At 64.9% G+C, this 115,343-nt stretch carries 104 protein-coding genes and 2 pseudogenes (2 of these 106 only partly in view); 57 read left to right on the top strand and 49 right to left on the bottom strand.

The window, feature by feature from the left end; all coding sequences use genetic code 11:
- Together BKA07_RS02505 and BKA07_RS02500 are read right to left on the bottom strand one after the other, a co-directional pair.
- Positions 1–54, bottom strand: the 5' end (the start) of a protein-coding gene (locus tag BKA07_RS02505; protein ID WP_167949505.1) for an Ldh family oxidoreductase. The gene continues 933 nt to the left of window position 1, outside the view; the window shows 54 of its 987 coding nt (coding positions 1–54); it begins with the start codon at positions 52–54; the stop codon falls past the left edge of the window.
- Between the two features lie 66 nt (positions 55–120).
- A complete protein-coding gene (locus BKA07_RS02500; RefSeq protein WP_245161810.1) occupies positions 121–1,644 on the bottom strand; it encodes an aminotransferase class I/II-fold pyridoxal phosphate-dependent enzyme in 1,524 nt (507 codons plus the stop codon).
- A gap of 72 nt (positions 1,645–1,716) precedes the next feature.
- On the opposite strand from BKA07_RS02500, the gene BKA07_RS02495 reads away from it, so the two are divergent.
- Entirely contained in the window at positions 1,717–2,631 is a 915-nt protein-coding gene (locus tag BKA07_RS02495) for a LysR family transcriptional regulator (protein WP_167949504.1), read from the top strand.
- Between the two features lie 25 nt (positions 2,632–2,656).
- Here BKA07_RS02495 and BKA07_RS02490 read toward each other — a convergent pair whose 3' ends face one another.
- The 3 genes from BKA07_RS02490 to BKA07_RS02480 form a co-directional block, all read right to left on the bottom strand.
- A complete protein-coding gene (locus tag BKA07_RS02490; protein WP_167949503.1) occupies positions 2,657–4,039 on the bottom strand; it encodes an MFS transporter in 1,383 nt (460 codons plus the stop codon).
- Positions 4,036–4,608, bottom strand: a complete 573-nt coding sequence (locus BKA07_RS02485) for a TetR/AcrR family transcriptional regulator (RefSeq protein ID WP_245161809.1) — start codon at positions 4,606–4,608, stop codon at positions 4,036–4,038. Before BKA07_RS02485 ends, BKA07_RS02490 begins: the two co-directional genes overlap by 4 nt.
- A 113-nt stretch (positions 4,609–4,721) precedes the next feature.
- Positions 4,722–5,612, bottom strand: coding sequence for an IclR family transcriptional regulator (locus BKA07_RS02480; RefSeq protein WP_167949502.1), 891 nt, complete (start codon positions 5,610–5,612; stop codon positions 4,722–4,724).
- Positions 5,613–5,797: 185 nt separating this feature from the next.
- Here BKA07_RS02480 and BKA07_RS02475 point away from each other — a divergent pair, with 185 nt between their 5' ends.
- A complete protein-coding gene (locus BKA07_RS02475) occupies positions 5,798–6,601 on the top strand; it encodes an ATP-binding cassette domain-containing protein (protein WP_167949501.1) in 804 nt (267 codons plus the stop codon).
- A gap of 110 nt (positions 6,602–6,711) precedes the next feature.
- Entirely contained in the window at positions 6,712–6,891 is a 180-nt protein-coding gene (locus tag BKA07_RS02470; protein WP_245161808.1) for a hypothetical protein, read from the top strand.
- A gap of 56 nt (positions 6,892–6,947) precedes the next feature.
- On the opposite strand, the gene BKA07_RS02465 is transcribed toward BKA07_RS02470, so the two are convergent.
- The gene (locus BKA07_RS02465; RefSeq protein ID WP_167949499.1) at positions 6,948–8,027 is read right to left on the bottom strand and encodes a threonine/serine dehydratase; all 1,080 of its coding nucleotides are present in this window, start codon (positions 8,025–8,027) and stop codon (positions 6,948–6,950) included.
- A 122-nt stretch (positions 8,028–8,149) separates the two neighbouring features.
- Between BKA07_RS02465 and BKA07_RS02460 the strand changes: the two genes are divergently transcribed.
- Both BKA07_RS02460 and BKA07_RS02455 read left to right on the top strand, forming a co-directional pair.
- Positions 8,150–8,401 (top strand): type II toxin-antitoxin system Phd/YefM family antitoxin, encoded by a 252-nt coding sequence (locus tag BKA07_RS02460; protein ID WP_167949498.1) that lies wholly within the window; start codon positions 8,150–8,152, stop codon positions 8,399–8,401.
- Positions 8,385–8,774, top strand: a complete 390-nt coding sequence (locus BKA07_RS02455) for a type II toxin-antitoxin system VapC family toxin (RefSeq protein WP_167949497.1) — start codon at positions 8,385–8,387, stop codon at positions 8,772–8,774. The genes BKA07_RS02460 and BKA07_RS02455 overlap by 17 nt, the downstream gene beginning before the upstream one ends.
- Positions 8,775–8,893: 119 nt before the next feature.
- Here BKA07_RS02455 and BKA07_RS02450 read toward each other — a convergent pair whose 3' ends face one another.
- Entirely contained in the window at positions 8,894–10,243 is a 1,350-nt protein-coding gene (locus BKA07_RS02450; RefSeq protein ID WP_167949496.1) for an MFS transporter, read from the bottom strand.
- Between the two features lie 279 nt (positions 10,244–10,522).
- On the opposite strand from BKA07_RS02450, the gene paaZ reads away from it, so the two are divergent.
- Positions 10,523–12,559: a phenylacetic acid degradation bifunctional protein PaaZ gene (gene paaZ / locus BKA07_RS02445; RefSeq protein WP_167949495.1), complete on the top strand. Its 2,037-nt coding sequence runs from the start codon at positions 10,523–10,525 to the stop codon at positions 12,557–12,559.
- On the opposite strand, the gene BKA07_RS02440 is transcribed toward paaZ, so the two are convergent.
- From BKA07_RS02440 to BKA07_RS02430, 3 genes are read right to left on the bottom strand one after another with little or no spacing between them, the layout of a single operon-like run.
- Positions 12,537–13,457 carry a diacylglycerol kinase family protein gene (locus BKA07_RS02440; RefSeq protein ID WP_167949494.1) on the bottom strand — a complete coding sequence of 307 codons (921 nt, stop codon included), beginning with the start codon at positions 13,455–13,457 and terminating at the stop codon, positions 12,537–12,539. The two genes, paaZ and BKA07_RS02440, sit on opposite strands and share 23 nt — an antisense overlap.
- The gene (locus BKA07_RS02435; protein WP_167949493.1) at positions 13,454–15,106 is read right to left on the bottom strand and encodes an FAD-binding oxidoreductase; all 1,653 of its coding nucleotides are present in this window, start codon (positions 15,104–15,106) and stop codon (positions 13,454–13,456) included. Before BKA07_RS02435 ends, BKA07_RS02440 begins: the two co-directional genes overlap by 4 nt.
- A 5-nt stretch (positions 15,107–15,111) precedes the next feature.
- Positions 15,112–16,743, bottom strand: a complete 1,632-nt coding sequence (locus BKA07_RS02430) for a glycerol-3-phosphate dehydrogenase/oxidase (protein WP_167949492.1) — start codon at positions 16,741–16,743, stop codon at positions 15,112–15,114.
- 67 nt (positions 16,744–16,810) lie between these two features.
- Here BKA07_RS02430 and BKA07_RS02425 point away from each other — a divergent pair, with 67 nt between their 5' ends.
- The 3 genes from BKA07_RS02425 to BKA07_RS02415 all read left to right on the top strand — a co-directional run bounded on the left by BKA07_RS02425 (position 16,811) and on the right by BKA07_RS02415 (position 20,376).
- Positions 16,811–17,440 (top strand): TetR family transcriptional regulator, encoded by a 630-nt coding sequence (locus BKA07_RS02425; protein ID WP_167949491.1) that lies wholly within the window; start codon positions 16,811–16,813, stop codon positions 17,438–17,440.
- 453 nt (positions 17,441–17,893) lie between these two features.
- Positions 17,894–19,537, top strand: coding sequence for a glucose-6-phosphate dehydrogenase (locus BKA07_RS02420; RefSeq protein ID WP_167949490.1), 1,644 nt, complete (start codon positions 17,894–17,896; stop codon positions 19,535–19,537).
- Positions 19,534–20,376 carry an SMP-30/gluconolactonase/LRE family protein gene (locus BKA07_RS02415; protein ID WP_167949489.1) on the top strand — a complete coding sequence of 281 codons (843 nt, stop codon included), beginning with the start codon at positions 19,534–19,536 and terminating at the stop codon, positions 20,374–20,376. Before BKA07_RS02420 ends, BKA07_RS02415 begins: the two co-directional genes overlap by 4 nt.
- Before the next feature lie 85 nt (positions 20,377–20,461).
- On the opposite strand, the gene BKA07_RS02410 is transcribed toward BKA07_RS02415, so the two are convergent.
- From BKA07_RS02410 to paaI, 3 genes are all read right to left on the bottom strand, one after another.
- Entirely contained in the window at positions 20,462–21,241 is a 780-nt protein-coding gene (locus BKA07_RS02410) for a TetR/AcrR family transcriptional regulator (protein ID WP_245161806.1), read from the bottom strand.
- A gap of 57 nt (positions 21,242–21,298) precedes the next feature.
- On the bottom strand, positions 21,299–22,594 hold the full coding sequence (gene paaK, locus BKA07_RS02405) for a phenylacetate--CoA ligase PaaK (protein WP_167949488.1): 1,296 nt from the start codon (positions 22,592–22,594) through the stop codon (positions 21,299–21,301).
- Between the two features lie 132 nt (positions 22,595–22,726).
- Positions 22,727–23,344 carry a hydroxyphenylacetyl-CoA thioesterase PaaI gene (paaI, locus tag BKA07_RS02400; RefSeq protein ID WP_245161805.1) on the bottom strand — a complete coding sequence of 206 codons (618 nt, stop codon included), beginning with the start codon at positions 23,342–23,344 and terminating at the stop codon, positions 22,727–22,729.
- Between the two features lie 769 nt (positions 23,345–24,113).
- Between paaI and paaA the strand changes: the two genes are divergently transcribed.
- The 9 genes from paaA (at position 24,114) to BKA07_RS02355 (ending at position 32,328) form a co-directional block, all read left to right on the top strand.
- Positions 24,114–25,181, top strand: a complete 1,068-nt coding sequence (gene paaA / locus BKA07_RS02395; protein ID WP_209043840.1) for a 1,2-phenylacetyl-CoA epoxidase subunit PaaA — start codon at positions 24,114–24,116, stop codon at positions 25,179–25,181.
- Positions 25,178–25,537 (top strand): 1,2-phenylacetyl-CoA epoxidase subunit PaaB, encoded by a 360-nt coding sequence (paaB, locus tag BKA07_RS02390; protein ID WP_167949487.1) that lies wholly within the window; start codon positions 25,178–25,180, stop codon positions 25,535–25,537. Before paaA ends, paaB begins: the two co-directional genes overlap by 4 nt.
- 10 nt (positions 25,538–25,547) lie before the next feature.
- A complete protein-coding gene (gene paaC, locus BKA07_RS02385) occupies positions 25,548–26,516 on the top strand; it encodes a 1,2-phenylacetyl-CoA epoxidase subunit PaaC (protein WP_209043839.1) in 969 nt (322 codons plus the stop codon).
- On the top strand, positions 26,513–27,169 hold the full coding sequence (gene paaD, locus BKA07_RS02380; protein ID WP_342448970.1) for a 1,2-phenylacetyl-CoA epoxidase subunit PaaD: 657 nt from the start codon (positions 26,513–26,515) through the stop codon (positions 27,167–27,169). The genes paaC and paaD overlap by 4 nt, the downstream gene beginning before the upstream one ends.
- Before the next feature lies 1 nt (position 27,170).
- Positions 27,171–28,289: a 1,2-phenylacetyl-CoA epoxidase subunit PaaE gene (paaE, locus tag BKA07_RS02375; protein ID WP_167949486.1), complete on the top strand. Its 1,119-nt coding sequence runs from the start codon at positions 27,171–27,173 to the stop codon at positions 28,287–28,289.
- 176 nt (positions 28,290–28,465) lie between these two features.
- Positions 28,466–29,632 carry a thiolase family protein gene (locus tag BKA07_RS02370; protein WP_167949485.1) on the top strand — a complete coding sequence of 389 codons (1,167 nt, stop codon included), beginning with the start codon at positions 28,466–28,468 and terminating at the stop codon, positions 29,630–29,632.
- Entirely contained in the window at positions 29,629–30,585 is a 957-nt protein-coding gene (locus BKA07_RS02365; RefSeq protein ID WP_245161804.1) for an enoyl-CoA hydratase/isomerase family protein, read from the top strand. The genes BKA07_RS02370 and BKA07_RS02365 overlap by 4 nt, the downstream gene beginning before the upstream one ends.
- Entirely contained in the window at positions 30,582–31,469 is an 888-nt protein-coding gene (locus BKA07_RS02360; RefSeq protein ID WP_209043838.1) for a 3-hydroxyacyl-CoA dehydrogenase family protein, read from the top strand. The genes BKA07_RS02365 and BKA07_RS02360 overlap by 4 nt, the downstream gene beginning before the upstream one ends.
- An 82-nt stretch (positions 31,470–31,551) precedes the next feature.
- Complete coding sequence (locus BKA07_RS02355) at positions 31,552–32,328, top strand: enoyl-CoA hydratase-related protein (RefSeq protein ID WP_167949484.1); 777 nt, start codon at positions 31,552–31,554, stop codon at positions 32,326–32,328.
- A gap of 50 nt (positions 32,329–32,378) precedes the next feature.
- On the opposite strand, the gene BKA07_RS02350 is transcribed toward BKA07_RS02355, so the two are convergent.
- From BKA07_RS02350 to BKA07_RS02330, 5 genes are all read right to left on the bottom strand, one after another.
- A complete protein-coding gene (locus BKA07_RS02350; protein WP_167949483.1) occupies positions 32,379–32,999 on the bottom strand; it encodes a YdhK family protein in 621 nt (206 codons plus the stop codon).
- 110 nt (positions 33,000–33,109) lie between these two features.
- Positions 33,110–33,841, bottom strand: coding sequence for a TVP38/TMEM64 family protein (locus BKA07_RS02345; RefSeq protein ID WP_167949482.1), 732 nt, complete (start codon positions 33,839–33,841; stop codon positions 33,110–33,112).
- 68 nt (positions 33,842–33,909) lie between these two features.
- Complete coding sequence (locus BKA07_RS02340) at positions 33,910–34,080, bottom strand: hypothetical protein (protein ID WP_167949481.1); 171 nt, start codon at positions 34,078–34,080, stop codon at positions 33,910–33,912.
- 18 nt (positions 34,081–34,098) lie between these two features.
- Entirely contained in the window at positions 34,099–35,472 is a 1,374-nt protein-coding gene (locus BKA07_RS02335) for an L-lactate MFS transporter (protein ID WP_167949480.1), read from the bottom strand.
- 270 nt (positions 35,473–35,742) lie between these two features.
- Positions 35,743–36,564, bottom strand: coding sequence for a SurA N-terminal domain-containing protein (locus tag BKA07_RS02330; RefSeq protein ID WP_245161803.1), 822 nt, complete (start codon positions 36,562–36,564; stop codon positions 35,743–35,745).
- Between the two features lie 108 nt (positions 36,565–36,672).
- On the opposite strand from BKA07_RS02330, the gene BKA07_RS02325 reads away from it, so the two are divergent.
- Positions 36,673–37,029, top strand: coding sequence for a VOC family protein (locus tag BKA07_RS02325; protein WP_167949479.1), 357 nt, complete (start codon positions 36,673–36,675; stop codon positions 37,027–37,029).
- Positions 37,030–37,123: 94 nt separating this feature from the next.
- Positions 37,124–37,285: pseudogene (locus BKA07_RS19875) on the top strand (winged helix-turn-helix transcriptional regulator); the annotation flags it as partial.
- A 26-nt stretch (positions 37,286–37,311) separates the two neighbouring features.
- Here the strand turns inward: BKA07_RS19875 and BKA07_RS02315 are convergent.
- Entirely contained in the window at positions 37,312–37,857 is a 546-nt protein-coding gene (locus tag BKA07_RS02315; RefSeq protein WP_167952774.1) for a dihydrofolate reductase family protein, read from the bottom strand.
- A gap of 172 nt (positions 37,858–38,029) precedes the next feature.
- Between BKA07_RS02315 and BKA07_RS02310 the strand changes: the two genes are divergently transcribed.
- Positions 38,030–39,244 carry a M20 metallopeptidase family protein gene (locus BKA07_RS02310; RefSeq protein WP_209043837.1) on the top strand — a complete coding sequence of 405 codons (1,215 nt, stop codon included), beginning with the start codon at positions 38,030–38,032 and terminating at the stop codon, positions 39,242–39,244.
- Between the two features lie 240 nt (positions 39,245–39,484).
- On the opposite strand, the gene fdhA is transcribed toward BKA07_RS02310, so the two are convergent.
- Together fdhA and BKA07_RS02300 are read right to left on the bottom strand one after the other, a co-directional pair.
- Entirely contained in the window at positions 39,485–40,699 is a 1,215-nt protein-coding gene (fdhA, locus tag BKA07_RS02305) for a formaldehyde dehydrogenase, glutathione-independent (protein WP_167949478.1), read from the bottom strand.
- Between the two features lie 333 nt (positions 40,700–41,032).
- Complete coding sequence (locus BKA07_RS02300) at positions 41,033–41,974, bottom strand: LysR family transcriptional regulator (protein WP_167949477.1); 942 nt, start codon at positions 41,972–41,974, stop codon at positions 41,033–41,035.
- 187 nt (positions 41,975–42,161) lie between these two features.
- Between BKA07_RS02300 and BKA07_RS02295 the strand changes: the two genes are divergently transcribed.
- The 3 genes from BKA07_RS02295 to BKA07_RS02285 all read left to right on the top strand — a co-directional run bounded on the left by BKA07_RS02295 (position 42,162) and on the right by BKA07_RS02285 (position 47,671).
- Complete coding sequence (locus tag BKA07_RS02295; RefSeq protein WP_425339309.1) at positions 42,162–43,460, top strand: aromatic ring-hydroxylating oxygenase subunit alpha; 1,299 nt, start codon at positions 42,162–42,164, stop codon at positions 43,458–43,460.
- Positions 43,457–45,019 (top strand): iron-sulfur cluster-binding domain-containing protein, encoded by a 1,563-nt coding sequence (locus BKA07_RS02290; RefSeq protein WP_167949475.1) that lies wholly within the window; start codon positions 43,457–43,459, stop codon positions 45,017–45,019. The genes BKA07_RS02295 and BKA07_RS02290 overlap by 4 nt, the downstream gene beginning before the upstream one ends.
- Positions 45,020–45,121: 102 nt before the next feature.
- Positions 45,122–47,671, top strand: a complete 2,550-nt coding sequence (locus BKA07_RS02285; RefSeq protein ID WP_342448969.1) for a GcvT family protein — start codon at positions 45,122–45,124, stop codon at positions 47,669–47,671.
- Between the two features lie 166 nt (positions 47,672–47,837).
- On the opposite strand, the gene BKA07_RS02280 is transcribed toward BKA07_RS02285, so the two are convergent.
- Positions 47,838–48,710: an SIS domain-containing protein gene (locus BKA07_RS02280; protein WP_167949474.1), complete on the bottom strand. Its 873-nt coding sequence runs from the start codon at positions 48,708–48,710 to the stop codon at positions 47,838–47,840.
- Positions 48,711–48,813: 103 nt separating this feature from the next.
- Here BKA07_RS02280 and BKA07_RS02275 point away from each other — a divergent pair, with 103 nt between their 5' ends.
- From BKA07_RS02275 to BKA07_RS02230, 10 genes are all read left to right on the top strand, one after another.
- Entirely contained in the window at positions 48,814–49,956 is a 1,143-nt protein-coding gene (locus BKA07_RS02275; RefSeq protein WP_167949473.1) for an NAD(P)/FAD-dependent oxidoreductase, read from the top strand.
- 5 nt (positions 49,957–49,961) lie between these two features.
- Complete coding sequence (locus BKA07_RS02270) at positions 49,962–51,329, top strand: sodium/glutamate symporter (RefSeq protein ID WP_167949472.1); 1,368 nt, start codon at positions 49,962–49,964, stop codon at positions 51,327–51,329.
- A 227-nt stretch (positions 51,330–51,556) separates the two neighbouring features.
- A complete protein-coding gene (locus BKA07_RS02265) occupies positions 51,557–52,720 on the top strand; it encodes a thiolase domain-containing protein (RefSeq protein ID WP_167949471.1) in 1,164 nt (387 codons plus the stop codon).
- Positions 52,720–54,459, top strand: a complete 1,740-nt coding sequence (locus BKA07_RS02260; RefSeq protein WP_167949470.1) for an AMP-binding protein — start codon at positions 52,720–52,722, stop codon at positions 54,457–54,459. The genes BKA07_RS02265 and BKA07_RS02260 overlap by 1 nt, the downstream gene beginning before the upstream one ends.
- On the top strand, positions 54,456–55,265 hold the full coding sequence (locus BKA07_RS02255; protein ID WP_167949469.1) for an SDR family NAD(P)-dependent oxidoreductase: 810 nt from the start codon (positions 54,456–54,458) through the stop codon (positions 55,263–55,265). Before BKA07_RS02260 ends, BKA07_RS02255 begins: the two co-directional genes overlap by 4 nt.
- Before the next feature lie 105 nt (positions 55,266–55,370).
- Positions 55,371–56,408 carry a DctP family TRAP transporter solute-binding subunit gene (locus tag BKA07_RS02250; RefSeq protein WP_342448968.1) on the top strand — a complete coding sequence of 346 codons (1,038 nt, stop codon included), beginning with the start codon at positions 55,371–55,373 and terminating at the stop codon, positions 56,406–56,408.
- Position 56,409: 1 nt separating this feature from the next.
- Positions 56,410–56,997: a TRAP transporter small permease gene (locus BKA07_RS02245; RefSeq protein ID WP_167949468.1), complete on the top strand. Its 588-nt coding sequence runs from the start codon at positions 56,410–56,412 to the stop codon at positions 56,995–56,997.
- The gene (locus tag BKA07_RS02240; RefSeq protein ID WP_167949467.1) at positions 56,994–58,466 is read left to right on the top strand and encodes a TRAP transporter large permease; all 1,473 of its coding nucleotides are present in this window, start codon (positions 56,994–56,996) and stop codon (positions 58,464–58,466) included. The genes BKA07_RS02245 and BKA07_RS02240 overlap by 4 nt, the downstream gene beginning before the upstream one ends.
- 104 nt (positions 58,467–58,570) lie before the next feature.
- Positions 58,571–59,338 carry an SDR family NAD(P)-dependent oxidoreductase gene (locus BKA07_RS02235; protein WP_167949466.1) on the top strand — a complete coding sequence of 256 codons (768 nt, stop codon included), beginning with the start codon at positions 58,571–58,573 and terminating at the stop codon, positions 59,336–59,338.
- Positions 59,339–59,382: 44 nt separating this feature from the next.
- The gene (locus BKA07_RS02230; protein WP_167949465.1) at positions 59,383–60,174 is read left to right on the top strand and encodes an MOSC domain-containing protein; all 792 of its coding nucleotides are present in this window, start codon (positions 59,383–59,385) and stop codon (positions 60,172–60,174) included.
- Between the two features lie 72 nt (positions 60,175–60,246).
- On the opposite strand, the gene BKA07_RS02225 is transcribed toward BKA07_RS02230, so the two are convergent.
- The 3 genes from BKA07_RS02225 to BKA07_RS02215 form a co-directional block, all read right to left on the bottom strand.
- The gene (locus BKA07_RS02225) at positions 60,247–61,329 is read right to left on the bottom strand and encodes a DNA-binding protein (RefSeq protein ID WP_167949464.1); all 1,083 of its coding nucleotides are present in this window, start codon (positions 61,327–61,329) and stop codon (positions 60,247–60,249) included.
- On the bottom strand, positions 61,326–62,249 hold the full coding sequence (locus BKA07_RS02220; protein WP_167949463.1) for an IclR family transcriptional regulator: 924 nt from the start codon (positions 62,247–62,249) through the stop codon (positions 61,326–61,328). Before BKA07_RS02220 ends, BKA07_RS02225 begins: the two co-directional genes overlap by 4 nt.
- A gap of 196 nt (positions 62,250–62,445) precedes the next feature.
- A complete protein-coding gene (locus BKA07_RS02215; protein WP_167949462.1) occupies positions 62,446–63,354 on the bottom strand; it encodes a LysR family transcriptional regulator in 909 nt (302 codons plus the stop codon).
- Between the two features lie 114 nt (positions 63,355–63,468).
- On the opposite strand from BKA07_RS02215, the gene BKA07_RS02210 reads away from it, so the two are divergent.
- The 3 genes from BKA07_RS02210 to BKA07_RS19670 all read left to right on the top strand — a co-directional run bounded on the left by BKA07_RS02210 (position 63,469) and on the right by BKA07_RS19670 (position 67,218).
- Positions 63,469–65,124, top strand: coding sequence for a M20/M25/M40 family metallo-hydrolase (locus BKA07_RS02210; protein WP_167949461.1), 1,656 nt, complete (start codon positions 63,469–63,471; stop codon positions 65,122–65,124).
- Positions 65,125–65,406: 282 nt separating this feature from the next.
- Positions 65,407–66,045 carry a MarR family winged helix-turn-helix transcriptional regulator gene (locus BKA07_RS02205; RefSeq protein WP_167949460.1) on the top strand — a complete coding sequence of 213 codons (639 nt, stop codon included), beginning with the start codon at positions 65,407–65,409 and terminating at the stop codon, positions 66,043–66,045.
- Between the two features lie 135 nt (positions 66,046–66,180).
- Positions 66,181–67,218 (top strand): FUSC family protein, encoded by a 1,038-nt coding sequence (locus tag BKA07_RS19670; RefSeq protein WP_167949459.1) that lies wholly within the window; start codon positions 66,181–66,183, stop codon positions 67,216–67,218.
- On the opposite strand, the gene BKA07_RS02195 is transcribed toward BKA07_RS19670, so the two are convergent.
- Both BKA07_RS02195 and BKA07_RS02190 read right to left on the bottom strand, forming a co-directional pair.
- Entirely contained in the window at positions 67,219–68,280 is a 1,062-nt protein-coding gene (locus tag BKA07_RS02195) for an alanine racemase (RefSeq protein ID WP_342448967.1), read from the bottom strand. It lies immediately after the preceding gene.
- 244 nt (positions 68,281–68,524) lie between these two features.
- Positions 68,525–69,220, bottom strand: coding sequence for a YoaK family protein (locus BKA07_RS02190; RefSeq protein ID WP_167949457.1), 696 nt, complete (start codon positions 69,218–69,220; stop codon positions 68,525–68,527).
- Positions 69,221–69,441: 221 nt separating this feature from the next.
- Between BKA07_RS02190 and BKA07_RS02185 the strand changes: the two genes are divergently transcribed.
- Genes BKA07_RS02185 through BKA07_RS02160 form a run of 6 tightly spaced genes read left to right on the top strand, consistent with a single transcriptional unit; the run spans position 69,442 to position 77,153 of the window.
- Positions 69,442–71,052 (top strand): ABC transporter substrate-binding protein, encoded by a 1,611-nt coding sequence (locus tag BKA07_RS02185; RefSeq protein ID WP_342448966.1) that lies wholly within the window; start codon positions 69,442–69,444, stop codon positions 71,050–71,052.
- Positions 71,052–72,008 carry an ABC transporter permease gene (locus tag BKA07_RS02180; protein WP_167949455.1) on the top strand — a complete coding sequence of 319 codons (957 nt, stop codon included), beginning with the start codon at positions 71,052–71,054 and terminating at the stop codon, positions 72,006–72,008. The genes BKA07_RS02185 and BKA07_RS02180 overlap by 1 nt, the downstream gene beginning before the upstream one ends.
- Complete coding sequence (locus tag BKA07_RS02175; protein ID WP_167949454.1) at positions 72,005–72,919, top strand: ABC transporter permease; 915 nt, start codon at positions 72,005–72,007, stop codon at positions 72,917–72,919. The genes BKA07_RS02180 and BKA07_RS02175 overlap by 4 nt, the downstream gene beginning before the upstream one ends.
- A gap of 1 nt (position 72,920) precedes the next feature.
- Positions 72,921–74,741 (top strand): gamma-glutamyltransferase family protein, encoded by a 1,821-nt coding sequence (locus tag BKA07_RS02170; RefSeq protein ID WP_167949453.1) that lies wholly within the window; start codon positions 72,921–72,923, stop codon positions 74,739–74,741.
- Positions 74,741–76,420 carry a dipeptide ABC transporter ATP-binding protein gene (locus BKA07_RS02165; RefSeq protein WP_425339345.1) on the top strand — a complete coding sequence of 560 codons (1,680 nt, stop codon included), beginning with the start codon at positions 74,741–74,743 and terminating at the stop codon, positions 76,418–76,420. Before BKA07_RS02170 ends, BKA07_RS02165 begins: the two co-directional genes overlap by 1 nt.
- Positions 76,413–77,153 carry a GntR family transcriptional regulator gene (locus tag BKA07_RS02160; protein WP_167949451.1) on the top strand — a complete coding sequence of 247 codons (741 nt, stop codon included), beginning with the start codon at positions 76,413–76,415 and terminating at the stop codon, positions 77,151–77,153. Before BKA07_RS02165 ends, BKA07_RS02160 begins: the two co-directional genes overlap by 8 nt.
- 107 nt (positions 77,154–77,260) lie before the next feature.
- Here BKA07_RS02160 and BKA07_RS02155 read toward each other — a convergent pair whose 3' ends face one another.
- The 4 genes from BKA07_RS02155 to BKA07_RS02140 are packed head-to-tail and all read right to left on the bottom strand — an operon-like array spanning position 77,261 to position 80,708.
- On the bottom strand, positions 77,261–78,385 hold the full coding sequence (locus BKA07_RS02155; RefSeq protein WP_167949450.1) for a PLP-dependent cysteine synthase family protein: 1,125 nt from the start codon (positions 78,383–78,385) through the stop codon (positions 77,261–77,263).
- Positions 78,386–78,421: 36 nt separating this feature from the next.
- Entirely contained in the window at positions 78,422–78,916 is a 495-nt protein-coding gene (locus BKA07_RS02150) for an SRPBCC family protein (protein WP_167949449.1), read from the bottom strand.
- Between the two features lies 1 nt (position 78,917).
- Entirely contained in the window at positions 78,918–79,307 is a 390-nt protein-coding gene (locus tag BKA07_RS02145; protein WP_167949448.1) for a metalloregulator ArsR/SmtB family transcription factor, read from the bottom strand.
- 42 nt (positions 79,308–79,349) lie between these two features.
- Positions 79,350–80,708 carry an MFS transporter gene (locus tag BKA07_RS02140; RefSeq protein WP_167949447.1) on the bottom strand — a complete coding sequence of 453 codons (1,359 nt, stop codon included), beginning with the start codon at positions 80,706–80,708 and terminating at the stop codon, positions 79,350–79,352.
- A gap of 96 nt (positions 80,709–80,804) precedes the next feature.
- On the opposite strand from BKA07_RS02140, the gene BKA07_RS02135 reads away from it, so the two are divergent.
- From BKA07_RS02135 to BKA07_RS02105, 7 genes are all read left to right on the top strand, one after another.
- A complete protein-coding gene (locus BKA07_RS02135) occupies positions 80,805–81,353 on the top strand; it encodes a CGNR zinc finger domain-containing protein (protein WP_167949446.1) in 549 nt (182 codons plus the stop codon).
- A 207-nt stretch (positions 81,354–81,560) separates the two neighbouring features.
- A complete protein-coding gene (locus BKA07_RS02130) occupies positions 81,561–83,009 on the top strand; it encodes an APC family permease (protein ID WP_167949445.1) in 1,449 nt (482 codons plus the stop codon).
- Positions 83,006–83,920, top strand: a complete 915-nt coding sequence (locus tag BKA07_RS02125) for a universal stress protein (RefSeq protein ID WP_167949444.1) — start codon at positions 83,006–83,008, stop codon at positions 83,918–83,920. The genes BKA07_RS02130 and BKA07_RS02125 overlap by 4 nt, the downstream gene beginning before the upstream one ends.
- A gap of 197 nt (positions 83,921–84,117) precedes the next feature.
- Positions 84,118–84,969 carry a fumarylacetoacetate hydrolase family protein gene (locus BKA07_RS02120; protein WP_167949443.1) on the top strand — a complete coding sequence of 284 codons (852 nt, stop codon included), beginning with the start codon at positions 84,118–84,120 and terminating at the stop codon, positions 84,967–84,969.
- A 58-nt stretch (positions 84,970–85,027) separates the two neighbouring features.
- Positions 85,028–85,693 carry a hypothetical protein gene (locus BKA07_RS02115; protein ID WP_167949442.1) on the top strand — a complete coding sequence of 222 codons (666 nt, stop codon included), beginning with the start codon at positions 85,028–85,030 and terminating at the stop codon, positions 85,691–85,693.
- Positions 85,694–86,081: 388 nt separating this feature from the next.
- Positions 86,082–87,329: a CaiB/BaiF CoA transferase family protein gene (locus tag BKA07_RS02110; protein WP_167949441.1), complete on the top strand. Its 1,248-nt coding sequence runs from the start codon at positions 86,082–86,084 to the stop codon at positions 87,327–87,329.
- A gap of 606 nt (positions 87,330–87,935) precedes the next feature.
- Complete coding sequence (locus BKA07_RS02105; RefSeq protein WP_167949440.1) at positions 87,936–88,907, top strand: hypothetical protein; 972 nt, start codon at positions 87,936–87,938, stop codon at positions 88,905–88,907.
- Between the two features lie 181 nt (positions 88,908–89,088).
- Here BKA07_RS02105 and BKA07_RS02100 read toward each other — a convergent pair whose 3' ends face one another.
- The 3 genes from BKA07_RS02100 to BKA07_RS02090 all read right to left on the bottom strand — a co-directional run bounded on the left by BKA07_RS02100 (position 89,089) and on the right by BKA07_RS02090 (position 91,181).
- The gene (locus BKA07_RS02100; RefSeq protein ID WP_167949439.1) at positions 89,089–89,418 is read right to left on the bottom strand and encodes a putative quinol monooxygenase; all 330 of its coding nucleotides are present in this window, start codon (positions 89,416–89,418) and stop codon (positions 89,089–89,091) included.
- Between the two features lie 88 nt (positions 89,419–89,506).
- Positions 89,507–90,292: an acetoin reductase gene (locus BKA07_RS02095; protein WP_167949438.1), complete on the bottom strand. Its 786-nt coding sequence runs from the start codon at positions 90,290–90,292 to the stop codon at positions 89,507–89,509.
- Between the two features lie 130 nt (positions 90,293–90,422).
- Entirely contained in the window at positions 90,423–91,181 is a 759-nt protein-coding gene (locus BKA07_RS02090) for an IclR family transcriptional regulator (RefSeq protein WP_167949437.1), read from the bottom strand.
- Between the two features lie 136 nt (positions 91,182–91,317).
- On the opposite strand from BKA07_RS02090, the gene BKA07_RS02085 reads away from it, so the two are divergent.
- The 4 genes from BKA07_RS02085 to BKA07_RS02070 are packed head-to-tail and all read left to right on the top strand — an operon-like array spanning position 91,318 to position 96,728.
- Positions 91,318–91,893 (top strand): hypothetical protein, encoded by a 576-nt coding sequence (locus BKA07_RS02085; protein WP_167949436.1) that lies wholly within the window; start codon positions 91,318–91,320, stop codon positions 91,891–91,893.
- Positions 91,893–93,494: a GMC family oxidoreductase gene (locus tag BKA07_RS02080; RefSeq protein WP_167952766.1), complete on the top strand. Its 1,602-nt coding sequence runs from the start codon at positions 91,893–91,895 to the stop codon at positions 93,492–93,494. The genes BKA07_RS02085 and BKA07_RS02080 overlap by 1 nt, the downstream gene beginning before the upstream one ends.
- A gap of 10 nt (positions 93,495–93,504) precedes the next feature.
- On the top strand, positions 93,505–96,414 hold the full coding sequence (locus BKA07_RS02075) for an FAD-linked oxidase C-terminal domain-containing protein (RefSeq protein WP_167949435.1): 2,910 nt from the start codon (positions 93,505–93,507) through the stop codon (positions 96,412–96,414).
- 29 nt (positions 96,415–96,443) lie between these two features.
- A complete protein-coding gene (locus BKA07_RS02070) occupies positions 96,444–96,728 on the top strand; it encodes a hypothetical protein (protein WP_209043836.1) in 285 nt (94 codons plus the stop codon).
- On the opposite strand, the gene BKA07_RS02065 is transcribed toward BKA07_RS02070, so the two are convergent.
- The 10 genes and pseudogenes from BKA07_RS02065 to BKA07_RS02020 form a co-directional block, all read right to left on the bottom strand.
- Positions 96,729–96,983: a hypothetical protein gene (locus BKA07_RS02065; RefSeq protein WP_167949434.1), complete on the bottom strand. Its 255-nt coding sequence runs from the start codon at positions 96,981–96,983 to the stop codon at positions 96,729–96,731.
- 78 nt (positions 96,984–97,061) lie between these two features.
- On the bottom strand, positions 97,062–97,751 hold the full coding sequence (locus BKA07_RS02060; RefSeq protein ID WP_167949433.1) for a FadR/GntR family transcriptional regulator: 690 nt from the start codon (positions 97,749–97,751) through the stop codon (positions 97,062–97,064).
- 70 nt (positions 97,752–97,821) lie between these two features.
- Positions 97,822–98,232 (bottom strand): annotated as a pseudogene (locus BKA07_RS02055) (acyl-CoA dehydrogenase family protein); the annotation flags it as partial.
- A 257-nt stretch (positions 98,233–98,489) separates the two neighbouring features.
- On the bottom strand, positions 98,490–99,347 hold the full coding sequence (locus tag BKA07_RS02050) for an aldolase/citrate lyase family protein (RefSeq protein ID WP_167949431.1): 858 nt from the start codon (positions 99,345–99,347) through the stop codon (positions 98,490–98,492).
- The gene (locus BKA07_RS02045) at positions 99,340–100,713 is read right to left on the bottom strand and encodes an MmgE/PrpD family protein (RefSeq protein WP_167949430.1); all 1,374 of its coding nucleotides are present in this window, start codon (positions 100,711–100,713) and stop codon (positions 99,340–99,342) included. Before BKA07_RS02045 ends, BKA07_RS02050 begins: the two co-directional genes overlap by 8 nt.
- A gap of 14 nt (positions 100,714–100,727) precedes the next feature.
- Complete coding sequence (locus BKA07_RS02040; RefSeq protein WP_167949429.1) at positions 100,728–101,882, bottom strand: acyl-CoA dehydrogenase family protein; 1,155 nt, start codon at positions 101,880–101,882, stop codon at positions 100,728–100,730.
- 4 nt (positions 101,883–101,886) lie between these two features.
- Positions 101,887–103,050, bottom strand: a complete 1,164-nt coding sequence (locus tag BKA07_RS02035; protein WP_167949428.1) for a CaiB/BaiF CoA transferase family protein — start codon at positions 103,048–103,050, stop codon at positions 101,887–101,889.
- A 66-nt stretch (positions 103,051–103,116) separates the two neighbouring features.
- Positions 103,117–103,644, bottom strand: coding sequence for a MaoC family dehydratase (locus BKA07_RS02030; protein ID WP_167949427.1), 528 nt, complete (start codon positions 103,642–103,644; stop codon positions 103,117–103,119).
- A 52-nt stretch (positions 103,645–103,696) separates the two neighbouring features.
- Complete coding sequence (locus tag BKA07_RS02025; RefSeq protein ID WP_209043835.1) at positions 103,697–105,025, bottom strand: MFS transporter; 1,329 nt, start codon at positions 105,023–105,025, stop codon at positions 103,697–103,699.
- A 59-nt stretch (positions 105,026–105,084) separates the two neighbouring features.
- Positions 105,085–106,578: an amidase family protein gene (locus BKA07_RS02020; protein ID WP_167949425.1), complete on the bottom strand. Its 1,494-nt coding sequence runs from the start codon at positions 106,576–106,578 to the stop codon at positions 105,085–105,087.
- Between the two features lie 462 nt (positions 106,579–107,040).
- Here BKA07_RS02020 and BKA07_RS02015 point away from each other — a divergent pair, with 462 nt between their 5' ends.
- Positions 107,041–107,517, top strand: a complete 477-nt coding sequence (locus BKA07_RS02015) for an NAD(P)H-dependent oxidoreductase (protein WP_342448965.1) — start codon at positions 107,041–107,043, stop codon at positions 107,515–107,517.
- A gap of 567 nt (positions 107,518–108,084) precedes the next feature.
- On the opposite strand, the gene BKA07_RS02010 is transcribed toward BKA07_RS02015, so the two are convergent.
- From BKA07_RS02010 to BKA07_RS02000, 3 genes are all read right to left on the bottom strand, one after another.
- A complete protein-coding gene (locus BKA07_RS02010) occupies positions 108,085–109,611 on the bottom strand; it encodes a tripartite tricarboxylate transporter permease (protein ID WP_167949423.1) in 1,527 nt (508 codons plus the stop codon).
- 9 nt (positions 109,612–109,620) lie between these two features.
- Positions 109,621–110,064, bottom strand: a complete 444-nt coding sequence (locus tag BKA07_RS02005) for a tripartite tricarboxylate transporter TctB family protein (protein WP_167949422.1) — start codon at positions 110,062–110,064, stop codon at positions 109,621–109,623.
- A 78-nt stretch (positions 110,065–110,142) separates the two neighbouring features.
- Positions 110,143–111,183, bottom strand: coding sequence for a tripartite tricarboxylate transporter substrate-binding protein (locus BKA07_RS02000; protein ID WP_167949421.1), 1,041 nt, complete (start codon positions 111,181–111,183; stop codon positions 110,143–110,145).
- A 313-nt stretch (positions 111,184–111,496) separates the two neighbouring features.
- Here BKA07_RS02000 and BKA07_RS01995 point away from each other — a divergent pair, with 313 nt between their 5' ends.
- Positions 111,497–112,399 (top strand): LysR family transcriptional regulator, encoded by a 903-nt coding sequence (locus BKA07_RS01995; protein ID WP_167949420.1) that lies wholly within the window; start codon positions 111,497–111,499, stop codon positions 112,397–112,399.
- A 49-nt stretch (positions 112,400–112,448) separates the two neighbouring features.
- Here BKA07_RS01995 and BKA07_RS01990 read toward each other — a convergent pair whose 3' ends face one another.
- Together BKA07_RS01990 and BKA07_RS01985 are read right to left on the bottom strand one after the other, a co-directional pair.
- Positions 112,449–113,186, bottom strand: coding sequence for a FadR/GntR family transcriptional regulator (locus BKA07_RS01990; RefSeq protein WP_167949419.1), 738 nt, complete (start codon positions 113,184–113,186; stop codon positions 112,449–112,451).
- Between the two features lie 49 nt (positions 113,187–113,235).
- Positions 113,236–114,360: an L-talarate/galactarate dehydratase gene (locus tag BKA07_RS01985; protein WP_167949418.1), complete on the bottom strand. Its 1,125-nt coding sequence runs from the start codon at positions 114,358–114,360 to the stop codon at positions 113,236–113,238.
- A 204-nt stretch (positions 114,361–114,564) separates the two neighbouring features.
- Here BKA07_RS01985 and BKA07_RS01980 point away from each other — a divergent pair, with 204 nt between their 5' ends.
- Positions 114,565–115,343, top strand: partial view of a 5-dehydro-4-deoxyglucarate dehydratase gene (locus BKA07_RS01980; RefSeq protein ID WP_167949417.1) — the 5' portion only. 151 nt of this gene lie beyond the right edge of the window; only the first 779 of its 930 coding nucleotides appear in the window; its start codon is at positions 114,565–114,567; the stop codon falls past the right edge of the window.

Here is a 115,343-nt window from a genome sequence, read left to right as displayed (position 1 = left end):
CGTTTCGAGTTCGGTGATGGGCAGAGAGGCTGTCGGCGAGTCGGTCGTGGGCATGCCCTTCACGTTACCGGAGCCTACTTGGCATCTGTGCAGGTGGAGTGGACGCGCAGCGGCGATGCTTCAGCGTATCTCGGCCACGACGTTGAATGTGTCCATCCGCGAATCCTGGGCACCGCGGACGTAGCCCGAAGGGGCAACGGCGGTCGCGCGGAGGAACTCGACGACCTCGGCGCTGAGCACCTCACCGGGAAGAACATTGGGCACACCGGGCGGGTACGCGGCCAAGGCATCGGCGGAGATCCGACCGACCGCCTCGGCGAAAGGGACCGTCTGAGCCTCAGCGAAGTAGGCGTCGCTGATCTCGAGACGCTTCTCGCAGCTGCCGGGCAGGACGATGGGTCGCTCCGGCTCGGAGGCCGACGTCGGCAGCGCCTGCAGCGCCGTCCAGAATCGGTCGACGTCGACGGGTGAGGTGGCGCCGATGAGCAGCAGCAGCGCCGAGGGCGTGGCCAGTTCGCAGTAGATCCGGTGGTCACGGATGAGCCGGTATTGGGCATCCTCGCCGGTGATGCCTGCCCCGCGAGTGTCGATGACGACCTTGAACGGGTCGTTGTCGATCGCGTCATCACCGCCGAGGATGTCGGGAGTCGCGTCGCGGAACCTGGAGTCGTCGCGGATTCGGTTCCGGATCTCCTCGGCGGTGCCCAGTGCCGACTCGATCGCCTCGGGGTGGGTGACGAGGTGACGGCGCGCCTCGTCGAGCGAAGACAGCAGGATCGCACTGGACGAGGTCGACTGGTACGACTTCACGACCCGATCGACCAGCGTCTCGATGTGCTGGGCCAGCGGACCGTGACCGAGGTGGACCATCGCGGACTGCGCGAGCGAGCCGGCACCCTTGTGGGTGCTCGAGATGACGAGATCGGCGCCGAGGCGGACCGCATTGACGGGCAGAATCGAGTGCATTCCGAAGTGGGACGCCCAGGCCTCATCGACGATGAGGGGAACACCATGACGATGCGCCACCTCGGCGATGGCGGCGATGTCGGCCACGGCACCGAAGTAGCTGGGGGAGACGAGGTACACGGCGGCGGAGCCCGGGTGCTCGGTCAGGGCGGATTCGACCTGGGCCGGGGTGACGCCGTGGGAGGAGCCGAGGCCGGGATCGACGCGGCCGTGGACGAAGTGCGGGCGCAGTTCGGCGTGGGTGACGCCGTCGATGACGGAGGAGTGGACGCTGCGCTGGACGACGAATTCGCGCCCGAGTCCGCGCACGATGGTCGTGGCGATGTGGTTGCCACCCGAGGCGCCGTTGGTGAGGAACCAGGTGCGGGACGCTCCCCAGGCCTCGGCGGCCAGCCGCTGGGCGGCCAGGATCGGGGTGACGCGATCATGGTTGATCATGCGCCAGTTCTCCTGGTCGACGCCGCTGAAGAGCACGGGGAAGTCGATGCCCATGCCGGCTTCGCCGACGACTTCGGCCAGACCGGGAGCATGATCGCGGCTGCCCTGATGGGCGGGCACGTGCAGGCGCTGCCAGTCCTCGGCTGCCAGGGAGCGGACTGCCTCGGCGTAGGGGGCCGTGTGCTGGCGAGGGTCGATGGCTGCGGTTGTGTCGAAGTGAAGGTCGGTATCGGCTCGCATAGGACCCACATTAGGAATGACTGGATGACTACGATATAGCAAGAAATCGTCCACAGTGTCATAGTGTCTATCATGATGAATCTGCAGCAGTTCCGGGTGCTCCTGGCTATCAGGGCCGAGGGGAGCCTCAATCGCGCCGCCGAGGTGCTCGGCCACGGAGTCCCGACCGTGACCCATCACCTGCGCACCCTCGAATCCCACCTGCGGATAAAACTCGTCGACCGTACTCGCAGGGGCGTCCGACTCACCCCGCTGGGCGATTCCTTCGCCGCGGAGATCGAACCGGTCCTGGCCCGCATCGATCGGGCTGAGAGGATCGTGACTGCGCAGCGCGACGCCGGAGTCGTGACACTGCGCGTCGGCACCTTCTCCTCGATCGGGTCGCGGCTGCTGCCGGCGGCGATCGCCGAGTTGCAGCGGCGTCGGTCCGTGCACGTCGAGGTCGTCGAGGCCGAACCCACCGAGGTTGTCCGCATGTTGCACACCGGTGAGATCCACGCCGGCCTCATCTACGACGTTCCCGAGCTGCCCGAATTCGCCGGGCCCGAGCTGAAGCTGCGCACCCTGCTCGAGGAGCCCTATCGCGTGATGGTCGCCCGTGACGGGGAGTTGGCCGCCCACGATGTGCTGGACTTCTCGCAGATGGGCGAGACCGCCTGGATCTTCAGCCGCAATGAGTCAGAGGCCTCGACACGTGTGCTCAACCGGGTCTACCGATCGCTCAGCCTCGAGGTGCGTGAGCTCATGCGCAGCGACGATCTCTACATGATCCACGGTCTCGTCGCCGAGGGGCTCGGCTGCGCACTGACCACCGAGGCGGCGGTCGACACGGGTTTCGACGTCGCCGTCAGACCGGCCGAGCAGGACTTGGGACGGCGTCGCGTCTCGTTCGTCACCCGCGCAGGCCCGGTCCCGGCTGCTGTCGGGTGGATCCGGGATATTCTGGAGACGGTGGTCGCCGAACGCGGAGCCACCTCGGCGAGGTAGGAGATTCATCTGAGAGGCACGGCCCTCAGCGCACGGGGCGCCTGGGGATTGCAATGATGGCGACGCTGAGCACCACCAGCGGCAGGGCCCACAGTGCGCTGGCGCTGTAAGCGGACTGCGGTGGGAACACGCCGCTGCCATGGGTGGCGAAGGCCAGCAGCAGACCAGCCACAGCACTGCCGATGCTGAAACCGGTGGACCGAACGATCTGATTGATCGCAAGCACGCTCGAGGTCTCCGACTTCGGCACTCCGGTGAGTACGAGGCGCGGCATGATCGCCGAGATCCCACCGACTCCGAAACCGAGCAGGCTCATCGCCGCCAGGACGGCGGTCAGAGACTCTGCCGCGAGTGCGAAGACGATCATCGCCGACACGATTACGACGGAGTGGACGGTGAACGTCGTCCGTGGTGAGGTCGATTTCGACAGTCGGGGAGTGATCCGGCCGGCGACGAAGCCGAGCGCCGAGAACGGGATGAGTGCTGCCCCGGCGGCCAGGCCGGACAGGCCGAAGCCGTAACCGGAGTCGGCAGGAGTCTGGACATAGCGGGTGAGCAGCGAGAAGAGCAGATACATGGCGATTCCCGAGGCGAGCATTGCCGCATTCGAGCGGAGGACATTGCTATCGAGGAAGAGACGCAGGTCGACGAGAGGGGAGGGTGTCCGGCGCTCGACCACTGTCCAAGCGGCGAATGCCGCGGCGGCGATGCCGAGGATCGCTCCGCCGAGCCATACAGGCTCCCAGACCGCTGGCTGGGCGACGGCGATGAGCAGTCCGAGGACGCCGATGCCCAGCAATGCGGCACCCGTGAGATCGATCGGGACGCAGCGACGGAAGTCGCTGGCGGGAACTGTTCGCCACGCGATGAGTGTCGCGGTCAGCGACAGGAGGAAGCCGAGTCCGTAGGCGATGCGCAGACCGGCTGCCTCGTCGAGGAGTCCCATCAGGGGGTAGGCGACACCGATGCCGACGGTCGATGCGACCGAGACCGTGGAGATGGTGCGTTCGGCTCGGTCCGACTCGAGATTGTCGCGGGCGACAGCCATGAGCAGGGGCGTCACTCCGAGCCCCAGCCCCTGCAGTCCTCGTCCGATCAGCAGCACCGTCAGCGTTGCAGGCAGTGCGGTGAGAAGGCCGCCGAGGGTGACGAGTCCGAGCGCGATGAGGACGGTCTGGCGGCGGTACGGACCTGCGCCGAGGCGGCCGAGCACTGGCGCTGTGACGGCTCCGGAGGACAGCGTGAGAGTGAGAGTCCACTGGGCTGCTTCGAGCGGGACGTCGAGTTCGAGGGCTGCCGAGGTGATGAGCGGAGCACCGACTCCGCCGATCACGGCTCCGAGGAGCGCGATGACGATGATCGCGGCCGACAGCGTGCGTTCGTTCGTGACTCCGACGGACGAGGTCATCGGTTGGTGTCGTCGTCGATGTGATCGAAGAGTCCGGGCTTGATGCGGGTGCGGATGCCTTCTGCCCAGCTTTCGTCGAGATCGTCGACGTTGAGTGCCGCTCCGACGTTGAGCAGCATGCCGAAAGCGAGGAAAGTCTTGACGGTGACTGGATCGAGGTCGGTGGTGTCGGCGACGGTGTGCCACATCTTCGCGAATCTCTCCCGGACGACCGCCTTGACCTCGGCGTCGCCGCATGCGGCGAGTCCCTGAAGCTGAAGGAGCAGCGAATGTCGATCGGCGAGCAGGTCGTAGTACTGGGCGCCCATGTGCTCGAGCGAATCCCGTCCCGTGCTGCCTTCTCCAGCCGAGAGCATCCCGTCGCTGACTCGGTCGAAGGCTGAGGTGACGAGCTCGAGGAACAGTGCCTTCTTCGTGCCGAACATGCGGAAGACGTAAGCCTGGGTGATGCCCGCCTCGCGAGCGACCGCTTCGGTCGAGGCTCCGTGCAGACCGTGTTCGGCGAATTCTTTTGCGGCGATCCCGAGGACCTGTCTGCGGCGGTCTGCTCCGCTCATGCGCTGTGCCATGAGCAGCACAGTATCAGTTAGTAGTTAGTAACTGCTGATTTAAGAGGATTCGTCCGTCGAGACGGGTGCGGTGAGATGGTTCGGCAGACAGGACGGGACCTGAATCGCGAATCTCAGGGATTCGGGTGGTCGCTCAGCGCCTCGCTGATGGTTGTGGCCTCGCGGCGCAGCAGGGCGACGAGGCGTTCGACCCGGGGCCCGGTGACGCGGTCGGCGATGGAAGCGATCGACAGGGCCGCACGGGGGCGACTGCCGCGGATCCGCAGGGGCACGCCCACCGCCCAGGAGCCCTGGGCGAAGAGGCCCGGGTTGTGGACGAAGCCGTCGATGCGAGCTTGGTCGATGATGTCGCGCAGGGCCGCGACCGAGACCTTGGGGTAGCGTTCGGCGAATATCTGAGCGTTGGCCTCGAACTGGGCGTCCACCTCGGCGGGGGAGAGTTCGGAGAGGATCGCGAGACTGCCGGCGCCGATGCCCAGCGGGTGGCGGTCGCCCACGGACAGGGCGTTGTTGAGGATCTCGCCGAAGCCCTCCTCGCGGCGGGCGCAGATGGAATAGCTGCCGGTGCGCACGGTGAGGAAGGTTGTGTCCCGGCTGAGCTCGGCCAGGCGCAGCAGGCTCGACTCAGACTCCGTGACCAGAGGGTCGACGGACTTCTGGGCGAGCTGGCCGAGGATCTGCGACTGCACGCCGAGGCGGTAGCCGCCTTCGTCGAGGCGTTCGACGTAGCCCATGGCGATGAGCGCCTGCAGCATGCGGTGGACGCTGGCCTTGGGGCGGCCGCTGATCGAGGCGACCTCGGACAGGCTGGCACCGCTGCTGCGCTCGCCGGCGATGAGGCCGACGAGCCCCAGCAGAGACAGTGCGCGCTGGATGCTCTGAGCGCCGGTCCCCGGCTCTAGGTCGTCGACGGCATGGGCGACGTTGAAGGACGCCGAACGGCGCAGGATCTTTCCGCGCATCTTCATCCGGTGTTCGTCACGGGGGTCGGCGCCGTTGTGCATGCCTCAATTATGGACCGTGCGTGGCAGAGGTGCTCGACCAGCGCGTTCGACCGCGCCGCCGGCATCGGCCGTCACCTGGAATCCATGATGTGGAACAGAGCTCGACGCCGCGGGAGGCGGGCCCGATCCCCAGTCTCTTAGACTCGGGTCGGTACTGCACGACGACAAGCACGAAAGCAGGCGATGTGAGCACAACGGTCCTCGAGCTCAGTGACGTGACATTCCGACGCGGGCAGACGCAGATCCTCCACGGCATCGATCTGCGCATCGGGGCCGGCGAGCATTGGGTCCTCATCGGCCCCAACGGTGCGGGGAAGTCGACGATACTCAGCTTCGCCTCGGCGCAGGTGTTCCCCTCCTCCGGCACGGTCGACATCCTCGGCGAACGCATGGGTCGGGTCGAACTCCAGGCCCTGCGCCGCCATATCGGTCATGTCAATCCGCGGCATCCTCTGCGTTCGAACCTGTCCGTGCGCGAGGTCGTCCTCACCGGTCTGACCGGGACCATCGAGTGGCCGATGCGCTGGGAGGCCGACTCGGGCGACGTCGCGAAGGCCGATGACCTCATCGCCGAGGTGGGGCTGAGGTCTCGTGCCGATGCCGGCTGGAAGATCCTGTCCCAAGGGGAGCGTGGTCGGGCACTGGTCGCGCGTGCCCTCGTCGCCGATCCGCAGCTGCTCCTCTTCGACGAACCGACCACCGGCCTCGACGTGGCCGCCCGCGAACAGCTGCTCGAGACGATCGACTCCCTGTCGGTGACCTCGCCTCAGCTGACGACGCTGCTGGTGACCCACCATCTCGAGGAGATCCCGGAGTCGACCTCGCACGCCATGCTGATCTCCGACGGAAGACTCACCGCAGCAGGGGAGATCGCCGAGGTGCTCACCAGCGACAAGGTCAGCGCGGCCTTCGAACACCCGATCGACGTCGGGTTCGCCGACGGCCGCTGGTCGGCCCGAGCGATCCGGAACCGTCCCGTCGCCGTATAGGCACCGTAGAGACTCCGGGCGCGTGCTCGCGTGTGCTGCGAGCGCTACATCGCGTGTGATCTGGACCATTGCGCACGCATCTGCTTCAGGCCTAAGCTTGAAGTATGAAGATGAGTACCGTATGGAGCATCGTGGGCGCAATCATCGCCATCATCATCGCGTGGTGGGTGGTCAACGTCGCGTTCTCGATCGTATGGTTCCTCGTCAAGGCCGTCATCGTCGTCGTTGTCGCGGCGATCATCTTCGGCCTCATCAAGCAGGCCCTCAAGTCGAAGGACAAACAGCGCTAGATCCCCGTCGATCGCGCTGAGGGCGCTGCGGGCCGTGGCCCGGAGGTCGCGGAATCTCAGAGATCGCCGAGGCCGGTGTTCGCCCCGCACAGAACGACGCAGACCTTCTCATCGGGTGCCGGAACGTAGTTCGCGGAGGCAGCGGACGCCGCGGAGCCCCCGGAATTCGCGGAGGCCCCGTGTCCATCTGCGCCGTGGATTCCCGCCAACGCAGTCGCCGCCGCATGCTCGACGGCCAGACGATGCTCGCCCCAGAGATGACGTCGGGCCTCCACGATCTGTTCGTCATCGACGAGCACCGAGGTGATCAGATCGTTCTGCGCCGCCGCGACCGCCAACGACGTGGCCCGCCTGGCACCCAGCGAGTCCGCCGCCACCGAATCGACCGGAACATCGACGGGCCCGCCCGCCTCCAACGCCGCATTCAGTGCTCGACAGTTCGCGGGCTCGACCACGACGGTGCGCACCCCATGGAAGGTCGCGGCCGTGGCGACGCCTGCGAACAGACCCCCTCCACCGGCGGAGACGACGACGGTGTCGAGGTCGGGGATCTGCGAGAGGATCTCGGTCATCATTGTGCCCGCACCGGCTGCGATGAGCGGATTGTCGTAGGCGTGTGAGGCCAGGGCACCCGATGACTCGACGAACTCCTCGCAGGCTAGGGCCGCCTCGGCGTATTCGGACCCGGTCAGACGGACCTCGGCGCCGTAGCTGCGCAGACGCTCGACCTTGACGGCGGGCGCATCGGCGGGCAGGAACACGGTCGCCGGCACCCCGGCATCACGGGCCGCCCACGCGCAGGCCAGTCCCGCATTGCCTCCCGAGGCGATCGTCACCCCGGCCTCGGGGAAGGTGCCCTCGGCCAGGTGCGTGTGGATGAAGTTCTGTGCCCCGCGGGCCTTGAACGTACCGGTGTACTGCATGAATTCGAGGGCGAAGTGCACGCCTGCACCGGACGGGTCGCTGCTCGGCGGTGCCGACCACGTTGCTGCCGTCTGAGTCGGGGCCTCGTGGCGGTTGCCGGATTGAGCCGAGGCGACCGTCACCGGCCGCAGCCGACCTGCGATCCGCGCTGCGGCCGATTCGATATCGGGATAGGACAATGGGGCCGACTTCGAGTGTGTGGGGTGCGTCATGGGACCTCCTTGGTGTTGGTCTCAGGTTAGCAAGCGCGCCTCGGCGTCGGCTCGCGCACTGGCGAAAATGATAGACTAAGTCGAATGGACTAAGCTCATCTGATCTGTGGAAGGAGATGTCGATGACCTTCGTGAATATCCATGAGGCGAAGACTCAGTTCTCCCGTCTTCTCGAGGCAGTTGCTGCGGGAGAGTCGGTGACGATTGCCCGCGCGGGCACTCCGGTGGCGCGGCTCGTTCGCTATGAGGAAGAGGACCGGGAGCAGCGTTTGGGATTCCTCGCCGGTCATGGAGCGGTCCCTGAGGACTTCGACGAACTCGAAGCAGGTCCGATCGAAGCGCTGTTCGGAGCCGGTGATGCTGCTTCTGCTTGATACTCACCTGCTCCTCTGGGCAGCGTATGAGCCGGAGAGATTGAGCGCGGAGGCGCGCGGTCGGATCGGCGATGTGGCCAACGATCTGCTGTTCAGTTCAGCGAGTATATGGGAAGTCTCGATCAAGTCGTCGTTGGCGAGAGGTGACTTCTCCGTCAATCCTCGAATACTGCGGCGGGGGCTGATGGAGAATGGCTACCGGGAGCTGCCGATCACCTCGGCGCACGCGATTGCCGTCAGCGATCTGCCGCCCATCCACCAGGACCCCTTCGACAGGATCCTCGTCGCTCAGGCTCGAACCGAAGGGCTCGAACTTCTGACTGCCGACGCCAAAGTCCTCGCCTACGGGGAGCCGGTCATCGGGGTCGGCTGAGCAGGAGTCGCACCTCCACGGTCACTTCGGCACCGGTCGGCATCTCACTCGCCTCTCCGGCTCGCCTCGGCACCGGTGGGAAACCCGCTCGCCTCGGCGGAAGGACGTGGCCGACTGTTTCAGTGGTGCTTGACGACACCGAGCGGCACGCCCTTGGGTTCCTTGACCAGGCTGACGGCGACCAGCGAGATGATGCAGACGACGATCATGTACGCCGCGATCGACAGCGACGAACCGGTGCGAGCCAGCAGGCTCTCGGCGATCGTGGGGGCGAAGGCTCCGCCGAGGATCGCGCCCAGGGCGTAGCCGATCGAGACGCCGGAGTAGCGGACCTGCGGCGGGAACATCTCCGCATACATCGCCGACATCGGACCGTAGGACAGGCCCATGCCGACGGTGAAGACGAAGATGCCGATGCCGTACATCCAGATGTTGGCCATGTCGATCATGAGGAAGGTCGGGACCAGCCACAGGATGAGGAGGATGTAGCCGACCTGGAAGGTGCGCACGCGTCCCAGCTTGTCCGACAGCGCCCCGCCCCACATCGTGAAGACCAGCCAGCCGAAGCTCGCCAGGGTCGTGGCCAGGAGCACGGGCGCCCGATCGAGGCCGACGGTGCCGCCGTCCTCGATGGGCCGGGAGGCGTAGGCAGCGAAGAAGGCGATGATCATGTAGCCCACCGCGTTGTTGCCGATGAAGATCAGCGCCGAGAGGACGACTTCCTTCGTGTTCTTCCGAAACAGCGTCGACAGCGGCGCCGAGGACTCCGCTTTGCGCTCGGCCAGCTCGGCGAAGATCGGGGACTCCTCGACCTGGCGGCGAATGTAGTAGCCGATGATCACCAGCACCACGGAGAACAGGAACGGGATCCTCCACCCGAAGCTCGCGAACTGCTCAGGAGTGAGAAGCGTAGTCAGAATCCAGATCACCCCGGTGGCGAGGATCATGCCGACCGGCACGCCGATCTGCGGATAGGCGCCGAAGAGACCGCGCCTGTGCACCGGCGCATGTTCGACCGAGAGCAGCGCGGCGCCGCCCCATTCTCCGCCGGCGGAGAAGCCCTGCAGGATCCGCAGCAGCGTCAGCAGAATGGGGGCGCCCACGCCGATGGCCGCATAATTCGGCAGCAGCCCGATGAGCGAGGTGGCGGCGCCCATGACGATGAGCGTGAGGACGAGCATCTTCTTGCGCCCGATACGGTCGCCGAGGTGGCCGGCGATGATCGCGCCCAGCGGTCTGAACAGAAACGAGATCCCGAGCGAGGCCCAGGCCATGATCTGGCCGAGCGCCGGATTGTCCGTGGCGAGCGGACCGAAGTACTGGGTCGAGAGGATGAGGCCCGCGGCCTGCGCATAGATGAAGAAGTCATACCACTCGATGGTGGTGCCGACGAGGGTGCCGGCAAGGACCCGGCGTTCCTCACGAGGGTCTGATACGGGTGCTGCTGCGTCGGGTGAGGCTGTGGACATGGGTGAGATTTCCTTGGATGTTGTGCCGTGCCGGGCGAGGTGGTCCTCGACTCTGAGGGACCGCCGATGCGCTCGCACGAGTGACTGAATGGTCAGTAATCTTCGTCGATCATAATGCAGAAGGTGACCGGTGCTCAGAGGGTGTGCATGGAACAACCGGACCTGCGGCCCCAATGACAATAACCGACCAATTGGTTAGTATTGCAGTCAGGAATCGGCAGCGGTGCCGAAGTCGGCCGCCGTGCACCGGGAGACGCAGTTCGACCAGGGAGAGACGACATGACCGAAATTCTCAGTTCGTATGTGGCAGGCGACTGGCACACCCCCACACCGGACACCGAGGGTGCACGCCCCGTCCATGACGCGACGAACGGGCAGCTGACCCACCACGTCTCCTCGTCCGGCATCGACTTCAGCGCCGTCGACGACTACGCCCGGACGACGGGCATCCCCGAACTGCAGAAGCTGACCTTCCATCAGCGCGGCGTGATCCTGAAGAAGCTCGGCGCCCATCTCATGGAGCGGGCCAAGGACTACCACGAGATCTCGTTTTCCACCGGCACCACGAAACGTGACGGATTCGTCGACATCGAAGGCGGCATCGGCACCCTCTTCACCTATTCCGGCGTCGCCCGCCGCCAGATGCCCAACTCCACGGTCCACCTCGACGGGGGAATCGAGCGCCTGTCGAAGAACGGCACCTTCCTCGGCCGCCACATCCTCACCTCCCGGCAGGGTCTGGCGCTGCAGATCAACGCGTTCAACTTTCCCGTCTGGGGCATGCTCGAGAAGTTCGGCCCTATGTTCGTCGCCGGCGTCCCCGTCGTCGTCAAACCCGCCACCGACACCGCCCACCTGACCCGCGCCGTCGTGGCCGACATGATCGACTCCGGTCTCCTGCCGGCCGGTGCCATCCAGCTCATCAGCGGCGACGTCACCCCGCTCTTCGACCGCCTGGCCGAACAGGACACCATCGCCTTCACCGGTTCCGCGGGCACGGCGAAGCACCTCGGCGGCCTGGACTGCGTGCGCGACCGCGGCACCCGCTTCTTCGCCGAGGCGGACTCGCTGAACTTCTCCCTGCTCGGCCCCGATGCGGGACCGGGAACCGAGGAGTTCGACCTCTTCGTCTCCGGCGTCGTCGACGAGATGACGATCAAGGCCGGCCAGAAGTGCACCGCTATCCGCCGCACCTTCGTCCCCGAGGCCCACGCCGAGGCGGTCGGTGAGGCGATCGTCGCGAAGCTCCAGACGAATGCGGTCGGCGATCCGCGCGAGACGTCCACCCGGCTGGGGCCGGTCGTCTCGGACAGACAGCGTGACGACGTCCTCGATGCCATCGACGAGATCACCTCGGCGGGGGCCCATCTGCTCACCGGCGGACGCGAAGACTCCGACGAACTGGCGGAGCGCCTCGGCGGAGCCTATGTCGCTGCCACCGTCCTCCAGGCCGACGACCCCTGGGTCGACGCCGTCCACGACGTCGAGGCCTTCGGGCCGGTGACCTCGCTCATCACCTATTCCTCCACCGAGGAGGCGGTCCGTCTGGCCGCTCGCGGCCGCGGTTCCCTGGTCGGCTCGGTCGTCACCCACGATCGCGGGTTCGCCGCCGAATTCGTCAGGCAGGTCGCTCCTTGGCACGGACGCATCCTCGTCCTCGACCGCGATGACGCCGAGGAGTCGACCGGGCACGGTTCACCGCTGCCCACCCTCATCCACGGTGGCCCGGGTCGCGCCGGCGGCGGCGAGGAGATGGGCGGTCTGCGCGGTGTCGAGCACTTCATGCAGCGCACCGCGATCCAGGCCTCCCCGGACATGCTCACCGCCATCGGCGGCGAATGGGTGGCCGGCGCCGAACGCCGGACCGGTCGGCACCCGTTCACGAAGACCTTGGCCGATCTGCGCGTCGGCGATGCCCTGGAATCCGAGCGGCGCACCGTCACACTCGAGGACATCGCACACTTCGCGGAGTTCACCGGCGACACCTTCTACGCCCACACCGACGAAGAGGCGGCGGCAGCGAACCCGTTCTTCCCGGGACGCGTGGCGCACGGCTACCTCATCGTGTCCTTCGCCGCCGGACTTTTCGTCCAGCCTGATCCGGGCCCGGTGCTCGCGAACTACGGCCTTGAGGGCCTGACCTTCGTCACTCCGGTCTCACCAGGCGATTCGCTCAAGGTGACGTTGACGGCCAAGCGCATCACCCCACGTGAGACCGACGAGTACGGTGAGGTGCGGTGGGACGCCGAGGTGGTCAACCAGAACGACGAGCCCGTCGCCGGATACGACGTGCTCACCCTCGTCGCGAAGGAGTAGGACCGACGCGGACCCTCAGCGAGGCGGGACGAATGTTCAGCCTCGCCGGGGTCTGTGCGACGGCGTCACCGTCGGCGATGACCTCGACCGGCTCCGCCCCTTCGGATGCGGCGATGTGCACCTCACGGGCATGGCTGAAGCGGATGTGCGGGTGCGACTTGTGCTTGCCGAGGCTGAAGAGCACGAGCTCCACGGCCAGCCTCGGGAGGAAGACGTCCTTGAGCAGGACCACGTCGATCAGCCCGTCGTCGAGCTGCGCCTCGGGTGAGAGCTTGAGGCCGCCTCCATAGCGGCCGGAGTTGGCGAATCCCGCCGAGTAGCCATGGAACTCGACGTGTTCGCCATCGATGGTGAGCTCCAAGCCGATGCGTCTCGGTCGCATGATCGCACGGGCGACCCCGTACAGGTAGACCCAGTGTCCCTTGATGCGGCGGACCGAATCCGCGTATTCCTGGACCGCGGAGTCCAGGCCGAGGCAGACATTGCCGATGCAGACCTGCCCGTCGAGGTCGAGGACATCGATGGTGCGGTCGCGGCCCTCGGCGACGATGGCGGCGGCCGCGTGGATGTCCTTCGGGATGCCGAGCTTGCCGATGAAGTCGTTGCCGCGTCCGCCGGCGATGATGCCCAGAGAGGTGCTCGTGCCGACGAGCCCGGCGGCGATCGCGCGCACCATCCCGTCACCGCCGAGGGACACGACGATGGGTTCGCCCTGGGAGGCGAACTCCGCGGCGAGTTCACCGGCGTGCGCCTCGCTCGTGCTCTCGACCAGCACGGCCTCCAGGTTGTGGTCGGCGAAGGCCGCCTGCATCGGAGCGATCCGTTTGCGGACGGCACCGTTGCGTGCTGCGGGGTTGAGGATGACGGGGACCGGGGTCGGCGACGGTGCGGTGCTCACAGCGTCGTCGGCCCGTGCATGAGCTTGCCGGGGTTCATGATGCCCCCCGGGTCCACCTCGGCCTTGGCCGCGCGCAGCATCCGCAGCCACAGCTCGCCGGTCTCCTCGGCCAGCCAGGGAGCGTGGTCCGCCCCGGTGGCGTGGTGGTGGGTGATCGTGCCGCCGTTGTCGACCATGGCATCACCGGCCGCGGTCTTCAGCGCCGTCCACTGCTCCATCTCCTGACCCTCCTGCTGCTGGGCGAAGACGGTGTAGTAGAGGGAGCAGCCGGCGGTGTAGAGGTGCGAGACGTGACACAGCACCAGGGCGGGCGTGCCCCGGTCGGCCAGCGATTTCTCGATGTCCTGTCTGATCGTGTCGTGCAGGTCTTCGATCGTGCTCCACTGCGCGGCCGTCTCCATCGTCTCGACGACGATCCCCTCGGTCATCAGCTGATCGCGCAGATACGGCGTCGAGAAGCGGTGCTTCTCCCACATGGTCTCGGGCGCGCCGCCGATGCTGACGCCCGTCTGCTTCTTGGCGATCGCACGTCCGGCGGCCCGGCGCGACCTGGCATCCGAGGTGCGGCCGTCGTAGCGCAGCACCAGCAGGCAGGGCGTCGTGACACCGCGAGCGCGCAGAAAGGCGAGGAGACCCTTGCGCTGGAGGCCGCTGCCGAGCTGCGCCAGTCCGAAGGCCGTCTCGTTGACGTCGGAGAGTCGCGCGATGTCGGGGCGCAGACCGGTCTGCTCCATCTCACGCAGGGCCGTCGCGCCCGAGTGGAAGTCGGGGAAGAACCAGGCATCGGGCAGTGTGGTCTCGGGCAGGCGCTTGATGCGCAGAGTGGCCTGGGTGATGATGCCCAGCGTGCCCTCGGAGCCGATGAGCATCTGGCGCGGGTTGGGCCCGGCCGCCGAGGCGGGAGTCGGGTGCAGCCGGATCGGACCGCTCGGTGTCGAGCAGTGCAGACCGAACACGTTCTCGTCGATCCGCCCGTAGCCGGTCGACTGCTGACCGGCCGATCGTGTGGAGACCCAGCCGCCGACCGTGCTGAACTCGAACGACTGCGGGAAGTGGCCGAGCGTGAAGCCCTCGGCCTGCAGCCGCTCCTCGAGATCGGGGCCGAAGACTCCGGCCTGGGCGGTCACCGTCAGCGACTTCTCGTCGATGTCGAGGACCTGGTCGAGGCGGGCGAGGCTGATGCAGACACAGCTGCGGAAACCGGGGCGGAATGCGTCGATGCCGCCCACGACGCTGGTGCCGCCGCCGAACGGCACGACGGCGATGCGCTCCTGGCTGCAGATGGCGAGCAGCTCGTCGACCTCGGCCTCGGACGCCGGAAACAGCACGGCGTCCGGTGCGAACGGCATCTGCCCGCTGCGCAGTCGCAGCAGGTCGGGCACGCTGCGTCCGGCAGCGTGGGAGACGCGCGTCGCGCGATCGTCGCGGACGTAGGCGGCACCCAGCAGCTCGTCGAAGCGCGAGCGCGCGTCGTCGGGGAGCTCGGCCCCGGGCAGCTGGACGGCATCGAGGTCGATCGGCGGGCGATTGACGCCTTCGGGCCAGCCGCAGGACTTGGTCAGCATCTTCTTGGCGCCGGGCTTGACCGGGCCGTCGTGGCCGTCCTCGCCCCAGCCCCACCAGCGCATCCGCGGTTGAGTGTTGTCCATGGAGCTCACCCTTCTTCCTGCTTGTTCTGTCTGTTCTCGAGCAGCGTCTGCTCTCGATCGGTTCTCGGTGCGGATCGGTTCTCGGCTTCGATCAGCTCGGGGGCGTGTCTGCGCACGGCGGCGGCAAGGTCGTCACGATCGGCGTCGACGAGGCCCCACCGGGTTCTGCGGTCGATCACGTCCTCAACGGTGACGGCGAGTTCGTGTTCGACGGCGAATCGGATCTCCGCGCCGCTGAACGGAATTCCGGATCTCACAGGCTCGTTCAGGCCGGGGTCGTCGTCCCCGTAGGCGGTCACGGTGCCGGCATCGGTGCCGTAGCGCCGGACCAGGTGTTCGGGCAGGCCGGAGGCCGGTGTGCCCGAGCCGACGAGGCCGAGCGTCGTGGTGCGGCAGGCCCCAGCACTCAGCCCGCCGGCTTCGACCGCAGCGTCGACGGCGTCTTCGGCCATACGACGGTATGCCGTGAGCTTGCCGCCGACGATCGTGAGGAGGTCGGTCCTCGGGTCACGCAGCAGCGCGTGTTTGCGCGACAGGTCGGCCCCGGAGTCGGCCTTGCCCTTGAGCAGCGGCCGGAAACCGGCATAGCTGCCCACGACGTCCTCCGGTGTGAGCGGCTCCTGCAGAACGGCGTTGATGGTGTCGAGCAGGAATGCGCGCTCATCGGCGTCCGGGCGGGCACGTTCAGGGATCTGCCCGTCGTGAGGATCGTCGGTCAGGCCGATCATGACGAGGCCGTCGTCCCAGGGTACGGCGAAGACGAACCTGCCGAAGTGACCGGGCACCGGCGCCGTGACGGCGGCAGTCGGTTCGCCGATGCTCTCGGCCCGCACCAGCAGGTGGGAGCCCTTGCTCGGGGCGAGTTCGACGTCCTCGGACAGAGTGTCGGCCCAGACGCCGGCGGCGTTGATGATCTGCTTCGCGCGGATCGTGTGAGGTTCGCCCGTGAGCTGATCGGTGACGTGGACCCGTCCGGGTTCGACGTCGGTGGCGGCGGCATAGGTGAGGATGCGGGCGCCGTGGGAGGCAGCGGTGCGGGCCATGGTCACGACGAGTCGGGCATCGTCGACGATCTGGCCGTCCCAGCTGAGCAGACCGCCGCGCAGCCCGGTGGTGGCCGTGGCCGGAGCAAGTCGGCAGACGTCGGCGGGGGATACTCGGCTGGGGTGGGGGAGCAGCGTTTTCGGGGTGCGTGCCAGCATCCGCAGCACATCGCCCGCGAAGAATCCGGTGCCGGTCAGCGTGGCGTCGAAGTGGCTGACCTGGGTGTGCAGCGGGAAGAGCATCTGCAGCGGTCGGATCAGGTGCGGCGCGATCCGGCTCATCAGGTGGCCGCGTTCGACGGCGGACTCCCATGCGATCGGGACGTCGAGCTTCGCCAGGTAGCGCAGGCCGCCGTGGGCCAGCTTCGAACTCCAGCTGCTGGTGCCCGAGGCGAGGTCCCGGCGCTCGATGAGCACGACGCTCAGCCCGCGGGACGCCGCATCGAGTGCGACGCCGACACCGGTGATGCCGCCGCCGATCACCACGAGGTCGACAGGCTCTGCCCCCGACGCCTCTGCCTCTGAGAGTTCTGCGAGGTCCTGCCTGCGCCGTTCGGCGTTGAGTGCGGTGTTGCCTGAGGTGCTGGATGTCATTCCCGACCTTTCTGGTACGAAGTCGTACCAGTTTGCAATCGTCGGTCCTTGTTGTCAAGATCACAGTGTGAGTGATCAGGGACGTCCGTATGCAGGTGCCAGCCGTGAGGAGCGTGAGAGCGCTCGCCGTGAGGAGCTCATCGCCGCCGGGATCTCGCTGTTCGGCACTCAGGGCTATCGCGCTGCCACCGTCGGCTCGATCTGTGCGGAGGCCGGTCTCAACAAGCGCTACTTCTACGAGTCGTTCGCCACGCTGGAGGATCTCCTCTGCGAGGTCTACGGGCGGGTGGTCGCCGACCTGCGCGCCTCGGTGCTTGCCGGCGAGGGCGAGGATGCCGCGACGGTGCTGCGGGGATTCATGGCTGGTTTTCTGACCTGGGCGCAGGCCAATCCGGTGCAGGCGCGAGTCCACCTCTTCGAGGTCCTGGGAGTGAGCGCGCGCGTCGATGAACTGTATCGCCGGCAAGCGCGCACGATCGGTGACGAACTCGCGAACCGTCTGTCTGCGACTGTTGCCGGCCCCGAGCTCGCTGCAGGTCAGCAGCGCGTTCTCGGCGATGTGCTCGTCGGTGCGGGTGTGCAGATGGTCGTCGACTGGGTGATCAGCGAATACCAGCCGCCGCGTGATGAGCTGCTCGACGAGATGGACTCGACCTTGGGCTGGGTTCTTGCCGCCGGCATGGCAGCGCTGCGCTGACGAGCCCATCGGCGCGCCGCTGCCCAACGCATGCCGCAGTCCAGCCTCCCCCAACAGCCGCGCAGCAGACGCGCAACAGCCGGGCACTCGAGACCACGCCGGAGCCCCGAGACGACTGTGCGCGCACAGCCGTTTCGGCACGGCGTCGTCGTCTCGGCGCTCCGGCGTGGTCTCGGCGCCAGTGGAGTGGCTGCCGTAGCTCACACGCTCACACCCCGGATGGTGTCCTGGCAGTGGCCCACACCCCGGGTAGTGTCCTGGCAGTGGCCCACACCCCGGGTAGTGTCCTGGCAGTGGCCCACACCCCGGGCGAGGGCCTGGTGGTGCGCCTTCGAAGTGGCTGATTCCATAAGTGGTCTGAGACTTCCATAAGTGTTCCGAGGCCGACGGAGTAGCCTGGGCGACACGACTCGGCAACTCGTCTCGAGCGGAAGTCCGTCGACAGGGAGCACAGTGAACTCCACCCTCATCATCTTCGGTGCCACAGGTGACCTCGCAGGACGGTTCCTGCTGCCGGCACTGGCGGAGCTCGCCGCCGCCGAGACGCTCCCGCAGGACTTCTCACTCACGGCAGTGGCGACGGCCGAAATGACGCACGAGGCCTACCGAGACCATGCCGCGAAGAAGCTAAACGAGCACGGCGCCGAACATCCCGAAAGCGCCCGCAGCTGGATCCTCGACCGGACTCGGTACAGGTCCACGGATGTCACCGACGCTGCCGATATGGCCGATCTCATCGCCGAGTCGACCTCCGCGCCCGCGCCCAAAGCCGCTTCCGCGCCCGCGCCCGCGCCCAAGTCTGCGTCCGCTCCCAAATCCGCCCCCGAGTCCGGTGCAGGTTCCGCCCCCGTTCGGGACCCTCCGGTCACCGTCTACCTCGCCCTGCCCACCGGTCTCATGCCCGATGCCCTGCGAGCCTTGGCCGCCGCGGGTCTTCCCCAGGGCAGTCGGATTGCGATGGAGAAGCCCTTCGGCGATGACCTCAACGGTGCCGGCGAACTGGACGACCTCCTCGGCGAGCTCTTCGGTGACGATGCTGCCCAGATGGTCTTCAACGTCGACCATGCGCTCGGGATGGCTCCTCTGCAGGCGATGCTGCCGCTGCGGTTCGCCAATCCGCTGCCGGAGGCCGTGTGGAACGGTGAGCACATCGCCGAGTTCCGGCTGCTGTGGGAGGAATCCATCGCGCTCGAGGGGCGCGCCCGGTTCTACGACAGCACGGGCGCGCTCAAGGACGTCCTGCAGAACCACCTGATGCAGCTGCTGACCATGAGCGCCATGGAGCGGCCCGCAGGGATCGAATCGGGGTGGCCGAGCGCGGCGAAGCTGCGAGCCCGCAAGACCGAACTCCTCTCCGCCGTTCGTCCGCTGTCGGGCGATGACGTCCTGACGTCGACCCGCCGGGCCCGCTACACCGCGGGAACTCTCGCCGACGATGCGGAGGCCGAGGGAAAACAGGTCCCCGACTACGTCGACGAGGAGGGTGTCGACGGGAGCCAAAGTACGGAGACCTTCGCCGAGGTGGTTCTGCACATCGATTCGCCCCGCTGGCAGGGCACGCGGTTTCGTCTGCGCACGGGAAAGGCACTCGCCCGCATGCGCAAGGGCATCGAGGTCCTCTTTCGCCCGGTCGGTGCCGCACAGGAGGGCGCACGCCTGTGGATCGGCCTCGACGGCCCATTCGACGTCGAGCTCGATCTCAATTCGAGCAGCTCCCGTGACCGGTCGGCGAGGCTGAGTCTGATCGGTGACCAGCCCAGGCCCGACTTCACCCCGTACGGACACGTGCTCAAGGACGTCCTCGCAGGGGAGTCGGATCTGGCCGCCGGGCCGGAGGAATCGATGCTGTCCTGGCAGATCCTCACCCCGGTCATGGAAGCGTGGGCATCCGGTGACGTGTCGATGGAGGACTATCCCGCGGGCAGCGCCGGACCGGACTCGGAACCGCCGACCGGGCCGAGGCCGCAGCCGGCCTCGGGGCAGTTGTCCGACGCAAAGCAGCAGCCGGTCCCAGGTCGGCGGCCCGACGTGGAGCAGCAGCCGTTCCAAGGTCAGCGGCCCGACGTGGAGCAGCCCGCCTCAGAGCGGCAGCCATGAGGGCCGAGCAGGTCACCGACCCGATCGCCTGCCACGGCGAAGGGCCCGCATGGTCGCCGTCCTGGGGCGGCCTGCGCTGGGTCGACATGCTCGCTGGCGACATACTGACATTGCGCGAGGACCGGGTCGAACGCAGGCACGTCGCCCGGGTCGCCGCCGCAGTTCGCCCTCGCCGAGGCGGTGGCGCGGTGATCGGGATCGAGCGCGGGTTCGCTCTCGAAAGTCCCGATGGGCAGATCACCGCTCTGCCCGAAGTGTGGACGGCGAGTGACATCCGCATGAACGAGGGCGGCTGCGATCCCCGGGGAAACTTCTGGTGCGGCTCGATGGCCTACGATCAGCGACCCGGTGCGGCATCGCTCTATCGTCTCGGTCCCGAGGGCGGCGTCGACGTCATGCTCGAGGGCGTGACCGTATCCAACGGCCTCGAGTGGAGTCCCGACGGTTCGCTCGCCTATTACAACGACACCGCCACGGGCCAGGTCGCCGTCTTCGACTTCGATCCCGACAAGGGGCTGCGCAACCGTCGGGTCCTCGTCGAACTCCCCGACGGCGGTCGTCCCGACGGGCTCACCGTCGACGCTGAAGGCTGCGTGTGGACGGCCGTGGTCAACGCCGGAGCGATCCACCGCTACCGGCCCGATGGCATCCTGGACGGAGTCATCGACGTTCCCGCCGACAAGACGACGGCCTGCACATTCGGTGGGATGAACCTCGACCGGCTCTTCATCACCACGTCTCAGGTGGACGCGGACACATCGGCAGATTCGCTGGCAGGAGCGCTGTTCGTCGCCGAGGCGGGTGTGACCGGGCAGCCTCTGCGCGAGTTCGCGGGGTAGTCGACTGCGATCCCGCTCAGTATGCCAACAGTCGGCAAGTTCACCTTGACAGGTTGCAATTATTCGAGGTGAACTTGCCGACTGTTCAGACCTCCAGCCCGTTGAAGGCCATTGACGTGACTGCGTCGGCGATGGTTCCGGGGTCGACGGGGTAGCTGGGCCGATACCACTCGGTGATGGAATTGACCATGCCGAAGAGCAGGCGCGTGATCAGGCCGGGCGTGAAGTCCGAGCGCAGACCGCCCTCGTCGATCGCCTCGGCGACCAGGGCTCTGATCTTGTCGTCGATCTTTCGGCGCTGGTCGAGGGCCTCGATCTCGACGGCCGAGTTTCCGCGCACCCGCAGCAGCAGAGTCACGGAGTGGTGGTATTCGATGAGGATGACCACGCTGGCATGGACGGCCGCGCGCAGGCGCTCGAGCGCGTTGAGACCGCTGCGCTGACTTTCGTCCTCGATCGCGGAGTCGAGGGCGCTGATGCCGCGGTTGATCGCCAGATGCAGCAGCTCTTCCTTCGACTTCACGTGATGATAGATCGCGGACTTCGTGATGCCGAGTTCACGCGCCGCGGTGTCCATGGAGGTGCCGTCGTAGCCGCGGGAGACGAAGACCTCGGTGGCCTTGTTGATCAGGGTCTCCCGGTCGTAGCCAGGGCGTCCACGACGGGTGCGCTTGCGCTGTCGGGGCGCGCTCGCCTCGGCGGTGGTGGCTTCTGTCTGTGTCGACGCAGCCGTCCCGACGTCCGGGTCTGTGCTCACGTCCGGGTCGGCCCGCGCGTCTGTCCCGACGTCCGGGTCGGCCCTCGCGTCCGGGTCAACACCCGACTCGAGGTCTGGTGTCGGTGCAGGTGAGGTCGTTTTCGGCATGCGCACCAGTCTAATCAGCCCACGAGGCGAACGTCGCGATCCGAGTCACAGAAGTGCTCACCTGAGGCCCTCTCGGCGGTCGATGATGCGCTTGAGCTTACCCACCGAGCGCGGCAGTTCGCCCGGCTGGAGCACCGACACGGTCGAGGTCACGCCCAGGCGCTCCTTGACTCGCGCGGCGACGAGCCCATTCAGCCCTTCGAGCTCGACGGCTCCGACGCCTTCGCGGCACTCGACCTCGACGGTGACCTCGTCCATGCGGCCGGGGCGGGTGAGCACGAGCTGGAAGTGGGGGCTCAGGTGCTCGAACTCGAAGAGCACCGATTCGATGTTGGCGGGGTAGACGTTGACGCCGCGGATGATCATGAGATCGTCGGAGCGGCCGGTGATGCGTGAGATGCGGCGGAAGCTCGGATTCGCGGTGCCCGGGAGCAGGCGAGCCAGATCGTGCGTGCGGTAGCGGATGATCGGCAGCGCCTCCTTCGTCAGGGAGGTGAAGACGAGTTCGCCCTCCTCACCGTCGGGCAGGACGTCACCGGTGAAGGGGTCGACGATCTCCGGGTAGAAGTGGTCCTCCCAGATGGTGGGCCCGTCCTTGGTCACCGCGGATTCGCAGGCGACGCCGGGGCCCATGACCTCGGACAGGCCGTAGATGTCGACGGCGTCGATGTCGAAGGACCTCTCGATCTCCTTGCGCATCTCATCCGTCCACGGTTCGGCGCCGCAGATCCCGGTCTTCAGGCTCGTCGTCGTGGGGTCGATGCCCTGCTTGTGGAACTCGTCGAGGATCGTCAGCAGATAGGTGGGTGTGGCCGTGATGATCTCGGGTTTGAAGTCCTGGATCAGCTGCACCTGGCGCGGGGTCTGGCCGCCGGAGATCGGCACGACCGTGAAGCCGTGACGTTCGGCGCCGTGGACGCCGAGACCGCCGGTGAACAGGCCGTAGCCGTAGGCGTTGTGCATCATCTGTCCGCGCTTGCCGCCGGCGCCGAGGATGGACCGGGCGATGAGGCTGCCCCACCTATCGAGATCGCCCATCGTGTACCCGACGACCGTCGGCAGACCGGTCGTGCCCGAGGAGGCGTGGATGCGCGCGACCTGCTCCTGCGGAACGGCGAACAGCCCGAACGGGTAGTTGTCGCGCAGGTCCTGCTTGTTCGTGAACGGCAGCTTCGCGATGTCGTCGAGGCTGGTGATGTCCGCAGGAGTGACGCCGAGCTCGTCGAAGGCCTGCCGGTAGAACGGCACATTCTCGTAGACCTTCGTGACCGTGGACTTGAGGTTGGCGAGCTGATCGGCGCGCAGCTCGTCCAGGCTCATGCGCTGACCGGCGTCGAGATCGTTGGCAGTCATCATTGTCTCCTTGGTGGATCGTGTGGTGCTTCGCGGTTCGTGGGGCGCCGAGGTGGGGCGCCGGTATCGAGCGTCGCCGGGTGAGGCGTGGCCGGGTTCGGGCCAGGCGGGTCAGGGTTCGGCCCAGGTGGGTCAGGGTGAGGTCGGCTTCGGTGGCTCGGAGGCGTCTGCTGTTGTCGGCTTCGGGGCGGGCAGGGTGCGGGAACGTCCGCGGTAGACGGCGACGATCTCCTCACCGCGAGTGACCTCGATGTCGTAGACGCCGGAGCGGCCCTGCTTGACGACCTCTCTGCCGTGGGCGACGAGCTCGTCGCCGATGTAGGTGGGTTTGAGGAAGTCGATGTCCCCGCCCGAGGCGACTGTGATCGAGCCGGGATAGTTGCAGGCCATCGCAAAGGTGGTGTCGGCGAAGAGGAAGATATAGCCGCCGTGGGTGATCGAATGCCCATTGGCCATGATGTCGGTGATCGTCATCGAGCACCGCGCCCAGCCGGGACCGTGGTCGTCGACGGTGATGCCCAGATGCTGAGAGGCCCGATCGTTGGCGAACATCGCCGCGGCGCCGGTCAGCTCCTCAGTGTGGCCCCCGCGGGTGGCAGCGTCGCTGGGGGCGCCTTCGTCGCTGCGGGTGTCATCGTGGTTGCGGAGGTCAGCGTCGCTTCGGACGTCGTCGTTGGGGGCACCACCGTCAATGCGGGTGCCTTCATCGCTGGGGGCCGTGGTCGTGGCCTCGTGGCTGGTTTCTCCCATGTCAGGCTCCTCCTCGAGTCGCTGATTCCTGTGCTGGGGCGACGGCCGTGCCGGGTTTGCCATGCAGGTATTGCCGGGTCGGCACTGCCGAGGTGGCTCTATCGTCGGATCGGCAGGCGCATTCAACTGTGGTGGTGACACGCTCAGCCGCTGAGACTGCACGCGAATGATGGTTGCCGATTCCTCGCGGAACCCAGCAGGAGAGTGCCCCTGGAGCGTCGTCGGAGAATAAACGACCATCTGGTCAATAAATATCGTCTGTGATCGGCGTCTCTGTCAAGTCGGGCGAGAGTGAGTGGCAAGATGGCGATGCCGCGCCGAGCATGAACGCCGAGACAACGACGCCGCGCCGAGCATGAACGCCGAGACAACGGCGTCGCGCCGGGGCAACGGTGTGTGCACAGTGGTTTCGACGCGGCGTCGTTGTCTCGAGTGATGCCGTCGCGAGTGGGGAGCTCAGGCGCCCCGCTGGCTCCGCCGGCTGCGCTTGGCCCATCGCCCGCTGGGTCGCACCTGTCCGCGCCTGCCTCGGTCCTCGCGCATTGCACCTCGGCGTGGGGTGTGCCACACTGATAGTGAACAATACAGAACAAATGGTCAGTAAATGGTTGTCCCGGGCCATCGCTCGTACGATGGACGAACCGAACAGGTGGTGCAGAACGTACGGTCCAGCACGGTCCGGTACGGTGCGGCACAGTCCAGCGCGGTTCGGCACAGTACGGTGCGCAAGGCACAGTCCAGGAAGGGCACATCCAAGGGTGGAGTGGTCATGACGACGCAAGTCAACGAAACACAGCTCGAAGAACAGTTCAACGAGACGATCGCGGCCAAGGATCGAATCGAACCACGTGACTGGATGCCGGAGAAGTACAGAAAGACTCTTGTGCGGCAGGTTGCTCAGCACGCTCACTCGGAGATCATCGGCATGCAGCCCGAGGGCAACTGGATCTCCCGCGCGCCCTCGCTGCGTCGCAAGGCGATTCTGCTCGCGAAGGTCCAGGACGAGGCCGGTCACGGTCTCTATCTCTACTCGGCCGCCGAGACCCTGGGTGCGACCCGCGACGAACTCACCGAGAAGCTCATCGCCGGCAAGCAGAAGTACTCCTCGATCTTCAACTACCCGACACTGTCCTACACCGACGTGGGCACGATCGGCTGGCTCGTCGACGGTGCTGCGATCTGCAACCAGGTGCCCCTGTGCCGGACCTCATTCGGACCCTACGGCCGCGCCATGATCCGCATCTGCAAGGAGGAGTCCTTCCACCAGCGCCAGGGCTACGAACTGCTGATGACGATGATGCGAGGAACCGAGGAGCAGAGGGCGTCCGTGCAGGAATCGGTCAACCGCTTCTGGTGGCCCTCCCTCATGATGTTCGGCCCGCCCGACGACGACTCACCGAACACCGAGCAGTCGATGGAGTGGGGCATCAAGACCCACACCAATGACGAGCTGCGCCAGAAGTTCGTCGACATGTCCGTCCCGCAGGCCGACGCCCTGGGGGTGACCCTCCCCGACGAGGGCCTGAAGTGGAACGAGGAGCGCGGACACTACGACTTCTCGACACCGGACTGGAACGAATTCTGGGCCGTCGTCAAAGGCAACGGGCCCTGCAACGACCAGCGCGTCGCCCACCGCAAGCGCGCCTGGGACGACGGAGCCTGGGTGCGAGACGCCGCGCTCGCCTTCGCGGAGAACTCGGCGGCCGACGCCGACGGTGCCACCGCCCCCGCCGGCCCCGACGATGCCACCGCCCCCGCCGGCCCCGACGATGCCACCGTCCCGGCCGCGCCCACCGACTCACCCGAAACCCCCACCGCCGAGGAGGCCGCCAAATGAGCGCAGAGACCACCCCGAGCACTGGCGCCGCTCCCACCACGGGCACCGACGCCGGAGCCCAGAAGCAGGGCGTCCGCGGCGAATGGCCCCTCTATGAAGTCTTCGTGCGCGGCAAACGCGGACTCAACCACGTCCACGTCGGCTCGCTGCATGCACCCGATGAGCAGATGGCCCTGCGCCACGCCCGCGACGTCTACACCCGCCGCAACGAGGGCGTGAGCATCTGGGTCGTTCGCTCCTCGACGATCACGGCCTCGAGCCCCGCCGAGAAGGACCCCATGTTCGCCCCCGCCGGCGACAAGGTCTACCGCCACCCGACCTTCTACGACATCCCCGACGATGTCCCCCACATGTGAGGAGGCGACGATGACGAACGAACCTTCCATCCACGTCGATCACGACGAGGCCGGGGCCAACATCGAGCACGGCGAGTCGGAGAACGCCTATTCGGGCCTGCTCGTCAACGATGCCAATTGGGCGTTCGGCACGGACTTCGAAGACCCTCTGGCCGGAGTCGACACCACCGTCCCCGACGGCGTCGACCCACACGAGCTCGCCGCATACTGCCAGATGCTCGGCGATGACGCGCTGGTCTTCTCCCAGCGCATCTCCGAGTGGTGCTCACATGCGCCCGACCTCGAAGAGGACATCGCGTTGGCCAATATCGCCCTCGACCTGCTCGGCCAGTCCCGGCTTCTGCTCGCCCGCACCGCGGCCGCCGATCCCAGCCTCGTGCCGCAGCTGCCCGAAGGCTCCCCGGTCCCCGACGAGGATCGCCTCGCGTTCTTCCGCGAGGACCTGCAGTTCCGAAACGTCCGCCTCGCCGAGGTGCCCAACGGCGACTTCGCCGAGGCGGTCGCGAAGATCCTCATCTACTCCACCTGGCGCCTGGCGATCTTCGAACGCCTGCAGTCCAGCAGGGACTCCGTGCTCTCGGCGATCGCAGTCAAGGGTGTGAAGGAGATGTCCTACCATCGCGACTTCGCCGGCCGCTGGGTGCTGACCCTGGCCCGCGGCACCGAGGAGTCGAAGACTCGGCTGCTGGACGCACTCGACGGCCTCTGGCCCCTGTGGGACGAACTCTTCGAGACTCACCCGATCGAAGCCTCGGTCGCGGCGGCCGGAATCGGTGTCGACCCCGCCGAGGTGGCCGACGAGGCCGGGGTCATCCTCGACCAGGTCTTCGCCGCTGCCGGCATCGACCGTCCCGAACGGGGCGCGTTGGCCGGCGTGAGAGGTAAGAAGGGCCGCGACGGTCTGCACACCGAAGCACTGTCGAAGATGCTCGCCGATATGCAGGTCGTGGCCCGCCAATATCCGGAAGGACAATGGTGACCGCAGCACTCGAAACCCGCAAGCCCGCCGTCCGCAGCGACCGGGACGGCCGCAGCGACCGGGACGGCCGCGCCGATCGCACCGATCGCACCGATCGCACCGATCGCACCGATCGCACCGATCGCGACGCTCGGCCCACGGCCGCCCACACCGACGCTGCGGCGCTCGATCGAGCCCGCGCCGCGGCGGCCCGAGTGACCGATCCGGAGATGCCGATGCTCACGCTCGTCGACCTCGGCGTGCTCCGTGACGTGACGTTCGAGGACGGACACGTCGTCACCGTCATCACCCCCACCTACTCGGGGTGCCCGGCGATGGCGACGATGCGCGATGACCTGCAGCGCGAACTCCAGGACGCGGGATTCCCGGACGCCGAGGTGCGGGTGTCCCTGACACCGGCCTGGACGAGTGACTGGATCACCGAGGAAGGGCGGAAGGCACTCAAGGACGCCGGCATCTCCCCACCCGGGCAGGCGCCCGGGCGTCAGGGGCCCGTGGCTCTGACCCTCATGCCCACGAAACGAGCCCTGACCTGCACCCTGTGCGGATCGGCGAATGTCGAGCTGTCCTCGGAATTCGGACCGACGGCCTGCAAGGCGATGTACCAGTGCCTCGACTGCCTCGAACCGTTCGAACATGTGAAGGAGATCTGAGATGACCGAAACGATCGATCAGAGCGCCGAGGCGACCCCCGCGACCCAGCAGACCGACGTCGTCTCCCGGACCGCCTTCTATCCGCTGACCGTGAAGTCGGTCGACCACCTCACCGATGACTCGGCGGCGGTGACCTTCGACGTCCCGGACGAGTATGCCGAGGTCTTCGACTTCGCCGCGGGCCAGTCCCTGACCCTGCGCCGGATGATCGACGGCGGAGAACACCGCCGCTCGTACTCGATCTGCGCCCCGGCCGGAACGGATCCGCGCATCGGTGTGCGAGAGATCCCCGACGGACTCTTCTCTCAGTGGCTCGTCAACGACGTCCGACCGGGTGAGACGATCGAAGTTCAGCCGCCCAGCGGCAGTTTCCAGGCCGACCCCGACCTCGGCGGGCGACACCTGTGCATCGCGGCAGGATCGGGCATCACCCCGATGCTCTCGATCGCCACGACCGTCCTGTCCAACCCGGACGCCTCCCTCACCCTGCTCTACGGCAACCGCAACACGAACACGGTGATGTTCGCCGAGGAGCTCGCCGACCTCAAGAACTCTCGAAACCAGCAGCTCGACCTCATCCACATCCTCTCCCGCGAACCGCGGGAGGTCGACCTCTTCTCCGGCCGCCTCGACGAGGAGAAGCTGCGTCAACTGCTGACGAACCTGGTGCCCGTCGGCGACCTGGACCATGTGTGGCTGTGCGGACCCTTCGGCATGCTCAGTGATGCTCGCAAGGTCCTCGCCGAATTCGATGTTCCGAAGGAGAAGGTCCACTTCGAGCTCTTCTACGTCGACGAACCGCCACCGGAGGTCGTCCACGCGGACAAGGTCGTCGAGGGCGCCACCAGCGACGTCACGATCGTCCTCGGCGGGAGGCGCTCCACCTCGGCGATGTCACAGGGTCAGACGATCCTCGACTCCGCACAGGAATCGCGGTCGGACCTGCCCTTCGCCTGCAAGGGCGGGGTCTGCGGGACCTGCCGGGCGAAGATCTGCTCCGGCGAGGTCGACATGGTCCGCAACTACGCCCTCGAAGACGCCGAGGTGGCCGACAACTTCGTGCTCACCTGCCAGACCTTCCCCGTCAGCGACGAGGTCACGGTCGACTACGACTCGTAAGCAGAGTCGTCCGGGCGTCGCATTCGGCACACGCCACGCCGACAGCGTCCCGTACTCCCGAGTGCGGGACTTCCGAGTGCGGGTCTCCCGAGCGGGCCTCGCGAGCGTCTGAAGCGTTGAGTCGATACCCTTGAGAATTGCCGGCGCCACCCTGCACACCACTACTGAGGAGACCCATGCCCGAGGCATTCGTCCTGGACGGACTGCGCACACCCATCGGCCGCTACGGCGGAGTCCTGGCTGATCAGCGCCCCGATGACCTCGTCGCGAGGACGCTGAAGACCGTTGTCGGCCGGTCCGGGATCGACCCGACCGACATCGACGAGGTGATCCTCGGATCGGCGAACCAGGCCGGAGAGGACAACCGCAACGTCGCCCGCATGGCCGTGCTGCTGGCGGGTCTGCCCGAGTCCGTTCCGGCCTTCACCGTCAACCGCCTGTGCGCCTCGGGGATGACCGCGATCACGAACGCCCGGCAGATGATCGCGGCCGGAGACGCCGAGGTGGTCGTCGCCGGCGGTGTCGAATCGATGACCCGGGCCCCCTGGGTGACCGAGAAGCCCTCCCGCGCCTGGTCGAAGCCCGGCAGGTCCTGGGACACCTCCATCGGGTGGCGCTTCACCAACCCGGCCTTCGGTGAGGACACGACGCTGTCGATGCCGCAGACCGCTGAGCGAGTGGCCGAGCAGTGGAAGCTGGGGCGCGAGGAGCTCGACGACTTCGCCTATGCCTCCCACCAGAAGGCACTCGCCGCACAGGAGGCGGGCAAATTCGACCCCGAGATCCTGCCCATCGGGGATGTCGCGGCCGATGAGGGACCGCGGGCGGATACCACCCCGGAGAAGCTCGCGAAGCTGCGCGCGATCCACGGACCCGGTGGTGTGATCACCGCCGGCAATTCTTCGTCTCTCAACGACGGTGCCGCCGTAGTCGTCCTGGTCAGCGAACGCTACGCCCAGAAGCACGGTCTCGATCCGCGGGCCCGCGTCGTCAGCGGTGCCAGCGCCGGTATCTCTCCGGAGATCATGGGCATCGGGCCCGTCCCGGCCACCCGCAAGGTCCTCGACCGCGTCGGCTGGGGCGTCGGCGACCTTGAGGCCGTCGAGCTCAACGAGGCCTTCGCCTCCCAGTCCCTCGCCTGCATCGGCGACCTGGGCCTCGCCCCGGAGACCGTGAATTCCTTCGGCGGGGCGATCGCGTTGGGCCACCCCTTGGGCTGCTCGGGCGCACGCATCACCCTGACCCTGCTCAACCGCCTCGAACAGGCCGACGCGAAGCGCGGACTGGCGACGATGTGCGTCGGCGTCGGCCAGGGTTCGGCACTGCTGTTGGAGCGGGTATGAGCGCGGGCGGCGCCGAGGGCGCAGCGGACAGCACGTCCGGGGCAGCGGACAGCACGGCCGGCGGCCGGAACACCCCGCTCCTGATCGAGCGCTTCGACGACCGCGTGATCATCCGGCTCAACCGGCCCGAGGTGCGCAACGCCATCGACCAGTCCATGGCCGATGCCCTCCACGAAGTGTGCGCCGAGCTCGAGGCGGACACGAAGGTCGCGATCCTCACCGGCTCGAACGGCGTCTTCGCCGCAGGGGCCGATATCGGTCAGCTGCGCGATCGCGGCCGCGAAGAAGCCCTGGCCGGCATCAACTCCAAGGTCTTCACCCGCCTCCAGGAACTGCCGATGCCCACGATCGCCCTCGTCGAAGGCTTCGCCCTGGGCGGGGGAGCGGAGCTCGCCTTCGCATGCGACTTCCGCATCGGAACGCCGGCGACGAAGATCGGAAACCCGGAAGCGGGTCTCGGGATCCTCGCCGCCGCCGGCGCGGCCTGGCGTCTGCGCGAACTCGTCGGAGAGCCGAGAGCCAAGGAGATCCTGCTTGCCGGGCGCACCCTTCAGGCCGACGAGGCCAAATCGATCGGTCTGCTGAACGATGTCGTCGACCCCGAGGATCTCGAACTCGCAGGTCGGGCGCTTGCCGACCGGATCGCGAGCTATGCTCCCCTGGCCGTGAGGCTGTCGAAGTCGGCGTTCCACGCTCCGCGGGAAGCACATCCGCTCATCGACAACCTGGCCCAGGCCGTGCTGTTCGAGACCGAGGAGAAGTACGCCCGAATGGACGCGTTTCTCGCCAAACGGGAAGACAAGAAGCGGGCGAAGGCCGAGTCCGTGGCGACCGAGGCCATGGATCAGCAGGCCGATCCGCGATACCAGCAGGCCGATCCGCGACATGAGCAGGCCGATCCGCGGGCAGTCCAGGACGTTTCCCGGGACGAGGAGAGAGGCAGCGCCGAATGAGCGAGCAGAGGGCACACGAACCGGACGCCGTGCACACCGCCGATGAGGGAGGGGCCGCCGTGCAGGTCCCAGAGGCCGTCGGAGTCTACGGCGGCGGGCGGATGGGGGCAGGAATCGCCCACGCCTTCGCCAGCGCCGGAGCCCGCGTCATCATCATCGAGAACACCGATGAGACCGTGGCCGCCGCCAGGGAGCGCGTCGACGCCTCGATCGAGAAATCGAAGTCCAAGGGCCTCGAAGTCACCGGCACAGTTGAGGTCGTGCGCGACCCCACCTTGCTCGACCAGGCGCTTCTCGTCGTCGAAGCCGTTCCGGAGATCGTCGAACTCAAGCAGGAGATCCTCGCCGCCATTGCGAAGCACGCCCCGGCCGCGAGCATCGCCACGAACACCAGTGCACTCTCGATCGATGAGCTCGCCGCCGCACTGCCCAGGCCCCAGGCACTCATCGGGCTCCACTTCTTCAATCCCGTGCCCGTCAGCGAGCTCGTCGAGGTCGTCGTCGGCACCCACACCCGGCCCGAACTCGTCGACGTCGCGAAGTCATGGGTGACCGGGCTGGGCAAAACGGCGATCACGGTCAGGGACTCACCGGGATTCGCCTCCAGCCGCCTCGGCGTGGCACTGGCTCTCGAAGCGATGCGGATGGTCGAGGACGAGGTCGCGATCCCCGAGGACATCGACAAGGCGATGACGCTGGGCTACCGGCACCCAGCCGGACCGCTGCAGACCACGGACATCGTCGGCCTCGACGTCCGCCTCGGCATCGCCGAGCACCTCGAAGCGGAGCTGGGGCCGAGGTTCGCACCGCCGCAGCTGCTCAAGGACAAGGTCGCCGCGGGCCAGTTGGGTCGAAAATCCGGCCAGGGATTCTATACTTGGTGACCAGGCGGGCATCAAGCCCGCTTGCCTCATCGACACCTGCAGCACCGTCAGCTGCACCACCGTCATCTGCAAAGGAGCACACGTGACCGAGATCCGACTGTCCAACCGGGGGAACATCGCAGAGATAGTCCTCGACGGCCCCGATTCCCGCAACGCCCTGGACGCCGACAACCTCCGTGACCTCGCGGCAGCGGTGGCCAAGGTCGCCGAGGCGGTCCCGAACGTGCGGGCGCTCCTGATCAGGGGAGAGGGCAAGGTCTTCAGCTCCGGTCGCGACATCTCGGCCGTCGACGTCGAAACCGATGACGCGCACGCGTTCCTCGCCGAAGCCTTCACACCCGTCTTCCAGTCCATCCGCGCCCTGCCGATCCCCGTGATCTCACAGGTTCAGGGTGCCGCCCTGGGGCTGGGCTTCGGGGTCGCGGCGGCTGCCGACATCATCTTCGCAGCCGAGAACGCGAAGTTCGGCTCGCCCTTCGCCGCGATCGGCGCGATGCTCGACTCGGGCGCGCACCACGTGTTCCTCGACCGGGTGGGCTATCACCGGACGATGGACCTCATCATCACCGGTGACTTCATGACCGGCGCCGAGGCGGCCGATGCGGGCATCGTCTCCCGCTCGGTCCCGGCCGGGGAGCTGTCCGAGTTCGTCGAGTCGAAGCTCGCCACGATCGTGTCCGGTCCGGCCGAGGCCTTCGCGATGGAGAAGGGCTTCGTCCAGAAGCTCGCCGACGACCGGCCGACGCTCGCGCAGGTGCTCGCCGAGGAGGCCAACCTGCAGGAGACCGCGCGCCAGACCCCGGACTATGCCGAAGGGTTCACAGCTTTCCAGGAGCGGCGGGCACCGCAGTTCGACTGAGCTGAGAGCTCTTCGGCCGGACTGAGATCATTTCGCAGGCCGGACTGGGGTCATTTCGCCGGTTGGGCTTCGTCTTCGACGACCCACTTGTGGTTGGTCATCGTCATGTCACCCGTGTCGACGTCGACCATGTAGACGGTCTCATCGGTGGAGCCGTCGATCGTCGCCTTCGCGCCTTTCATTCCGGGCATGTGCTCGGCTTCGAGGGTCACCTTCGTGCCATCCTTGAGCGGGGCGCTGCCCGGGTCGTCGAGTTCTTCGTGGACGACCCACTTGTGGTTCTTCACCGGGTCACCGCCGTCGGTCGGGGTGTAGCTGACCGCATAGGCGGTGGTGTCGAACGCGCCCGTGATCGTCGCATCCGCCCCCTTCATCCCCGGCATGTGGTCGGCGGAGAGGACGACATCGTCGCCGACCGCGAACTTCGGGTCGGAGGCCTTCTCGATGCCCTCCGGCGGCTGGCCGCCGTCGGAGGCGTGCTCGTGGCCTCCGCCGGAGGACGACGCACTCTCACCGGAGGACGACCCACTCTCGCCGGAGGACGACGCGCTCTGCGTCTGATTCTGTGAAGGCTGGGCCGATTCGTCCTCGGCGGGGCCGGCGCAGCCGGTCAACGTCAGTGCTGCTGCGGCGATCACCGCTGCCGTCGCGAAGACTGTGGATGTCGTCAAAAGCTCTCCTTCGCTCTGCCCGCTCACAAGGCTCTGATGGCTGCCTACTGCGAATTGCAGCCGATGCCGACGATATACCCTTAGGGGGTAGTCCAGTCAACGGGACAAGATCACTGCGGGTCGTCCTCGTCGGCGGATTCCGCAGAGCCCTTCCGGGTGGACTTCCACCGGCGGAACGTGAGGATCGTCAATACGATGACGAGTGCCCACGAAATGGCGACGGCAGTGCCGTTGATGATTCCGGGATGTCCGATGAAGGCCCCGACAGCGACCAGGGAGAGCTGCCCTGGCAGGGCAGAGACGACGGTGGCGATGAGGAATGTGCGGCTCCTGATGCCCAGTGCCCCGCTGCCGTAGTTCACCGGCCAGTAGGGGAATCCGGGCATGAGACGCAGGGTGCAGACCGCGTAGAAGCCGCCATCGGTCAGTCGCGACTCGACCGCTTCCGCGTGAGAGCCCAGCAGTCTCATAACGGTTTCGCGCCCCAGGCCCCGGGAGATCCAGTAGCCGCCGAAGCAGCCCGCCACCACGCCGATCATCGACAGAACGGTGCCGAACACCAAGCCGAACGCGAGTCCGCCGGCGACTGCCATGATGGTGACCGGAATCGGGGTGGCCGCGACGACCGCGTAGAGAAGGATGAAGATGCCGAAGCCCCAGAAGCCCGCCTCGGCGATCTGATTCTGAATCCCGTCGAGCGAGGGCAGATGGACGTTGAATGCCAGCCACAGTCCGGCAAGCACGGCCAATGCCAGAGCCACATTGCGCAGGACAGCTCCCCAGGGCACACGGGATTCGCTGTGAGCCCTCCTGTGAGGCACGGCGCCCTCGGCATTCGTCATGGCTCGATCCTACGTGTCGGAGCGAAGTGACGTTGGACCGTGCCGCCGTCTCAGCGGGGCAGGGGCCCTCAGCTGGTGAAGATCGCGACGGCCTTGATCACGGTCAGGGTCAGGCCCCAGACGAGGCCGCCGACCACGACGACCGTCAGGGCCGAGCCGACCGTCTTGTAGGTGCCGCCGACGGGTGACTGCGGTGAGCCTTCGGGCGGGATGTGTGCTGTCGGAGTGGCGTTGCTCATGATGGTCTTCCGTGTCCTTCAGTCGTTGCCTTCGAGGGATGCTGCCTGTTCGGCCCTGACGGTCTCTTCGCGTTCGAAGAACTTCTCGTTGACCGGGCGGATGAGGGCGTTGGCGACGAAGCCGACGGCCAGTGCGCCGACCATGATGTACATGCCCGGGGTGTAGAGCTCGGGCCCGGTCTTGCCTGCCTTCTCGCCCGCCTCGACGACGGAGTTGACGATGAGCGGTCCGGCGACACCGGCAGCAGACCAGGCGGTCAGCAGCGCACCATGGATGGCTCCCACCTGGTAGACGCCGAAGAGGTCCTTGAGGTAGGCCGGGACGGTGGAGAAGCCGCCGCCGTAGAAGGAGATGATGACGAGTGTGGCGAGGATGAAGAGGATGAGGGAGCTTCCCCCGAAGAGCGCCACGACCAGATAGAGCAGCAGCCCGACGCCGAGGTAGAGCATGTAGTTGTTCTTGCGGCCGAGGTAGTCCGAGGTCGTCGACCAGACGAAGCGTCCGGCCATGTTGCCGATCGAGAGCAGTCCGACGAATCCGGCCGCGGCCGCGGCGGTGATGCCGAAGTAGGCCTGGATCATCGGCGCGGCGTTCTCCAGAATGCCGATTCCCGCGGTGACGTTGAGGAAGAGGACGACCCACAGGAACCAGAACTGCGGGGTGCGGATGGCGTTGCGGACGGAGACATTGCCCTTCGTCTGCAACGACTTGGTCGTCGACTTCGCCGGGTCGAAGCCCTTCGGCTTCCACTCGGGGTGAGGCACCCTGATGACGAAGGCGCCCGCGGCGATGACGACGGCGTAGACGATGCCGAGGGTGACGAATGTCGGTGTCAGGCCGGCGACGAGATTCTCCGGCTCCGTGCCGCCGCCGTAGAGGCTCATCAGCTGGTTCGACATCGGGCTGGCGATGAGTGCGCCGCCGCCGAAGCCCATGATGGCCAGACCGGTGGCCAGCCCAGGGCGGTCGGGGAACCACTTCATCAGCGTCGAGACGGGAGAGATGTAGCCGATGCCCAGACCGATGCCCCCGATGACGCCGTAGCCGAGGTAGACCAGCCAGAGCTGGCCGGTCATGATTCCCAGGGAGGCGATGAAGAAGCCGACCACCCAGCAGGTGCCCGCGGCGACCATCGATGCCCGTGGGCCGTTCTTCTCCACCCAGGGCCCGAAGACGGCGGAGGAGATGCCGAGCATGAGGATCGCGATCGAGAAGATCCAGCCGATCGAGACCTCGCCGGCGTCGAAGTGCGTCATGAACGGGATCTTGAACACGCTGAATGCGTAGACCTGCCCGATGCACAGATGGATTGCCAGGGCGGCCGGCGGGATCAGCCACCGGTTGAAGTTCTTCGGTGCGACGATCGCCGACCGAGTGAGGACGGAAGCCATTGAGGATCCTTAGATTGGTGTGCTCGACGTGTGACCGTCATCGGCCATACGTGCTGTGAGGACGAACGTGTCACGACACGCTTCTGTTCCCCTACACACTAGAGCGCACGCAAGGATTTCGCGAGGTATTCTCAGAATTTCCCCAAGTCTGAGACACAGGTCTGCTGCAGCAGGCCCGCACGGCTTCGCAGCGGACTGTGCGGGAGGCCCGGCCAGGTGGAAGGCCGAGCCATGTGAGAGCCGAGCCTTGTGTGAGGCGAGCCCCGCCGGTCAGAGGTTGATCGTGACGTCGGCCTTGTCGCGCAGTTTGCCGGCGTACTTCTGAGTCGCCTCGGTGGACTTCTGGCTCTTGACCTGCTTCTCGAGCTGCGGGCGCATCTCCTCGAGCGGCGGAACCTGGGACTGCTGACCGCCCTGCTGGCCACCCTGCTGTCCCATCTGCTCCTGCTGGGTCTTCGCCTGCTGGTAGGCCTGGCCGATCTCTTCATCGCTGGCCTTGAAGGGGCCGGAGACGTCTTCGATGAGGTCCTCGATCTTCAGCTGAGTCTTGAGCTCGGCGTGGACCTTCTTCTCGTCCATCCCCTGCTTCTTCATGGCCGCGAGGAAGTCCTTCTTGCTCATCTGGCTCGACTTGGCGGATTCCTCGAGAGCCTTGTCGATGTCCTTGTCGGAGACCTTGACACCGTGGTCGTCCGCCTTCTGGCTGAGCAGCTCGGTGCTCACGAGGTTCTCGGCCGTCTGGTCCTTGAGCTTCTTCTCGTCGACCTGCTGACCGGACTGCTGCGACTGCATCTGCATCTGCTGGTACTGGGTCTCGTAGAGCGGGACGAAGTCGTCCTTCGTGATCTTCTCACCATTGACCTCGGCGACGACGTCAGGAATGCCGTCCGTGTTCGGCTTTCCATCCTGACCTTGACCCTGGCCTTGGCCGGATGCGTCGCTTCCGGCCTCCTGCTGCGCCGAGGCGGATGTCTGTTCGGCTTGCGGCTCTTCCTCGGCAGAGCCGCAAGCTGCCAATGATCCCACTGCTGTCGCGACGACGAGGCCCAACAGCCATTTGCTCTTCTGCACACTCACTCCTGCTTTCGGCATCAGCCCGTCACGCTAACAGGCCGATGTCCTTGAAGTCTGAGCAGACCTTGACCGTCTCTTGGCAAGCCAGGGACACTGAGAAGACTCACGAGGCGAAGGAGTCCGATCATGACTGCACGGTTCAGAGGAGTCTTCCTGACATGTCAGGACAGCGCAAGGACCGCGGCCTTCTATCGGGATCTGGCGGGCTTGCCGCTCGACGAGGCCGGCAGCGAGGAATACAGCTACTACGTGCTCGATGTCGACGGAATCCAGATCGCCCTCCACGATGCGCAGGCCTTCGCCGATTACAGCTTCCCGCCGAATCCGGAGTCGAACCTCACTCACCTGTACTTCCGCATCGAAGATCAGCGAGCCTTCCTCGAGGATGTGAGAAGTGTCGGCGCACCGCTGATCGACGTCGATGACGTTGTCGTCACAGTCCAAGACCCCGACGGCCGCGAGGTCATGTTCGGCACCGCCTGATGGGTCGCTCGCTCCGGCGAGTGTCATGTGAGCGGCCGATAGGGAATGGCGGCGTCCACGCTCAAACCGTCGAGGCGGTCGAGGACCCCGCGTCGAGTACTCACTGACGGACTCAGGACGCAGCCTCGCCCCCATCGTCGAGGGGATGAACGAGTGGGGAAAGGGATTCGCACGGGTTCACCAAGCGATGGACGCTGGCCAGTCGGGAAGCACGGACCGCCACGCACAGGAGCGCCAGGTGGCGGCTGAGGTCTGAGTCGACTTCCTATCAGCTCTCAACTCTCAGCTCTCAGACGCATAGGCCGAGTAGACGACCCCGCTGGGGAAGGACTTCGAGTCAAGCAGCCGCAGTCGTGGGCGGGCGTCATCGGGGAAGAAATGCCGGCCGCGGCCCTGCCACACGGGATAGGTGAACATCCGGAACTCATCGATCACCTCGGCGGTGATGAGTGCATGTGCCAGGGTGATGCTGCCGGTGACGATGACGTCGCGCCCGGGCTCTTCGCGCACAGCGGCGACGGCTTCGACGGGATCGCCGCTGATGATGCTCGTGTTCTCCCACTCCGGCTCGGTCAAGGTTGCCGAGACGACGCGTTTGTCGATCTGATTGAGATGAGCGGCGACGCCGGTGGTGTCACCCGTCTGCAGCGGCCAGTAGCCGCGGAAGTCCTCAAATGTCTGCCGTCCGAGCAGCAGCACCTCCTCGTCGGCCGACTGCCGCATGAGTTCGGCACTGAGCTCCTCGTCCTGAGCCTGCGGATCGAACCAGTCGTCGAGCATCTCGACTCGACCGTCGAGGGTCATGTTCTGGGTGATGATGATGCGCACGGCGTTCTCCTCGTTGAGTTCCGGTGTCACCGACTACGGTACGCGCAGCGGAGTCCGGGGTCCATGGTCCGGTGTGAAACCTCGGGCAGGGCCGCAGCTTCTCGGGCACGGCCGCGGCTTTCTCAGTAGAGTCGGTCGCAGAGTCCGTTCGGCCCGAAGGAGAACCGTGTCCATGTCCACATCATCTGCCGCCGCTGTCCCCGATTTCCGCACCGAAGCTCAGCACCACCTCGGCGATCTCATCTCCCTGCGCCGAACCCTGCACGCCAACCCCGAGCTCGGCTGCCAGCTGCCCTTCACCCAGACGACCGTTCTGGCCGAACTCGAAGGTCTCGGACTCGAAATCACCACCGGGGAGTCGCTGACCTCGATCGTCGCCGTGCTCAAGGGCGGGCGACCCGGGCCCGCAGTTCTGCTGCGCGGGGACATGGATGCCCTGCCCGTGGTCGAGGACACCGGCCTCGACTTCGCCTCGACGAACGGAAACATGCACGCCTGCGGCCACGATATGCACACCGCCGGTCTTGTCGGAGCCGCCCGCCTGCTCGCCGCGCACCGGGAGGAAATGCCCGGTTCGGTCGTGTTCATGTTCCAACCCGCCGAGGAGGTCGAGGGCGGTGCCGAGCCGATGATCGCCGAGGGAGTCCTCGAGGCCGCGGGAGTGCCGCTCGTTGCGGCTTACGGAATCCATGTCGAAGCCGACGAGCGCGGGAGGTTCACCACCAAGGGCGGTCCGCTCATGGCCGGATTCGCCGACCTCAACCTGACCGTCCACGGCGCGGGCGGCCACAGCTCGCAGCCGCAGGCCACCCGCGACCCGGTGCCCGCAGTCGCGGAGATCGCGCTCGCCCTGAACACGATGACGACCCGGTCGTTCGACATCTTCGACCCCGTCGTCGTCTCCGTGACCCAGCTCGAAGGCTCACAGGCCAGCAACATCATCCCGGATACGGCGAAGCTGACCGCCTCGATCCGCTACCTCTCCGCCGACTCGATCGCACTGCTGCAGGAGCGCGTGCCCGAGATCGCGGAGAACATCGCCCGGGCACACCGGTGCACCGCCGAGGTGGACTTCCGGCTCGGGTTCCCCGTGACCGTGAACAACCCCGCCGAGACACGCATGGTCATCGACCGCCTCGGCGAGATCTTCGGCACCGAGCATGTCGAGGAGATGGCGGCGCCGCGCATGGGTTCGGAGGACTTCTCCTATGTGCTCGAGAAGGTGCCGGGCACCTTCGTGTTCCTTGGAGCCACGCCCGAGGGTGTCGACCCGGAGGCGGAGACCAACCATTCGCCCAGGGTGGTCTTCGACGACGGACTCCTCGGCGACCAGGCCGCCGCCCTGGCCCACCTGGCGTTCGCGCGCCTGGCAGACGAACAGATCTGAGACTGGGACGGCGCAGCTGGGGCGCACCCGCAGCCCAGGTGACATCGAGAGCCGGGCTGCTGACGCCCAGCTGACATCGAGAGCCGGGTTGAGCGTCGAGATGCGGGCTGTCGATGGCGCGCGAAATCGATTAACGGGCGGAATGCCGAGACACATATGCGCACATGCGTGTCTCGGCACTCCACCCGTTAATCAGTGAAAGGGAGCCTCTAGCCTGGCTTGGTTCAGCTCAGGCTTTCCTCAGGCCCTGATCATGCCGTGGGGGTCGAGGACGAACTTCTTCGCGACACCCGAATCGAAGTCGGCGTAGCCCTGAGGGGCATCCTCGAGCGCGATCGGGGTGGCGTTGACGTTTTTCGCGATCGAGACCTTGTCGTTGAGAATGGCGTGCATCAGGCCGCGGTTGTACTTCATGACCGGGCACTGGCCGGTGACGAAGACGTGGGACTTCGCGAAGCCGAGGCCGAAGCGCATCGACAGAGATCCCTGCTGGGCGGCCTCATCTGCTGCACCCGGGTCCCCGGTGACGTAGAGTCCCGGGATGCCCAGGCTGCCGCCGGCGCGGGTGATGTCCATGAGCGAGTTGAGCACGGTGGCCGGAGCCTCGGTGGCGGCCTCCTTGCCGTGGCCGCGAGCCTCGAAGCCGACGGCGTCGATGCCGCAGTCGACCTCGGGAGTGCCGAGGATCTGCTCGATCTGATCTTTCGGGTCGCCCTTGGACACGTCGACGGTCTCACACCCGAAGCCGCGTGCCTGCGCGAGCCGGTCCTCGTTGAGGTCGCCGACGATGACGACGGAAGCCCCGAGCAGCTGCGCCGAGGTGGCCGCTGCGATCCCGACCGGCCCCGCACCGGCGACGTAGACGGTCGAACCGATCGTGACCCCGGCGCCGACCGCACCGTGGAAGCCGGTGGGGAAGATGTCGGAGAGCATGGCCAGATCGAGGATCTTCTCCATCGCCTGGTCCTTGTCCGGGAACTTCAGCACATTCCAGTCGGCGTAGGGAACGAGGACGTACTCGGCCTGCCCGCCGACCCATCCACCCATGTCGACATAGCCGTAGGCCGAACCCGGGCGATCGGGGTTGACGTTGAGGCAGATGCCGGTCTGGCGTTCGATGCAGTTCCGGCAGCGACCGCAGGAGATGTTGAACGGCACGGAGACGAGGTCGCCGACCTTGACGAATTCGACGTCACGGCCGATTTCGACGACCTCACCGGTGATCTCGTGGCCGAGGACGAGGCCTTCCGGGGCGGTGGTGCGACCGCGGACCATGTGCTGATCCGAGCCGCAGATGTTGGTGGCCACGGTCTTGAGGATGACGCCGTGCTCGACCTTGCGGCCCACATTGGCCGGATGCACGCCGGGTCCGTCCTTGAGGACGAACTCGGGATATTCGGTGTCGACCACGCTGACTTCTCCCGGGCCTGCGTAGCTGATTGCCTTGTTGCTCATCGTTGAGTCTCCATTCTCATCGCACCGCTGTTGGTCTCCAGGAAGCGCCGTTGGGCTGTGATCGGTGGGCGAACAGTGATCAGAAAGCGCCGCCGGTTCCTGAAATATCAGTCTGTGATCAGACTTGAGAGCAGTCTCGCCGTCGGTGGAGAGTTCTGTCAAGAGCGCGAGTCCCGACCCCTGAGACCGTCCGTCGCTTCGCCCGTCACGTCGCCCGTCACGCCGCTCGTCATACCGCCGTCACGTCGCCCGCCACATCGCTCTGACGTCGCCCGTCATACCGCCGTCGCACCGCTCGTCACGCCGCCCTCGCGCCGCTCGCCACGTCGCCCATCACCCAGCCGTCGGAGCCTCTCCGAGGCGGGTCGACAGAATGTGCCGTGCCGTCGTATGCAGGTGCGCAAGGGATTCCCGGATGAGCGGCGATTCGCTGCTGCCGGCCCGGACCGCGGCGATGATCTTCCGGCTCAGACGCCCGGAGCCGCTCAGTCTGACCCGGGTGGCATTGGCCTCGCCCAGCGAGCTCGCCAGGCGGGGGATGAGGCTGACCCCGACACCGGCGCCGACAAGCGCCGCCGAGGTCTCCCACTCGATGGTCTCGTGCGAGACGGTCGGGGTGACGCCGGCGGCGGTGAAGGCCGCGACGAAGAGAGCGTGATAGGGCGAGCCCGGCCCGGCGCTGATCCATTCCTCACCGGCGAGCTCGGCGAGCGAGACCGAATCCCGTTCGGCCAGCTCGTGGTCGGAGGGAACCATGACGTCGAGCGGATCGTCGAGCAGATCGATCTTCTCGAAGCGCGGATCCTCCTCGACCTGGACCTCACCCTGCATCGCGACGACCACGGCCAGATCGATGCGTTCGGCGACGAGGAGCTCGAAGCAGCGAGAGGGACTCGCTTCGATGACGTGGACGCCGACGTCGGTGTGGGCGCCGCGCAGCTTCGCGGCCAGCGGTGCGAGGAGGTTCGACGAAGCCGTGGAGAATCCCCCGATGCCGAACTGGGACGGAGCCTGATCGCCCGCGGTCAGCGACGAGGCGCGAATGTCCTCCCACTCGGCCATGAGAGCGTCCGTGCGACGCACCAGATACCGTCCGCTCGAGGTCAGCCGCAGTCCCCTTCCGTCCTTGACGAGGAGGGTCATGCCCAATGAGTGCTGGAGTTCGCGCAGCTGCCCGGATACGGCCGAAGGGGAGTAGCCAGTGAGCTCGGCCGTGGCGGCGACGGTGCCGCAGGCGGCGAAGGTCCGAAGCGTGATGAGACGCGGATCGATCATGGCACTATTGTGCCCTTGATCATACGTAGATTCCGCACAGATCCCGCCGAAATCTCGCGCTTTTTCTGCAGTGTTGTTCTCGCTAATGTGGCTGTGACAGCACGGATCGAGGCGCTGAGCACCGGTTGAGAGCCGAGGGCGTCCGCACCGGCAGGCGACAACGCAGCAGACATCAAGGGAGATGGAATTGACCGCAGTGAATCTGGCGCCGACGAAGAGGGGCTTCCCCGCCGGCTTCAGCGAAGACAGGCTCGATGAGATCCGCCGACTGCTCGACACGCGACGCACCGGCTTCTCCCTCGAGGCTCCGTTCTACACCGATGACCATCTCTTCAACCTCGATATGCAGGCCATCTTCGGTCAGAACTGGGTCTTCGCCTGCAGCGTCGCGGAGATCCCGGAGCCCGGGGACTACGTCACCCTCGACTACGGCCCGTACTCCCTGCTCGTCCTGCGCACCGACGACGGAGGCGTCAACGTCCTCCACAACGTGTGCCGCCACCGCGGTGCCCGCGTCCTCACCGAGGCCAGCGGCACCACGGGCAACCTGGTCTGCGGATACCACTCGTGGACGTACTCGCCCGATGGGCAGCTCATCCACGCCTCGGCGCCGGGGGAGATGGAATTCGACAAGGCCTGTTACTCGCTCAAACAGGCGCACGGGAAGATCGTCGCCGGCCTCGTCTTCCTCTGCCTGGCGGACGAGCCCCCGACCGACTTCGACGATACGGCGGCGATCTTCGCTCCCTACGTCGCACCGCACGAACTCGCGAAGACCAAGGTCGCCTACCAGCAGAACATCATCGAGGAAGCCAACTGGAAACTCGTGATGGAGAACAACCGTGAGTGCTACCACTGCGACGGTCACCCGGAGCTGGCCTGCGCCCTGTTCCCGACGTGGGGCCTGAGCGATGAGACGATCCCACGCCATCTCGCGGACGTCTGGGACCGCAACCAGCAGGCCCAGGCTTCGCTGGAATACCGGTGCCGACGCTACGGGCTGCCCTACGAAGTCGTCGAGGAACTCGACACCCGCATCGCGGGGATCAGGATCTCACGCGAATCCCTCGACAGGCAGGGGGAGTCGTTCTCGGCCGATGGCAGGCGCCTGTCGAAGAAGCTCCTCGGCGATCTTCCCGATTTCCGCTTGGGTCGCTGTTCGATGCATCTGCAGCCCAACAGCTGGTTCCATCTCCTCGGCGACCATGTCGTGACCTTCACGGTGCTCCCGATCAACGCGCACCAGACTCAGGTCCGGACCACCTGGCTCGTCGCCGACGATGCCGTCGAAGGCGTCGACTACGACCTCGAGACGCTGACACACACGTGGAAGCAGACGAATCTGCAGGACAAGGACTTCGTCGAACTCTGCCAAAAGGGAGCGACGAGTCCCTTCTACGAGCAGGGGCCCTATATGAAGAGCGAATACCAGGTCGAGGCCTTCATCAACTGGTACGTCCAGCGGATGCGGGAGCACGTGGGATGAAGCGCGGCGATGACCCGAAGACTCCGCTGGCACAGCGGGTCCGGGGCCTCGAAATGCCATGGAACCGGGTGCTGAGCTCTGGTGTCGGACCCGCCGGTGCCGCCTCGGCGCTGGGACCCTGGCATCCGCAGGAATTCACTGCCGAATGCGTCGAGACCATCCCCGAGGCGGGTGACATGATGGTCTTCGTCTTCCGCAGGATGGACGGCGCCCCGCTCGCGTTCCGGTCGGGTCAGTACATCAACATCGACTTCCCCGTGCACGGGGAGAATGCCGAGCCGGTGTCGAGGAGCTACTCGATCTCGAGTGCGCCGACGGAGCCGTGGACGTTCTCCATCACGATCAAACGCGACCCGAAGGGACTCGTCTCGACCTGGGCGCATGATTCCATCAGGCCGGGCACGGTGCTCGAGATGCTGGGCCCGGTGGGGGCGTTCCACCTCGCCGACTACGACCGTCGAGCCCGCTACCTCCTGCTCGGTGCCGGGGCGGGCATCACCCCACTCATGTCGATGGTGCGCACGATCCACTCCCTGCCGGGGCAGGCCGACGTCGTCCTCCTCTATCACGGCTCCGCGCCGGACCGCTTCGCGTTCAGTGAGGAGCTGGACTTCCTGGCCCGAGCCGACTTCCGGATCGAGGTCGTCTACACGCTGGGAGACCGAGCGCAGGCGGACCGGGAACAGGCGGACGGGGAACCGGGTGACCGGGAATCGGGGGAGGCCTCGCCCCGCACCGCGCCTGCCTGGACCGGGAGAGCAGGCAGACTCTCCACCGCGCTCCTCGAGGAGATCGTCCCCGACGCCAACGGGCGCCAAGTCTTCGCGTGCGGCCCCGAGGGATACCTCAACACCGCGACCGACTGCCTGCGAGAGGTCGGCGTCGACGACACCTCGGTGTTCATGGAGTTCTTCTCCGGCGACCGTGCGACCCGCGCCGAATACGCCGAGGAGGTCGCGCTGGCCGGGGAGATCGCCGAGGAGATCGCCTCCTCGACCGAGGAGTACTACGAGCAGCAGCCGCCCGCCCTGGAGATGTACGAACCCGAGTACACCGCCGAGGGACCCGTCGAAGCCACGGGCGTCCCGGTCGAAGCAGTCGACGCCCTGGCCGAGGTTCCGGTCGAACCGGAAGTCGAAGTGATCGTCGAAGGTGTCGGCTCGGACGCCGAGGTGGGTGCCGGGAGCGAGATCGACTCAGCGGCCGCCTCGGCGGGGGAGACGGTCACCTCGGCGACGGAGTCGGATAACGAAACCGCGGTCGTCGACCCGGCCAACTTCGCTACTGTGGGCGAGGGCGAGCACACGATGGCGTTCGTGCGCACCGGACTCAACGTTCGGGTCGCCTCGGACGACTTCGTCCTCGACGCCGCCCGCCGTGCGGGAGTGAAGATCGGCGCGAACTGCCAGGAGGGCATGTGCGGGTCCTGCAAGGTCGTCAAGCTCGACGGCGACGTCGACATGAACCATCAGGGCGGCATCCGCGCACGGGAGATCGACGCCGGGAAGTTCCTGCCCTGCTGCTCGACCGCGTTGAGCGACCTGGTCATCGACGCCTGATCGCCCCGCGCCGGGTGCCCTGCCCGCGCCGCCCGCAACCGTCACATCGGTGACACCTTTCGCACCACCCCTGATTCTCACTGCAACACAAAGGAGTACCCAGTGCCGATTTCCTCACCATCCGCACCTTCCTCACCCCGAGTCGTCATCATCGGAGCCGGCATCGTCGGAGCCAACCTCGCCGACGAACTCGCCCAGCTGGGCTGGACCAACACCCTCGTCCTCGAGCAGGGGCCCTTGTCCATCCCAGGCGGATCGACCTCGCACGCACCCGGCCTCGTCTTCTCCTCCAACGGCTCGAAGTCGATGACCGAGTTCGCGCAGTACACGATCGAGAAGCTGACGTCACTGACCGGTCCCGACGGTCGCGGGTCGTTCGTGCCCGTCGGCGGCCTGGAGATCGCCACCCAGGAGGACCGGCTCCAGGACCTGCACCGTCGTGCCGGATGGAACCGGTCCTGGGGAGTCGACGCCGAGGTCGTCGATGCGCAGGAGTGCCTGCGACTGTTCCCGATGCTGGCGCCCGACAAGGTCCTCGGCGGACTGCTCACCCCGGGCGACGGGCTGGCGCTCGCCGCCCGAGGAACCCAGTTGGTCATGGACCGCGCCCGGGCCGCCGGCGTCGAGTTCCGCGACCGGACGACCGTGACCGGTATCGAACAGTCCGGTGGCAAGGTCACCGCAGTCCTGGCCGGAGACGACCGGTTCCCAGCCGACATCGTCGTCTCCTGCGCCGGGTTCTGGGGGCCGAATATCGGTGAGATGGTCGGCACCACGATCCCCCTGCTGCCGCTGGGCCACCAGTTCGCGTGGACGACCGAGGTGCCCAGCCTCGCCGGCAAGAACGAACAGCCGGCAGGCGCCTCGGCACCCATCCTGCGCTACCAGGACAAGGACCTGTACTACCGCGAATGGGGCGAGCGGATCGGCATCGGCTCCTACGCACACCGGCCGATGCCCGTCGACCTCGATACTCTGCGCACCTACTCGCCCGATGAGATCACCGACGAGATCATGCCCTCGAGCCTCGAGTTCACACCCGAGGACTTCGCCCGCGAGTGGGAGGCCTCGCAGGAGCTGCTGCCCGAACTGCGCCGGACACAGGTCCAGCGCGGGTTCAACGGCATCTTCTCCTTCACCCCCGACGGCGGATCGCTCGTGGGCCAGTCCCGAGGGGTCGACGGATTCTTCGTCGCAGAGGCGGTCTGGGTCACCCATGGTGCCGGAATCGCGAAGGCCGTGGCCGAGCTCATCGCCCTCGGTCGCTCGAACACCGACCTGTCCGGCATCGACCTCAATCGCTTCGAGGACGCGCTGACGACACCCGAGTACGTCAGTGAGACCTCGCAGCAGAACTTCGTCGAGATCTACGACGTCATCCACCCCCTGCAGCCACGCGTGTCACCCCGTGACCTGCGGCTCAGCCCATTCAACGAGCAGCAGAAGGCCCTCGGTGCCTTCTTCCTTGAGACCAATGGGTGGGAACGCCCCCACTGGTACGAAGCCAATGCCGCTCTGCTGGGTGAACTTCCGGAGGAATGGAAGGCACCCGCGCGGGACGAATGGGCGGACATGTTCCATTCCCCGATCGCGGCGGTCGAGGCGTGGAAGACACGGACGAACGTCGCCATGTACGACATGACCGCGCTCAAGCGTTTCGAGGTCAAGGGCCCGGGCGCCGGCGAGCTGCTCCACGGACTGACCACCTCGTCGATGCTGCGCAAGCCAGGAGCCGTCAGCTACACCCTGCTGCTCGACGATGCCGGAGGGATCACCAGCGATATCACGGTCGCGATCCTCGACGAGCAGACATATCAAGTGGGGGCGAACTCGAACATCGACTTCGCCACCATCACCCGAGCCGCCAAACACCAGAGTGAAGCGGATCCGAGCAAGTGGGCCACTGTGCGGGAGACGACCCCGGGGACCTGCTGCATCGGACTCTGGGGGCCATTGGCACGCGAGGTGATCGGCCAGGTCAGCGATGACGACCTCAGCAATGACGGCCTCAAATACTTCCGCACCAAGCCGATCACCATCGGCGGGATACCGGTCACCGCGATGCGCCTGTCCTATGTCGGTGAACTGGGCTGGGAGCTCTACACCTCGGCTGACCTGGGGCATCGCCTGTGGGATGTGTTGTGGGAAGCCGGTCGGGACTACGGGCTCATCGCGGCGGGGCGCGAGGCGTTCAACTCGCTGCGCCTGGAGAAGGGGTTCCGCTCGTTCGGCTCCGACATGACAAGCGAGCACGAGCCCGTGCAGGCGGGCCTCGGCTTCGCGGTCAAGGCCTCGAAGACCGACGACTTTCGCGGAAAGGCTGCTCTCGCGGACCGGGCCGCGGCGACCACGACGAAGCTGACATGCCTGACGCTCGATCGGCGCGATGACGTCGTGCTGGGCAGTGAGCCGGTGTATGTGACCGGCTCCGTCGGGGGAGTTCGCGCAGATGACGGCACAGGCAAGGCCGACGGCTACGTCACCTCGGCGGCCTATGGGTACTCGATCGGAGCGACCATCGCCTACGCGTGGCTACCGAACACCCTTGGCGTCGGCGACGGCGTCGAGATCGAATACCTGGGGCGCAGACTGCCGGCCACCGTCACCGCCGAACCGATCTTCGACCCGGAGATGACGCGACTGAAGGGGTAAGAGGCTGGAGGTTGCTTGCAAAACTCGGGTGTTCTGCCGATGGGGGATGTGCCCTCACGATCCTCGGCAGAACACCCGAGTTTCGTCGTGAACTCTTGTCGTGAACTCTAGGGACAGGACTCACCGCGATAGGGGCGGGGTTGGCTTATTCAGTCAACATTGGCTGCTATTTCCGGTGTGACCTGTTCACCCGGTTGCGGATCTTCTGGACTTCGGCGCTTCGCTCGACTGCCCGAGTTGGAGCAAGTCGGGCGAGCTCATAGGCGAGCACGTCGATCAGAGCGAAGGTGCAGATCATCCGATTCATCGATGCATCCTCTCCGCTGGGCAACGAGAGGTGCAGTAAGTCTTTCGCGAGGTCATGTGGTGGAGCTGCCGACGAGACCAGTACAGTCGCATGGCATCGCTTGAGAGATTCTTCCACATGCCAAAGAACATCGGGGGTCAGTAGTCGAGGAGCGACGACGACACTGACGTCGTCGTGGCGTAGGCGAGGAAACACATCAGCGAGCATGTGGCCACTTCCGGTCATTGCTTGAGAGCGTATACCGGTGCGTTCGAGGCTGAGGCTCATGTATTCGGCTGCATGAAAACCGGTGCCCAGGCCGAAGGTCGTTACGTTTCCGGCTGCTGAGATAGTTCTGACAACCTCGGCGAAGCTGTCCGTGTCGAGCTGGTCCCCGAGATCCACCAAGGATCGTGCGGTTGCCGAAAGGATCCGCTTGATCGCTATGGCCTGTCCGCCCTCTTCGTCTCGTTCGGGCAAACGCGAGAGCTGAGATCGTAGGTTGGAATCGAGACCGATCGCTCGATCGACGCTTTCGGCGCAGAGGCGTTTCCACTCTCGGATTCCGGCGTGTCCGAGCTTCCGAGCTGCCCTGGCGACGGTGGCGTCGCTTGTCATCGTCTGGTCAGCGATCTCGGCTGCCGTAATCGTGGCAAAACGCAGTGGGTCGCGTTGTGCGAAATCGGCAACTCTCTCCTCGCTCGGGCTCAACGGCTCATGGCGTGCATCGCCAGGCATCTCTTTAGAGGTCACGACCCCATTCTGTCATGTAGGAAAATCTTCTCGTTGACAATTAGTGAAGGAATTTCTACACTCAATGTGATCTGAACCTCATCTTTCAAAGGGAGCTGACCTCATGGTCTACGAGTTCGTCATTGTCGGAGCTGGTGCTTACGGATGCGCTGTGGCTTATCACTTAGCCAAAAACGGGCACAGTGTCCGCGTCTTGGAAGCTGGTGAGATCGCCACTGAAGCGTCAGGCGGAGGTGGCAAGCGCGGAGTTCGTGGGAATCGACGTGATATCCGTGAACTTCCCCTGATCAGTGAGGCGTATCAGCTGTGGCCGACCTTGGCCGAGGAGCTCGGCGCTCCAACAGGATATGTGCGGACCGGCGGTCTGAACTTGATCGAGAAGGAATCCGTCGGCATGCGCGGAGGCATGGTGGCAGCCGAGGCGATTCGAGCGACTCAGAATGAGCTGGGGGTGCCCACCGAATTCTGGACCGCAGAGGATGTGCGGGAGAAGCTTCCGCAGACGAGCACATCCATTCGGGGAGCGTTGTACGCGCCGTTGGACGGTGTCGCCGGACACCAGGACACCACCCTCGCCTATGCGGCCGCAGCCAGAAGAGAAGGGGCGGAGATCACCGAACATGATCCGGTGTTGCATATCTTCGATCGGGGCAATGGAGCCTGTCACGGTGTCGAAGCCGGCCGCTCGGGACTCATCAGGGCGAGTCAGGCGATACTGATTGCCAGCAATGCCTCGGCGGGATCTCTCGCGACCGAGAACTTCGGGTGCAGACTTCCGACCTGGACGGCATATCCGCAGGCGGTCTGGCTTCGTCCCGAGAACGAGTTTCAATGTCCGTATCTCATCGGACACGACAATCGAACGTTGTCGGTGAAGGTCGATTCCGAGGGTGTCATCCAGCTCAGCGGGGGGTGGCGGGGGCGGTTGGATCCGCTCACCGGTTCGGGCACACCAGTCGAAGACAACGTAGATGGAAGCATCCGCGAACTGGAAGCGACATTCCCTGGTCTCGGGTCGCTGACTCGGCTCGGAGTCGACACCTCCCGCGCGGAGTCCGGTTCAGTCGATCAACTTCCGATCATCGACACAATCCCCGGTACTCAGGGTGTCGTCGTCGCAACCGGATGGAGCGGACACGGTTGGGCATTGCTTCCTGCCGTGTCCGCCCTTATCGCCGAATTCCTGGCGACAGGGACGCGTCCGCGCCAGCTTGAGCACACAGCCATCAACCGTTTGAGGGGCTGAAGCAGATGGAACTCGTTGAATTCGACAGCGACGGTCTCACAATGCTGCTTGTGGCAGTGACGGGATTGGGCATGTTGCTGATCTTGGGTGTTCTCTTTCGAATGTGGGTGCCGTTGCTGCGCCGGATATTCCTCCCAGCCTCTCTCGTCGGTGGCGTGATCGGGCTCGTACTCGGTCCCAATATTGTGGGCGTGGTGCCAGATGAGGTCTCGGCGACATGGAGCGGGTTGGCCGGAGTTCTGATCTCGGTGGTTTTCGCGCCAATGCTCATCGGTCAGAGATTGCCCCGTCTCAGAGAAGTCGCTGAGGACGCTGGGCCGCACGTTTGGATGTCGTGGTTCAGCACTGCGGCCCAGGTGGGCATCCCGTGTCTTCTGCTGTATCTCGTCTTCGAGCAGGGGACTGGGACCGATCCGCTGTTCTCCACCATCTTCGAAGCCTCATGGTCAGGCGGCCATGGGACTGCGGCAGGGATGGAGCAGGCGTGGTCGGCATTGGGTTGGGAGGACGGTTCCTCGCTGGCGCTTGGGGCTGCCACAATCAGCCTCATCTTCGGCATTTCCATGGGGACCATATTGATCAACATTGGAGCTCGACGAGGGCATCTCAGGCACCTCGACGATAAGGCAGACGAGGTTGAGTCCGACGTGATCGGTGAGGAGGGGAGCGAGCCACGCATGGAGACGCGGCTGAGTCCGCAGTCGCTGAGCACGCTGGGCTTCCACTTCTCACTCATCCTCGTGGCGATCCTCATCGGATTCGGATTCAAGGTTCTGCTCGACCCGATCATCACGGGAATGCCGCTGTTCCCCCTGGCCATGATCGGCGGACTCATCGTTCATTTGGCCATCTCCCGCACCCGCCTCTACCGCCTCGTCGACAAGCCAACGCTTGACGCGATCGCCGCAGTGTTCCTCGACTTCCTCGTCGTATCTGCGGTTGCGAGTCTTTCGATTCCAGTGATTCTTGAGAATTGGATTGCATTGACGGTCATCTCGCTGACAATGGCGGTTCTGACTCTATGCATGTTCTTCTATCTCGCTCCTCGGATTTTCAAGCGGGACTGGTTCGAAAACGGCCTGGTGCAGTTCGGCACCCAGACAGGAGTCGTGGCGACCGCTCTCCTGCTGCTTCGGATGGCAGATCCGAATATGCGGTCCAATGGCTATCGGGGCCTTGCCCTCAGCCGCCCGTTCGTCAGTCCTTTCATCGGCGGTGGGCTGGTCACGGCCCTGTTTCCGATACTTGTCATGGAGTATGGCAATCTGTGGGTTGGCCTGGGCTGCTTGGTCTTCTGCGTTGCTCTCATACCCCTCGGCAGGATGTTCAGGCTATGGGTGCCGTCGAGTTCACGGAAGCGCCTGAAGGGGTGAGAGGCTGGCCACTCCGCTGCCACCGATACCACGCCGGAGTCCCGAGACGACTGTGCACGCCCAAGCGTTTCGGCACTCCGCCGTGGTTTCGACTGGGCGACTGACTGGGACCACTCCTCGTTCCATATGGTGGATTCGCATTGACCGATAACTGGGACTGACGAAAGTATGACAGCAGAAGTTGCTGTCGACTGTCCCACCTCGGTGGGGGACCCGAAGGAGTGTCCATGCCCAAGCCTGCGATCATCGGTTGGTCCCACGGAAGGTTCGGGCGCTCCGATTCGCCGCTTCCCGAGATGATGGCCGACGTCGCCAGGGACGCCATCGCCGAGGCGGGGCTCGACCCGGCAGACATCGACGTCGTCCACGTCGGCGTCTACAACAACGGTCTGTCGAAGCAGGGGTTCGAAGCGGCCCTTCCCGGAGTCGTGTTCCCCGAGCTCGCCCTCACGCCGGCCCATCGGCACGAGAACGCCTGCGCCACCGGCTCCACCGCGGTCTTCGCCGCGCACGACTCCATCGCCGCAGGCCGACACAGGACCGCCCTGGTCATCGGGGCCGAACGCATGACCCAGGCTTCGGGCCATGACGTCAACGAGACCCTCCTCAGCGCCAGCTACCGGGAAGAGGAAGAGCACTACAAGTCCTTCGCCGGCGTCTTCGGCGAGATCGCCCGCCAGTACTTCAACCGCTACGGCGACCACTCGGCAACCCTCGCGACAATCGCTGCGAAGAACCACGCCAACGGCTCCCACAATCCTCTCGCACACATGCAGAAGGACCTCGGCTACGAGTTCTGCAGCACGGTGTCGGAGAAGAATCCCTACGTGGCCGAACCGCTGCGGCGCACGGACTGTTCGCTGGTCTCCGACGGGGCCGTCGCCCTGGTCATGGCCGCCGAGGACATCGCGGCCTCGGCCCCACAGGCGGTGACCTGGCGCGGGATGGGCAACGCCAACGACGTCATGCCCCTGTCGAAGCGCGACCCACTGGAACTCGCCGGTGCCCGCCGCTCCATGGCCCAGGCCCTCGACGCCGCAGGCATCGGCATCTACGATCTCGACCTGCTCGAGACCCACGACTGCTTCACCATCGCCGAGCTCCTCGAATACGAAGCCTTCGGGCTCGCCGAACGCGGGCAGGGGCACCGCCTGCTCGAGGAGGGAACCACGGCCGTCGACGGCGCACTGCCGGTCAATCCCTCGGGCGGCCTCAAGGCCAAGGGACACCCCATCGGCGCCACCGGCGTGTCCATGCATGCGCTCGCCGGCGCCCAGCTCACGGGCCGCTCACCGGGCATCCAGATCCACGAGCCCGAACTGGCCGGAGTCTTCAACATGGGCGGAGCCGCCGTGTCCAACTTCGCCTCGATCCTCGAGCGCACACGCTGATGCGGGCCGTCTCCCAGACCTCACCGGCCAAGGACTTCACACCCACACCTCGCCGCGGCGTCAACGTCTCCCGCTTCCTCACCCAGACGGCCCGCCGGATCCCGGACCACACCGCGGTCATCGATGACGACCACTCGGTGCGGTGGACTTGGAAAGAACTGGACGACCGTGCCGAAGCACTCGCTCGGACCCTTCAAGCCAGTGGTGTGGGACGACGTGACACCGTCCTCCTCGTCTCGGCCAACCACGCCGAGGTGATCCAGTCCTTCTGGGGCATCATCCGTGCCGGAGCCGTCATCGCCCCACCGAACGCCGCACTGTCGATCGAAGAGCTGCTGAGCATTTCCGCCGACGTCACCCCCGCCGCGATCATCGTCGACCGGGCCCATACGGACTTCGTCGAGGCGCTCAAGCAGACGGGCTTCACGGCAGCCGTGCTGTGGATCGGGGAGCTGCCGAGTGAACCACACTCATCGAGCGCACCAGACGACGCCGAGGGCTCAGGCTATAAAGGGTCCTTTCGACGCGAAGTGCTCTCCGCGAGCGCGGTTGCGGAGAGTGACGCATCCGAGTGCGTGGAAGCGGCAGGCGGCGGTGGCGTCGGCGACTTCGCGATCGAGGAGGACGACCCCTGCTGGTACTTCTTCACCTCCGGGTCCACGGGCAAACCCAAGGCGGCGACGTTCACACACCGCCACCTCGGCGCCGTGCTGATGAATCATCGCTGCGATCTCTTCCCCACCGAGGACGAGAACGGAGCCTCACTGGTGCTCGCACCGCTCTCTCACGGGGCGGGCATCCACATGCTCGCGCAGGTCTTCGGCGGCACGCCGTCGATCATCCACCCTGGTGGTAAGGCCGATCCGAGCACACTCTGGGACTCGATCGATGGGTACACGATCACGAACGCCTTCACCGTCCCGACCATCCTCAACCGCATCGTCGCAGGCTTCCCCGCCGACAGGGGACCGGCCGACCACAGCCTCAACCGGGTCATCTACGCCGGCGCCCCGATGCTCGCGACCGACCAGACTCGGGCGGTGGAAAGGCTCGGCTACTGTCTCGTGCAGTACTTCGGCCTCGCCGAGGTGACCGGTGCGATCACGGTCCTGCGACCCGAGGAGCACGGGTCGATCCCCGTCGACTCCGCGGGCATCGGCACCTGCGGTCGCGCCCGCACAGGCGTCGACATCGTCATCCTCGACGAAACCGGCACCGAGCTGCCGGCCGGTGAGCAGGGCGAGGTCTGCGTGGCCGGGCCCACCGTGTGCGCCGGCTACCTCGGCCGCCCGGACGCCAATGCCGAATCCTTCGCCGACGGCGTCTTCCACACCGGTGACGTCGGCTACCTCGACGAGTCGGGCTTCCTGTTCCTCACCGGCCGCAAGTCCGATATGTACATCTCCGGCGGATCCAATGTGTACCCGCGAGAGATCGAAGAGCTGTTGCTGACCGACGCCGAGGTTGCCCAGGCCGTGGTCGTGGGTGTGCCCGATGCGCAGTGGGGAGAGATCGGTGTCGCGATCATCGAGTCGGCCAGTGGCCAGTCTGACTCGGTCGGGCAAGAGGAAGAAGTGCGCCGGCAGCGACTGCGCGCACTGTGCAAGTCCACGCTCGCACCGTACAAGGTGCCCAAGGAGGTCCACTTCGTCGAGGCGATGCCCGTCACCGCCTACGGGAAACTCGCCCGCAAAGAACTCAAGGCCGAATACTCACAAGGACGGGGGAGCGCACGATGAGCGATCTGACCGGAAAAGTCGTCATGGCGATCGGCTGCGGCACCCCGGACGGGCAGGTCAACAACGGCTTCGCCGCCGCCACGGCGTTCCTGGCCGCCGGGGCGAAGGTCTGCATCGTCGACCGGGATGCGAACGCGCTCGAGCATGCGCGATCGGCACTCGCCGCCGCCGACATCGACTCACGTATAACCACGGTCATCGCCGACGTCGGTGACGAGGACTCCCTGTCGGCGGCCTTCGACCACTGTGCGAGCAGCCTCGGCGAGCCCACGGTGCTCCACTACAACGTCGGCATCGTCATCAACGGCGGACTCGACTCACTGGAGACCTCAGCCTTCGCGAAGGCCCTCGACATCAACCTCACCGGAGCCTTCGCCGCGATGAAGCAGGCGCTGCCGTACATGCGCAGGGCCGGCGGCGGCTCGATCATCACCGTCTCCTCGGTGGGCGGCATGCGCTACATGGGCTACGACTACCCCGCCTATGCGGCCTCGAAGGCCGGACTCATCGAGCTGACGAAAGTCGTCGGCGCCCAGCACGCGGCCGAGGGCATCCGCGCGAACTCGATCGCTCCCGGACTCATCGAGACACCACTGATCCACAATTCGATCAGCGGCCACTACGACTCGGTCGAGGACATGCTCTCCGCCCGACATGCCCTGTCCCCGACGGGACGGATGGGCCGGCCGGAGGACGTCGCGGGTCTCGCCGTGTTCCTGGCCTCGGACGATTCGAGCTACATCAACTCCACGCTCATCCCGGTCGACGGCGGACTCGTCCACTGCGCCGGGACACCGACGACCTGAGAACCCCGACGACCTGAGACCCCCGACGACCTACGGAAACTTCCATGACGGAGTGGTCATGGCCAGTGCACGACAGACAGGAACAACTCAATGATGGAGGCAAGGGTGCCGACAACACCGACGAAGAGGACCATGCTCGGCTGGTGCGCCGTGCTGGTCACGCTCGTCCTGCTGGTCAGCGGCTGCGGAACGAACTTCGGCACGACCGACGACGGGAAGCAGAAGTACCGGTGGAAGATGACGGTCACGACCGGTTCGACGAGCACCTGGTATCTGGCGGCCGAGAGGTTCGCGAGGAGCCTCGAAGAGGAGACGGACGGCCGCATCACCCTGAAGGTCTTCGGCAACGAACGGCTCTCCGCCGGTGAGGCCACCGCGGGTGTCGAGCAGCTCATGGACGGGGCGAAGGACTTCTCCTACAACTCGCCGATCATCTACTCGGCCGTCGACCCCCGCTTCGGCGCGGTCACTGCCCCGTTCATCTTCGACACGGTCGAAGAGGGCCAGGACGCGCTCGCGGGCGAGGGCGGCGATGTCTATGCCGACTATCTGTCCGAACACGGTGTCCATCTCCTGGGGTTCGGCGAATCCGGGATGCGTCAGCTGACGAACACGCACCACCCGATCCACACCCCGGATGACCTGCACGGACTCAAGTTCCGCATCCCCGGCTTCGGCCTCTACACCGACCTCTACCGGGCGCTGGGCTCCAACCCGACGACGATGCCCTTCGGCGAGGTGTTCACCGCACTGCAGCAGGGCGCCATCGACGGGCAGGAGAACCCGATCGACGTCATCCACTCAGCCAATCTGCAGGAGGTCCAGCCCTACCTGACCCTGTGGAACTACTCCTACGATCCGCTGGTCTTCGGCGTCAACGAGAAGCTCTTCGACTCCCTCGACGCCGAGGACCAGGAGCTTGTCAGCCGCTTGGCCGAGGACACCAACGAGTTCCAGATCAAGGAGAACCGCGACCGGGAGAAGAAGCTGATCGCCGAGCTCGAGGACAGCGGCATGGAGGTCAACCGGCTCACCGACTCGGAGAAGACGGAGTTCCGTGAGGAGCTGAAGCCTCTGTACGCCCAGTACCGCGAGGTCTGGGGCAAGGACATGTCCGAAGCGTTCATACCGGAAGGACTCTGAGATGAAAATCGTCAAATGGTTCGAAGACTGGGTCGTCGTCGCCTCGTTCATGGTGATCGTGGTCGTCACCTTCGTCAACGTCGTCTCCCGCTACACCTTCCAAGCTTCCCTGGCCTTCAGCGAGGAGATCACGATCAACCTCCTCGTCGTGCTCACGATGATGGGCGCGGTCGTCGGCATCCGCCTCGGCGCACATCTGGGCTTCACCTACATCGTCGAGAACGCGAAGCCGAAGATGCGCAGAACACTCATCATCATCGGCTCGAGTCTGATCATCATCTTCCTCGCCGTCCTCCTCGTCTGGGGCACCGAGATGATGATCAACCAGGCCATCCGCGGTCGCGCGACCCCGTCACTGGGCATCCCGCAGTGGCTGTTCACCCTGTCCATTCCGCTGGCCGGGCTGCTCGGCATCGTCCGCAGCGTCCAGGCCGCCCGCGCATCGCTTCACGAGGACACCTCCGCCGAGGCGGTCGCTGAGCGCATGGCCCAGGAAGCCGCACCCGTCATCGACGATTCAGAGCTGAGCGGCGCCCCGCACAACTCCGGAGACGCGCACACCAGCGAGACTCGGGGAGGCCGCAAATGATCACGCTGCTGCTGTTCGGAACGTTCTTCCTGTTCCTGGCCCTGGGAATCCCGGTCGCGTTCTCACTCGGCCTGTCCGCCGTCACCGTCCTCATCACCACCGACGGTCTCCAGGTCCTGGACGTCGTGCCCTCTGTCATGTTCCCGTCGATGAGTTCGGGGACGCTGTTGGCGATCCCGTTCTTCATCCTCGCCGGAATCGTCATGCAGTACACGGGCATCTCCCAGCGCCTCGTCGACCTTGCCTTCCTGGTCTTCGGCCGCTTCAGCCACGGGTTGGCGGCGGTGACGATCATCTCCGCGTTCTTCTTCTCCGCGATCTCGGGCTCCGGACCGGCCACGGTGGCCGCCATCGGTGCGATCCTCATTCCCGCGCTGGTGCGCAACGGGTACCAGAGGAAGCACGCGGTCTCCCTCGTCGCGGCCTCGGGGTCGATGGGCATCGTCGTCCCGCCCTCGATCGCGTTCATCATCTTCGCCGTCGTCGCCTCGGAATTCGGGTCGATCTCGATCACCCGGCTCTTCATCGCCGGCATCGTGCCCGGCATCATCATGGCGCTCGCGTTCTTCATCGCCGCCCTCTTCGTCCCCCGTGTCCGCGAACTCGCGGGCCTGCCCGTGAAAACGGGCACGCGGCCGGTCACCGCAGGAGCCGAAACCTCGGCAGCGAAGTCAGGTCCGGCCGCACCGTCAGGCAGCGGCACGGTCGGCACGGCCGCCTCGGCGGGAGCAAACACCCCCTCGGCGGGAGTGGGGCCGGCGAACGGAACCGGAGCCGTGACCGGTACGGGCGAGGGCGGTTTCGGCGAATTCCTCACGGCACTGATCAAGGCCATTCCCGGGCTGCTCATTCCCGTCATCATCCTCGGCGGCATCTACGGCGGAATCTTCACCCCCACCGAGGCGGGCGCCGTGGCCTCGGTGTTCGCGCTCGCGGTCGGCGTCTTCGTCTACCGCGAACTCACGTGGACGACCCTGCCGAAGGTGTTCCTGGAAGCCGGAGTCTCGACGGCGGTCATCATGTTCATCGTCGGCGTGGCCAGCCTCTTCTCCTACGTCATCACCGTCGAAGGCATCGCCGAGACGGTGTCGTCAGCGGTCCTCGGAGTCACGGACAACAAATTCATCATCCTCGCGGCGATCACGGTCATCCTGCTCATCGTCGGCGCCTTCGTCGACGCGATCAGTGCGTTCTATCTGTTCATCCCGATCCTCGTGCCGATCCTGCTCGGAGTCGGCGTCGACATGACCACGATCGGCGTATTCATGACCGTCAACCTCGCGATCGGCCTGTTCACACCGCCCGTGGGGCTCAACCTCTACGTCGGTGCCGGCATCGGCAAGGTCAGGATCGAGGAAGTGGTACGCGGAGTCATGCCGTTCCTCATCGCCGCGATCATCGCACTGCTGCTCATCACCTACATCCCGGCGATCTCGAACTGGCTGCCCGACCTCCTCGGCGTCGGCTAGTTGCACTGATCGATGAGGACGCAGCGGCCCGGGCCGATCGTTCGGAGACCGCACCAACACATGTGCCTTTCACTGCACCACCCGAATTTGAGGAGAACCGAACCATGGAACCTTATCTGCTGACGAACAAGTCCGCCCTGGTCACAGGGGCAGCCCAAGGCATCGGCCTGGCCATTGCGACCTCGTTGGCCAGGCGCGGAGCCTCTGTCGGCATCGTCGATATCAAGGGCGCCGAGGCGGCCGCGCAGAGCCTGACCGGGCAGTTCCCCGAGCAGTCGTTCTCAGGCTTCGAACTCGATGTCCGCGACGCCGAGGCGGTCACCGCCGCCGTCGGAGCCTTCGTCGAGTCGGCCGGTGGGATCGACATCCTCGTCAACAATGCCGGCACCGCGGCCCGGATCGGGATCGAGGAGATCACGGCCGAGCAGTGGCAGCGCGACCTCGACACCAACCTCGGCGGGACGTTCAACTTCATCAAGGCCGCGGTGCACCCGCACATGATCACTGCAGGTGCCGGGTCGATCGTCAACATCTCCTCGATCTCGGGCATCAACGGCGGCGCCGTGTCCGAGGGGGAGGCGGGTGCTCGTTCCGGACCGGCATATGCTGCGAGCAAGGGCGGGATCATCGCGCTGACGAAATGGGTGGCCAAGGAGTACGGGCGGCAGGGGATCCGCTGCAACTCGGTGGCACCGGGCCCGGTCGAATCCGCACTCACTGCCGGTCAGGCCTACGACACCTCTGACCAGGCAATCGACCGCATGGGCACACCGGCTGAAATCGCCGAGGCGGTCGCCTACCTCGCCGGCGACGGCGCGGCATTCACCACCGGCCAGATCCTGCGCATCGACGGTGGGGCCGTGATGTCGTGACGCTGCCATCGCTTCGGCCCCAAGTGCGTGGGTAGCCTGGGCGCATGGAGATTCGAGCCTCGGCGGCAGGTGCGCACGCGGATTCGCCGACCGGTGAGGTCCGCGTCCGCTCTGTCGGCTTCACCCCCATCAAGGGGACCAGGCACCTGTTGCAGCCGGACGCCGAGTTCGACGAGCGCGGCCCCGTGGGTGACCGTCGATACTGCCTGGTCGACACCGACCGGCAGCAAGTGCTGCGCACCGTGCAGAATCCCTCACTGGTCGCGGTCTACGCCCGGTTGCAGGGTTCCGAGCTGGAGGTGAGACTGCCCGACGGACAATCCGTCTGCGCAGTTCCCGAGATCTCCGATGAGACGCTGACCTGCGACTACTGGGGGAGGCCGGTCGAGGCCGCGCTCACCCGGGGTTCGCACTCCGAGCTTCTGTCGTCCTGGCTCGGCAAGCCGGTACGTCTGGCGAAAGTCCCGCGCGGTGACGTCGTCTACGGTGAGCCGATCACCATCGTGGCCACCGCCTCGATCCGCGATCTCGGCACACGGATCTCACATCCCGATCTGCTCGCAGAGGCCGCACGGTTCCGGGCGACGCTCCTCATCGACACCGACACTCCCCATATCGAGGAGACCTGGCGCGGGCGTGAGCTGTCGCTGAGCAACGGGGTCCGTGTGCGGATCGGGGCGCCGATCCCCCGGTGCGCGGTTCTCGACCTCGACCCCGTCACTGGAGCGCGTGGTCCGCGACTGTTGAAGAGTCTCGCCGCGCACCGTGGCAAAAATTCCACAGGCGAGCCGTTCTTCGGTGTCTACGCGCAGATCACGAGCGCGCCGCAGGGCTGACGGCGTTCGGACGTCGGCTCCGTTTGATCGTCGGCTCCGTGCGGCAACGATCGTCTGAGCGGGTCGGGCCGCCTACACGCGCTGGACGAAGAGTTCGAAGGTCACCGCCACCGGATTGGCCCTGGAGGCGAGCACGCCTGAGTGAACCTCTCCGTCGACGTCGACGACCTCGCCCATGAGCCTCAATTGCGGACCCTCGCCCAGAGCACCGGTGACCGAACCGGTCAGGTGAGTGAATTCGACGGCCGGCCACGGGGCGGTTCCCTCGGTGAAAACGGCACCGGTGGTGCTGCCGAGACTGGCGCGCACCTCGGCGGCATCGAAGCCTGCACCGCGGCAGACGGCGAGAGCCGCTTCGTCGATGAGCTGCCCGGGTCGGATGCGGGAGACGACCGCGCTCACCCGAGGACTCGGTGCAGTGCGCGCCTCCCGGTCGACGGTCGGTTCACGGGCCTCGCCTGCCGGGGGAGCGCCGTCTGCCGGACCGGCACCGTCTGCGGGACCGGCACCGTCTGGCGGGACAACACCGTCAGTCGGACCGACTCTGTCTGTCGGACCGGCTTCGTCTGTCGGACCGGCTCCGGCCGCTTCCGGGGCGAATGCCGAGAACCCGGTTTCGGGATCGATGTCGCTGAGCAGTCGCGCATCGGCAAGAGCGAATGCCCGCAACCGCATGCCCTTCGGCCCGACGAGGGCCCCCGGCAGCAGATGCCCACCTCTGATCGTCCCGTCCTTCGTGACCCACGAGGCGTGGATATGACTGAATGGCGCACCGTCCTTCGTGCCCACCGTCGCCGACCCATGATGCACCGCTGCCGGTTCCTCGAAACGGAACTCGGTGGTGAACGACATGGGATGGTCGGCGTCGGGGCCATAAGCCGGGTAGACATACTCGATGCGGCCGAACTCGCCGTCGACGAACTCCACCATCAGCCCGGGAACCTCGAGCGAATCGAGGAGACCGGTGACCGAAACGAAGACGTCGTCGCCCTCGACGAGGTCGATGAGATGCTCGGCGTGGCGAGTCGGCACCGAGACGATTCTCGGACTCTGCCGAGGCCCGGCATGGACCACGACGTCACCGGGCTCACCGACCGGGTAGCCCGGGTCGCCTGCGGGGTTCTCGGGTTCGAGTGGTCTCGCGGATTCGGTCACAATCGGTCCTCCCGGGTGTTCAGATCATCGCCGGGTGTGGGCCGGTCGGTCACGGCCTCGGCGATCAGGCGTGCTTCCTGCTGAAGCAGCGTGGCGAGTTCGAACACGCGGGATCCGGTCATCCGCTCCTCGATGCTCGCGATCGACAGCGCCGCCCGAGGTGTTCGGCCCTTCACTCTGACCGGCACCCCGATCGCCCACGATCCTTGGGCAAACAATCCGGGGTTGTGGACGAAACCGTCGTGACGGCCACGTCGGATGATCTCTTTGAGCGCCGGAACCGATACTGCGGGGTAGCGTTCTGTGAAGATCCGGGCGTTGGCGTCGAAGGAGGCGTCCACCTCGGCGTCGGTGAATCGTGTCATGATCGCGAGGGAGCCCGCGCCGATGCCCAGGGGATGGCGATCGCCCACGGCAAGCGCATTGTTGAAGATCGGGCCGAAACCGTCCTCACGACGGGCACAGATCGAGTAGCTGCCGGTGCGCAGCGTGAGGAAGACGGTGTCCTGGGTGAGCTCGGCGAGCCTGAGCAGACTCGATTCCGATTCGACGACAGCGGGGTCGACCGACTTCTGGGCCAGCTGACCCAAGATCTGGGACTGAACACCGAGGCGGTATCCGCCGTCCTCGCCCCGGTCGACGTACCCCATGTCGATGAGGGCATTGAGCATGCGATGCACGCTGGCCTTGGGACGGCCGCTGATGGCCACGATCTCGCTGAGGACCGCTCCGTCCGGGTTCTCACTGCCGAGGACACCGACGAGGCCCAGCAGAGACAGCGCGCGCTGAATGCTCTGCGCACCGGTCCCCGGACCCAGGTCGTCGACGGCGTGAGCGACATTGAACGATGCGGACCGGCGCATGATCTTGCCGCGCATCTTCAGCCGATCGAGATCACGTATCTGCGCTTCATTGCCCATGCTTCGATTGTCCTTCGCCGCAGGCAGACGGCGGTAGGCAGATCCATGATGTGGACCAGCAGGTGCCCGGGAGTGGTGTGGTTCCACACATTTCACCGGGTGAAGCGGTCATAATTCACCGGTTCGAAGCGCCATATTTCACCAGTTGAAGGTTCCACATTTCATTGTTTTCGAACGCAGAGGCGCCTGTGGCTGTCTACTTGGTTGCGAGTTTCCTGCGCAGTGCCTGAACCATCAGGTCGAGACCCGCCGACTCCCGCTGTGGATCGGCTGCGAGGATCTGGATGTAGCGAGCGTCGAGACCCGGGTCGTCGATTTCCACGGCGGTGCACCCCGACTGGGCGAGATTGTCCGGGATCGTCCGCTCCGCCATCATCGCGATCATCGTCGTCCCTGACACAGCCCGCATCGTGAGCACGGGGCAGGTGGCTTCGATCGTCGGCGAGAACACCTGTCCCTGAGCGCGAACGGCCTGTTCGATCCTCATGCGAGCCGTGTTGCCGGCAGACAGCGTGGCGATCGGGTAGTCGACCAGATCACGGATGTGGAGGCTGGACCGGCGGGCAAGCGGATGCCTCCTGTCGAGGACCGCAAAATTCCGAGCCTGAACCTGATCGATGTGTCTGACGCCGGGAATCGAGTCGATATTCTGATCGGACACGGAGAAGTTCACACACAGATCCGCCTCTCGGTTCTTCAGCACCTGGAGAGCCTCGAGGGAGGCGCGGTCGATGACCGAGACCTGTACCTGATCGGTGGTGGTCATGACCCGGTTGATGGCATCGGCGACGACGGTCTGACCCAGCCCCGTGCTCGTCACGATGGTGATGGTCTCGACCGCTTCGGAATAGGTGCCGAACGAATCGGTGAGCAGCTCGGACTCGGCCGTCATCCGCCGTGCGAAGTCGGCGACGGCCAGGCCCGGGCCGGTGGGCACGACTCCGGTCGCCGAGCGTTCGAAGAGCGTCGTGCCGTAATGGTCTTCGAGTGCTTTGATCTGACGGCTGGCAGTCGAATGTGAGACGAACAGTGCTCGTGCAGCGAGATGAATCGAACCGTATTCGACAAGTGCCAGCAGAGTATTGAGGCTGCGCAGGTCGGGCATGCGATCACTTTACTCGGGGTGGTGCATAGCATGCACACTTGTCATGCGAGATTCGCACCGGTTTCTGGACGGATCCGTCTTTCCATCCGAGCCATTCTCGGCCAGTCTGCAGTCATGACCTCAGATCACAGTACCTCAGATCACAGTACCGACCGCGATGAGGCGACACCGACGGACAACGCACCATCCCACGCATCGACCGGCATCGCACCACCCGACGTCGCATCAACCGACGTCGCACCACCCGAGTCACCCACCGCAGAACGTGCCGCCGTCACCCGAAGCGCCGGAGAGTTCGTCCGCAGTGAGGCCTTCTTCGATCTGCTGGCAGCCCGAGTCGCTCGCCGCACCGAGAGCCAGGCATCAGGCAACGGCGACGCCGCACACGCCTACCTCGCCGAGGAGATCGTCCCGGAGCTCGCAGGACTGGGCTTCGCCACGACGATCCATGACAACCCCGAGTCCGCTGAGCACCCGCTGCTCATCGCCTCCCGCATTGAAGATCCCCGCCTGCCCACCGTCCTCCTCTACGGTCACGGTGACGTGCAGTTCGCCCACGACTCGCAATGGTCAGACGGCCTCGACCCCTGGGTGCTCACCCGCGACGGCGACCGACTCTACGGGCGGGGCAGCGCCGACAACAAAGGTCAGCACACCGTGAACTCGCTGGCTCTCAAGGCCGTACTCGAGTCACTCGGCACCACAGAGTCACTCGGCACCGGCACGGGTGTGAGTGCCGACGTCGGTGACGGAACGGAGGCGGGCGTCGACACCGGCACTGGCACGAGTGGCGGTGGACTGGGATATAACGTGAAGATCCTCATGGAGACTGCTGAGGAGGCAGGGTCCCTGGGCCTCAAATCCTTCGCCGTCGCCCACCAGGACGACCTCGCCGCCGACCTCTTCCTTGCCTCCGACGGCCCTCGGATCGCCGCCGAGCACCCGACGCTCTTCCTCGGCTCCCGTGGGGCGCTGAACTTCCGGCTCGTCGTCCATGACCGCGACGGCGACCACCACTCGGGCAACTGGGGCGGGAAGCTGCGCAACTCCGCCACCGTCCTCGCCGCCGCCGTCAACTCCCTCGTCGACGGCAACGGGATCATCCGGATCCCCGCGCTGCGGCCCGCGGGCCCACCCGCCTCGGTGCTCGAGGCCATCGCGAAACTGCCCGAGGTGGTCGAAGCGGGATCACCCGAGGCCGATCCCGACTGGGGAGAGCCCGGACTCACCTCGGCGGAGAAGGTCTTCGCCTTCAACGTCATCGAGGTCCTCGCCCTCAAGGCCGGAAACCCGGACCAGGTGGTCAACGCGATCCCGGGTGCGGCAGAGGCACATATGCAGCTGCGATTCGTCGTCGGCACCGACGTCGACGATTTCGAGACCACGGTGCTCACCCACCTGGCCGGTCAGGGGATCCACGGCGTCGACGTCATCGCCGAGCACTGCATGCCGGCCACCCGCCTCGATCCGAACGCCCGCGTCGTCGCCGCAGCTGCGGAGTCGATCAGGACAACGACCGGGTTCGAGGCAGCGATCGAACCGAACCTGGGCGGAACCATCCCCAATGACGTCTTCGCCGAGGTGCTGGGCCTGCCGACCGTGTGGGTTCCGCATTCCTACCCCGGCTGCAATCAGCATGCTCCCGACGAACATGCACTGACCTCGATCCTGCAGCAGGGAGCCGAGATCATGGCCGGCATATTCTGGGACATGCGGGCGAACCCGGATGATTGGTTCAGCTCGAAGGAGACCTCACCGGTTAGAAAGTGATCATCGCGGCCTTCAAGGAGTTCGGCGTGCGCTGATTCGCGCAGGCGGTGGAGTGCAATTCGCCGAAAAACGGGAGCCGTTTCGAGGTGCGGGTTTACACGTAAGTTTCTCGACCTTCCACCCGTTCTTCGGTGGCGGACCGAGGCAGGACCAGCTGGATCGTGATGAGCCTCATGTGGCAACGGGGCGCCTCAAAAGTACTTAGCTGGTAAAGTATATTCCTGTCGGCATGAGCGTTGGGGCAGTCGACTTCAGTCGGATCGAGATGGGATGAGTCGCGCGATGAGTACTGGTCACGAGGATCCTCGGGACGATCGCTGCACCCATGTCGAGCAGCCCGGCCGAGCTGACGTAGTCGAGCAGACCAGCCGAGCTGACGTGGTCGAGCGGTCAGGCGTCGACGAGCGCGCCGGCATGGACGGCCGGGCCGATTACATCGATGAGGTCCGTGGACAGTGGGAGTCGATCTTCCCCGGCCTCGACACCTCGATGGTGGCCGTCATGGGCCGGATCGCCCGCATTGCGCAGGTGGTCCAGGACCGAAGCGATTCGGTACTCGCGGCCCAAGGTGTGTCCCGCGCGGAGTTCGACGTCATCTCCCTGCTCGCCCGGCACGGTGGCACCCTGTCGCCGACGCGAGTGTCGACGGAGCTCATCATCTCCGGTGCCGGCGTGACCAAGCGACTCAAGCGCCTGAGCAGCGCCGGTCTGGTCTCGCGGATCCCCGATCCGGCCGACGGTCGAGGTTCGCTTGTGCAGCTGACCGGGCAGGCGTGGGATCTGCTGCGTCCGATCCTCGAGTCGGTGCTCGGCTTCGAGGGCCAAGTTCTGGCCGATCTAGAGCCTGTGGGCAAGGGCCGGCTGGCGACAGATCTGCGTGAGCTCCTGCTCAGCATCGAAGCGGACACCGCGGAGAGCTGACCGCCGAGTCCGTCAGCTCCCCACATCGTCCAGTTCCCCACATCGTCGCCATCGGCGAAGACACAGCACCACCCGACAGCCAGCACCATCACCACCCAACATCACGACCGACAGCCCAGGAGGCACCCGAAAACTGTGAAGACCTTTGCCCGCGACTTCTTCCGCATCCCCTCACCGCGTGGACATCGCACGCCCGCACTGAGGGTCGCGGCGGGCATCGGCATCCCGCTCGTCGTCCTCGTCCTCATGGGGCGAACCGACCTCACCATCTTCGCCGTCTTCGGGGCCCTGACCGGAGTCTTCGGCCGAGTCGAACCCCACTGGCTGCGCCTCAAGCACCAGACCTTCGCGGGCATACTCATGAGCCTGAGCATCGTGGGCGGCGTCATCTGCGGCGGCCTCGGGGCCGGCGGCTGGGCGCTGGTGGGTGTGGGCACACTGATCGCCGGTGGTCTGTCCATCGTCGCCGACGCCCTGCGCCTGCGGCCGTCGGGGCCGCTGTTCTATATCTTCGCGTTCATGGCCACGGCCAATGTGCCCTTCGACGGAATGCTGTGGGAGGCGGCTCTGGCCGGCGTGGCCAGTGTCGGCATCGCACTGGTGCTCGGATTCGTCGGGCGGCTGTGGGCTCGTCGGATAGAGCCGGATCGCCGGCTCGAGGAATCACCGCTGCCGCCCTGGTCGCGGATTTTCGCTCAATCCGGCCGTTACGCGGTGGGAGTCGGGCTCGCCGGTTCCATCGCGATCGCCTCGGGGCTGGGCCATCACTATTGGGCCATGGTCGCCGCCTGTGCACCGATCGCCGTCGCCGATGCCTCGGGGGGAATGGTCCGCGCCCTCCATCGCATCATCGGCACCTATGGGGGAGTCCTGCTCACCGCTGGACTCCTCACCGTCGACTGGCCGCCGCTGGGGCTGGCTATTCTGTTGGCCAGTCTGCAGTTCGTCGGCGAGGTCTTCGTCATCAGCCACTACAGCCTCGCCCTGGTCTTCATCACCCCGATGGCTCTCATGATGACCGAGTTCGTCGCTCCCGGACCTACGGGCGTTCTCGTTGCCGACAGGGCACTGGAGACGACCATCGGCGCCGTCGTCGCTTTCCTCGTCATCCTGGCCAGCACGCGACGTCAGCGTACCCGGGCTCGAGAACTGCGGGCACAGCCTGCGGCGTGATCAGTTCAACTGGCCCCGTGCATCTACGGGCCAGCGATCGATCAGTTCGCCGTGGGAATTCGCGATGATCAGCTCCTCGAAGCTGTTGACGATGGGGCACACGTGATTGGGCACGATCGCCACACGCTGTCCCACCCCTGGTCGGACACCGTGGTCGGGCAACCGCAGAAATCCGTGGTACTCGTTCAGCCGAGACAGCCGCCCCTCGCAGCTGGGCACTCGGCCGTAGCCTCGGTCGGGATCACCCTCGCGTGCGAGGGCCTTTGTTCCCGCGTCCAAGATGACGTGTTCGTGCCCCTGGTCGCTGACAACGGTGCTTGCGACGAACAGGCCGATGTCTGAGGCCTCGCAATCGCCGATGCGAAGATTGTCGCAGTCGTTGAAGACGTACTCGCCGGGCCGGATCTCGGTGATCACCGGGTCCGTGCTCAACTGCGCGGTCGGCGTCGACCCCGCGCTGACCTTGTGCGCTTCGACTCCGTGGTCGGCCAGCGACGCTACAGCGTGCCGCAGCGCGAGCGCCTGGTCCTCGGCTGCGCCCTCGGGCTTCCCGACGGCACCGCCGTGCCCCGGGTAGGTGAAGACCCCCAACGGCACGAGACCGCGGTCGCGGGCGTAGGCGGCGAGCCTGCCGGCTTCTTCAGGAGGCACACCGGAGCGTTCGGCTCCGCAGTCGATCTCCACGACGATGCCGAGTAAGCCGGTGAACTCACCTGCCGCTTCCGCCAGGCGGTCGATCGCAGCGGTGCTCTCGGCGCCCACGCTCAGCCGCGTATTCTGCAGCAATCGCTTCAAGCGGGTGGCTTTCGTCCCGACGGCCCACAGAGGATAGGCGAGGAAGATGTCCGCGCAGCCAGCGGCAGCGAAGATCTCGGCCTCGCTCAGATTGCCGGCGGTCAGCCCGCCCGCTCCTGCTTCGAGCTGCATCTTCCCGATGTGCACGTTCTTGTGCGTCTTCACATGTGGGGTCAGCTGTCTTCCGTGCTCGTGCGCAAACGCCTGCATGCGCGCAATATTGTCGGCGACCACATCGATCAGCACGATCGGTGCTGGAGTGCTCACCGCGTCTCCGAGGCCGGCCAGCACATGTTCGAACAGGCGCGCCCGGTCAGTCAGTTCTGACGATGACGACATCATGCACCCACAAGCCTCTCTGCATCCTCAGGTGACATCGCGTGACGGGCCGGTTCAGGACCTCGCACTCCAATCGTCCTCATGGTCAGCGGGCCACGTGATGAACTGCTCAGTCTTCACGTTAGTGCAATGATCACATGTATTGAATAGCTCTCGGTGGTGTGGAATCTGCTCAGGCGTGCACGGACGCCTCGGCCGCCTCGGCGAGGGCCCGCTTGCGTGCAGCCAGGTGGCCGATGACGGCCACGACAGCGATGGCCAGGGCGACGACAGCGATGCCGATCCACTGGTTGATCATCAATGTCGCGGCACCGGCGACGGCGCCGATGAGGATGAGGAAGACGGCGAGTGCGCGGCGGATCCAGCGGACGCTGTCGCCTCCGGCCAGTCGTGAGTCCGAGGCCAGGCCGACGATCGTCGAGGTGACCACGACGGTGGTGACATCGGCGATCTTCATCCTCCGTGCCGCGGCCGCCTGCGCACCCATGAGGGCGGAGAGCACCGAGGTGAAGAATGTTCCGGCCAGCCCCACCTCGGGCTCGGGCATGAGCGCGACGTAGACGGCCAGCCCTGCACAGCCGATGGCGACGCCGGCAAAGATCGTCGTGGTGCGTGTGTGCCATTCCTCGCCGATTCGACCCAGGATGCGTCCGCCCAGGGCAGCTCCCACCATGAAGAATACGAGTGCCAGCGCGGGACGCAGGACCGGAGTGTCCTCGGCTCCGGCCAGGCCCATGCCGAGGATGACGACGTTGCCCGTCATGTTCCCGGTGAAGACCTTGTCGAAGCCCAGGTAGCCGATCGCGTCGACCATTCCGGTCGAGAATGTCAGCACGAGCAGCATGGCCAGATCGAGTCGACGTGTCATTGGTCCCCTTTCCAGTCATGAAGGCACCTGCCCGGTGAGCGGAAGCGCATCAGCCGATGCGCCGCGCTCTCGTCGGCAGAAGGTGTGAGCGATCCCAGAATTCGGGAACTTCTCAACATTTGTATACAAAACGTTAGACACCGATTAGATTGTATGCAAACAATAGGGCTGGTGCGATGAGTCGATCAGCTTCTGAGATGGATGCTCACACAGGAGTGCGCGTGAAAAGACGGATAACAGCGGTGCTCGCCGGCATTGTGCTGCTGGCGGGGTGCGTCCCGGTCCAGCCGCTGGGAGAACCACCCGAACGACCCGACGTGAAGTCGGTCGATGCTGACAAGGGAGCATTCAGAGACGGCGGAGATCTCGTCATGGCGCTGTCGTCCGAGCCGGACCGTCTCGACCCGACGACGTCCTCCTCCCTCTACACCCGCTACGTGATGCAGACGATGTGCCAGAAGCTCTATGACATCGACGCCGACGGTGAGATCACACCGATGCTCGCGGCCTCGCTGCCCACCATCTCCGAGGACGGAAAGATCGTGCGGATCCCGGTTGAAGACGGAGTGAAATTCGCTGACGGTACCGACTTCGACGCCGAGGCGGTCAAGAGGACCATCGAACGCGGACTCAAGCTCGAAGAATCCTCCCGCTCCGCCGAACTCGGTCCGATCAACGACGTGACCGCGGTCGACGAACACACCGTCGAGGTCACTTTCGATGAACCCTTCGCGCCGTTCACCGCGGCCTTGGCCGACCGTGCCGGAATGATCATGTCGCCGAAGGCCCTTGACGAAGCCGGAGAGAACTTCGGTGACAACCCGGTGTGCGTGGGACCCTTCAAATTCGAGAAGCGCATCGCGCAGACATCGATCAAAGTCGTCAAGGACCCGAACTACTACGACGCGGACAAGGTCCACCTGGACTCGATCACCTATCAGATCATGACCGACGCGAATATCCGTGCCGCGAACATCCGCTCGGGTGACGTTCAGGTCGCGGACACCATATCGCCGCAGGACGTCGATGCCCTCAAGGAAGAGTCCGGCATCGGGCTTCTGCAGTCGAACTCGCTGGGCTATCAGGGGCTGACCGTGAACATGGGCTTCGGCGACGACCCGAAGAACTACGAGACACCGCTGGGTCAGGACCCCACGGTGCGCAAGGCGCTGTCGATGGCCATCAACCGCAAAGCGCTGGTCAACACCGTCTTCAACGGCTGGTTCTCGTCGGCGTGCTCAGGAATCTCCCCGGACAGTCCTTTCGCATCCGAGGCGAGCAATGAGTGCGTCGACTATGACCCTGAAGGTGCCAAAAAGCTTCTCGAAGATGCCGGAGTCGAACTTCCGCTCAAGGTGAATATGAAGGTCTCGAACACTCAGGACACGCTTCGCTTCGCACAGGCCGTGCAGGCCGCCACCAAGGAGGCAGGCTTCGAGATCTCGATCCAGCCGATGGAATACACCGCACTGCTTGATGCTCAGGACCGGGGCGACTACCAGTTGCTCCAGCTTGGTTGGTCCGGTCGCGTCGATCCGCACGGAAACCTCTACACCTTCCTCTATCCGGGGGCAGGCAACAACGTGACAGGAGTCGACGACGACAAGCTCAGCGATCTGCTCACCCGCGCCAGTGAAGCCACCGACAAGGAAGAGCGCAGGAAACTCTACGGCCAGGCCTCGCAGCGGACCGGAGAACTCAACTCGATCATCTATCTCTACCGGCAGAAGAACCTCACGGCCTATACCGACGACGTGTCCGGCATCGACGTGTTCTCCGACGGCGTCGTCCATCTATCCGAGGCCGGATTCCTGGGGAAGGAAGGTCAGTGATGACCAGGTTCGTGCTCACCAAGATCGTCCACGCAATCATCACGTTCGTCCTCTCCGGCATTGTCATCTTCTTCGGCGTGCGCATGCTTCCGGGAGATCCCGCACTGGCGATGGCAGGTGAGGAGGCAACTCCCGAGCGCCTCGATGCGATCCGCGCCGACCTCGGGCTCGACCAGCCCATGCTCGTCCAGTTTGCCAAGTTCATCGGTGACATCGTGACCGGCGACCTCGGCGAATCCACCAGGACTGGTCTGGTCGTGACCGAAATGATCGCCACCACCCTGCCTGTGACCCTCTGGCTCTCGCTCTACGCGATCGTCGTCGCCGTCATCGTCGGAATCGCCCTGGGGATGCTCGCGGAACGCTTCCGCGGGAAATGGCCGGAACTCGGCAGCAATTTCATCGCTCTCCTTGGACTCTCGGTTCCGAACTTCTGGCTCGGACTCCTGGCGATTACGGGACTGGCCGTCACCCTCGGTTGGTTTCCCGCCTCGGGGTACGTCGACGTTCTCTCCGACCCGCTCCGCGGCATTTACTACCTCACCCTTCCATCGGTGATCCTGGGCACCAGCCTCGCCGCAGTCATCACCCGTCAGACCAGGGCATCGATGATCGAGTCCATGGGCACAGACTATGTGCGTATGGCACGAGCCAAGGGCCTGTCCAGACCACGGGTGCTCTTCCGTTACGGACTGCGCAACTCGCTGATCGTCCTCGTCACGATCATCGGACTGCAGCTGGGCGGACTGATCTCCGGCGCTGTGGTGACAGAGAGGATCTTCGCGCTGCCGGGCCTGGGCAAGCTCACACTCGATGCCGTCTTCTCCCGCGACTATCCGGTCATTCAAGCCGTTGTCCTCGTGATTACGGCCTCCTACATTCTCATCAACCTGGCCGTCGACATCCTCTATTCGGTCATCAACCCACAGATTCGCATCAGCGAGGATGCCTCATGACCACACCCATCGTCACCAACACCGACAAGAACACCCACGGCCTCGACCCCGAGTTCCAAGCTTCGAACAACCGCACCTGGTGGCTGCTGCGCTCGATCCTGTCCAACCCGATGGGGCTCATCGGCACAGTCATGGTCGCCCTCGTCGTGCTCATCGGAATCTTCGCACCGCTCATCGCGCCCTACGGATTCGCGCAGACGAACTTCCACGCTCCGTTCCAAGTCCCGGGCACGATCGGCTATGTCTTCGGCACCGACGACCTGGGACGTGACATCCTTTCCCGGCTGGCCTTCGGCGTCCGCGCCTCCTTGCAGGTCGGGCTCCTGGCGGTTGCACTGGCCGTCATCGTCGGCACGCCGCTGGGCCTGCTGGCCGGATACTTCAGGGGCCTCGACGCGATCATCTCCCGCCTCACCGACGTCACTCTGGCGTTTCCGTTCCTCATCATCGCCGTCGGTTTGGCAGCGATCTCGGGCCCCAGCCTGGCCAATGCGGCGATCGCCTTGGGCATCTCCCAGGTGCCCACGATGATCCGTGTCGTCAGGGGTGAGACGATGCGACTGAAATCGGCTGATTTCGTCAAGGCGGCCATCGCCACCGACGCCTCGAAGACACGTATTCTGGGCATGCACGTCCTGCCCAACATCGCCTCGGCGATCATCGTGCAGGCCACCGTCATCATTCCCACCGCAGTGATCGGAGAATCGATTCTCTCCTTCCTGGGCTTGGGCATCCAGCCGCCCTCTCCCAGCTTGGGCATCATGCTCTCCGACGCGCAGCAGTACATCTTCCGTGCGCCGTCGACGGCGCTGTTCCCGGGACTTGCGATCCTGTTCATCTGCTTGGCCTTCAACCTCTTCGGGGACGCCTTGCGCGACGTCCTCGACCCCAATTCGAAGAAGGGACACTGATATGTCATTCACCTCGCCCGCTGCCTTCACCACCCGGCCCACCCTGGAGGGTCACTTCGGAATGGCCGCCTCCACCCACTGGCTGGCGACAGCGGCCTCGCAGGCCGTGCTCGAACGCGGCGGCAACGCCTTCGACGCCGCCACGGCCGGAGCCTTCCTCCTCCACGTCGTCGAACCCCACCTCAACGGCCCCGGCGGCGACATGACCGGAGTCTTCGCCACCGCCGAGGATCCGGCGAACCCCCAGATCATGATGGGCCAGGGGCCGGCACCGGCAGCGGCCACCATCGATCACTACCGCAGCGAGGGACTCGACATGGTCCCCGGCGCCGGGGCGCTCGCGGCCGCAGTTCCCGGTGCCGTCGATTCCTGGCTCAACCTGCTCGAGCACCACGGAACCTGGGAGCTCGCCGATGTTCTCGATTTCGCCATTGACTATGCTGAGCACGGCCACCCCGTCCTTGCCCGGGTCGTGGGCACCATCGAACGCGTCCGGGAGCTCTTCACCGAACACTGGCCGACGTCTGCGGCACAGTGGATGCCCGAAGGCCAGGTCCCGAAGTCGGGCGACCTCGTCTTCAACCGCCCCTACGCCGAGGTCTTGAAGAAGCTCATCGCCGCAGGTGAAGGCGTCTCGGGTGAGGGCGCGGAGGGACGTGCCGCCAGGATCGCCGCGGCACGGCAGGAGTGGAAGTCCGGTTTCGTCGCCGAGGCGGTCGCGAAGTTCATCTCGACCCCGCACCGGCACTCGACCGGCGGTGATCACGCCGGCGTGATGACAGCAGAGGACTTCGCCGGATTCGAGGCGCGCTTCGAGACGCCGGTGACGATCGACTTCCGCGGCTACTCGATCGCCAAGATCGGAGCCTGGGGCCAGGGGCCGGTGCTGCTTCAGACCTTGAAGATCCTCGACGGCCTCGACGACGAACGCCTTGATCCCTCGACCGAGCTCGGTGCTCACACGATCCTCGAAGCGCTCAAACTCGCCATGGCCGACCGAGACACCTACTACGGGGATGCCGATGTCGACCTCGACTGGCTGCTCAGCGAGGACTATGCCGTCAGCCGTCGATCCCTCATCACGGACGCTGCCTCGCTCGAATTCCGTCCGGGCGCGAACCCCACGGGGGCAGTCTCGACCTTCACCCCACCGCTCACGCCCGAAGGTGGCGACAAGGAGGCTCTGGCCAAGGCGGGCATCGGCGAGCCGACCGTGCAGAAGAACGGCGTCAACAACGGCGACACCTGCCACATCGACGTCGTCGACCGGTGGGGCAACGTCATCTCCGCCACGCCCTCGGGCGGATGGCTGCAGTCCTCGCCGGTCGTCCCGGAGCTCGGCTTCTGCCTGGGCACGCGGCTGCAGATGATGTGGCTCGACGAAAGTGCGCCCTCGGCGCTGACCCCGGGCAAACGCCCTCGCACCACCCTGACTCCGACCCTGATCTCGGAGGACGGCCAACCCGTCATCGCCCTCGGATCTCCGGGGGGTGACCAACAGGAGCAGTGGCAGCTGCTGATGATCCTGCGCATGCTGATCGGCGGATACGAACCGCAGCAGGCCATCGACGCACCCGCCCTGCACACCACCTCACTGGCGGGGTCCTTCTGGCCGCGCACCTGGGTTCCGGGTGGAGCGGTCGTCGAGGACCGCCTCGGCGATGACGTCATCAACGGACTCATCGAACGCGGTCACGTCGTGACCCGGGCGGGGGACTGGGAGCTCGGGCGCCTCTCCTGCGTGACCCGTGACCCGGCCACCGGACGCGTCAGTGCAGGGGCGAACCCACGCGGTGCCCAGGGATACGCGGCAGGCAGATGATGAGTGCTGCGATCAACGGCGGTGTGGAACCGTCCGACTTCGTCCTCGAGGTCTCCGGCCTCGGAGTCTCCTACGAGACCTCGGTTCTCCATGACGTGGCCTTCACACTGGCACCGGGGCAGCGTTTGGCCCTCGTCGGGCAGTCGGGATCCGGCAAATCCACGACCATCAGCGCGATCCTCGGTCTCCTTCCGGGAGCGGGACATGTCAGCTCCGGAACCGTGAAGTACCGCGGCGAGGACCTCGTGCACGCGGATCGGCAGCGCCTTCAGACTCTGCGCGGACGGTCGATCGCGTTGGTGCCACAGGATCCCATGGCCAGCCTCAACCCGAGCATGCGCGTCGGGGATCAGATCGCCGACGCCCTGCGCACATATGGACTGTCGAACTCTGCCGAGGTGACCCGCAACGTCGTGCGCCTGATGACGGAAGCGGGAATCCCGGATGCGGAGAACCGGCGACGGTCCTATCCGCACGAATTCTCGGGCGGCATGCGGCAGAGGATTCTCATCGCGATCGCACTGTCAGGCGACCCCGATCTCATCATCGCTGACGAACCGACCTCCGCCCTCGACGTGACCGTGCAGAAGCAGATCCTCGATCACCTGCAGAAGCTCGTCACCGAGCGAGGGACTTCACTGCTCTTCGTCACCCACGACCTGGGTGTGGCGGGGGAGCGGACCGACACCATCCTCGTCATGGATGAAGGCCGTGTCGTCGAACGCGGGACACCGCAGCAGGTGCTCGGAAACCCTCAGGACGAGTACACGAAGGCGCTTGTCAAGGCCGCCCCCAGCATCGTGGTCGAGCGAGAGCAGAGCCCTCCGAACGCTGCCGCGGCAGCCGACGCCGAGCTCCGGGCCGACGATGTCAGCGATGTCGATGCAGTCGCCTCGGCGAATGTGCTTGACATCAATGACCTGCACAAGGTCTACAAGCTGCGCGGACGCGGTAAGGAGGTCCACGCCCTCAACGGCGTGAGCTTCAGCGCCAAGCGCGGGAAGACGACCGCAGTGATCGGCGAATCCGGATCCGGGAAGTCGACGATCGCGAAGATCGTGCTCGGTTTGGAGAAGGCCACCAGCGGCGAAGTGCTCGCCGGGGGACGCAATGTCGACGCCACGTCACGAGCCGAGCGCAGCCTTCTGCGGCGCTTCAGCCAGCCGGTGTTCCAGGATCCGTTCTCCTCGCTCAACCCGATGTGGGGCATTGAGCGGATCATCCGTGAACCCCTCGACGTATTCAAGATCGGCACGCAGGCAGAGCGGAAGCGCAAGGTCGCCGAGGTGCTCGAACAGGTGGCGCTGCCGGCTTCGATGCTCGGGCGCCGTCCGGCGGATCTCTCCGGTGGGCAACGCCAGAGGATCGCGATTGCGCGGGCACTGATAAGCGAGCCCGAGCTGCTCATCTGCGACGAAGCTGTATCCGCACTCGACGTCCTGGTGCAGGAGCAGATCCTCGAACTCCTGCGTCAACTGCAGTCGGGACTCGGTGTCAGCTGCCTGTTCATCACACACGATCTTGCAGTTGTCGCGAACATGGCAGACGATGTGGTTGTGATGAAGAGCGGAGAAGTCGTCGAGGCGGGCACGACGAGAGACGTCATCGACCGACCGAGTGCGGAGTACACACAGAGTCTGCTGGCCGCCGTGCCCGGATCCGGCCTGCTCCATGTCTGAGACCGGCACCACCTCGGCCTCGAACGGGACGGCGAAACCCGGTGGCGCTTCGACCTCGAGCAGCGTGAGCGTCGGAGCACAGATCCGCCACGACATCATCACGGGCGTACATCTTCCGGGCGGCAAACTTCGCGAGGCGGCCCTGGCGAAGCAGTATGCGGTCTCGCGCATTCCGATTCGAGAAGCGCTTCGGTCTCTTGAAGCTGAGGGGCTCGTCGAATCCCGTCCCTACAGTGGCAGCATGGTCGCACCCTCACCGACCGAGGACGCCGAAGATCTGTTCGAGATCCGCATCGTCCTCGAATCCGCGACCGCCAAACGAGCAGCGAAGCGCGCTGCACAGCAGAGCAACGGTGAGGCACCGGACGATCGGTGGAGAACGATACGCAAGGAGATCAACGAGATCCTCGACGCCGGCGACATCGTCATCGGTCAGGAACGCTACGAAGACCTTGCGGTGCTCAACATGCGCTTCCATTTCGCCATCGCCGAGCTCAGCGGCAGCCTGTCCTTCGTCAGCCTCCTGCGTCAGATCTCGGGCAAGATCGAATGGCTGTACTCGCTCAACGTCACCCGCCGTGGACCCCAGGCCTGGCCCGAACACCGCGACATCATCGCCGCCATCGATGCCGGCCAGGATGCCAATGCCGCCGAGGTGATGGCCCGCCACGTTCGACGAAGCCGTGACTCGTACTTCGCCATGATGGCGGCACTTCCCGAACGAACCATCTGATGTTGGTCCGCCGGAGACCTCAGGCTTCGACGATCATCTCGACTTCGACTGGAACATCGAGCGGGAGGACTGCCACACCGACCGCTCGTCGGCCAGAGAACCGTCGATCAGTTCAGGACACCGCCGGCCATGAACTCCTCGAGGCGTTTTCGATAGGGGCCGGTATCGATTCCGGCTTCGGTCAGCCACTGGGAGGAATAGTATTTGTCGAGATAGCGATCGCCCGGGTCGCAGATCAACGACACCAGACTGCCCGTCTGTCCGGCCGCCTTCATCTGCGACACGATGCGGAAGGCGGCCCACAGGCCGGTGCCCGTCGAGGCTCCGGCTCTGCGTCCTATCAGCTTCTCGAGGAGCTGGATGGAGGCGATGGCTGCTGCATCGGGAGTATGCATCATCCGGTCGATGCTCGAGGGGATGAAGCTCGCCTCGACTCGCTGTCGTCCTATGCCCTCGATCCGGGACCCCTGATCGGTCGTCGCAGAGGGGTCGTGATCGCGCCACCCGGCGAAGAAGGCCGAATTGTCGGGGTCGGCGACGCAGATTCCTGTGGCCCGCCCGGTGTAGCGGACGTACCTGGCCAAGGTCGCCGAGGTGCCTCCCGTGCCCGCTGTGGCAACGATCCACGACGGTTCGGGATGCGTCTCGCTCGACATCTGATCGAAGATCGACTCGGCGATGTTGTTGTTGCCCCTCCAATCCGTGGCACGCTCGGCGTAGGTGAACTGGTCCATGTAGTGACCGCCGGATTCCGCGGCCAGATCAGCAGCCACCTCGTAGACCTCATTGGCGTTGTCGACGAAATGGCAGGTGCCGCCGTAGAACTCGATGAGCGAGATCTTCTGGGCGCTGGTGGAGCGAGCCATGACGGCGATGAACGGAACGCCGATGAGTTGGGCGAAATACGCCTCGGAGACTGCAGTCGATCCGCTCGACGCTTCGACGACGGGGCGACCGGCTCGGATCCAACCGTTGCACAGCGCGTGGAGGAACAGCGACCGGGCCAGACGGTGCTTGAGCGATCCCGTGGGATGGCTCGACTCGTCCTTGAGGTAGAGGTCGATTCCCCATTCGGCGGGCAGCGGCACGTGCAGAAGGTGTGTGTCCGAGGATCTGTTGGCATCCGATTGGACGGCCTTGATCGCACCTGTCAACCAGCGGCGCGCTTCCGGATCGTAGCGGTCGATGTCGTCTTCGGCAGGTGCGATCAGGCTGTCGTATGTCTCGGTCATGCCCTCGAGCTTATGGGACAAGTTCGCCGCTGACGATCACTGCGCTTCCCTCAGCAGCCGGTCGAGTTTCTCGTAGCCCTCGCGAATGCCGACTTCCATGCCTGAGGCGACCATGCCGTCGCGGGATTCGACGGAGTCGAAGATCGAGGTGGAGTTCAGTCGAGTTCGTCCATCGCCGAGGTCGCTGAGCGTGAGGATTTCGAGGCTCACGGCATCGGGGAAGCCCTCGAAGGTGAAGGTCTGAACGATTCGCTCGTTCTCGCGCACCTCGTGGAAGGAGCCGAAGAATCCGTATTCGCCGTCGTCGTCGCTGGCCAGGTAGCTCCAGTGCCCGCCCGTGGTCGCATCCCACTCGCGGATCGTGTTCGTGATCGTGTCGGGCCCACACCACCTGACGAAGAGCTCGGGGTCGGTGTGGGCGCGGAACACCTTGTCCGGCGATGCGGCGAAGTCGCGGGTGATCGACAGTGATTGAGAACCGTCGGGAACTTCGAGTTTGAGGTCCGAATAGTCGGTGTCTGCGGTGGTCATGTCATGCTCCTTTGCGTGATGTGTCTGTGTGATCCCTCGCCGAGGTGGCCGGGGAGTCTGTGGGTTCCTCGTCCGTGCCCATGGTCTCCAGGACCGCGTCGAGGCGTTGGTAGCGTTCTTCTGCCTGTTGTCTGTATCTTTCGATCCATTTGGTCATCAGATCGAACACATTGTCTTCGAGGTGGACCGGCCTGCGCTGCGCCTCCCGGGTGCGAGTGACCAGTCCCGAATCCTCGAGCACCTTGAGGTGCTTCGACACGGCCTGGAGGCTGACCTCGTAGGGGTCGGCGAGCTCGTTGACTGTGGCGTCGGCGACGGACAGCCTGGCCACCATGTCTCTGCGTGTGGGGTCGGCCAGGGCGGCGAACACCTTCGTCAACTGGTCGGTCACTGGACCTCCGATTCGTATTCAACTAAGTTGTTGAATACGAATCTAGGGCCGCTTCGACTGTTTGTCAACCTTTAGGTTGAATATAACTTCTGCCTCTGCCTCTGCCTCTGCCTCTGCCTCTGCCTCTGCCTCGTCGATCCTCGCCTTCATGCGTGGCATTGCCGCTGTCAGCCACCCGCAGATCCCGATCGACAGCCCGCTGCCGATCCAGAAGACTCCGGGCACCCCCAGCGTCTCGACGCCGAGGGCGGCGAGTGCGGCGCCGAGCGGAAGGGCTCCCCAGTTGACGACGCGGGAGGCGGAGTAGACCCTGCCGATGAGATGCCTCGGCGTCGTCTGCTGCCGGATGACGGCGACGATGATCCTCCAGATCGTTGAGCCTGCACCAGCCGTGACGAGCCCGACGACGATGATCGGCAGGGGCGCCCCGAGAGCGGCTGGGAGCACGAGGCCGAGTGTGCCGATCGCATCGACGAAGAGCAGTGCGGTCGTCGAGAATCTTGCCTGCAGGCGTTCGGTGAGGGCTGACGACATGATGCCGCCGATCGCCATCGCGGTGAGCAGCCAGCCGTAGGCGGCACTGCTGAGGTTGAGTGGGCCAGGAGCGACTGCGTAGAGGACGAACGTTGCGGTCCATGCGCCCCAGACCATGCTCATGGCCGCGGTCATGAGTGTGAGTTCGCGCTGCAGGCGATGGCTGAAGAGGAAGCGGATGCCTTCCCTGATCCCGCGCGAGCTGCTCGGGCTCGAGGTGCCTTGCGTCGTTTCTGAAGGGGAGCGTCCCGGTCCGTGGCTGTCGGCGGCGTCCTCGCCGGCGTTGCTGTCACCTCGTGTATGGCGGTGCATCGAGCGGATCAGGCCGATTCCGGCGATCGCTGCAAGTGAATACAGTCCGGTGCCCGAAGCCGCTGCGAGGAGCCCCGTGGCGCCGAGGAGCAAACCGGCAAGAGGCGGTCCCGCGAGTTGATTCGCGATATTGATGGTCGCTTCGATACGCGAGTTCGCGCCGGTGAGCTCGGCTCGCGCGACCGTGCGGGGGATGCCGGCGATGAGGGATGTGTCGACCAGGGTTTCCGCCAGGCCGTAGATGAAGGCCGCTGTGAAGACTGCGAGAGTCACGGCGGTGTCCAAGGCAATGGCGGCCGACAGTCCGAGAAGCGCGAGGGCCCGCAGTCCGTTGACCACGGCGAGCAGGCGTTGGGGCGGGAAGCGGTCGACGAGCCACCCTGCATGCAGCCCGAAGGCCGGCCACGCGATCGTTGCCAGCGTCGTGACGAGTGCGACTTCCCCCGGGCTCGCGCCCGCTGCGAGAGAGATCAGCGGGAGTGCAGTGAGAGTCACCCCGTCGCCGAGGTTCGACAGTCCGGCCCCGGTCCACAGCCAGCGGAATGGTGAGTTCACGATGATCAGCCCTTAACCAATGAATAATCTTTAGATAGTCAAGTGTTATGCACGAAACATAACCTGTCAATAGGGTTTGGGTGGTAAAGTGGCGTGATGGACTTCGAACATGTCGGCAACGCTCCCTGTCTGGAATTGGCCAACTCGGTCCCCGATCGGCGGGAGGAGGGCGACCGCGATTGGCTGGGGTCAGCGGAGATCGCAGACGGATGGGCCCGATCGCTCGACCTCGAGCTGGCATCGACGCCCTCGGGCCGAGACCTCGCCGACCTGCGTGCCTTCAGGGAAGACGTCTTCGAAACGTTCACGGCGATCGCCTCGGGCACGCAGGCCCCGCAACGGAGCCTGAACTCCATCACCGATGCACATTCGCGGGGCCTGAGGACCCGGGGGTACCGGCCGTCAGGACGAGGCATCGTCCGCGATTGGCCGAGGATGTGGGACGTGCCCTCGCTCATCGCCCTTTTCGCGGATTCAGCATTGAAGGAGCTGACCGGCGATCGCCTTGATCGGGTCAAGTCGTGCCCGAGCTGCGGGTGGCTCTTCGTCGACACGTCACGCAACCGCAGCCGCCGCTGGTGTTCGATGCAGACCTGCGGAGGTCGTGACAAGGCGCTAAGGCATTATCGGAAGACCCGCGACTGACAACGACTCGCGACCGACAAGGCCTGTTGGTCTCTGGGTGTGTTCGGTGCCATGTCCGAAAATCCTCCCTGCCGACTCCTCCAATCGCCCCTGACTGTCGTATGGTCTCAATAAAGAACGTGCCGCATCCGGGACGACATCACTTGTCGACCACCGACGGTTTCGGCGCTCATGCTCACGAAAGACGACGAAGTCTGAGGAATGACAATGGCAACTCTGCGACAGCAGCTCTTCCGAGTTAAACCGGTCCCGCAGCAGGGAGGGGAGGCCGAAGGCGATCTCAAGCGCACGATCGGTCTGTTCTCGCTGACCATGATCGGCGTCGGGTCGACCATCGGCACCGGCATCTTCTTCATCCTCTCCGAATCCGTGCCCGTGGCCGGACCCGCGGTGATCTGGTCGTTCGTCATCGCCGGCCTCGTCGCGGGCCTCGCAGTCATCTGCTATGCCGAACTCGCCGGCAGCGTGCCCGTATCCGGCTCCTCCTACTCCTACGCATACGCGACCCTCGGGGAGCTGCCGGCGATGGGGGTCGCTGCCTGTCTGCTCCTCGAATACGGGGTCGCCGGGGCCGCGGTCGCCGTCGGCTGGTCGCAGTACGTCAATCAACTGCTGTTCAACCTCGTCGGGTTCGAGATCCCCCATGCCCTGGCCTATGCGCCGGAGGAGGGCGGAGTCGTCAACCTGCCGGCCATCCTGCTCCTGGCCATGTGCTGCTTCCTGCTGGTCAGAGGTACAGGCGAGTCCGTCGTCATCAACACCATCATGGTGTGCACGAAGATCGGCGTCCTCCTCTTCTTCGTACTCGTCGGAGTCACCGGCTGGAACGTCGACAACTTCGCCGACTTCGCCCCCTTCGGCTTCTCCGGGGTCATCGCCGGCTCCGGCCTGATCTTCTTCAGCTACGTCGGCATGGACGCCGTCGCCACCGCCGGTGATGAGACCAAGAACCCGAAGAAGACCATGCCGCGGGCACTCATCGCCGCGCTCCTCATCGTCACCACCGTCTACGTGCTCGTGGCCATCGCGGCCCTGTCCGCCCAGCCGTGGCAGGAGTTCGAAGGCCAGAGCGCCGGGCTGTCTGCGATCCTCGAGAACATCGTCGGTGCCCAATGGCCGGGCACCGTCGTCGCCGCCGGTGCCGTGATCTCGATCTTCTCCGTCACGCTCGTCTCGATCTACGGCCAGACCCGCATCCTGTTCACGATGTCGCGCGACGGGATGATGCCCAAGCTCTTCGGCGACGTCAATCCGCGCACACTGACCCCGGTCAAGGGAACGATCGTCGTGACGATCGTCATCGCCGTTCTGGCCGGCTTCATCCCACTGAATTTCCTCGCCGAGATGACGAGCATCGGCACCCTCGTCGCCTTCGTCGTCGTGTCCTTGGCGGTGATCATCCTGCGTGTGCGCGAACCCGACCTCGAGCGCGGTTTCAAGGTGCCCTTCTACCCGGTCCTGCCGGTGCTCGCGATCATCGGGTGTCTGTGGATCATCAGCAACCTGCAGATCATCACGATCGTCGTCTTCCTCATCTGGACCGCGGTGATCCTCGGGCTGTACTTCATCTTCGGCCGCAGGTCTTCGGTCCTCGGCAAGCAGCGGGCAGGACTTGCCGGCAGTGACGGAATCGATACCCCTGGAGGAGAGAAATGAGCATCGTCGTCGGCATCGCGCCCGGTCAGGACAACAGGGCGGCAGTGGAACTCGGGATCGTGCTCGCGCGGTCCTACGGGCGCCGGCTCGTCGCAGCGGCCGTCGACTCCACCGCTTGGCCGATGAGCCCCGTGCACTTCGAGAGCGAATACCAGAAGAAGCTCCGCAGAGTCGCCGAGGAGGCGCTGGACGAGGTGCGGGCGCTCCTTCCCGATGACATCGAGTCCGAATGCGTGGTCCACAGTGCCCGTTCATCACGACGTGGACTGCTCGAGATGTGTCAGAAGGAGAATGCATTCCGCCTCGTCGTCGGTCCCGCAGAGGACGGGAAGCCGGGCCGAATCGCACTGGGCTCGGTCTCCACCGGACTGCTGCACAGCGCCAGTCTGCCGGTGGCGCTGGCGCCGGTCGGATACAGGGCCGCACCCGGTGCTCGCCTTCGCAGGATCACGGCCGCATACAGCGGTTCGTCCACCTCGGCGGATCTCATCCTCGGAGCCGCGATTGTCTCCGCCGAGTCCGGGGTGCCCTTCCGCATTGCGTCCTTCGCGCCCCGGTCGCGGGTGATCTCTGCCGCTGGCGTGGGACTCGACGTCGAGTCAAGCGTCATCGACGAATGGGCCAACGTGATCCGGCAGGACACCGACGAGATCCTGTGCTCGATCGATCAGCTTCAGATCAAGCCGGGCGAGACCGATGTGGCCATCGGGACCGGACCGGACTGGGAGAGCGCGCTGACCGCGGTGGAATGGGAGGAGCCCGAAGCCATGATGCTCGGCTCCTCCGGTCTCGGCGCGCTCAAGCGTGTGTCCCTGGGCAGCCACGCCATGCGAATCCTGCAGCACTCCCCGGTGCCCATCGTCGTGGTCCCCCGGCGGGCGAAGTCCGACTACACGGCATCGGCCGTCTGAACCGGCGGGGGAGCGGGAGAACAGGAGCGAGATCTGCGTGCCCGGCCACTGTGTCCCATCCACAAAAGACCGGTCTAAGACTTGAACGATTCCAACTTAGGCTGCGAGACGACGTTAGCGTGGGGCCACAGGCTCGCACCGCGCATTCGTCCAACGACGGCCGGATGCGGGAGCCTGGCGAACAAGAGAGGAACCCTATGGAATTGCTGCGTTTGGGCCCCATCGGCCACGAGATCCCGGTAGTCCGCGACGACGACGTCCACTACGATCTGCGCCCCCTGACTGCTGACATCGACGAACACTTCTTTGCCGAGAGCGGCATCGACCAGGTCCGCTCCGCACTGAGTAAGGGGGAGCTGGACGTCATCGCCGGAGCGGAGGATCTGCGCATCGGCGCGCCCATTTCGCGCCCTTCGGCTGTAGTGTGCGTGGGTATGAATTACGCGGCGCATGCTCGGGAGGCGGGGGCAGAGCCGCCCGAGGCACCGGTCGTCTTCTTCAAGATGCCCTCTACGATCGCCGGCCCCTATGATCAGTTGGAGCTTCCGCCCTATGCCACTAAGGCCGATTGGGAGGTCGAGCTGGGGGTGGTCATCGGCCGCAGGGCCTTCCGAGTTGCCTCAGCGGAGGACGCCTATTCGCACGTCGCAGGCTATGTGCTGGGCAATGATCTGTCCGAACGCAGGTTCCAAATCGAGGAATCCGGAGGTCAGTGGTCAAAGGGGAAGAACCTCCCCGGTTTCACACCCCTGGGACCGTGGATCAGGCCCGCCGCCGAGGTGGACCCCGGGGCCCTGCGACTGCGCAGTTGGGTCAACGGCCAGGTTCGTCAGGATTCGACGACGAGTGACCTGATCTTCGATGTCGGGCAGATCATCCATCAGCTCAGCCAGACGATGCCCTTCGAACCCGGAGACGTGATCCTGACAGGTACACCGCAGGGCGTGGCGATGTCGGGGAAGTTCCCGTACCTGGCCGACAGAGACGTCGTAGAGATGGAGATCGACGGGCTCGGCCGACACCGGCAGCTCGTGACCGTCACCCGGTGACCACTGCCCAGAGCCGGACGGAGGCACGACCAGGCGACTGCAGCTGAGTGACACAGATGTGGGCGGTGCCCCTACCGGGAGCACCGCCCACATCAATCAGCGCACAAGGCCGAGAGAATCAGCGCTGCTGGTCGAAGCCGCCCTGCTGATTCTGGTCGCCGCCGAAGCCGCCCTGGCCGCCCTGACCGCCTGGTCCGCCCTGGCCGCCGGGTCCGTCCTGGCCGCCACCCTGCTGGTCGCCGCCGAAGCCGCCCTGCTGGCCGCCGGGTCCGCCTTGGCCTCCGCCGCCGAAGCCGCCGGATTCCTGGCCGCCGCCCTGGCCGCGGTCATCGCCGGGCCCGTTCTGGCTGCCGGGTCCGCCTTCGCCTCGGTCGTTTCCGCTGCCGAAGCCGCCACCCTGGCCACGATCATCGCCGCCGGTCCCGTTCTGGCCGCCACCGAAGCCGCCGCCGGATTCCTGGCCGCCACCCTGCTGGCCTCCGGGGCCGCTCTGGCCGCGGTCATCGCCGCTGGGGCCGCCCTGCTGGCCGCCTTCATTGCGGTCGTTGTCGCCGCCGCCGAAGCCGCCGCCCTGGCCGCCCGGTCCGCTCTGGCCGCCACCCTGCTGGTCGCCGCCGAAGCCACCACCCTGCTGCTCCTGGTTTCCGCCGCCGAAGCCGCCCTGGTCAGCACCGGAGTTCTGGTCCTGACCGAAGTTTTCGTTGTCCTGTCCAAAGTTCTCTGACATATTTCACTCCTTGGTTGATGACGAACGGCCGCGTCCTGCGGCTTGGTTGCCAGTCTCAAACATCAACAGTCTTGATACAAGAGAAGGCAAGGAAAATTGCGTGAAATTGGCTCAAGTCTCAGAGGCTGTTCATCTCCTGCCGTTCTTCACAGGAACCTCAGAGAAAATGGTCGCTGTGAACGACGTTTCAGCACGATAGGGTCACCGCCCTGCAGGTCCCGACGTCCTGCAGCCACCTTTCACAGGACCACCGGCTTCCGTCGTATGACTCCCTGAGTGGTGAAATGTCGCCGCTGACCCCGCTGGCCTGGCACTATTGCAGAGACACAACCCGGCGCGGTCCGGCATCCAGGTCCGAAGCCGATCGACGAACAGGAGCATCGACATGACAGCACGTCGTCTTCCACTGAGCGGTGTGCGAGTCCTCGAACTCGGCAACTACATCGCGGCACCCACCACCGGACGCATGCTTGCCGACTTCGGAGCGGAGGTCATCAAGGTCGAGCGTCCGGAGACGGGCGACGAGCTCCGCAGCTGGCGGCTCAAAGAGGGCACCACCTCGATGCTCTACCGCACCATCAACCGCAACAAGAAGTCTGTCGTGCTCGACCTCCGTTCGGACGAGGGTAGGGCCTCTGCCCTCGAGCTCGTGCGTCGGTCCGACATCGTGCTCGAGAACTTCCGACCCGGGACCATCGAGAAATGGGGCCTGGGCCCCGATGTCCTCGAGGATGCCAACCCCGACATCGTCCTCGTGCGCATCTCTGCCTTCGGCCAGAGTGGCCCCATGTCCGAGCGTCCTGGCTTCGCCGCCGTCGCCGAAGGCTACTCCGGGTTCCGCGAGCTCGTCGGTGACCCCGACCGGCCCCCGGTGCGAGTGGGCGTCTCGATCGGTGATTCCATCGCCGGAATGCAGGCCGCATTCGGTGCGGTGATGATGCTCTTCGACCGTCAGCGTCAGAAGATCACCGGAGCTGCCGAGGCGGTCGTCGGCTCCGACCACAGCTTCGAGGGCGAAGGGCCCTTGGCCGATCGCACGGTCGACGTCGCCCTCAACGAAGCCATGTTCTCCGTCATGGAGTCCCTCGTCCCCGACTACTCCGCCTTCGGTGAGACGCGCACCCGCACCGGCGGTCGGATGGAGGGCATCGCCCCGTCGAACGGCTACCTCTGCGCCGGCGGCAAGTCCGTGGTCATCGCCGGCAACGGGGACGGAATCTTCAAACGCCTCATGACGGCCGTCGACCGCCCCGACCTCGGCGAGGACCCCGAACTGCAGACCAACGCCGCCCGCTGGGATCGGCGCGAGGAGCTCGACGAGGCGATCGGAGCCTGGTGTGCGAAGCGCGATGTCGCCGAGGTGGTCGAGACCTTGGAATCCGCGGGAGTTCCAGCGGGCCCGATCTACACCGCAGAGGACCTCGTCGTCGACGAGCAGCTCGCCGCTCGCGGCATGATCCAGCACCTCGACGTCTCGACCGGCGAAGAGACCCTGTCCGATGTCGCCTTCCCCGGCATCACCCCGGTCATCGGCGGAGCGTCGATTTCCATCGATCATCTGGGCCCGGATCTGGGAGAACACACCGCCGAGGTGCTCGAGCAGCTGGGCGGGCAGCCGCCCGAGCGGGACTGAGCACGAGCCTGCAGGCTTGACCACAAGCCCGCGCATCCGAGACGTGGCGTCCCACTGATCGGGGGTCAGGTCCCGTCATGCTGCCCGCCGGAGCCAGCGTCAACGACATGATGGTCGGAGTGTTCGGTGTGATCGAGTCGGCGTAGCGACGTGCCCACACCCGCTGAGCACAAAATCCGCTACCGGGACGGACCTCCGGCACCGCTGAGTAGGCTGAGTACATCGACGTCGGCGCCGAAGTCGGCTGAGTACATCGACCTCGGCGACGACGTCGGCTGAGTAGAGGCCTGCTGTCGAGCGCCTGAAACCCACTCATGTGCCGTGACTGTGGACCGCGGGGACCTCCTTTCCAACTACTTCCGGTTGACCCTGCCGTTTCGAGGGGCCAGAACGTTGATTTCTGTCGAAATTTTCTACGTTCTGCTCCCTCGAAAAGCTGACTGGTCTTGGCATGCGCGTGATGACGCTGGTGCGTTCACTGATGCGCTGTCGTCCTGTGGGGGAATTCGGACTCGCGAGCAATCCTCTTGTGGATGCCTGGCTTCTATCCACAGGGCGATTTTCGTCTGATGCCGATCCTGTGCTGTGTCGCCATGCTTGGTCACCATGGATATTCACATTGAGCACAGGAAGTATCCGTCGCTCTTCAGGACCAGCGAAGCTCAAGAGCGTGGGATCAGTCAGCATCATCTGAGATATGATCCACGCTTTCGCGCCATCACAGACGGCGTCCACCGTGATGAGCTGACACTCGTTGAGCATCCGACTCCGAACTGGGCAGGGGACGAGTGGATGGAGGAGAGTCTCAAACTCAGGGCGGTGGCAATGGTCGTTCCCGAGATTGCTGCTGGAGGTACCTCTGCGGCTCGCCTGTTCGGATTACCGCTGCCGAACAGAATGCAGAATGACCATCTGCATCTGGTGATCTTCGATCTGAACCGGAAGGTATCTCGAAAAGGGATGACAGTGCGTCGACATGGCATATTAGAGGCTGGGTACTGGTTCGAATTGCCGATGTGTTCCCCTGTCAGTGTATTCCTCGACCTCGCCGAGGTGATGACGCGCGACGAGCTCATTGCAGTGGGAGACGCCATTGTCGGAAACTGGCATGGACCCCCACTATGCAGTCTTGAGTTCCTGCAAACCAAGATCAGCGCACGACGATATTTGAGGAACCGAGGACGGGTCGAAGCTGCACTTTCAATGATTCGTGAAACCGTTGATTCGCCGCAAGAAACCGCTCTGCGACTGTGGGCAGTGAACTGTGGTCTGCCAGAGCCGATTGTCCATCCACAGGTGTTCTGTCCGTTGCTGAACCGTACTGTGGAACCCGATTTGGGATACCCTCAAGTTATGTTGGCGCTCGAGTACGAAGGCGACCATCACCGGACATCCAAATCGCAGTGGACCAGCGATATCACCAGAGACGAGGCTCTCCGCCAGCAGGGGTGGGTAATCATGAAGGTGACGAGTCGCACGAACTGGATTCTGCTCGAGCGCAAGATTCGGAACCATTTTGAGCAGAAGCTCAAGAGCGAGCACAAATGGCTGCTGGGCGGTGGAGCTCCACTCGAATAGTCGCCGCCGAGAAGCAGCGAATTCGAGGGAGAATAGTGTTGAATTTCGAGCCACAGACCTACAATCTGTTGCCTGAGAATCTCACGGTTGTGGCTGCCGCAATTCCCTGAGGCTGCGAAGCGGACCCCTCGACATGTTCGAAGGGTCCGCTTTCGGATGGAACGGGGTCACAGGTCGGACATCAGTCCACCTGGAGCTCCCCCATCTCATCCCAGCCCTCGCCGTCGATCTGACGAGAGATGATCTTCGGGGTCGAAGCCAGCGCGCTGTTCATGGGGCCGCCGTCGGCTGTCGCCTTCTGGAAATGATCGGACTTCACATGCGCTTCGGCGGCGTCGTCGTCGAATGCCTCGACAAGGACGTACTGGTTGGGATCGTCGAGGCTGCGTGACCAGTCGAACCATTTGTTGCCCGGTTCGGCACGGGTCGCCTCGGTGAATTCCTTGGTGATCTGCGGCCACGCCTCGGCCTGCTCGGGCTTGACCTGGAATTTGACGACGATGAATATCATAGCGATCCTTTCTTGTCTGTTGCGACGCTTGATTGCTTCTGCTGGTGGCTGTGTCGACCATCGGTGTCTTCCCCGACGGTTGTCTGCTTCAGGAGAACTGCATGCCGCCGTCGACGAGCATGGTCTGACCGGTGATGTAGTCCGAGTCTTCGCTGGACAGGAACGAGACGATGTTCGCCACGTCCTCGGGGACCGACACTCGTCCGAGGAGGATGTCTCCTGCGTACTTCTTGATCGCCTCTCCCTTGGCCAGTCCCTCCTGTTCTCCGAGCTTCTCATCGATGAGGTCCCACATCGAGGTTCCGACGATTCCCGGTCCATAGGCATTGACGGTGATGCCGTGTTTGGCCCATTCCATGGCAGCGCCCTGCGTGAGTCCGCGTACTGCCCATTTGGTGGCCGAATAGGGAGAGAGCAGCGCGAACGGGCGGAAGGCGACGATCGACGCCGCGCCGATGATCTTTCCGCCGTTGCCCTGTTCGATCATCTGCTTGGCAGCGGCCTGGTAGGACAGGAAGACGCCGGTGATGTTGACGTTGAGGATCTTCTCGAAATCCTCTTTGGAGTAGTCGATCAGGGGTTCGACCTGGGCGATGCCGGCATTGGCCACGAAGACGTCGAGCTTACCGCCGACCTCCACCGCGGTGGCCACGAGGGCTTCGATCGAGGCCTGATCGGTGACGTCGACCTCGGCACCCGTTGCCTTGCCGCCGGCAGCTTCGATGGTCGATACCGTCTCCTGTACTCCCTCCTGCATGGTCGGCAGATCGGCCACGATGACGTGGTGGCCGTCGGCTCCGAGGCGCTGCGCGATGCCCTGCCCGATTCCCCGTGCTGATCCAGTGACGACAGCGACGCTGGTGGTCGTGCTCATGGTTGTACTCCTTCGTGTCTCGTCCTTGAGTGAGCACGATCAGTCTGTGCGCGAATCAGCTCGGGAGAATACGGTCCTTCTCATGTGACGAGAAACTTGTTCGAGCGAAGCCCGCTTCGGGCATGAGTGATCAGCGGGCCCCGCTACGCAGGTATCTCGAGCACAAGCCGGCGTGTTCACGCAGCTTCGACTCGAGGACTTTCGTGCGCCCGGTCGCCTTGCTCGAAGGGGTGCTCACAGCAATCGCTCCGACCTGCATGCCGGTGCCATCGCGAACGGGAACCGCAGCACAGGTCTGCCGCGGCAGGAACTCGTCGTGCTCCCAGGCGATGCCCCGGGTGGCGACTTGTTCCAGGTGGTTGTCGAGTAGGTCTCGGCGCACGATGGTATGCGGAGTGAGCACCGGCATTCCCCGGGCGTCGAGGTATTCGGCCCGCTGCGGCTCGGGCATGGCCGAGAGCAGGATCTTACCGAAGGCAGTGGCATGAGCGGCCTCGTTGAAACCGAAGCGCAAGGGGCGGAGCCTGGGATGCTTCTCGCAGTCGGAAGAGTAGGTCAGCAGAATGTCAGAGCCACGATAGATCGCGAAGTAGGCAGCTGTGCCGAGAGTGCGATGAAGCTCATCGGTGATCTGGCGGATGGGTTGAGGAGCGACGAGGCGCTGCTGGAACGAAAGTCCGAGTTCGAAGCACTTGGGGCCGAGTTCGAAGCACTTGTCGTCCTGGAGATAGACGAGGTAGTTGCTGTCCTCGAGTTCGTGGAGCAGACGATAGACCGTGGGGAGAGGGATCTCCAGACGGTCGGCTACGGTCTTCGCCGAAGCGCTGCCTGAAGCCGACACCGCCTCGAGCACGGAGAAGACCCGGTTGATGACGGCACTGTTCGACAATCGCTCTCCCTTGTTTATCGTCTCGTGAGAATAAGGATAGTGGGCAGTGGTCCAGTTCACATAGTTTGTCTGTGACCGGTTCGGCAATGTTGCCCGGGACCACCGGGTGGACAGTAGAGGAGCAAAGGAGCACCACATGGCATTCCCTGCCAAATTTCCGTCGTTGAACGCGATGGAGATGACCGACGAAGCCAGGCGAACACTCGTCAGAGTCCTGCGAGTGGCATTCCCGCACGAGAATTTTCCCGACGCGCCCTACGAGCGCACCGCCGACAAGATCCTCGTCGAAGCCGACACCGAGACCTGGTTCCGGGTCGCACTCATCCAAGGACTGCAGTCACTCGACCAGCTCTCCGAGGGCAGCTTCTGCTCCCTCGATGATGACTCGGCTCTGCGAGTGCTGCGGAGGGTCGAAGGCACAGAATTCTTCGGATTCGTCCGTCGCACTGCGGTCCTCAATCTGTACGACGACGCCGAGGTATGGGAGATCTTGGGATATGAAGGTCCCTCGTTCGATCAGGGCGGCTACGTCGACCGAGGCTTCAACGATCTCGATTGGCTGCCGGAACCACGGATCCTCTATCCGGAAGGCGAAAGCCTGCCGGAACTCGGCGCGGGTGCGCAAGTGAGCCCGCAGCCGGTCAACGTGGCAGACGAATCGACGAATCAACCGACGGCTGAGCAGGCTGACATGGGCAAGGTGAAGAAATGATGGCAGACAAACCAGCATCCGGTGGCAGCGTCACCGACTACAGCATCGACGAGAACGAAGAAGCGGTCGTCATCATCGGATCGGGTGCCGGAGGCGGCACACTCGCCCACGAGCTGACCGCAAAGGGCATCCCGGTCGTCGTCCTCGAGGCAGGTCCCTACTTGGGCCATGACGACTACGTCAACAACGAGTGGGAAGCCTTCAACCAGATGGCCTGGCTCGATCCGCGGACGACGACCGGTTCATGGAGAATCTCGAGAGACTTCCCCAACCTGCCGGCGTGGATCGTCAAAGCGGTGGGCGGAACGACGACACACTGGTCGGGAGCCACCCCGCGATTCAAGAACCATGAGTTCCGGACACGCAGCGCCTATGGGCGCATCGAAGAGGCCAATCTCCTCGACTGGCCGATCACCCTCGACGAGCTGGCCCCGTACTACGACCGGGCGGAGAAGTCGATGGGTTCGACCCACGTCCACGGGCGTCCGCCACTGCCGGCGAACAACAATTACAAGGTCTTCGCCAATGGTGCCGAAGAAGTCGGATACCGCTACTACGCCACCGGACCGTACGCCACCAACGCCGAAGAGTACGACGGCCGACCGGCCTCCATCCAGGACGGATTCAACTTCCAAGGGGATAAGAACAAGTCCAAATGGTCGACCCTGGTCCGAGAGATTCCGCGAGCAGAAGAGACGGGGCTGCTCGACCTTCGGCCCGATTCTCAGGCCGTGCAGATCACCCACGACTCTCAGGGCAATGCCGATGCAGTCCTCTACCTCGACGGGGAGGGTAACCTGCAGCGTCAGGCCGCCAAGCTGGTCTGTGTGGCCGGCAACTCGATAGAAACACCTCGACTGCTGCTCCTGTCGGCGACACCGAGCTTCCCCGATGGTCTCGCCAATTCCTCGGGCCAGGTGGGTCGCAACTACATGCGTCACCTCACCGGGACCGTGTGGGGGCACTTCGACAAGCCCGTGCGCATGTATCGCGGTGAGACCATGGCCGGCGTCATCGCCGACGAGTCGATCCATGACCCCGATCGAGGATTCTCCGGCGGCTACTACATGGAGACCATTGCCTTGGGCCCGGCCTTCATGTCGGCGTTCGTCGATCCCGGGGCGTGGGGCCCTGACTTTGCCGCCCTCCTGGATCGCTACCTCAACACGGCCGGCATGTGGATCGTAGGCGAGGACCTGCCTCAGGAATCCAACCGGATCACGCTCAACACCACGGTCAAGGATCAGCACGGCCTGCCGGTGCCGAACGTCCACTACAACGATCACGTCAACGACCTCGCCATGCGCGAACACGCCTATTCAGCAGGGGAGAGCGTCTTCCGGGCGGTCGGAGCACAGACCTCACATCGGACACCGCCCTATCCGTCGACACACAATCTCGGCACTGCCAGAATGAGTGAGCGGCCCGAAGACGGTGTAGTCGACAAATGGGGTCGTGCACACGATATGAAGAACCTGTTCATCTCCGATGGATCGGTCTTCACATCCAGCGCAGCGGCGAACCCGACCCTGACCATCGTCGCCCTGGCCATCCGACAAGCTGACTACATCGCCGAGCAGCTGCGCACCCAGCAGCTCTAGGAGGTATCACGTGTCCCTGCTTTCCACTGTCGACACCGGGCTCATCGAGCATCTGCGATCCGCCGTCGACGAGGTCGGTGCCCGCGCGAGCGACCGTCTGGCAGCCGCGCATGATGCTTCCCACTACCTGCTGACTCCGCAGGCCGTGGTGAAGCCGAGGACCCGGGGCGAGATTGCGGCACTGTTCGCTGCATCACGAAAGTCCGGTGTGCCGCTGACTTTCCGATCCGGTGGGACCAGCCTGTCGGGGCAGTCCGTATCGGATGCGGTGCTCGTGGACACGAGAAGGCATTTCAGGGACATCGACGTGGTCGACGACGGTGCCCGGGTCCGTTGCGGGCCCGGGGCCGTGGTCAGGGCGGTGAATGCGCGACTGCTCAGACACGGACGGAAACTGGGCCCGGACCCGGCCAGTGAGGTTGCCTGCACCATCGGCGGGGTCGTGGCCAACAACTCTTCGGGAATGGCCTGTGGGATCGAAGTAAACACCTATCGGACTCTCGACTCGGCAGTCCTCGTCCTCCCCAGCGGAACCGTTCTCGACACCTCGGCGCCCGATGCCGATGAGCGCCTGCAGGCAGCGGAACCGGACCTCCACGCGGGACTGCGCGAGCTCAGAGAACAGATCCGTGCCGACGCCGAGGCGGTCGAGCGAATCATCCAGCTCCACGCCATCAAGAACACCATGGGCTACGGCCTCAACTCCTTCCTCGACCACGACGACCCGGTGCGCATCCTCGAGCACCTGGTCATCGGCAGCGAGGGGACTCTCGCCTTCGTCGCCGAGGCGACCTTCCGCACCGTGCCGCTGCTGGCCCACGCCTCGACGGGACTGCTCGTCTTCGACGATCTGCCCACGGCCACCTCGGTGCTCCCGGACATCATCGCCACCGGCGCCGCCACCGTCGAACTTCTCGACGCCACCAGCCTTCGGGTCGCCCAACGTGACGAGAAATGCCCGGAGGAGATCCGCAACCTCGATGTGGACTCGCACTGCGCACTGCTCGTCGAATTCCAGGAGGAGACGGAGGACGATCTGGAGACGGCGGTGACCCGGGCGCTTCCGGTCTTCAAGGAATTCCGATTGAGCCGGCCGGCTGAGCTGACGACTGATCCGCGAAGGAGAACGGCCCTGTGGCACACACGGAAGGGCCTGTTCACAGCGGTCGCGGGCAATCGTGCTTCGGGGACCGCCGCGCTGCTCGAGGACATCGCCGTCCCGGTCGACCGTCTCGGCGAGACCTGCACCGCCTTGAGCGAGCTGTTCGACGAATACGGCTACTCCGACGCCGTGATCTTCGGACATGCGAAGGACGGCAATATCCATTTCATGATCACCGAGGAATTCGGCAGCGGGACCGGGGGCGATGCGGACTTCGACCTCGGCAGATATGAGGCATTCACCGAGGCGATGGTCGACCTCGTGCTCTCCCGAGGAGGAACACTCAAGGCCGAACACGGCACGGGGAGGATCATGGCTCCATTCGTCCGGAGGCAGGTCGGTGACGAACTCTATTCCGTGATGAAGAGAGTCAAGGAACTCGTCGATCCGCAGTCCCTGCTCAATCCGGGTGTCCTGCTCAGCGACGATCCGAGAGCGCACCTGCGCGACCTCAAGACCACCCCGACGACGGAGGAGGAAGTCGACCGGTGCGTCGAATGCGGATACTGCGAACCGGTGTGCCCCAGTCGCGATCTCACCCTGACCCCGCGCGAACGCATCGTCCTGCGACGGGAGATGGCCCGCGCCGAGGCGGCGGGAGACGAGGAGCTGACCAGGACCCTCCGCGCTGAGTACGACTACGACGGGATCGACACATGCGCCGTCGACGGGATGTGCCAGACGGCATGCCCGGTCTTCATCAACACCGGCGACCTCGTGCGCAGGCTGCGCCGGGAGAACACGAACAGAGTCGAAGAGGCTGGTTGGAATGCTGCCGCCAAGAGCTGGGGTCTGGTCAGCTCCGCTGGAGCGGTGGCGCTGAGTTCGGCGAAGGCGATGCCCACAAAACTGTCCGCGGCAGCCACGGGCATCGGCCGCAGCCTTCTGGGTGAAGAGACCGTTCCGAGCTACACCGAGGATCTCCCGGCCGGGGGTGCCAAGCGAGTGGCGGTCTCGGCGCCGGATCCGGACGTCGTGTGGTTCTCCAGCTGCACGAACACGATGTTCGGGCCCGAAGAAGGCGGCAGCGGTGACGGCGTCGCCGGGGCCTTCCGGCGCCTGTGCGAACGAGCCGGAATCTCGCTGCGCACTCCACGGGGCATCCCGTCCCTGTGCTGCGGAACCCCGTGGAAGTCGAAGGGAATGGCCGAGGGGTCAGCCACGATGCAGAAGTACGTCCGCAGAGAGCTGTGGGAGGCCACCGACGGCGGCAGACTCGCCGTTGTCTGCGACGCCTCATCGTGCACAGAGGGACTGCGCGTTCTCCTCGGCGACGTGACCGGTGAGACTGAGGTGACCGGGGCGGCCGGTGAGACTGCAGCGTCCGACGCAAGCGAGGATTTCGAGATCATCGATGCCGTGGCCTTCGCCAAGCAGACGCTGCTCCCTGCGCTGCAGGATCGAGGCATGCTCCCGGCCGATGTCCGTCTGCCCTCGATCACCCTCCACCCGACATGTTCGTCGACCCAACTGGGCATCAATGAGGACCTGACCGCGCTCGCCGGATCCATCGCCGATGAGGTCAACGTGCCGGATTCGTGGGGCTGTTGCGCCTTCGCGGGGGACCGGGGCATGCTCCATCCCGAACTCACCGCCTCGGCGACGAAGGACGAGGCGGTCGAGGTCGAAACGATCGATGCTGCTCTTCACGCCTCGACGAACAGGACGTGTGAGATCGGGATGACGCGGACGACCGGGAAGCCGTATCGGCACATCCTCGAAGCACTCGATGACCTCGTCGGGCAGTCGAGGCAGTGACCCGCCGCGGACGCAGACTGTGTCGTCGAATGGGCTGTGGTCGTCACCGAGGCGGTTCAGATGCTGATCCGGATGCCGGCCACCTCGTCGAGGTGCTGCGGCTCTTCGTCGACGCCGGCGCACACGGCATCGAGGTGGCCGACACCATCGGCAATGCCAACCTCGTCCACCTCCTGCACTGCGAAGGCGTGGCCACCGGCGTCGATGTCGAAGCGCTCGCCGAGGTTCGCGAACCGCTCGTCGCGGCCGTCGGGCACGAGCTCACGTCGAGCCTGTCCCAGATCCCAGCGGTGCCGGCGGCCCACCAAGCGTGATCATGGCAGATCGTCCACCGTCGACGAGGCGGTGCTGCCGTTGGCCGGGATCCGCGTCATCGCGTTCTCCCATATGGCGATGGGACCGAGCTGCGGGATGATCTTCGCAGACCTCGACGCCGACGGTGATGACTTGGTGCTCGGAGGCTCGCCTACGTGACCGGCTCGCCAGGCCAACCGCTGCCCGCAGGAGCCAGCGTCGACTTCGCGCTTCGCCCGTTTCTCCCAGGTCAATCGTGTCTTCGACTCGATCAACCTGGCCCTTGCCCCTGTCCTCCCCGACCAGGCCCTGGTCGGGTGCCCGACCAGGGCCGGCCTCACGGTCGCACACACTTAGAGCTCGAGGCTCCGGTAGTACTCCGAGACGGTGTCGAGATGCTGACGCATCAGGGCCATCGCGGCCATGGAATTCCGCTGGGTGATGGCGTCGAAGAGCCCCGAGTGGTCATGGCTGACACTCGTGCCGATGTTGGTTGCGGCATTCGCTTCCCCGACAATGTTCTGGAGCGCATTGAACAGTGGAATGGTCACGACCTCTAGCAGCGGATTGTGCGCGGCCTCGACGATCTGCTGATGGAACGTCGAGTGGCTGGAGAACGACGACTCCTCGCTGTGCAGGCTCGGGTCCGAGCTGCGTAGCTTATCCAGGTCGTCATCGGAACGGCGGGAGGCGGCATAGCCTGCCGCTGGCACCTCGGTGATGTGACGGATCTCCATCAGGTTGTCGATGGAAATCGACTCCGTCGAAGCGAGCAGAGTGACGCCGAGTTCGAGCTGAGAGCCCAGATGTCCGACAGTGGGTGTGGTCACGAAGGTTCCGCCATTCACTCCGCGCACACTCTTGACCAGGTGCTCGCTCGCCAGAGTCCTCAAGGCCTCACGAATCGTCGACTGGCCCACGGCATGTGTCTCGCGGAGCTCGGCGTCAGAGGGGAGTCGGGATCCGGGACTGAACGTCCCGTCGAGGATCTGTCGTCGCAGCTTCCCGGCGACGACGGCGTAGGCTGTTCTCGGTTCCACCATCTCAATCCTCCCTTATCGTCAGCTGTTCGACCGTCGGCCGAACGCTTGTGTCCCTCACTGTGTCAGCTCCTCAGCTCAGGAGGCTGCGACCCATCACGAGTCGCTGCACCTGGTCGGTTCCTTCACAGATCCGTTCCACGGGATGGTCGACGACGTACTCTGCTCCGCCGAGCAGCCGCACGGCGTCGGTGGTGATCTCCATGGCGGCATCGGAGGCGAAGACCTTGGCCGCGAATATGAACTGGATTCCCTGGAACTCGACGATGCGCTGACCAAACTGTTTCCGCTCCTTCAGGTATCCGATCGCATAGTCCAAAGCGCCTTGGTCGACGCCGACGGCCCGTGAAGCAATCGTAATGCGAGTGTGGTCGAGAGCCCGCAAGGCCACCTTAAGGCCATCTCCCTCCTCGCCGACGATTCGGACGGCCGGACTGGGGCAATCGGTGAAGGTGAGTTCCATGGTCGGGCTGCCTTTGTCCCCGGGGTTGTTCACCGCCGGGATCAGCGAGGAGGAGACGCAGTCGCGGGCGATCTTATCGATGATGATCGCTGTAGCGAGTGCGACGGCCCCGCCATACTCCTCGGCCCCGCGAAGGGGCGGATCTCTTCGTGTTCATCGGTGAGACGGTAGGTGTCGAACATGATTGTCCTTCTCTGACTGGTGGGTGGGATGCTGACACTGACAGTGCCTCGAACCGTGGATTCGAGGCACTGTCGCTGTGGTTAAAAAGACGGAATTCAGGAAGTGAATCGCAGCAGCATCTCGGCGCGGCGGATGACGACCTCGTCGATGAGTTCACCGTCGAGGGCAAAGGCGCCTTCTGACCGTGACCTGGCTTCGGCAACGACCGTACGGGCCCAGCCGAGCTCGTCGGGAGTCGGCGCGAAGGCGGTGCGGACGGCCTGGACCTGCGTGGGATGGATCGCGAGCTTCCCGTCGAATCCGTAGATCGCGGCCACCGCCGCCTCCCGCGCCAAGCCGGGGGCGTCATCGAGGGCGATGTGGACGGAATCGATGACGGCGATGTCGGCGGCGCGCGCGGCGAAGAGCAGCTGGGCTCTGGCGAAGCCGAGGAGATCGTCGAATCGGGCGTGCGAATCGGGCCGTGACCGGCCCCGGAGGTCCAGCTGCAGGTCCGCCGAACCCAAGGCCAGCGCGGACACGTGAGGGTGTGCGGCGATATGCGCGGCCTCCATCACCCCTCGTGCGGTCTCGACGAGAGCGATCACCGTGAGACCGTCAAGAGAGTCGAACGGCTGATCCGATTCGGCCATAGGAAGCATGACCGTGCCGATGCCGAGCGCGCGCACGAGAGCGAGGTCGGCCTCGATGTGATCGGTGCCGAAGCCGTTGATCCGGACGCAGATCTGTCGTGGGTCGAGGAGCTCGGCCGCAGCCAGCGCCTCCCTTGCCCCGGCCTTGTCCTCGGCGCGGACCGCATCCTCGAGGTCGATGATCGCGAGGTCCGCGGCGGCGACGGCCTTGGCGAAGCGTTCGGGTTGGTCGCCCGGGACGAACAGCCAGGCCGGACCCTTCGCCCCCATCCGGTCGACAGGGGCGAAGGGTCCGGAGGACCGAAGGCCTTCCTCAGCCACTGAAGGCTCCGATGATCTCGACAGCAGGGCGCTCGACCGAGGACTCGGTGATCGTCGATCGGATCGACGCGGTCCTCTCCTCTCCGATCACGGGGAGGGTACAGTCTCCGAACTTGGCCGCCACCTCGGCGTTGGTCAGGGGCCGTGATTCGTGGCCTCTGTTGACCTGCTCAGCTTCGTGCAGCACGGTGCCGTTTCTGAGCGTGATCGACAGATCACTGGAGAAGGCCTTCGGGTAGAGGCTGGCCTCATCGTGTTCGACGGTGACCAGAGTAGCCGTGGCGAGCACCGCCTCCTCGCCGCGGGCCGCTTCATCGAGCTCGGTGAAGGTGATCTTCCCATGCCTGAGGGCTGCCGCCGTGATGAAGGGCAGACTGAACTTCGCGTCGTATTCGCTGCGCGGCCGCAGCTTGTCCTCGACCGGTTCGCACACGACTTTCGCGGGCACATCGTGGATCTTCGCCGTGATCGATTCGATCTCGTCGTAGTCGAAGCCCGGATCCTCGCGCAGGCGCGTTGCGATGTCGATGAAGGAGTGGGTGAAATGGCAGGTGGGGAACGGTTTGACCGCAACGTTGGCGACCTCCCACACCTCGCCGAGGCTCGCGAAAAGCTCCGCGCCCGGTGCCGAAGCGTCCTGGATGTGGGTGCGATAGAGACCGAATCGACCCTCGTAGATCTCGGTCGGTCCGTCGAACCTTGCGGCGGCGAGGGAGACGGCGTGCAGTCCCGCGTTGGCAGCCCACCCGGGATGAAGGCGCTTCGTCGGTGCGCCTTCATCGAGGAACTGCAGAACACCGGAGGAGAAGGAGCCCGCGATGCCCTGGGCGGCGACGAGCTGGTCGGTTGTGAGTCCATGGACTCGGCCCGCGCCGATCGCAGATCCGAACGATCCGAGAACTCCCGTGGGGTGGAACCCCTTGTCGTGGAAACGGCCGTCGGCGGCCATGCCCAGCCGGGCGTTAACCTCGATCGCGAGGATGTAGCCGAGCAGGAGGTCGCCGAAGCTCACGGACTCGTCGCCGGCGGCGGCGCTGATGACCGCTGCAAGAGACGAGGCGCTGACGTGGGAGACGGCGGCGATGTGCGTGTCGTCGAAGTCGTGCCCGTGGATCATCAGGCCGTTTGCGATGGCAGCTCCCGACTTCGACAGCGTCGAGGTGCGTCCGATCACGGGCACATCGCCGGAATCGAGCGAGTTCAGGCCCTTGAGGGCCACCTCGGCGAAGTCGGTGGTGCTGGCGGCGATGCCGACGCCGATCGAGTCGAGCAGGAGATGCCGGGCGCGGGTCTGGACCTCCTGTGGGATGTCGGCCAAGGTGATGCCGGCGACGGCGGAGGCGATGGTCTGGGAAATGCTGGTCATGAGGTCTCCTGAGTTCAGATCTTGGTGCGGCCGGCGAAGACCGACTTCGCGATCACCGTGTTGAGGATGTCGTTCGTGCCCTCGCCGATGCTCATCAGAGGCGCATCGCGATAGAGCCGTTCGATCTCGTATTCCTTCGAATAGCCGTATCCGCCGTGGATCGACATCGCCTCGATCGCGGACTCGAGAGCGACCTCCGAGCAGAATACCTTCGCCATTCCCGTCTCCCCGTCGGCACGGCCCTGGAGCAGGGACTGGGCCGACCAGTACATGAGCTGACGAGAAGCCTGGACACGCGTGGCCATCCTGCCGACGCGGAGCTGGATGGCCTGGAACTCGGAGATCGGCTGGCCGAAGGACTCGCGGTCCTGGGCGTAGGCGACCGATTCCTCGAGGGCACGCTGCGCAATGCCGACGGAGCGACCGGCGATATTCACCCGTCCCCACTGCAGGGCCGAGAGCACCTGCTGCATGCCGCGCCCTTCGACCCCGCCGAGCAGTGCGGATTCGTCGACCTCGCAGTTGTCGAAGACGATCTCACAGCTTTCGGGGCCCTTGTAGCCGAGCTTCGGGATGTCCTTGGTCACCGCGAATCCCGGTGTGCCGGCCTCGACGAGCAGGATGCTCATGCCGCGATGGGCCGGCGTGGTCGTCGAATCGGTCTTGACGAGCACCGGAAGCGGGTCCGCGTACCTGGCATTCGTGATCCACATCTTCGACCCGTTGATGACGTAGGTGCCATCGACTTTCTTCGCGGTGGTCTTGATGCCCTGCAGGTCGGTTCCGGCATCGGACTCGGTCAGCGCGAGCGCCGTGCGTCGCTCACCTGCGGCGAGGGCACGCAGGTACTTTGCCTTCTGCTCGTCGGTGCCGTGCTCGGCGATCATCTTCGACGCCATGGTGTGGCTGCCGAGGATGCCGGCGATTCCCATCCAGCCGCGGGCCAGCTCTTCGAAGACGATGCCGAAGGACACCGGGTCGATGCCCAGACCGTCGTGCTCCTCGGGAATGGTCAGTCCGAAGAGGCCCATCTCCTTGAGTTGCTCGACGATGGCGGTGGGGTAGTCGCCCTCGGCTTCCATTTCCCGGGCGACCGGAATGATCTCCTTGTCGACAAAATTCCGCAGCGATGTCTTGAAATCGCTCTGCTCTTCGCTGAGTTCGAACATGGTCTCAGGCTCCTTTGCGCGTGATTGTGTCGTCGAGCTCGGCGAGGAGCTCGGATCGGTGTTCGTCGATTCGGGGGGCGGCGCGGTTGTCGGTGAGTCGGGGGCCCACCCGCGGCGCCGTCGCGACGTTTTTCACGGTTCCCCAGCGGCTGTGCTCGGTGTCGAAGACGAGGCCGCGTTCTGCGACGAGCGGATCCTGCAGCGCCTCGGCGACGCTCTTGACCTTCGCCACGGGCACTCCCGCCGCTTCGAGCAGGTCGACCCATTCGTCGGCGGTGCGGCGGTGGAAAGCCTCGTCGAGGATGGCCAGCAGTTCGTCCTTGTGCTCGATGCGGCGATCGAAGCTCGAGAACTTCTCCGCGTTCAGCCGAACGTCGCCGATCACTTCCGTCAGCCGGATATAGAACTTCTCCTTGGCGCAGCCGACGGTGAGCCAGCCGTCGCTGGCTTCGAAGGCCTGGAACGGGACGAGCGAGGGATGCGAGGACTTCGTCGTCCGCTGGGGTTCGAAGCCTTCATTGAGATGCCAGTTGCCCACATAGGTGAGCATCGATACGGCGGTGTCGAAGAGGCTGAGATCGCAGTCGGAGCCCGTGCCGTCGCGACGCGCGGCGTGGACCGCGGCGAGCATCGAGATGGCCGCGACGAGGCCGCCGCTGAAGTCGACGAGTGAGAGTCCGGACTTCGTCGGGGGACCATCGGGTTCTCCCGTGATGTCCATCCACCCGGCCGCGGATTGGAGCATGTAGTCGTAGCCCGGTCGTTTCGCAGCAGTTCCCTCCCCGCCGTACCCGGAGAGGTTGCAGCACACGATCTGCTCGTTGAGATGGCGCAGCGTTTCGAAGGTGAGGCCGAGCTTGGCGGGCACATCGCCGCGCAGGTTCGAATACACGACATCGGCACCGGCGACGAGGCGGTCGAAGATCTCGCGATCGGACGGATCGTTGAGGCTCAGCGCGATGCTGCGTTTGTTGCGATTGAAGGACTCGTAGAACAGGGAGTCGGTGTCTTCGCGGTAGGGCGGGACGTAGCGGCCGATGTCGCCGCCGGTGTTCGGATCCTCGATCTTGATGACGTCTGCGCCGAGGTCGGCGAGCTGCATCGATCCCCAGGGTCCGGCGCCGTACTGTTCGACGGCGATGATGCGGATGTCCTCAAGGGGCTTCATCCTGTCTCCTTCTGCGGTGTTGCCTCGGTGGGCATGTAAGAGGGTGCGGGGCGGTGTGGTGCCTGATCAGCTGTAGTCGGTGACGCTGTCCGTCGACTCGGGGAAGTATCCCTGCCCGATTCCGCTGTCCCGGGTGGCGACCATGACTGATCGCTTCCAGGTGACCACTGTCGTTCCGTCCTGATTCAGACCCCGCGTCGTCATCGAGATGATCCCGGCGTATTCGCGTGATTGCGATCGGCGGGTCTCGGTGCACACACTTTCTGCATAGATCGTGTCCCCGATGTAGACCGGGTGGCGGAACATGATGTCGGTGAATGCGAGGTTCGAGATCGCGTTCTGACTCATGTCGTACACCGTCAGCCCGAGGACGAGGGCCACTGTGAGTCCCGAGTTGACGATGACTTTGCCGTCGGTGATCGGGTTTTGGGCGGCGAAGTGATCGTTGAAGTGGTTCTGGTTCGTATTCATCGTCAGGTTCGTCAGCCAGACGTTGTCCGCCTCGGTGATGGTGCGGCCGAAGGGATGCTGGTACACGTCGCCGACGGTGTAGTCCTCGAAGTATCGGCCGACGGTGGCGTCGTGGGTGGTCATGTCTTTCTCTTTTCTTTGCGGTGGTGTGAGGGGTGGTGTGAGGCCGCGGTGCTCAGGAAATGTCCTCTAGGCTGCGACCGCGTGTTTCGACAGGGATGGCGAAGACGACGACGATCATGCAGACGGCCATGGCGCAGACGAAACCGATGGGTCCGAAGATCCCGAAGGACACGAACAGTCCCGACATCACGAACGGGACGACGATCGAGGCGCCGCGGGCGAACGTGTAGGAGATGCCTGTGCCGCGCAGGCGGTATCGGGTCGGGTAGAGCTCGGGCATGTAGGAGTAGAGCACGAAGGTCACGAGGGTGTAGATCGCGGTGACCAGGGCAATGCCGATGATGACGATCATGACGATCGACTGGGCAGCCGCGTAGGCCAGGCCCAGCGGAATGACGATGATCGAGAAGGTGACGACGGCGGTGCGGCGATTGAGCCGATTGATGAGCAGGAGGCAGACGAGGCCGCCTCCGGGCGCGCCGAGGGCCATGGCCGTCGTGTAGGCGAGGGAGGAGGACACGTCGATGCCCTGTTCGACGAAGAAGGTCGGCATCCAGGAGATGAATCCGTAGACGAACATGTTCACGCCGACGGTCACGACTGTGCCGAGGACCACGAGCTGCCAGAAGGGGCGCTTGACGGTGTCCTTGGATTCTGCCGCCTCGACGGCAGGGGCCGGCGGATGGGTCTCCAGCGTGGTCGCCGAATGCTTCTCGAACCGCTCGACGATCGCCTGGGCCTCGGGCAGACGGCCTCTCACGACCAGCCACCGAGGCGACTCCGGGCATCGGGTCCTGGCGATCCAGACGATTACGGCGAGGACAGCGCCGATGACGAACATCCAGCGCCAACCGAAGTTCGATATGACCAGCGCCCCGATCGCCGAGGCGAAGAGCAGACCCGAGTTGACGAGAATTCCGAGGAAGGCCGTCCACCGGCCTCGGCTGCGCGGAGGAACGAATTCGCCGAGGATGGCCGCGGCGAGGACGAGCTCGGCCCCGAGTCCGATGCCCATGATGAAGCGGGTGCCGACGAGGAATTCGAAGGTCGGTGCCAGTGCCGCGCCGAACCCGGCGACGGCGAAGACGAGCAGATTGATCTGGTAGCTCATGCGGCGACCGAACTTGTCCCCGACGAAACCGGCGGTCGCGGCTCCGAGGAGCATACCGAAGAACGTCATGGACATGAAGACCGCGACTTCGTTGACGCCGGCGAATCCTGTCGAGACGAGCGCGGCCGAGACGCCGGCGGCGATATAGACATCGTAGGCGTCGATCATCGCTCCGGCGCCGATGTAGGCGAAGAGCTTCTTGTGCTCCTTGTTCGTTGTGAGCGCGTCCATGCGCGCTCCGATCTTCAACTCTTCAGTGCTGGTGTCCACGGACATCGTTGTCGTGCCTTTCTGCAGGGTATGTGGAAACGGTTCTCTGGACGATGCGCTCAGCGAGACGCGTCTGTGTTCAGGGAGTTCGCCACGGCGACTGCGCAGTCCAGGAGCGCCCGGTCGTCGAAGGGCCTGCCGATGATCTGCAGTCCCGGTGAAATTCCGGACGAGACGGGTGCCAGCGGGATCGTGATGGCTGGCAGCCCGAGGTAGTTGATGGTGCGGGTGAAGAGGCTGGCTCGCATGTATTCTCTGCGCAGGCGTGCATCGGCACCTGTGGGCCCCGATGGAGCGGTCGGCGCCGGAATCGGACTCGTCGGAGTGAGCAGGAAGCGGGCCGAGCCCAGCGTCGCGGCAAGGTACTGTTCGCGCAGACGGTCGCGGTCGACGATGGCGTCGGCATACTCGATCGCTGAGATCGTGGTCCCGCGGATCACTCGCGAGAGCACCTGGTCACCCAGCAGGTCCCAGTCCCAGTCGAGGACCCTGCCCACATTGCGTGCCGCTTCGACGCTGACGACCACGACGGAGCGTCGATTGAGCTCGGTGTCATCGCAGTCGACGCCGCGCTCACCTGATGCGATGGTATCGATGCCGATCCCGGCGAGTGCTGCGGTGTACGCTGCCGCGATGTCCGGGTCGCAGGTGCGCTCCGCCGCGGCGAGCGACAGATGTGTGAACGTCTCCGGGCCGGTGGTGTCGATACAGTCGTCGGAGCTGTCGAGGCGGGAACGATCCGCGGGCGTGACGACGGCATCGTCGGCGAAGAGCACGTCGGCGACGCGACGGATCGTTGCCGCATCGTGGGCCACTACTCCGATGGTGTCGAGTGTCTCTGACAGGGGAATGAGTCCGGCGGATGAGAAGAGGCCGTTGCTGGGTTTGTACCCGGCCAGGCCGCAGAAGGAGGCCGGCAGTCGCACGGAGCCTCCGGTGTCGGTGCCGAGAGAGACCTCGCAGGCCCCGGACGCGACGGCGACTGCCGAACCGCTCGAGGAGCCTCCGGACAGGTACGCGTCATTGCGCGGGTTCACTCCGTCTCCGAGCCAATGGTTGTGCCCGGTCGGACTCATGGCGAATTCAGCCATGTGGTTGGCACCGATGAAACGGCCGTCGGCGGATTCGATCGCGGTCAGCAGCGGCGATGTCACCGAGGCGCGGCGGTCGCTCAGCGATGGATTGCCGGCGGTGAGCGGAAATCCGGTGAGGCCGATATTGTCCTTGTGCGTGAAGCGCAGACCCGTGAGCTCTTCGGAACCCGCCGGGGCCCCGGTGACATGGTCACTGCGATAGGTGCGCAGGACTCCCGTTCGGCAGGCTTCGGCGGTGCGCTCGGTCCATCGAGGTTGAGTATCGTCATCGCTGTCCGTTGAGTGGAGCCAGTCGAGCGGACGGGGAGGCGTGAACGCTGTGTCGTGCGCAGGAACATCGGCGACGGCGAGAGCCTCGGCGCGAGCGTTTCCTCTCGTGTCGAACAGCTCAGCGACCGATCTGCCGATGCGCAGCGAAGGAGTGTCGATGTCCTGCGGTGGGTCAACCGTGGTGCTCATATGGTCCTGTTCCTGTCTCAGATCAGCGGACGCGCGCAGCTCTGCGCGGGCCGGTCCCCGGGTCGAACTCGACGTCGAGTTCAGTGCTCCGTGACAGAATCGAGCTTAAACCTATGAGGTATTGACGTCAATAGTGGATATGAGAGGAGATGAGCGCGAGCAGGACCCTTATTGCTCAGATCAATAAGAGTGCGTCGGTGATGTGTGGTGTGGGACCGGGGCGTGTAGCAGCCACCGCGATTACGCAATGAGATCGCATCGACCGCCAGGTCGGATTGCTGTCGATGAACCCCGATGACTCATCACCTGACTGCCGGGGCCCCTCCTCGTAGAGTGCGTCGCAGATCGCGACTGCAACCGAGAGGATCACCATGGAATCACGTATCGTCGGCAATCCGAACCCGTGATCGCGGGCGCACGGTAGCCGAGGACCTGGCTGCGCGCGACGCCGAACTCACCGGGGTGAAGGTCGATCAGACCATCGAACTCGCCGAGGTCACCGACGAGATCTTCGAGTGGAGCTCCGAACGCTTCGACGCGCTGACGATCCCGCTGCAGACGGCCACCTATGCGATCATCGCGACGCCGAGGTACAAGGCCAGCTACACCGGCCTGCGCAAGGCCTTCCTCGACCGCTATGACGCGAAGGGGTTGCATGGTCTCATCGCGGTTCCGGTGTTCACTATCGGCTCGCCCGCGCACGCCCTCGCCGTGGAAGTCACGCTGCGGCCATCGCTCGTCGAACTGGGTGTCGGCGTGCCGACCACGGTCTTCGCGTTCCCGACGGCGCAGTTCGACGAGCGTGCCGGAATCCTCGACGAGTGGATCGAGACCCAGGAATCGAGCCTGGCGCGGAGGGGCTTGAGTCGATTCGGCAGGACGATCTGCACTGCGGCAGGGCGGGCAAGAAGATGCCCTCGCCCCCGTCCTCGAGGATAGGTGTGGGGCCGAGGAGTACGGGGCAGGCCTGCGCTGCCGACGAACAACAACTACAAGGTCTTTGCCAACGGGGGCAAGGAGGTCGGCTACAGGTTCAACGCCACGGCCCGTCTGCGGCGAATGCCGAACAGTGTGACGGTCGCCCGGCCTCGATTCAAGACGGTTTCAACCTCCAGGGGATAAGAATAGGTCGAAGTGGTCGACCCTGGTCAGGGAGATCCTGCAGGCCGCGGAGGCCGGTCTGCTCGATTTGCGTCCACAGTTTCAGGCCGTGCAGATCATCGACGATTCGCAGGGTCGCGCCGACCTCGACAGGGAGAGCAACCTCCATCGACCGGCCGCGAAGCTCGCGTGCGTGGCCGGCAACTCGATCGAGACGCCGAGTTTGCTGCTCTTGTCCGGGACGCCGAGTTATCCCGACGGCCTGACCAATTCCTCGAGCAGGTGGGGCGCAATTACATGCGCGACCTCCATATGCCGGAGCCGGCAGTTTCTGCGGCGAGCATGTCGATCCGGCGGACTGCGAAGCTCTCGCTGCGGTCTGAACTTGTTTCCACTGAGACGGTGTCAGACCGCAGCGCTGTCGGTGGCAGCGTCGGGCGCTGACCGTGAGTTCTTGCGGTTGCTCATGATTCCGAAGACCACCGATCCGATGATCAGTGCCCAGAGCACCCAGTCAATCGGGCTACGGGTAAAGAAGACGAACAGATCTCCGCCGGATGCCTGCATGCTGTCGAGGAAATTCGACTCCAGATCCCGTCCCAGGATGAATCCGATGAGGAAGGTGGTGATCTGGATGCCGATCTTCATGAACACGAAGCCGAGCACGCCGAAGATCAGTGCGGTCCAGACATCGAACATCACACCGTTGTTGATGGCGAAGGAGCCGACCACGCACATCACCAGGATGATCGGGAACAGAACGTGCTTGGGGATTTCGATGATCCTGGCGAAGTAGCGGATCGAGGTGAACATCATGAGGAACATGACGATGTTCGCGAAGAGCAGGGCGATGATCATGCCATTCCACAGATCCGGGTTGTCGCCGATGAACAGCGGCCCCACCTGGATTCCCTGTAGAACGAAAGCGCCGAGGAGCACGGCTGTCGTGCTGTCACCAGGAATGCCCAGGGACAGAAGAGGGACCATCGCACCACCGGTGAGGCCGTTGTTCGAGGCCTCACTGGCAATGATGCCCTCACGGGAGCCTTCGCCGAGCTTCTGCGGCTGCTTAGAGAAGTTCTTCGCCTGCGAGTACGACATGAGGGAGGCGGCACTGCCGCCGACACCTGGCAGGATCCCGAGGATAGTTCCGATGAACGACGAGCGGATCGTGTTGACGGTCTGACCGTTGAATGCCTTGAGGCTGAACCTCGCCTCGGGATCGGTTTTGGCCTTCTTGAGCGTGACCTTCTTCGATTTATCGGTTTTGAGACCCTGCTCGGAATTGCGGAGAATCTCGGAGATTCCGAACAGCCCGATGAGCACCGGCAGCAGTGAGAACCCGTCCCACAGGTAGTCCTCAAGGAATGAGGGAACCATGCGCAATTCGTTGTTGGTGGGGAAGACTCCGATAAGGCTGACGAAGACACCGAGCATGCCGCTGAAGATGCCCGAGAGCATGCTCTTCTCCGAGATCGAGGCGATGATCGTCAGCGCGAACAGGATGATGAGGAACTTCTCCACCGGAGTGAAGTTGATCGCCACAGTGCCGAGCACAGGAGCGAAGAAATACAGGACCACGAGGCTGATGATGCCGCCGATGACAGAGGCGACGATCCCGATCTTCAGGGCCTTCTCTGCGAAGCCCTTCTGCGCCATCGGATACGCATCGAAGGTCGTGGCCACCGACGATGGTGTGCCGGGGATCTTCAGCAATGCGGCAGGGATCATGCCGCCGCTGATGCCGCCGACATAGAGGCCGATGAGAAGCGCCAGACCTTCCCCGAGGTCCATGCCGAAGGTCAGCGGCAGGAACACTGCCAGCGCCATAGTTGCGGTGAGGCCGGGGATCGAGCCGAAGATGATGCCGACGAAGACACCGAAGACGACGAGCACGAACGCCATGGGAGTGAACATCTCGAAGAGTTCCATGAGTGCTCCTTAGGGGAGAGTGATGTCGAACATCTGGCCGAACACCAACCAGAGAACGAGCGGGGTCAGAATGGCATTGGCAGCTGGTCCGATCAGCGCGCGCGGGGTGAAACTCGGCTTGAATACCAGCGATATGCCGAAGATGAACAGAATGCTGGAAATGAGGAATCCCAGTGGGGCAAGGAGCAGGATGTAGGCCACCGTGCATCCCAGAGCGCCGAACAGCTTCTTCCAATCGAAGTCGACATCGAAGAATCTGAAGCGGGACTTCTCCGCGTCCGGGCCGCTCCAGCCGCTCGAGTCGCTCGAGTCAGTGGGCTTGACGGCAAGCTGGGTGATCAGCTTCTTGACCACCATGGCGAGCAGAAGAACGATGAGGAGAGTCCCGATCGCGTACGGGAAGACGAGGTGATAGTTGTTGAAGTCGATGTCGAATGTATGAAAGTTACTCATGTACATGATCCCTTGAGGGCAGCTGTTTATATGGACGCAAACGTGCGGCCTCGGAACAGCGGCCGCACGAGACGGGCGTCAAGATGCCAGGTCATTGAATTCCGGGGCCCTATCGATGACGGTTTCGAGTCGTTCACGCTTGTCTTCGATGTACTGGGTGCTTTCGTCGAGCGGGACGTAGTCCGTCTTGAAGTTGTTCTTCGACAACTCGTCGGCATAGTCATCGGTTTCGATCGCCTCAGCAACGGCGTCATCGAGGGCGGTGGAGAACGAGTCCTCGATGTCCTCGGGCATGAGAACGAAGAATTCCTTGTCGAAGGTGAAGGGTTCGCCGTCGACCTCGATTCCCTGCTCTTCGAAGGTCGGGATATCGAAGCCTTCGACGCGTTCGCTTGCGGTGATCGCGAGGAATTTCTCCTTGACCTTGTCCTCGACGTCGTCCTTGGTGTACTGCTCGTTGCCGCCGATCGAGCCGTAGATGATGTCGACGTTGCCGGACCACAGCGCCTGGTTCTTCTCTTCGTCTGACCCTGTCGCGAAGACCTTGATGCGCTTGGCGACATCGTCTCCGTAGGTATCGGCGACCCAGATGTAGAAGGCGTCGAGTGACAGTTCTGACGTGCCTCCGGCCTCGACCGCGAATGTCAGCGTCTCGGACTTGTTGTCCTTGAGCCACTCGGCAGCCTCGACCATATCGTTGTATGGGGCATCGTGCTTAGTCAGGAATGCTGCGCCTGGGTTGAGTGACACGACTGGGCCGACGGTCCAGTTGTCAAGACCGAACTTCTTCGGTTGGCTTCCGTACTTCACCGAAAGATAGGACATGTCGTGGAAGAACATGATGGTGCTGCCATCGGGCTTTGCCTTGTTGAGCGCTTGGAACGCCTTGTTCGCACCGATGGCGTCTGCCTTCATATTCACATCGAGGGATTTGCCGACGTTTTCGGTGAATGCGTGGGCGTTCTGGTAAGTGTCAGCGGTGGTGGAACTCGAACCGAGTACCACTCTGACCCGGTTGACATCGACGCCGCCTTCGTCGCCGTTGTCGCCGCTCGAGCAGCCGGCCATCGTCAGGGCCAGGATCGGAGCGGTGATGAGTGCTGCCAGCTTCTTCTTCATGTCACATCCTCAGTTGGTTGTTAACCGTGTCCCCTGCTGGGGATGTCTTGGAAGGTCGTGCTCCTTTGACGACTCCTCCTGCGATCTGCGGGTCCCCCGGCTGCCTGTTCCCGCTCTCCGACTCATCTTTGCGAGGGTGAAGCGAGTCATGGCTGCGGAGTTGTGCCAGTCACACTTCCAAGGTGGTTGAGGTCGACACTATTGGAGTCCAAATAGTTCTGTCCAAGCCTTAATAAACATCATTTGATGCTCTTAGAGTATTGTATTTCATAGGGCTGCGAGGCGGACCCGAGTCTGAAGTAAGGGAGGCTGAATGTTCACACTCGACCAGGTTCGCTGTTTCGTTGCTGTCGCGGAGCATCTGCATTTCGGGCGGGCGGCCGAGAGCCTGCTGATGACCCAGCCCCCTCTGAGTCGACAGGTGCAGAAGCTCGAGAAGGCCGTCGGCGTCACGCTCATCGACCGGGACAATCGCAGCGTGGCCCTCACGCGGGCGGGGCGGCAGTTCCTCAAGGAGGCGCGACAACTGCTTGCGCTCGCGCACCGTGCTCCCGAACAGGCTCAGCTCATCGCTTCGGGCGTCGAGGGGCATGTATCTCTGGGATTCACCATCGGAAGCGGCATGTCGCAGCTCGGCCCCATGGTGTCGGGGTTGGCCGCGAAGCTGCCGGGTGTCGAACTGTCGATGACCGAGATGGTCACCGGCGAGCAGATCAAAGCGATCTCCGAAGGGCAGATCGATCTGGGAATCGGCAGGCCGCCGGCGACTGCCGACCCGCTGGAGACGATGCTGCTCGAGCAGGACGACCTCGTCCTCGCCGTGCCCAGCGACCATCGTCTGATGACGTCCGGGCGTCCGGTGAAAGCCGAGGACGTCGACGGTGTTCCGCTGATCATGCATTCCCCGCAGCTCGCCCGATACTTCTACGATCTCGTCGTCCGCTATTTCCCGATCGACCACAGCACGGTGGTGCAGTCATTGAGCCAGATGACCTCGATGCTCAACCTCGTCTCGGCCGGAATCGGCATCGCCTTCGTGCCCTCATCGATGCGCAAGCTGCATATGGAAGGCGTCGTCTACGTCGATGTCGAGGACCTGCCGTCCGGGATCGTCGAGCTGCGTGCCATCTGGGATCCGGAATCCCCGAACGAGGCACTTCACCGAGTTCTGGAGGCGATCCGCTCGGGTGGGCTTGAGCATCCCCTCGAAGCCTGAGGGCGACGGTGTTCGCCGAGCGCTGTCGGTCTGCGTCCGGGGTGTTGTGTCACCCTTGCCTGGAGTTCTCACCGAGGCGGTGCAGCGATCGGATGAGATGTGTGCGCATGGCGGCGGATGCCCCGAGTGGGTCTCCCGCGCGAATGCAGCTGTGCACCGCTGCATGTTCCTGATTGACCGCCTGAAGGTGGTGCCTCTGTGCCTTCAGGCGTCCATCCGGCATGGGGATCATCGCCGGTCCCAGATCGTCGAGCGCGGCAGTGAAATAGGGATTGTGACTCGCTTCGGTCACCGCTCGATGGAAGTCGAGGTCGGCCTGCAGCGAGGCGGCGGGGTCGGCGCTCGCCATATCGAAACTGTCCAGGGCCCCGGCGATCGTCGCCAGCTCGGCGGCAGTCCTGCGGCTCGCCCCGAGCGCTGCGGCCTCGGACTCCAAGGAGATTCTGAACTCGAGCAGGGCACCGTGATCGACCGGGGGAGTCGGGTGAGTATCGGATCCCGTGGAGCCACCGCCTGTCGTGGGCGACGCGGCGCCGCCGTGCGATCGCTGGCGCAGGCTCGACCCGCCTGTGGGCTGCGCCAAGACGAAGCTGCCGCTGCCGCGCACCGAACGGATGAGCCCTTCGGCGCGCAGATGCCCGAGCGACTCGCGGATGACCGTGCGGCTGACCGAGAATCGCTCGATGAGCGCGGCTTCGGTGGGCAGTCGCGTCCCCGGCGAAAGGGTGCCGGAGAGGATCTCCGAGCGCAGCGCCGAGATGACGGCAGTCGACAGGTTTGAGGCCATGATTTCAGTATCGCAGTCCCCGGCGGTCGCTCTCAGCAATCGCGGGTACTCAGTCGATGGTGACCGTGTCGGTGGTCCACCGGCGAGCCTGTTCGCTGAGAGTGATGCCGAGCCCGGAGCGATCGGGGATGATCATCCGACCGTCGGCGATCTCCATTCGTTCGTTGAACAGCGGATCGAGCCAGTCGAAGTGCTCCACCCAGGTCTCGCGCGGATAGCTGGCGGCCAGGTGGGCGTGGATCTCCATGGCGAAGTGTGGTGCGACGTCGAGGGCTGCTTCGTCGGCCAGAGCAAGGAGCCGCATGAACTGACTGATTCCGCCTACCCGTGGTGCATCCGGCTGGATGATGTCGCAAGCCCTTGTCTCGATGAGGCGACGGTGCTCGGCCACTGAACTGAGCATCTCGCCGGTGGCGATGGGGGTGTCGAGGGCGGTCGTGAGGCGGGCGTGTCCCTCGAAGTCGTGTGCGTCGAGGGGCTCTTCGATCCATACGAGGTTGTACCTGTCGAGCACTCGACCCATGCGAAGGGCGGTGGTGCGATCCCATTGCTGATTGGCGTCGACCATGAGTGGAGTGCCTCCCACATGCTCGGCGATGGCATCGAGGCGCTTGATGTCCTCGGCAGAGTCCGGCAGGCCGACCTTGATCTTGATCCCGCCGATGCCCTGTTCGATCGACTGAGTGGCCCGATCTTTCACCTCGTCGATGGACGCGTGGAGGAAGCCGCCGGAGGTGTTGTAGGTGCGTACCGAATCGCGGTGGGCGCCGAGGAACTTCGCCAGAGGCAGTCCGGCCCGTTTGGATTTGAGGTCGTAGAGCGCCACATCGATCGCAGCCAGAGCCTGGGTGGCCAAGCCGGACCTGCCCACCGAGGCTCCAGCCCAGAGCAGCTTGGTGTAGATCTTCTCGATGTCGTTGGGATCTTCGCCGAGGGCCGCCTCGGCGATCTCCTTCGCGTGAGCGTATTGAGCGGGCCCGCCGGCGCGCTTGGAGTAACTGAACCCGATGCCGCTGCAGCCCTCGGCGGTCCCAATCTCGACGAAGAGCATGGCGACCTCCGTCATCGGCTTCTGCCGGCCGGTGAAGACCTTGGCATCGGAGATGGGCGTGGCCAGCGGCAGTGGGATCGCGGAGAGGGTGATGGAGGTGACGGAGTCGGGCTGATAGTTCATGGATCGTCCTTCTAGGCGGGTGGGCGGTGGAGTGGACGGCGTCGAAATATATGTAAGACAACGTACATTAAGTCATACAAATAATGTCAAGCGACTTATGATGCTCTAAGGGCATTAGTCGATAGTTTTATAAGCTTGGACATGCATGGCAGGGCGTTCGTAGAGTCGATCCCGATACCCCCGAACGAACAAAGGACAGACCCCATGGCGCAGTTCTCACCCTCGGACCTGGCAGCACATCTCAAGGACGGATTGCTGTCGTTCCCTGCCACGGCATTCGACCAGAACAGGCAGGTCGATGAAGACCGCTACCGCGAGCATCTTGCCTGGCAGTCGAGCTTCGACGTGGCCGGACTGTTCGCCGCCGGCGGGACCGGCGAAGGATTCAGCCTCACCCCCGCCGAGGCGGCCCGCGTCGTCGAACTCGCGGTTGCGGAATCCCGCCCCGAGGTGCCCGTCCTCGCATCGGCGGGAGGTCCGACGGTCCAGGCCGTGCAGAACGTCGAGGACGCAGAGACGGTCGGAGCCGAAGGAGCACTGGTGCTGCCGCCATACCTGACCGAATGCGATCAGGAGGGCCTCTACCAGCACGTGTCGGCGATCTGCGCGGCGACGAACATCGGCATCATCGTCTACAACCGCGCCAATGCCGTGTATTCGCCTGAGACGGTGGCACGACTGTCGGACAACCACCCCAACTTCATCGGCTTCAAGGACGCGATCGGCGACATCGAGCATCTCACCAAGGTGGTCGCGAAGAACGGCGACCGGCTCTTCTACCTCGGCGGTCTTCCGACAGCCGAGACCTACGCGCTGCCGCTGCTCCAACTCGGGATGAGCACGTATTCGTCTGCGATGTTCAACTTCGTCCCGGAATTCGCCCTCGACTTCTACAGCGACGTGAGGAATTTGGACCGGGCGGCGGTCACGGAGAAGCTCAACCGCTTCGTTCTCCCCTACGGCCGGATCCGCGACCGGGCGAA

Origin of the sequence: Brevibacterium marinum (assembly GCF_011927955.1) — a bacterium.
GTDB classification, from domain to species: Bacteria; Actinomycetota; Actinomycetes; order Actinomycetales; family Brevibacteriaceae; genus Brevibacterium; species Brevibacterium marinum.
Note: the sequence above shows the minus strand (reverse complement) of the source record. Positions and strands in the feature narration are given on the sequence as shown.

Excerpts from the sequence above, each read along its gene's own strand:
- BKA07_RS02110 (WP_167949441.1), top strand. The coding sequence starts at position 86,082 with ATGACAGCACGTCGTCTTCCACTGAGCGGTGTGCGAGTCCTCGAACTC.
- BKA07_RS02330 (WP_245161803.1), bottom strand. The coding sequence starts at position 36,564 with ATGCCGAAAGCAGGAGTGAGTGTGCAGAAGAGCAAATGGCTGTTGGGC.
- BKA07_RS02465 (WP_167949499.1), bottom strand. The coding sequence starts at position 8,027 with ATGACGCACCCCACACACTCGAAGTCGGCCCCATTGTCCTATCCCGAT.
- BKA07_RS02345 (WP_167949482.1), bottom strand. The coding sequence starts at position 33,841 with ATGACGAATGCCGAGGGCGCCGTGCCTCACAGGAGGGCTCACAGCGAA.
- BKA07_RS02335 (WP_167949480.1), bottom strand. The coding sequence starts at position 35,472 with ATGGCTTCCGTCCTCACTCGGTCGGCGATCGTCGCACCGAAGAACTTC.
- BKA07_RS02080 (WP_167952766.1), top strand. The coding sequence starts at position 91,893 with ATGGCAGACAAACCAGCATCCGGTGGCAGCGTCACCGACTACAGCATC.
- fdhA (WP_167949478.1), bottom strand. The coding sequence starts at position 40,699 with ATGAGCAACAAGGCAATCAGCTACGCAGGCCCGGGAGAAGTCAGCGTG.
- BKA07_RS02245 (WP_167949468.1), top strand. The coding sequence starts at position 56,410 with ATGAAAATCGTCAAATGGTTCGAAGACTGGGTCGTCGTCGCCTCGTTC.
- BKA07_RS02155 (WP_167949450.1), bottom strand. The coding sequence starts at position 78,385 with ATGACCGAGACATACGACAGCCTGATCGCACCTGCCGAAGACGACATC.
- BKA07_RS02275 (WP_167949473.1), top strand. The coding sequence starts at position 48,814 with ATGGTCTACGAGTTCGTCATTGTCGGAGCTGGTGCTTACGGATGCGCT.
- BKA07_RS02030 (WP_167949427.1), bottom strand. The coding sequence starts at position 103,644 with ATGACCACCCACGACGCCACCGTCGGCCGATACTTCGAGGACTACACC.
- BKA07_RS02130 (WP_167949445.1), top strand. The coding sequence starts at position 81,561 with ATGGCAACTCTGCGACAGCAGCTCTTCCGAGTTAAACCGGTCCCGCAG.
- BKA07_RS02470 (WP_245161808.1), top strand. The coding sequence starts at position 6,712 with ATGAGTACCGTATGGAGCATCGTGGGCGCAATCATCGCCATCATCATC.
- BKA07_RS02410 (WP_245161806.1), bottom strand. The coding sequence starts at position 21,241 with ATGCCGAAAACGACCTCACCTGCACCGACACCAGACCTCGAGTCGGGT.
- BKA07_RS02460 (WP_167949498.1), top strand. The coding sequence starts at position 8,150 with ATGACCTTCGTGAATATCCATGAGGCGAAGACTCAGTTCTCCCGTCTT.
- paaZ (WP_167949495.1), top strand. The coding sequence starts at position 10,523 with ATGACCGAAATTCTCAGTTCGTATGTGGCAGGCGACTGGCACACCCCC.
- BKA07_RS02240 (WP_167949467.1), top strand. The coding sequence starts at position 56,994 with ATGATCACGCTGCTGCTGTTCGGAACGTTCTTCCTGTTCCTGGCCCTG.
- BKA07_RS02435 (WP_167949493.1), bottom strand. The coding sequence starts at position 15,106 with ATGGACAACACTCAACCGCGGATGCGCTGGTGGGGCTGGGGCGAGGAC.
- BKA07_RS02000 (WP_167949421.1), bottom strand. The coding sequence starts at position 111,183 with ATGAAGAAGAAGCTGGCAGCACTCATCACCGCTCCGATCCTGGCCCTG.
- BKA07_RS02270 (WP_167949472.1), top strand. The coding sequence starts at position 49,962 with ATGGAACTCGTTGAATTCGACAGCGACGGTCTCACAATGCTGCTTGTG.
- BKA07_RS02485 (WP_245161809.1), bottom strand. The coding sequence starts at position 4,608 with ATGGCACAGCGCATGAGCGGAGCAGACCGCCGCAGACAGGTCCTCGGG.
- BKA07_RS02160 (WP_167949451.1), top strand. The coding sequence starts at position 76,413 with ATGTCTGAGACCGGCACCACCTCGGCCTCGAACGGGACGGCGAAACCC.
- BKA07_RS02500 (WP_245161810.1), bottom strand. The coding sequence starts at position 1,644 with ATGCGAGCCGATACCGACCTTCACTTCGACACAACCGCAGCCATCGAC.
- BKA07_RS02010 (WP_167949423.1), bottom strand. The coding sequence starts at position 109,611 with ATGGAACTCTTCGAGATGTTCACTCCCATGGCGTTCGTGCTCGTCGTC.
- BKA07_RS02070 (WP_209043836.1), top strand. The coding sequence starts at position 96,444 with ATGGGCTGTGGTCGTCACCGAGGCGGTTCAGATGCTGATCCGGATGCC.
- BKA07_RS02210 (WP_167949461.1), top strand. The coding sequence starts at position 63,469 with ATGACCTCAGATCACAGTACCTCAGATCACAGTACCGACCGCGATGAG.
- BKA07_RS02060 (WP_167949433.1), bottom strand. The coding sequence starts at position 97,751 with ATGGTGGAACCGAGAACAGCCTACGCCGTCGTCGCCGGGAAGCTGCGA.
- BKA07_RS02495 (WP_167949504.1), top strand. The coding sequence starts at position 1,717 with ATGATGAATCTGCAGCAGTTCCGGGTGCTCCTGGCTATCAGGGCCGAG.
- BKA07_RS02415 (WP_167949489.1), top strand. The coding sequence starts at position 19,534 with ATGAGGGCCGAGCAGGTCACCGACCCGATCGCCTGCCACGGCGAAGGG.
- BKA07_RS01995 (WP_167949420.1), top strand. The coding sequence starts at position 111,497 with ATGTTCACACTCGACCAGGTTCGCTGTTTCGTTGCTGTCGCGGAGCAT.
- BKA07_RS02235 (WP_167949466.1), top strand. The coding sequence starts at position 58,571 with ATGGAACCTTATCTGCTGACGAACAAGTCCGCCCTGGTCACAGGGGCA.
- paaI (WP_245161805.1), bottom strand. The coding sequence starts at position 23,344 with ATGGGAGAAACCAGCCACGAGGCCACGACCACGGCCCCCAGCGATGAA.
- BKA07_RS02325 (WP_167949479.1), top strand. The coding sequence starts at position 36,673 with ATGACTGCACGGTTCAGAGGAGTCTTCCTGACATGTCAGGACAGCGCA.
- BKA07_RS02215 (WP_167949462.1), bottom strand. The coding sequence starts at position 63,354 with ATGCCCGACCTGCGCAGCCTCAATACTCTGCTGGCACTTGTCGAATAC.
- BKA07_RS02300 (WP_167949477.1), bottom strand. The coding sequence starts at position 41,974 with ATGATCGATCCGCGTCTCATCACGCTTCGGACCTTCGCCGCCTGCGGC.
- BKA07_RS02260 (WP_167949470.1), top strand. The coding sequence starts at position 52,720 with ATGCGGGCCGTCTCCCAGACCTCACCGGCCAAGGACTTCACACCCACA.
- BKA07_RS02095 (WP_167949438.1), bottom strand. The coding sequence starts at position 90,292 with ATGAGCACGACCACCAGCGTCGCTGTCGTCACTGGATCAGCACGGGGA.
- BKA07_RS02360 (WP_209043838.1), top strand. The coding sequence starts at position 30,582 with ATGAGCGAGCAGAGGGCACACGAACCGGACGCCGTGCACACCGCCGAT.
- BKA07_RS02175 (WP_167949454.1), top strand. The coding sequence starts at position 72,005 with ATGACCACACCCATCGTCACCAACACCGACAAGAACACCCACGGCCTC.
- BKA07_RS02005 (WP_167949422.1), bottom strand. The coding sequence starts at position 110,064 with ATGAGTAACTTTCATACATTCGACATCGACTTCAACAACTATCACCTC.
- paaK (WP_167949488.1), bottom strand. The coding sequence starts at position 22,594 with ATGACTGCCAACGATCTCGACGCCGGTCAGCGCATGAGCCTGGACGAG.
- BKA07_RS02490 (WP_167949503.1), bottom strand. The coding sequence starts at position 4,039 with ATGACCTCGTCCGTCGGAGTCACGAACGAACGCACGCTGTCGGCCGCG.
- BKA07_RS02340 (WP_167949481.1), bottom strand. The coding sequence starts at position 34,080 with ATGAGCAACGCCACTCCGACAGCACACATCCCGCCCGAAGGCTCACCG.
- paaE (WP_167949486.1), top strand. The coding sequence starts at position 27,171 with ATGACCGAAACGATCGATCAGAGCGCCGAGGCGACCCCCGCGACCCAG.
- BKA07_RS02105 (WP_167949440.1), top strand. The coding sequence starts at position 87,936 with ATGGATATTCACATTGAGCACAGGAAGTATCCGTCGCTCTTCAGGACC.
- BKA07_RS02430 (WP_167949492.1), bottom strand. The coding sequence starts at position 16,743 with ATGACATCCAGCACCTCAGGCAACACCGCACTCAACGCCGAACGGCGC.
- BKA07_RS02450 (WP_167949496.1), bottom strand. The coding sequence starts at position 10,243 with ATGTCCACAGCCTCACCCGACGCAGCAGCACCCGTATCAGACCCTCGT.
- BKA07_RS02165 (WP_425339345.1), top strand. The coding sequence starts at position 74,741 with ATGAGTGCTGCGATCAACGGCGGTGTGGAACCGTCCGACTTCGTCCTC.
- BKA07_RS02170 (WP_167949453.1), top strand. The coding sequence starts at position 72,921 with ATGTCATTCACCTCGCCCGCTGCCTTCACCACCCGGCCCACCCTGGAG.
- BKA07_RS02045 (WP_167949430.1), bottom strand. The coding sequence starts at position 100,713 with ATGACCAGCATTTCCCAGACCATCGCCTCCGCCGTCGCCGGCATCACC.
- BKA07_RS02230 (WP_167949465.1), top strand. The coding sequence starts at position 59,383 with ATGGAGATTCGAGCCTCGGCGGCAGGTGCGCACGCGGATTCGCCGACC.
- BKA07_RS02480 (WP_167949502.1), bottom strand. The coding sequence starts at position 5,612 with ATGCACAACGGCGCCGACCCCCGTGACGAACACCGGATGAAGATGCGC.
- BKA07_RS02370 (WP_167949485.1), top strand. The coding sequence starts at position 28,466 with ATGCCCGAGGCATTCGTCCTGGACGGACTGCGCACACCCATCGGCCGC.
- BKA07_RS02040 (WP_167949429.1), bottom strand. The coding sequence starts at position 101,882 with ATGTTCGAACTCAGCGAAGAGCAGAGCGATTTCAAGACATCGCTGCGG.
- BKA07_RS02310 (WP_209043837.1), top strand. The coding sequence starts at position 38,030 with ATGTCCACATCATCTGCCGCCGCTGTCCCCGATTTCCGCACCGAAGCT.
- paaA (WP_209043840.1), top strand. The coding sequence starts at position 24,114 with ATGACGACGCAAGTCAACGAAACACAGCTCGAAGAACAGTTCAACGAG.
- BKA07_RS02365 (WP_245161804.1), top strand. The coding sequence starts at position 29,629 with ATGAGCGCGGGCGGCGCCGAGGGCGCAGCGGACAGCACGTCCGGGGCA.
- paaB (WP_167949487.1), top strand. The coding sequence starts at position 25,178 with ATGAGCGCAGAGACCACCCCGAGCACTGGCGCCGCTCCCACCACGGGC.
- BKA07_RS02455 (WP_167949497.1), top strand. The coding sequence starts at position 8,385 with ATGCTGCTTCTGCTTGATACTCACCTGCTCCTCTGGGCAGCGTATGAG.
- BKA07_RS02100 (WP_167949439.1), bottom strand. The coding sequence starts at position 89,418 with ATGATATTCATCGTCGTCAAATTCCAGGTCAAGCCCGAGCAGGCCGAG.
- BKA07_RS02265 (WP_167949471.1), top strand. The coding sequence starts at position 51,557 with ATGCCCAAGCCTGCGATCATCGGTTGGTCCCACGGAAGGTTCGGGCGC.
- BKA07_RS02255 (WP_167949469.1), top strand. The coding sequence starts at position 54,456 with ATGAGCGATCTGACCGGAAAAGTCGTCATGGCGATCGGCTGCGGCACC.
- BKA07_RS02190 (WP_167949457.1), bottom strand. The coding sequence starts at position 69,220 with ATGACACGTCGACTCGATCTGGCCATGCTGCTCGTGCTGACATTCTCG.
- BKA07_RS01985 (WP_167949418.1), bottom strand. The coding sequence starts at position 114,360 with ATGAACTATCAGCCCGACTCCGTCACCTCCATCACCCTCTCCGCGATC.
- paaC (WP_209043839.1), top strand. The coding sequence starts at position 25,548 with ATGACGAACGAACCTTCCATCCACGTCGATCACGACGAGGCCGGGGCC.
- BKA07_RS02085 (WP_167949436.1), top strand. The coding sequence starts at position 91,318 with ATGGCATTCCCTGCCAAATTTCCGTCGTTGAACGCGATGGAGATGACC.
- BKA07_RS02120 (WP_167949443.1), top strand. The coding sequence starts at position 84,118 with ATGGAATTGCTGCGTTTGGGCCCCATCGGCCACGAGATCCCGGTAGTC.
- BKA07_RS02180 (WP_167949455.1), top strand. The coding sequence starts at position 71,052 with ATGACCAGGTTCGTGCTCACCAAGATCGTCCACGCAATCATCACGTTC.
- BKA07_RS01990 (WP_167949419.1), bottom strand. The coding sequence starts at position 113,186 with ATGGCCTCAAACCTGTCGACTGCCGTCATCTCGGCGCTGCGCTCGGAG.
- BKA07_RS02020 (WP_167949425.1), bottom strand. The coding sequence starts at position 106,578 with ATGAGCACCACGGTTGACCCACCGCAGGACATCGACACTCCTTCGCTG.
- BKA07_RS02135 (WP_167949446.1), top strand. The coding sequence starts at position 80,805 with ATGGACTTCGAACATGTCGGCAACGCTCCCTGTCTGGAATTGGCCAAC.
- BKA07_RS02220 (WP_167949463.1), bottom strand. The coding sequence starts at position 62,249 with ATGGGCAATGAAGCGCAGATACGTGATCTCGATCGGCTGAAGATGCGC.
- BKA07_RS02290 (WP_167949475.1), top strand. The coding sequence starts at position 43,457 with ATGAAGCGCGGCGATGACCCGAAGACTCCGCTGGCACAGCGGGTCCGG.
- BKA07_RS02035 (WP_167949428.1), bottom strand. The coding sequence starts at position 103,050 with ATGAAGCCCCTTGAGGACATCCGCATCATCGCCGTCGAACAGTACGGC.
- BKA07_RS02205 (WP_167949460.1), top strand. The coding sequence starts at position 65,407 with ATGAGTACTGGTCACGAGGATCCTCGGGACGATCGCTGCACCCATGTC.
- BKA07_RS02125 (WP_167949444.1), top strand. The coding sequence starts at position 83,006 with ATGAGCATCGTCGTCGGCATCGCGCCCGGTCAGGACAACAGGGCGGCA.
- BKA07_RS02150 (WP_167949449.1), bottom strand. The coding sequence starts at position 78,916 with ATGACCACCGCAGACACCGACTATTCGGACCTCAAACTCGAAGTTCCC.